The organism is Corynebacterium sp. ACRPZ (assembly GCF_022346205.1).
GTDB lineage: Bacteria > Actinomycetota > Actinomycetes > Mycobacteriales > Mycobacteriaceae > Corynebacterium > Corynebacterium lehmanniae.
Window position 1 is genome coordinate 55,053 of sequence record NZ_JAKRMR010000001.1, and the last position, 111,897, is coordinate 166,949.

General features: G+C 65.5%; 111 protein-coding genes, 2 tRNA genes and 2 pseudogenes (2 of these 115 running past the window's edge). 53 read left to right on the plus strand and 62 right to left on the minus strand.

The features are described 5' to 3' along the window. The 3 genes from MHX64_RS00270 to MHX64_RS00280 form a co-directional block, all read left to right on the plus strand. Positions 1-810, plus strand: partial view of a hypothetical protein gene (locus MHX64_RS00270; RefSeq protein ID WP_239355672.1) — the 3' portion only. It extends 60 nt beyond the left edge of the window; 810 of the gene's 870 nt are visible here — the last part of the coding sequence; its start codon lies off the left edge, out of view; it ends in the stop codon at positions 808-810. A 12-nt stretch (positions 811-822) separates the two neighbouring features. After that, complete coding sequence (locus MHX64_RS00275; RefSeq protein WP_239355671.1) at positions 823-1,398, plus strand: hypothetical protein; 576 nt, start codon at positions 823-825, stop codon at positions 1,396-1,398. A 74-nt stretch (positions 1,399-1,472) separates the two neighbouring features. After that, the gene (locus tag MHX64_RS00280; RefSeq protein WP_239355670.1) at positions 1,473-2,210 is read left to right on the plus strand and encodes a hypothetical protein; all 738 of its coding nucleotides are present in this window, start codon (positions 1,473-1,475) and stop codon (positions 2,208-2,210) included. Here the strand turns inward: MHX64_RS00280 and MHX64_RS00285 are convergent. From MHX64_RS00285 to MHX64_RS00310, 6 genes are all read right to left on the minus strand, one after another. Continuing rightward, the gene (locus MHX64_RS00285) at positions 2,207-2,890 is read right to left on the minus strand and encodes a TetR/AcrR family transcriptional regulator (protein WP_239355669.1); all 684 of its coding nucleotides are present in this window, start codon (positions 2,888-2,890) and stop codon (positions 2,207-2,209) included. The genes MHX64_RS00280 and MHX64_RS00285 overlap by 4 nt on opposite strands. A 146-nt stretch (positions 2,891-3,036) precedes the next feature. Next, positions 3,037-3,288 (minus strand): 30S ribosomal protein S18, encoded by a 252-nt coding sequence (gene rpsR, locus MHX64_RS00290; RefSeq protein WP_172796731.1) that lies wholly within the window; start codon positions 3,286-3,288, stop codon positions 3,037-3,039. A gap of 11 nt (positions 3,289-3,299) precedes the next feature. Continuing rightward, the gene (gene rpsN, locus MHX64_RS00295) at positions 3,300-3,605 is read right to left on the minus strand and encodes a 30S ribosomal protein S14 (RefSeq protein ID WP_070472882.1); all 306 of its coding nucleotides are present in this window, start codon (positions 3,603-3,605) and stop codon (positions 3,300-3,302) included. A 3-nt stretch (positions 3,606-3,608) separates the two neighbouring features. Continuing rightward, entirely contained in the window at positions 3,609-3,773 is a 165-nt protein-coding gene (rpmG, locus tag MHX64_RS00300) for a 50S ribosomal protein L33 (protein WP_006841072.1), read from the minus strand. After that, entirely contained in the window at positions 3,773-4,009 is a 237-nt protein-coding gene (gene rpmB / locus MHX64_RS00305; protein WP_181888011.1) for a 50S ribosomal protein L28, read from the minus strand. The genes rpmG and rpmB overlap by 1 nt, the downstream gene beginning before the upstream one ends. Positions 4,010-4,211: 202 nt before the next feature. Further along, complete coding sequence (locus MHX64_RS00310; protein WP_370642049.1) at positions 4,212-5,342, minus strand: SLC13 family permease; 1,131 nt, start codon at positions 5,340-5,342, stop codon at positions 4,212-4,214. Between the two features lie 188 nt (positions 5,343-5,530). On the opposite strand from MHX64_RS00310, the gene MHX64_RS00315 reads away from it, so the two are divergent. The 7 genes from MHX64_RS00315 (at position 5,531) to MHX64_RS00345 (ending at position 10,452) form a co-directional block, all read left to right on the plus strand. Then, positions 5,531-5,800, plus strand: a complete 270-nt coding sequence (locus MHX64_RS00315) for a type B 50S ribosomal protein L31 (RefSeq protein WP_181888012.1) — start codon at positions 5,531-5,533, stop codon at positions 5,798-5,800. A 21-nt stretch (positions 5,801-5,821) separates the two neighbouring features. After that, positions 5,822-5,995: a 50S ribosomal protein L32 gene (gene rpmF, locus MHX64_RS00320; protein WP_181888013.1), complete on the plus strand. Its 174-nt coding sequence runs from the start codon at positions 5,822-5,824 to the stop codon at positions 5,993-5,995. Between the two features lie 108 nt (positions 5,996-6,103). After that, complete coding sequence (locus tag MHX64_RS00325; protein WP_181888014.1) at positions 6,104-6,802, plus strand: response regulator transcription factor; 699 nt, start codon at positions 6,104-6,106, stop codon at positions 6,800-6,802. Next, positions 6,799-8,280 carry a HAMP domain-containing sensor histidine kinase gene (locus tag MHX64_RS00330; protein WP_181888015.1) on the plus strand — a complete coding sequence of 494 codons (1,482 nt, stop codon included), beginning with the start codon at positions 6,799-6,801 and terminating at the stop codon, positions 8,278-8,280. Before MHX64_RS00325 ends, MHX64_RS00330 begins: the two co-directional genes overlap by 4 nt. 101 nt (positions 8,281-8,381) lie before the next feature. Next, positions 8,382-9,614, plus strand: coding sequence for a S1C family serine protease (locus MHX64_RS00335; protein WP_239355667.1), 1,233 nt, complete (start codon positions 8,382-8,384; stop codon positions 9,612-9,614). Between the two features lie 51 nt (positions 9,615-9,665). Next, entirely contained in the window at positions 9,666-10,226 is a 561-nt protein-coding gene (locus tag MHX64_RS00340) for a molybdenum cofactor biosynthesis protein B (RefSeq protein WP_239355666.1), read from the plus strand. Between the two features lie 28 nt (positions 10,227-10,254). Continuing rightward, positions 10,255-10,452 (plus strand): hypothetical protein, encoded by a 198-nt coding sequence (locus MHX64_RS00345; RefSeq protein ID WP_239355665.1) that lies wholly within the window; start codon positions 10,255-10,257, stop codon positions 10,450-10,452. Between the two features lie 28 nt (positions 10,453-10,480). On the opposite strand, the gene mscL is transcribed toward MHX64_RS00345, so the two are convergent. From mscL to MHX64_RS00360, 3 genes are read right to left on the minus strand one after another with little or no spacing between them, the layout of a single operon-like run. Beyond that, the gene (gene mscL, locus MHX64_RS00350; RefSeq protein ID WP_181888019.1) at positions 10,481-10,903 is read right to left on the minus strand and encodes a large conductance mechanosensitive channel protein MscL; all 423 of its coding nucleotides are present in this window, start codon (positions 10,901-10,903) and stop codon (positions 10,481-10,483) included. Next, complete coding sequence (locus MHX64_RS00355) at positions 10,887-11,531, minus strand: SAF domain-containing protein (RefSeq protein ID WP_239355664.1); 645 nt, start codon at positions 11,529-11,531, stop codon at positions 10,887-10,889. Before MHX64_RS00355 ends, mscL begins: the two co-directional genes overlap by 17 nt. 34 nt (positions 11,532-11,565) lie before the next feature. Further along, positions 11,566-12,150, minus strand: coding sequence for a 5-formyltetrahydrofolate cyclo-ligase (locus MHX64_RS00360; protein ID WP_239355663.1), 585 nt, complete (start codon positions 12,148-12,150; stop codon positions 11,566-11,568). A gap of 63 nt (positions 12,151-12,213) precedes the next feature. Here MHX64_RS00360 and MHX64_RS00365 point away from each other — a divergent pair, with 63 nt between their 5' ends. The 6 genes from MHX64_RS00365 to MHX64_RS00390 all read left to right on the plus strand — a co-directional run bounded on the left by MHX64_RS00365 (position 12,214) and on the right by MHX64_RS00390 (position 17,364). After that, complete coding sequence (locus tag MHX64_RS00365; RefSeq protein WP_239355662.1) at positions 12,214-13,188, plus strand: UTP--glucose-1-phosphate uridylyltransferase; 975 nt, start codon at positions 12,214-12,216, stop codon at positions 13,186-13,188. 18 nt (positions 13,189-13,206) lie between these two features. Further along, positions 13,207-14,520, plus strand: a complete 1,314-nt coding sequence (glp, locus tag MHX64_RS00370; RefSeq protein ID WP_239355661.1) for a gephyrin-like molybdotransferase Glp — start codon at positions 13,207-13,209, stop codon at positions 14,518-14,520. A gap of 8 nt (positions 14,521-14,528) precedes the next feature. After that, on the plus strand, positions 14,529-15,176 hold the full coding sequence (locus tag MHX64_RS00375; protein WP_370642048.1) for a GNAT family N-acetyltransferase: 648 nt from the start codon (positions 14,529-14,531) through the stop codon (positions 15,174-15,176). A 133-nt stretch (positions 15,177-15,309) separates the two neighbouring features. Next, a complete protein-coding gene (gene glpR, locus MHX64_RS00380) occupies positions 15,310-16,494 on the plus strand; it encodes a gephyrin-like molybdotransferase receptor GlpR (protein ID WP_239355660.1) in 1,185 nt (394 codons plus the stop codon). 75 nt (positions 16,495-16,569) lie between these two features. Continuing rightward, positions 16,570-16,642: transfer RNA gene (locus tag MHX64_RS00385), tRNA-Ala, on the plus strand. A gap of 101 nt (positions 16,643-16,743) precedes the next feature. Next, complete coding sequence (locus MHX64_RS00390) at positions 16,744-17,364, plus strand: cation transporter (RefSeq protein WP_239355659.1); 621 nt, start codon at positions 16,744-16,746, stop codon at positions 17,362-17,364. Positions 17,365-17,382: 18 nt separating this feature from the next. Here MHX64_RS00390 and MHX64_RS00395 read toward each other — a convergent pair whose 3' ends face one another. Beyond that, positions 17,383-18,006, minus strand: a complete 624-nt coding sequence (locus tag MHX64_RS00395) for a DNA-3-methyladenine glycosylase I (protein ID WP_239355658.1) — start codon at positions 18,004-18,006, stop codon at positions 17,383-17,385. Between the two features lie 52 nt (positions 18,007-18,058). Between MHX64_RS00395 and MHX64_RS00400 the strand changes: the two genes are divergently transcribed. Both MHX64_RS00400 and MHX64_RS00405 read left to right on the plus strand, forming a co-directional pair. After that, on the plus strand, positions 18,059-18,466 hold the full coding sequence (locus MHX64_RS00400) for a DoxX family protein (RefSeq protein ID WP_239355657.1): 408 nt from the start codon (positions 18,059-18,061) through the stop codon (positions 18,464-18,466). After that, a complete protein-coding gene (locus MHX64_RS00405; RefSeq protein ID WP_239355656.1) occupies positions 18,459-19,094 on the plus strand; it encodes a zf-HC2 domain-containing protein in 636 nt (211 codons plus the stop codon). The genes MHX64_RS00400 and MHX64_RS00405 overlap by 8 nt, the downstream gene beginning before the upstream one ends. Before the next feature lie 14 nt (positions 19,095-19,108). On the opposite strand, the gene MHX64_RS00410 is transcribed toward MHX64_RS00405, so the two are convergent. Beyond that, positions 19,109-20,755, minus strand: coding sequence for a dolichyl-phosphate-mannose--protein mannosyltransferase (locus MHX64_RS00410; RefSeq protein ID WP_370642047.1), 1,647 nt, complete (start codon positions 20,753-20,755; stop codon positions 19,109-19,111). 40 nt (positions 20,756-20,795) lie between these two features. Here MHX64_RS00410 and rsmI point away from each other — a divergent pair, with 40 nt between their 5' ends. The 3 genes from rsmI to metG all read left to right on the plus strand — a co-directional run bounded on the left by rsmI (position 20,796) and on the right by metG (position 25,491). Continuing rightward, a complete protein-coding gene (rsmI, locus tag MHX64_RS00415; protein ID WP_239355655.1) occupies positions 20,796-21,653 on the plus strand; it encodes a 16S rRNA (cytidine(1402)-2'-O)-methyltransferase in 858 nt (285 codons plus the stop codon). A gap of 103 nt (positions 21,654-21,756) precedes the next feature. Beyond that, complete coding sequence (locus MHX64_RS00420) at positions 21,757-23,562, plus strand: BCCT family transporter (protein ID WP_239355654.1); 1,806 nt, start codon at positions 21,757-21,759, stop codon at positions 23,560-23,562. Between the two features lie 84 nt (positions 23,563-23,646). Continuing rightward, positions 23,647-25,491, plus strand: coding sequence for a methionine--tRNA ligase (gene metG, locus MHX64_RS00425; RefSeq protein ID WP_239355653.1), 1,845 nt, complete (start codon positions 23,647-23,649; stop codon positions 25,489-25,491). Positions 25,492-25,495: 4 nt separating this feature from the next. On the opposite strand, the gene MHX64_RS00430 is transcribed toward metG, so the two are convergent. Further along, on the minus strand, positions 25,496-26,395 hold the full coding sequence (locus MHX64_RS00430; protein WP_239355652.1) for an alpha/beta hydrolase: 900 nt from the start codon (positions 26,393-26,395) through the stop codon (positions 25,496-25,498). Further along, on the minus strand, positions 26,392-26,784 hold the full coding sequence (locus tag MHX64_RS00435) for a DUF3806 domain-containing protein (RefSeq protein ID WP_194560427.1): 393 nt from the start codon (positions 26,782-26,784) through the stop codon (positions 26,392-26,394). Before MHX64_RS00435 ends, MHX64_RS00430 begins: the two co-directional genes overlap by 4 nt. A 12-nt stretch (positions 26,785-26,796) precedes the next feature. Here MHX64_RS00435 and MHX64_RS00440 point away from each other — a divergent pair, with 12 nt between their 5' ends. The 9 genes from MHX64_RS00440 (at position 26,797) to MHX64_RS00480 (ending at position 36,149) form a co-directional block, all read left to right on the plus strand. Next, entirely contained in the window at positions 26,797-27,633 is an 837-nt protein-coding gene (locus MHX64_RS00440; RefSeq protein ID WP_194560426.1) for a TatD family hydrolase, read from the plus strand. Between the two features lie 99 nt (positions 27,634-27,732). Then, complete coding sequence (locus tag MHX64_RS00445; protein ID WP_239406308.1) at positions 27,733-28,872, plus strand: resuscitation-promoting factor; 1,140 nt, start codon at positions 27,733-27,735, stop codon at positions 28,870-28,872. Continuing rightward, positions 28,873-29,727 (plus strand): 16S rRNA (adenine(1518)-N(6)/adenine(1519)-N(6))-dimethyltransferase RsmA, encoded by an 855-nt coding sequence (gene rsmA, locus MHX64_RS00450; RefSeq protein ID WP_239355651.1) that lies wholly within the window; start codon positions 28,873-28,875, stop codon positions 29,725-29,727. Continuing rightward, positions 29,717-30,664 carry a 4-(cytidine 5'-diphospho)-2-C-methyl-D-erythritol kinase gene (locus MHX64_RS00455; RefSeq protein WP_239355650.1) on the plus strand — a complete coding sequence of 316 codons (948 nt, stop codon included), beginning with the start codon at positions 29,717-29,719 and terminating at the stop codon, positions 30,662-30,664. Before rsmA ends, MHX64_RS00455 begins: the two co-directional genes overlap by 11 nt. A 45-nt stretch (positions 30,665-30,709) precedes the next feature. After that, positions 30,710-32,500 (plus strand): ABC-F family ATP-binding cassette domain-containing protein, encoded by a 1,791-nt coding sequence (locus tag MHX64_RS00460; RefSeq protein WP_239355649.1) that lies wholly within the window; start codon positions 30,710-30,712, stop codon positions 32,498-32,500. A 10-nt stretch (positions 32,501-32,510) separates the two neighbouring features. Further along, positions 32,511-32,834 (plus strand): putative quinol monooxygenase, encoded by a 324-nt coding sequence (locus MHX64_RS00465; RefSeq protein WP_239355648.1) that lies wholly within the window; start codon positions 32,511-32,513, stop codon positions 32,832-32,834. Positions 32,835-33,017: 183 nt separating this feature from the next. Continuing rightward, positions 33,018-34,199: an NRAMP family divalent metal transporter gene (locus tag MHX64_RS00470; RefSeq protein ID WP_239355717.1), complete on the plus strand. Its 1,182-nt coding sequence runs from the start codon at positions 33,018-33,020 to the stop codon at positions 34,197-34,199. 5 nt (positions 34,200-34,204) lie between these two features. Then, positions 34,205-34,984: a putative hydro-lyase gene (locus tag MHX64_RS00475; protein WP_239355647.1), complete on the plus strand. Its 780-nt coding sequence runs from the start codon at positions 34,205-34,207 to the stop codon at positions 34,982-34,984. Between the two features lie 103 nt (positions 34,985-35,087). Then, complete coding sequence (locus MHX64_RS00480; RefSeq protein WP_239355646.1) at positions 35,088-36,149, plus strand: HNH endonuclease signature motif containing protein; 1,062 nt, start codon at positions 35,088-35,090, stop codon at positions 36,147-36,149. Here the strand turns inward: MHX64_RS00480 and MHX64_RS00485 are convergent. From MHX64_RS00485 to MHX64_RS00505, 5 genes are all read right to left on the minus strand, one after another. Further along, entirely contained in the window at positions 36,146-37,231 is a 1,086-nt protein-coding gene (locus MHX64_RS00485; RefSeq protein ID WP_239355645.1) for a zinc-dependent alcohol dehydrogenase family protein, read from the minus strand. The two genes, MHX64_RS00480 and MHX64_RS00485, sit on opposite strands and share 4 nt — an antisense overlap. 65 nt (positions 37,232-37,296) lie before the next feature. Further along, the gene (locus tag MHX64_RS00490; RefSeq protein WP_239355644.1) at positions 37,297-39,039 is read right to left on the minus strand and encodes a biotin carboxylase N-terminal domain-containing protein; all 1,743 of its coding nucleotides are present in this window, start codon (positions 39,037-39,039) and stop codon (positions 37,297-37,299) included. Positions 39,040-39,042: 3 nt separating this feature from the next. Next, positions 39,043-40,527: an urea amidolyase family protein gene (locus MHX64_RS00495; protein ID WP_239355716.1), complete on the minus strand. Its 1,485-nt coding sequence runs from the start codon at positions 40,525-40,527 to the stop codon at positions 39,043-39,045. A gap of 65 nt (positions 40,528-40,592) precedes the next feature. Next, the gene (locus MHX64_RS00500; RefSeq protein ID WP_239355643.1) at positions 40,593-41,348 is read right to left on the minus strand and encodes a LamB/YcsF family protein; all 756 of its coding nucleotides are present in this window, start codon (positions 41,346-41,348) and stop codon (positions 40,593-40,595) included. Between the two features lie 59 nt (positions 41,349-41,407). Further along, positions 41,408-42,046: a GntR family transcriptional regulator gene (locus MHX64_RS00505; RefSeq protein WP_194560415.1), complete on the minus strand. Its 639-nt coding sequence runs from the start codon at positions 42,044-42,046 to the stop codon at positions 41,408-41,410. Between the two features lie 186 nt (positions 42,047-42,232). On the opposite strand from MHX64_RS00505, the gene ppk2 reads away from it, so the two are divergent. Beyond that, on the plus strand, positions 42,233-43,084 hold the full coding sequence (gene ppk2, locus MHX64_RS00510) for a polyphosphate kinase 2 (RefSeq protein WP_239355642.1): 852 nt from the start codon (positions 42,233-42,235) through the stop codon (positions 43,082-43,084). Here the strand turns inward: ppk2 and MHX64_RS00515 are convergent, their stop codons facing one another. From MHX64_RS00515 to MHX64_RS00540, 6 genes are all read right to left on the minus strand, one after another. Continuing rightward, on the minus strand, positions 43,085-43,846 hold the full coding sequence (locus tag MHX64_RS00515) for an HtaA domain-containing protein (RefSeq protein ID WP_070472765.1): 762 nt from the start codon (positions 43,844-43,846) through the stop codon (positions 43,085-43,087). It lies immediately after the preceding gene. 333 nt (positions 43,847-44,179) lie between these two features. After that, on the minus strand, positions 44,180-45,055 hold the full coding sequence (locus MHX64_RS00520; protein ID WP_239355641.1) for an HtaA domain-containing protein: 876 nt from the start codon (positions 45,053-45,055) through the stop codon (positions 44,180-44,182). Positions 45,056-45,147: 92 nt separating this feature from the next. Next, on the minus strand, positions 45,148-45,951 hold the full coding sequence (locus MHX64_RS00525; RefSeq protein WP_239217340.1) for a heme ABC transporter ATP-binding protein: 804 nt from the start codon (positions 45,949-45,951) through the stop codon (positions 45,148-45,150). Further along, positions 45,948-46,991, minus strand: coding sequence for an iron ABC transporter permease (locus tag MHX64_RS00530; protein WP_070421265.1), 1,044 nt, complete (start codon positions 46,989-46,991; stop codon positions 45,948-45,950). Before MHX64_RS00530 ends, MHX64_RS00525 begins: the two co-directional genes overlap by 4 nt. Beyond that, positions 46,988-48,055, minus strand: coding sequence for a hemin ABC transporter substrate-binding protein (locus MHX64_RS00535; RefSeq protein WP_181888046.1), 1,068 nt, complete (start codon positions 48,053-48,055; stop codon positions 46,988-46,990). The genes MHX64_RS00530 and MHX64_RS00535 overlap by 4 nt, the downstream gene beginning before the upstream one ends. Positions 48,056-48,080: 25 nt before the next feature. Then, positions 48,081-50,015 carry an HtaA domain-containing protein gene (locus MHX64_RS00540; protein ID WP_083290123.1) on the minus strand — a complete coding sequence of 645 codons (1,935 nt, stop codon included), beginning with the start codon at positions 50,013-50,015 and terminating at the stop codon, positions 48,081-48,083. A 173-nt stretch (positions 50,016-50,188) separates the two neighbouring features. Between MHX64_RS00540 and MHX64_RS00545 the strand changes: the two genes are divergently transcribed. Beyond that, positions 50,189-50,536 (plus strand): hypothetical protein, encoded by a 348-nt coding sequence (locus MHX64_RS00545; protein ID WP_239355640.1) that lies wholly within the window; start codon positions 50,189-50,191, stop codon positions 50,534-50,536. An 11-nt stretch (positions 50,537-50,547) separates the two neighbouring features. Here MHX64_RS00545 and MHX64_RS00550 read toward each other — a convergent pair whose 3' ends face one another. The 5 genes and pseudogenes from MHX64_RS00550 to MHX64_RS00570 all read right to left on the minus strand — a co-directional run. Beyond that, entirely contained in the window at positions 50,548-51,195 is a 648-nt protein-coding gene (locus MHX64_RS00550; protein WP_236883383.1) for a heme oxygenase (biliverdin-producing), read from the minus strand. 83 nt (positions 51,196-51,278) lie between these two features. Further along, positions 51,279-51,860, minus strand: a complete 582-nt coding sequence (locus MHX64_RS00555) for a DNA-3-methyladenine glycosylase (RefSeq protein WP_070472746.1) — start codon at positions 51,858-51,860, stop codon at positions 51,279-51,281. Continuing rightward, positions 51,857-52,315, minus strand: coding sequence for an HAD hydrolase family protein (locus MHX64_RS00560; RefSeq protein ID WP_239355639.1), 459 nt, complete (start codon positions 52,313-52,315; stop codon positions 51,857-51,859). Before MHX64_RS00560 ends, MHX64_RS00555 begins: the two co-directional genes overlap by 4 nt. A gap of 135 nt (positions 52,316-52,450) precedes the next feature. Further along, positions 52,451-53,800 (minus strand): IS256 family transposase, encoded by a 1,350-nt coding sequence (locus MHX64_RS00565; protein ID WP_239355638.1) that lies wholly within the window; start codon positions 53,798-53,800, stop codon positions 52,451-52,453. Between the two features lie 52 nt (positions 53,801-53,852). Continuing rightward, positions 53,853-54,089 (minus strand): annotated as a pseudogene (locus MHX64_RS00570) (HAD hydrolase family protein); the annotation flags it as partial. A 41-nt stretch (positions 54,090-54,130) separates the two neighbouring features. Here MHX64_RS00570 and MHX64_RS00575 point away from each other — a divergent pair. After that, entirely contained in the window at positions 54,131-55,114 is a 984-nt protein-coding gene (locus MHX64_RS00575; RefSeq protein ID WP_239355637.1) for a 3-hydroxyisobutyryl-CoA hydrolase, read from the plus strand. Here MHX64_RS00575 and MHX64_RS00580 read toward each other — a convergent pair. Then, the gene (locus MHX64_RS00580; RefSeq protein WP_239355636.1) at positions 55,111-56,508 is read right to left on the minus strand and encodes a histidine-type phosphatase; all 1,398 of its coding nucleotides are present in this window, start codon (positions 56,506-56,508) and stop codon (positions 55,111-55,113) included. The two genes, MHX64_RS00575 and MHX64_RS00580, sit on opposite strands and share 4 nt — an antisense overlap. A 448-nt stretch (positions 56,509-56,956) precedes the next feature. Here MHX64_RS00580 and MHX64_RS00585 point away from each other — a divergent pair, with 448 nt between their 5' ends. Continuing rightward, positions 56,957-58,348: a glyceraldehyde-3-phosphate dehydrogenase gene (locus MHX64_RS00585; RefSeq protein ID WP_239355715.1), complete on the plus strand. Its 1,392-nt coding sequence runs from the start codon at positions 56,957-56,959 to the stop codon at positions 58,346-58,348. Between the two features lie 8 nt (positions 58,349-58,356). Next, entirely contained in the window at positions 58,357-58,797 is a 441-nt protein-coding gene (locus MHX64_RS00590) for a hypothetical protein (protein ID WP_239355635.1), read from the plus strand. Here MHX64_RS00590 and MHX64_RS00595 read toward each other — a convergent pair. Together MHX64_RS00595 and MHX64_RS00600 are read right to left on the minus strand one after the other, a co-directional pair. After that, a complete protein-coding gene (locus MHX64_RS00595; protein WP_239355634.1) occupies positions 58,775-59,905 on the minus strand; it encodes a glycosyltransferase family 1 protein in 1,131 nt (376 codons plus the stop codon). The genes MHX64_RS00590 and MHX64_RS00595 overlap by 23 nt on opposite strands. After that, on the minus strand, positions 59,906-61,102 hold the full coding sequence (locus tag MHX64_RS00600) for an NAD-dependent epimerase/dehydratase family protein (protein WP_239355633.1): 1,197 nt from the start codon (positions 61,100-61,102) through the stop codon (positions 59,906-59,908). 181 nt (positions 61,103-61,283) lie between these two features. Here MHX64_RS00600 and MHX64_RS00605 point away from each other — a divergent pair, with 181 nt between their 5' ends. The 3 genes from MHX64_RS00605 to MHX64_RS00615 are packed head-to-tail and all read left to right on the plus strand — an operon-like array spanning position 61,284 to position 68,922. Beyond that, positions 61,284-65,381, plus strand: coding sequence for a carboxypeptidase regulatory-like domain-containing protein (locus MHX64_RS00605; protein ID WP_239355632.1), 4,098 nt, complete (start codon positions 61,284-61,286; stop codon positions 65,379-65,381). Positions 65,382-65,395: 14 nt separating this feature from the next. Then, positions 65,396-67,816, plus strand: coding sequence for a hypothetical protein (locus tag MHX64_RS00610; RefSeq protein ID WP_239355631.1), 2,421 nt, complete (start codon positions 65,396-65,398; stop codon positions 67,814-67,816). A gap of 50 nt (positions 67,817-67,866) precedes the next feature. Beyond that, positions 67,867-68,922: an NAD(P)-dependent alcohol dehydrogenase gene (locus MHX64_RS00615; protein WP_239355630.1), complete on the plus strand. Its 1,056-nt coding sequence runs from the start codon at positions 67,867-67,869 to the stop codon at positions 68,920-68,922. On the opposite strand, the gene MHX64_RS00620 is transcribed toward MHX64_RS00615, so the two are convergent. Then, entirely contained in the window at positions 68,919-69,716 is a 798-nt protein-coding gene (locus tag MHX64_RS00620; protein ID WP_239355629.1) for a hypothetical protein, read from the minus strand. The genes MHX64_RS00615 and MHX64_RS00620 overlap by 4 nt on opposite strands. A gap of 145 nt (positions 69,717-69,861) precedes the next feature. Here MHX64_RS00620 and MHX64_RS00625 point away from each other — a divergent pair, with 145 nt between their 5' ends. Next, positions 69,862-70,221 carry a DUF2200 family protein gene (locus MHX64_RS00625; protein WP_239355628.1) on the plus strand — a complete coding sequence of 120 codons (360 nt, stop codon included), beginning with the start codon at positions 69,862-69,864 and terminating at the stop codon, positions 70,219-70,221. On the opposite strand, the gene MHX64_RS00630 is transcribed toward MHX64_RS00625, so the two are convergent. The 4 genes from MHX64_RS00630 to MHX64_RS00645 all read right to left on the minus strand — a co-directional run bounded on the left by MHX64_RS00630 (position 70,218) and on the right by MHX64_RS00645 (position 74,649). After that, complete coding sequence (locus MHX64_RS00630) at positions 70,218-70,805, minus strand: TetR/AcrR family transcriptional regulator (protein WP_239355627.1); 588 nt, start codon at positions 70,803-70,805, stop codon at positions 70,218-70,220. The two genes, MHX64_RS00625 and MHX64_RS00630, sit on opposite strands and share 4 nt — an antisense overlap. A gap of 2 nt (positions 70,806-70,807) precedes the next feature. Beyond that, entirely contained in the window at positions 70,808-73,150 is a 2,343-nt protein-coding gene (locus MHX64_RS00635) for an MMPL family transporter (RefSeq protein WP_239355626.1), read from the minus strand. A 55-nt stretch (positions 73,151-73,205) separates the two neighbouring features. Further along, complete coding sequence (locus MHX64_RS00640; RefSeq protein WP_239355625.1) at positions 73,206-74,336, minus strand: ATP-binding protein; 1,131 nt, start codon at positions 74,334-74,336, stop codon at positions 73,206-73,208. 127 nt (positions 74,337-74,463) lie between these two features. Next, entirely contained in the window at positions 74,464-74,649 is a 186-nt protein-coding gene (locus MHX64_RS00645) for a hypothetical protein (protein WP_194560401.1), read from the minus strand. Between the two features lie 125 nt (positions 74,650-74,774). Here MHX64_RS00645 and MHX64_RS00650 point away from each other — a divergent pair, with 125 nt between their 5' ends. Beyond that, positions 74,775-76,289, plus strand: coding sequence for a DASS family sodium-coupled anion symporter (locus tag MHX64_RS00650; RefSeq protein ID WP_194560400.1), 1,515 nt, complete (start codon positions 74,775-74,777; stop codon positions 76,287-76,289). Here MHX64_RS00650 and MHX64_RS00655 read toward each other — a convergent pair whose 3' ends face one another. Continuing rightward, entirely contained in the window at positions 76,290-76,682 is a 393-nt protein-coding gene (locus MHX64_RS00655; RefSeq protein WP_239355624.1) for a hypothetical protein, read from the minus strand. 118 nt (positions 76,683-76,800) lie between these two features. On the opposite strand from MHX64_RS00655, the gene MHX64_RS00660 reads away from it, so the two are divergent. The 5 genes from MHX64_RS00660 to MHX64_RS00680 are packed head-to-tail and all read left to right on the plus strand — an operon-like array spanning position 76,801 to position 81,673. Beyond that, positions 76,801-77,904 (plus strand): YihY/virulence factor BrkB family protein, encoded by a 1,104-nt coding sequence (locus tag MHX64_RS00660; protein ID WP_239355623.1) that lies wholly within the window; start codon positions 76,801-76,803, stop codon positions 77,902-77,904. 27 nt (positions 77,905-77,931) lie between these two features. Next, positions 77,932-78,816: an SDR family oxidoreductase gene (locus MHX64_RS00665; protein ID WP_239355622.1), complete on the plus strand. Its 885-nt coding sequence runs from the start codon at positions 77,932-77,934 to the stop codon at positions 78,814-78,816. A 48-nt stretch (positions 78,817-78,864) separates the two neighbouring features. After that, on the plus strand, positions 78,865-80,130 hold the full coding sequence (locus MHX64_RS00670) for an adenosylmethionine--8-amino-7-oxononanoate transaminase (protein WP_239355621.1): 1,266 nt from the start codon (positions 78,865-78,867) through the stop codon (positions 80,128-80,130). After that, positions 80,127-80,804 (plus strand): dethiobiotin synthase, encoded by a 678-nt coding sequence (bioD, locus tag MHX64_RS00675; protein ID WP_239355620.1) that lies wholly within the window; start codon positions 80,127-80,129, stop codon positions 80,802-80,804. The genes MHX64_RS00670 and bioD overlap by 4 nt, the downstream gene beginning before the upstream one ends. Beyond that, positions 80,801-81,673 (plus strand): patatin family protein, encoded by an 873-nt coding sequence (locus MHX64_RS00680; RefSeq protein ID WP_239355619.1) that lies wholly within the window; start codon positions 80,801-80,803, stop codon positions 81,671-81,673. The genes bioD and MHX64_RS00680 overlap by 4 nt, the downstream gene beginning before the upstream one ends. On the opposite strand, the gene MHX64_RS00685 is transcribed toward MHX64_RS00680, so the two are convergent. Next, positions 81,670-83,301, minus strand: a complete 1,632-nt coding sequence (locus MHX64_RS00685) for a peptide chain release factor 3 (protein WP_239355618.1) — start codon at positions 83,299-83,301, stop codon at positions 81,670-81,672. The two genes, MHX64_RS00680 and MHX64_RS00685, sit on opposite strands and share 4 nt — an antisense overlap. Positions 83,302-83,348: 47 nt before the next feature. On the opposite strand from MHX64_RS00685, the gene MHX64_RS00690 reads away from it, so the two are divergent. Then, on the plus strand, positions 83,349-83,888 hold the full coding sequence (locus MHX64_RS00690) for an NADPH-dependent FMN reductase (RefSeq protein ID WP_239355617.1): 540 nt from the start codon (positions 83,349-83,351) through the stop codon (positions 83,886-83,888). Here the strand turns inward: MHX64_RS00690 and MHX64_RS00695 are convergent. Continuing rightward, positions 83,885-84,454 (minus strand): hypothetical protein, encoded by a 570-nt coding sequence (locus tag MHX64_RS00695; RefSeq protein WP_239355616.1) that lies wholly within the window; start codon positions 84,452-84,454, stop codon positions 83,885-83,887. The genes MHX64_RS00690 and MHX64_RS00695 overlap by 4 nt on opposite strands. Before the next feature lie 10 nt (positions 84,455-84,464). Continuing rightward, complete coding sequence (pth, locus tag MHX64_RS00700; RefSeq protein WP_239355615.1) at positions 84,465-85,043, minus strand: aminoacyl-tRNA hydrolase; 579 nt, start codon at positions 85,041-85,043, stop codon at positions 84,465-84,467. Here pth (MHX64_RS00700) and MHX64_RS00705 point away from each other — a divergent pair. Next, the gene (locus MHX64_RS00705; protein WP_239355614.1) at positions 85,042-85,932 is read left to right on the plus strand and encodes a nitronate monooxygenase; all 891 of its coding nucleotides are present in this window, start codon (positions 85,042-85,044) and stop codon (positions 85,930-85,932) included. The two genes, pth (MHX64_RS00700) and MHX64_RS00705, sit on opposite strands and share 2 nt — an antisense overlap. 148 nt (positions 85,933-86,080) lie before the next feature. On the opposite strand, the gene MHX64_RS00710 is transcribed toward MHX64_RS00705, so the two are convergent. The 10 genes from MHX64_RS00710 to MHX64_RS00755 form a co-directional block, all read right to left on the minus strand. Next, positions 86,081-86,875, minus strand: coding sequence for a fumarylacetoacetate hydrolase family protein (locus MHX64_RS00710; RefSeq protein ID WP_239355613.1), 795 nt, complete (start codon positions 86,873-86,875; stop codon positions 86,081-86,083). 5 nt (positions 86,876-86,880) lie between these two features. Then, on the minus strand, positions 86,881-87,432 hold the full coding sequence (gene pth / locus MHX64_RS00715; protein ID WP_239355612.1) for an aminoacyl-tRNA hydrolase: 552 nt from the start codon (positions 87,430-87,432) through the stop codon (positions 86,881-86,883). Between the two features lie 78 nt (positions 87,433-87,510). Continuing rightward, positions 87,511-88,158 (minus strand): 50S ribosomal protein L25/general stress protein Ctc, encoded by a 648-nt coding sequence (locus tag MHX64_RS00720; protein ID WP_239355611.1) that lies wholly within the window; start codon positions 88,156-88,158, stop codon positions 87,511-87,513. Positions 88,159-88,292: 134 nt separating this feature from the next. Next, positions 88,293-89,627 (minus strand): MFS transporter, encoded by a 1,335-nt coding sequence (locus tag MHX64_RS00725; protein ID WP_239355610.1) that lies wholly within the window; start codon positions 89,625-89,627, stop codon positions 88,293-88,295. Continuing rightward, positions 89,617-90,633 (minus strand): histidinol-phosphate transaminase, encoded by a 1,017-nt coding sequence (hisC, locus tag MHX64_RS00730; protein ID WP_239355609.1) that lies wholly within the window; start codon positions 90,631-90,633, stop codon positions 89,617-89,619. The genes MHX64_RS00725 and hisC overlap by 11 nt, the downstream gene beginning before the upstream one ends. Beyond that, positions 90,630-91,916 (minus strand): amino acid permease, encoded by a 1,287-nt coding sequence (locus tag MHX64_RS00735; RefSeq protein ID WP_239355608.1) that lies wholly within the window; start codon positions 91,914-91,916, stop codon positions 90,630-90,632. The genes hisC and MHX64_RS00735 overlap by 4 nt, the downstream gene beginning before the upstream one ends. Before the next feature lie 66 nt (positions 91,917-91,982). Beyond that, positions 91,983-92,429, minus strand: coding sequence for a hotdog fold thioesterase (locus MHX64_RS00740; RefSeq protein ID WP_239355607.1), 447 nt, complete (start codon positions 92,427-92,429; stop codon positions 91,983-91,985). A 79-nt stretch (positions 92,430-92,508) separates the two neighbouring features. After that, the gene (locus MHX64_RS00745) at positions 92,509-93,486 is read right to left on the minus strand and encodes a ribose-phosphate diphosphokinase (protein WP_239355606.1); all 978 of its coding nucleotides are present in this window, start codon (positions 93,484-93,486) and stop codon (positions 92,509-92,511) included. A 4-nt stretch (positions 93,487-93,490) separates the two neighbouring features. Further along, positions 93,491-94,933 carry a bifunctional UDP-N-acetylglucosamine diphosphorylase/glucosamine-1-phosphate N-acetyltransferase GlmU gene (gene glmU / locus MHX64_RS00750; RefSeq protein WP_370642046.1) on the minus strand — a complete coding sequence of 481 codons (1,443 nt, stop codon included), beginning with the start codon at positions 94,931-94,933 and terminating at the stop codon, positions 93,491-93,493. Positions 94,934-94,993: 60 nt separating this feature from the next. Next, on the minus strand, positions 94,994-96,220 hold the full coding sequence (locus MHX64_RS00755; RefSeq protein ID WP_239355605.1) for an MFS transporter: 1,227 nt from the start codon (positions 96,218-96,220) through the stop codon (positions 94,994-94,996). Between the two features lie 50 nt (positions 96,221-96,270). Here MHX64_RS00755 and MHX64_RS00760 point away from each other — a divergent pair, with 50 nt between their 5' ends. Then, on the plus strand, positions 96,271-97,764 hold the full coding sequence (locus tag MHX64_RS00760) for a multicopper oxidase family protein (protein WP_239406309.1): 1,494 nt from the start codon (positions 96,271-96,273) through the stop codon (positions 97,762-97,764). A 50-nt stretch (positions 97,765-97,814) separates the two neighbouring features. Here the strand turns inward: MHX64_RS00760 and MHX64_RS00765 are convergent, their stop codons facing one another. Further along, the gene (locus MHX64_RS00765) at positions 97,815-99,527 is read right to left on the minus strand and encodes a hypothetical protein (RefSeq protein ID WP_239355603.1); all 1,713 of its coding nucleotides are present in this window, start codon (positions 99,525-99,527) and stop codon (positions 97,815-97,817) included. A gap of 222 nt (positions 99,528-99,749) precedes the next feature. After that, on the minus strand, positions 99,750-100,385 hold the full coding sequence (locus tag MHX64_RS00770; RefSeq protein WP_239355602.1) for a DUF3558 family protein: 636 nt from the start codon (positions 100,383-100,385) through the stop codon (positions 99,750-99,752). 170 nt (positions 100,386-100,555) lie between these two features. Between MHX64_RS00770 and MHX64_RS00775 the strand changes: the two genes are divergently transcribed. Next, positions 100,556-101,209, plus strand: coding sequence for a TetR/AcrR family transcriptional regulator (locus MHX64_RS00775; protein ID WP_239355601.1), 654 nt, complete (start codon positions 100,556-100,558; stop codon positions 101,207-101,209). 5 nt (positions 101,210-101,214) lie between these two features. After that, entirely contained in the window at positions 101,215-104,847 is a 3,633-nt protein-coding gene (gene mfd, locus MHX64_RS00780; protein WP_239355600.1) for a transcription-repair coupling factor, read from the plus strand. Positions 104,848-104,864: 17 nt separating this feature from the next. Here the strand turns inward: mfd and MHX64_RS00785 are convergent, their stop codons facing one another. Next, positions 104,865-105,485 carry a CPBP family intramembrane glutamic endopeptidase gene (locus tag MHX64_RS00785; protein ID WP_239355599.1) on the minus strand — a complete coding sequence of 207 codons (621 nt, stop codon included), beginning with the start codon at positions 105,483-105,485 and terminating at the stop codon, positions 104,865-104,867. Positions 105,486-105,561: 76 nt separating this feature from the next. After that, positions 105,562-106,887: an esterase-like activity of phytase family protein gene (locus MHX64_RS00790; protein ID WP_239355598.1), complete on the minus strand. Its 1,326-nt coding sequence runs from the start codon at positions 106,885-106,887 to the stop codon at positions 105,562-105,564. A 159-nt stretch (positions 106,888-107,046) separates the two neighbouring features. On the opposite strand from MHX64_RS00790, the gene MHX64_RS00795 reads away from it, so the two are divergent. Continuing rightward, positions 107,047-107,123: transfer RNA gene (locus MHX64_RS00795), tRNA-Leu, on the plus strand. Here MHX64_RS00795 and MHX64_RS00800 read toward each other — a convergent pair. The 4 genes from MHX64_RS00800 to MHX64_RS00815 form a co-directional block, all read right to left on the minus strand. Continuing rightward, entirely contained in the window at positions 107,124-107,882 is a 759-nt protein-coding gene (locus tag MHX64_RS00800) for an SDR family NAD(P)-dependent oxidoreductase (protein ID WP_239217298.1), read from the minus strand. An 84-nt stretch (positions 107,883-107,966) separates the two neighbouring features. After that, on the minus strand, positions 107,967-108,323 hold the full coding sequence (locus tag MHX64_RS00805; protein WP_239217297.1) for a hypothetical protein: 357 nt from the start codon (positions 108,321-108,323) through the stop codon (positions 107,967-107,969). 17 nt (positions 108,324-108,340) lie between these two features. Further along, positions 108,341-109,213, minus strand: coding sequence for a GDSL-type esterase/lipase family protein (locus tag MHX64_RS00810; RefSeq protein ID WP_239355597.1), 873 nt, complete (start codon positions 109,211-109,213; stop codon positions 108,341-108,343). 10 nt (positions 109,214-109,223) lie between these two features. Further along, positions 109,224-109,358 carry a deoxyribodipyrimidine photo-lyase gene (locus MHX64_RS00815; protein ID WP_239355596.1) on the minus strand — a complete coding sequence of 45 codons (135 nt, stop codon included), beginning with the start codon at positions 109,356-109,358 and terminating at the stop codon, positions 109,224-109,226. Between the two features lie 29 nt (positions 109,359-109,387). On the opposite strand from MHX64_RS00815, the gene MHX64_RS00820 reads away from it, so the two are divergent. Then, entirely contained in the window at positions 109,388-109,852 is a 465-nt protein-coding gene (locus tag MHX64_RS00820) for an S-ribosylhomocysteine lyase (protein WP_239355595.1), read from the plus strand. On the opposite strand, the gene MHX64_RS00825 is transcribed toward MHX64_RS00820, so the two are convergent. Further along, positions 109,845-110,183, minus strand: a complete 339-nt coding sequence (locus MHX64_RS00825; protein WP_239406310.1) for a hypothetical protein — start codon at positions 110,181-110,183, stop codon at positions 109,845-109,847. The two genes, MHX64_RS00820 and MHX64_RS00825, sit on opposite strands and share 8 nt — an antisense overlap. A 106-nt stretch (positions 110,184-110,289) precedes the next feature. Next, a pseudogene (locus MHX64_RS12025) lies at positions 110,290-110,820 on the minus strand (suppressor of fused domain protein); the annotation flags it as partial. Positions 110,821-110,903: 83 nt separating this feature from the next. On the opposite strand from MHX64_RS12025, the gene MHX64_RS00830 reads away from it, so the two are divergent. Beyond that, the gene (locus MHX64_RS00830; RefSeq protein WP_239355593.1) at positions 110,904-111,710 is read left to right on the plus strand and encodes a Bax inhibitor-1/YccA family protein; all 807 of its coding nucleotides are present in this window, start codon (positions 110,904-110,906) and stop codon (positions 111,708-111,710) included. A gap of 71 nt (positions 111,711-111,781) precedes the next feature. Here MHX64_RS00830 and MHX64_RS00835 read toward each other — a convergent pair whose 3' ends face one another. Next, a protein-coding gene (locus MHX64_RS00835; protein ID WP_239355592.1) for a hypothetical protein crosses the window boundary here: on the minus strand, positions 111,782-111,897 show its 3' end. 412 nt of this gene lie beyond the right edge of the window; the window shows 116 of its 528 coding nt (coding positions 413-528); its start codon lies off the right edge, out of view; its stop codon occupies positions 111,782-111,784.

The window sequence follows — 111,897 nt, forward strand, 5'->3', positions numbered from 1 at the left end:
GTGCCGACCTACACGGCGATCGACCAGATTCCCGTGATCGGCCAGCCCATCGTGCAGGCCTACAACCAGCTGCCGCCGCAGGTGAAAAACGCGATCCGCCTGCCGCTGCCGCTGACCACCCCGAAGCCGGACAAGGCGCAGCACGTCGCGCCCGCCGTCGACGTCCAGACCCAGCTGGACCGCCTAGTGGCGGACGTGGTGGCTCGCCACGGCGGGCGCGCCACGGTGTCCGTGGGCGGCTTCACGGCAGGCGACAACCGGCCCGAGCCCGCGTTTTCCACGATGAAGGTGCCGCTGGCCATCGCCGCGCTGCGCCAGAGCCAGGCGTTCTACCCGGACGCTGAGGCCGCCGTGACCCGCTCCGACAACCCCGCCGCGCACCACATGTTCGGCCAGGTGCCTGCCGCTGGCTACGAGGGCGTGATCCGCGAAGCGGGCGCGCGCACGACCACCCCGGCCGGCTACCAAATGGGCACGCTGTGGACCACCAGCGACCAGGCCGAGTTCGCCTCGGGCCTGCGCTGCGTTCCAGGGCACGAGCCGGTGCTGGAGATGATGGGCCGCATCGTGGACCACCAGCACTGGGGCCTGGGCCGCATCGGCGGCGCCCGCTACAAGGGCGGCTGGAACTACCACGAGGGCGGACACCTGGCCCGCCAGTTCGGCCTGATCCCGGGCCCGAACGGCGACATCGCCGTGGCGATTACCGCCCACAGTCCGAAGGGGCACGAGGGCAGCTTCGCCATGCTGGACGAGCTCGCGAACGGGCTAAACGCCATGCGCGCCGACCTACCCACGTCGCGCTGCTAGGTGGTTGTTTCCATGACCTACCAAGGCTCCAGCAAGTGGACCCCGGACCAGCCGCACAACACGGATCCGGACCTCGCTCAGACGCAGCAGTTCGGCGCCGTGCCGCAGCAGCAGTACAGCCAGCCCAACGAGTACCCGTCCAGCTACCAGCCTGAGCAGCCGGAGAAGCGCGGCGGCCCGAGCCCGTGGCTCTACGTGCTGGCGGCGTTGCTGCTCGCCGCGCTCGTCGGCGTGCTCGCATTCATGGGCGGCTCCGGCGCATTCAACCGCTCCAGCGAGCCGGTGACCAGCACGGTGGTTGAGACGCGCACGCTGCCCAAATCGGAGGCACCCGCGCCTGACAAGCCCAGCAAGGAGCCGGCGAAGCGCACGTACTCGCACTATGCTCCGGCTACGGACGTGACCACCGACGGGTTTGCAGCCAACGTGTTTGAGGCGTTCCAGGGCACATACGACCGCACTGGGACGACCGATATGACGGTGTCTGTCTACAGCCCGGCCACCAAGATCACCTACCGCATGACCTGCTCCGGCGGGGAGACGGTGTACTGCACCGGCGGTAACAACGCCCGGGTCAAGATTTGGTAGCTCGTCGGCGTCTCGGACTCGCCGCAGCCGGCGCGTTGTTCTTGTCCGCCTGTTCCGGTGGCCAAGATACCGTGGTGGTCACCTCCACCGTTACGGAGACGCCACCGCCGGCTCCCGATGCGCATTTGCCTCTCGACGCCACCGTGGCCCACGTCGAATCCACCTTCGGCGGCCAGCTGGGCATAGCAACGATAGGGGAGCGAGGGCCGGAAACTGCCGGATTCACCGCCCCGAGCCCGGCCTGGTCCACCATCAAGGTGCCGATCGCCGTGGCGGCGATGCGCGCAAACCCCGGTCTCGAGGCAGATGCCCGAGCCGCAGTGAGCGCGTCCGACAACGCGGCGGCGCAGCGACTCTATGATGCCGTCGGGCCGGGCGCGGTCGATGCGGTGCTGGACGATGCCGGGTTGGCTGCGCACGTGAACACTGAACCGCTTCGCCCTGAGTTCTCTGCCTTCGGGCAGACGCAGCTCGGCGTGGCCGACGAGGCCGCTCTGGCGAACACCGTCGCCTGCGTGGAGGGCGCCGACCCGGTGCTGCAGTTCATGGGGCAAATCGACCCCTCGCAGGCGTACGGCCTGGGGGCAGCAGGGGCGCTGTTCAAGGGCGGTTGGGGCCCGGACCCCGCGGGTGCCTACCAGGTTCGGCAGTTCGGGCTTGTGCCGCGCGGCGACGGCACGTGGGCGCCGGTGGCGCTCACCGCGCTGCCCGCGGACGGAACATACGAGACGGGGCAGGAGATGCTCACCGCCGCTGCGGAAACGCTCGCCGCCGATCCGGCGCAGCTCCCGGCGGCTGCCTGCCAGCCCTAGTTCTGTTCGTCCTTGCGGGAAACCAGGTCCACCAGCTCGAGCATGCGCTCGGTGCGGCGTTCCGGCAGATCCGTGTGGAGCACATCCAGCACGGCGTCGGCGATGGTGACGGCGGGGGCGGGCAGGGCATCGTCGACAAGCGGGTAGGGCGCGGTGCCTGTGTTGTCGCGCATCTCGATGGCCGCGAGCGTCATGTGGAACGGAAGGTCGATGCGCGGGTCGTCGTCGCCGACGATCTGCCCCGACAGCTTACGGAAGATTCCCTCCAGCTCCTGGCGCGCCTCGTGGTACTCCGCGAACTCCTCGGACAAAAGCACAGGCAGTTGGTAGAGCCTGCCGATGTTCCAATTCGAGGACAACAGGATGCGCGACTCGGCGGCCACGAGAGCCCAAAGCTTCACCGCCGCCGACTCGTCGGTCTTGGCCAGATCCGACGCGAGTGCCAGCGCTGGCTGGATCGTGCCCATCAGGAGCGTGAGAAAGATGTCGCGCTTGGAGGGGAAGTGGTAGTACAGCGAGGCCTGGCGCATGCCCACCGCGTCCGCGATGTCGTGGGTGGAGGTGGTGGCGAAACCTTTGCGGGTGAACAGCTCGGAGGCGGCGTCGAGGATCTCCTCGCGCGCGGTGGCGCCTCTGCGGCGGGGGCTTTGCTTGCGTGGCCGTCCGACCGGTTTCGCCATGCCTTCCGTCCTTCCGTCATAGCTCGCTATTTATGGTTGCGCGGGATAACTATAGACGAAAAGCACCCGCTCTCGACCCTCTGGGGAGGGGAGTGCGGGTGCTTGAAAGAGCCGAAGACTCTACGCTGTCATCGTCAACCGGCTAATTAGCGGGTGGTGAACGGCAGAAGAGCCATCTCGCGCGCGTTTTTCACAGCGGTAGCGACCTGGCGCTGCTGCTGCGGGGTCAGACCCGTGACGCGGCGGGAACGGATCTTGTGGCGGTCGGAGATGAACAGACGCAGGGTCTCAACGTCCTTGTAGTCGACCGACTCGATGCCCTTCGCCTTCAGCGGGTTCTTCTTCGGGCGGCGGGACTGCTCAATGCGCGGCTTACGCGAATTGTTGCGCTTCATAATGTGAGTCCTCCTTACCACGAAGACTTACGGACGCCAGGCAGCTCACCGCGGTGAGCCATCTCGCGCATACGGACACGGGAAACACCGAACTTGCGGAGGTAGCCACGGGGGCGACCGTCACGCGAGTCACGGTTGCGCACGCGGGCCGGGGAGGCGTCGCGCGGCTGACGGTTGAGCTCGAACTGTGCCTCAAGACGGTCCTCGTCAGAGGTCTCCGGGTTCTTGATGATGGCCTTGAGCTCCTGACGACGCTCCGCGTAGCGGGCGACGATCTCTTTACGCTGCTCGTTCTTAGCGATCTTGGACTTCTTCGCCATGGATTATCGCTCCTCGCGGAATTCGACGTGCTTGCGAACAACCGGGTCGTACTTCTTCAGCGTGATGCGATCCGGGTTGTTGCGCTTGTTCTTGCGGGTCACATAGGTGAAACCGGTGCCCGCAGTGGACTTGAGCTTGATGATCGGGCGGATATCGTTACGTGCCATTAGATCTTCTCACCTCGTGCGCGGATCTGGGCGACGACGGACTCGATGCCGTCGCGGTCGATGATCTTCAGACCCTTGGTGGAGACGTTCAGGGTGATGGTACGGCCCTCGGAGGGCAGGTAGAACCGGCGCTTCTGCACGTTGGGGTTCCAACGGCGCGAGTGGCGGCGGTGCGAGTGCGAGACGGTCTTGCCGAACGACGGCTTACGTCCCGTGACCTGGCAATGTGCCGACATGGGTTAGCTTCCTTACTCTTCTTGCCGCCCACGACACGATCGCTATGTGAGGTAAAGCGCCAGGTGAGAAGCGGAGTGAGGGTCCGCGACCAGCGCAAGTGCAATCGGTTGACGCAGGCGTAAACGTGTACTTCGACAACAGCGAGAGACAACCATACCGTCTTAGGCCTCTATCTCATAATCGCGTCTGGCTGGCTTTTCTCTAGCCTGCCGCCAGCAATGCAGCGGTGGCGGCAGTGACGGCTACCGGGGCGAGCACTAGGCCCCACAGGATGAAGTGGCGCCAGGGCACCGCGGCCCCTGCCCGCTTCAGCTGGTCCGCCCAGAGCAAGGTGGCTAGCGACGCCCAAGGTGTCACCAGCGGGCCGGCATTGACGCCGATAAGAAGAGCCATCACGCCGTCTTGGCCGCCGGCCGCGGGCTCAAGCGCGAGAAATGCCGGCAGGTTGTTGATGCCGTTGGCCGCAAGAGCGCCCGCCGCTGCGATGGCGCCGGGGTGCGCGCCGTCGAGAAGGCCCACCGCAGCGGCAACGGCATCGACGTGGAGGGCCAACACCGCTGCGGCTGAGAGTGTGGCCGCGAGGAGCAGCGCGTGCCACGGGATCAGCGAAGCGGCACCTGCCTTGCGGCCGGCCGGCCCAACCGCGAACCACATCGCGACAGCGGCGACGACGCCGGTGAGCCAATAGGGAACCGGGCTCAGCAGCGCGGCGACGGTTGCGCCGAGGACAATCAGCGCCGGCGTCGGTCGCGCAACCGCCGTCGGCGCATGGTTGGGCGCGGGGGTGGCGGCACGGTAAATAAGGCGGGCGCTGTACGCGGCGGCGACGGCAACCGCGATCGCCGCGGCGGCGGGCGCGGCGGCCGCGCGGATGTAGTCGTGGTTGGTGCTGAAGGCCCCGCCGCCGAGTGCTAGTAGGTTGGTCAGGTTCGACACCGGCAGCGGCATTGACGCGAGGTTGGCGATCCAGACCACCGACAACGCCACCGCGGGCTGCGGAAGCCGGAAGCGGGACGCCAGCTGCACGGCGAGCGGGGTGAGCATGATGGCCGTGGTGTCGAGGGAGAAGAACACCGTCGACACTATTGTCAATGCCAAAAATCCAGCGAACACCGCCTCGCGGCTGCTTGTGCCGCGTTCGAGTGCTGACACGAGCCACTCGAACATGCGGACGCGCGCGGCCAGGTTCACCACGGCAGACATCCCAGCGGCAAAGGTGAGTACAGGTATCAGGCGTGCAGCGAGTGCGACAGCGTCGGCTGGGCTGGCGGCAGTGAGGCCGGCAAACGCCGCAATCGCGGCGGCGGGTAAAAGGAATCGTTGGTGTGGCATGGGGAGGTGGACCGGAGGGGCGTCGATAGGCAAAGTGCGCAATTAGGTAAACGCGCACGTGAACTGTAAGATACTGCGGGTTATCCGGCGACCGTCGGATGAAAAGACCATTTCGCACCCAACTCGGGCACGATCCGCGGGACTTCGCGGAACCGACCCGTAGTTCAATCCTGAGGGAGACGAATCTAATGAAGAAGGATATTCACCCGGATTACCACCCGGTGATTTTCCAGGACGCAAACACGGGCCACAAGTTCCTGACGCGCTCCACCCTGACCTCCGCACGCACTGAGCAGTGGGAAGACGGCAACGAGTACCCGCTCGTGGTCGTGGACGTCACCGCCGAGTCCCACCCGTTCTGGACCGGCGCGCAGCGTCTCATGGACACCGCCGGCCGCGTGGAGAAGTTCAACCAGCGTTTCGGCGGCATGGCCCGCCGCAAGAAGAAGGCCAACTAGAGGGGATAAAGGAGACTCGTCATGGCAACACCGAAGTTCAAGAAGTCCCGCGCGAACACGCGCATGCGTCGTTCCCAGTGGAAGGCCGACAACGCCGACCTGCAGACCGTCAAGGTCGACGGCCAGGAGGTGCGCATCCCGCGCCGCCTGATCAAGGCCGCTCAGGCTGGTCTGATCGACGTCGAGCAGTTCTAAGCTTTTAAGGGTCGAATTGGACCCGTTGAACTAACCGGGATCCCCAGGTGGGACCCGGTTTTTTCAGCTCAATTCAACTCTGAGTAGAAAATAAGTCATAATAATCCTATGAAGATTCTCGTAGCCGACGACGAGCAGGCTGTCCGCGAGTCGCTCCGACGCTCGCTCCGCTTCAACGGATACGACGTGGTGCTCGCCGTAGACGGCGAAGACGCGCTCGATCAGATCCGCATTGAGCAGCCAGACCTGACCATCCTCGACCTCATGATGCCCAAGCTCGACGGCCTGGGCGTCTGCCGTACCCTGCGCTCCTCCGGGTACGACGGGCCGATCCTCATGCTCACGGCTCGCGACGGTGTGTCCGACCGCGTGGCCGGCCTGGATGCGGGCGCGGACGACTACCTGCCCAAGCCCTTCGCCCTGGAGGAGCTGCTGGCGCGCGTGGGGTCGCTGCTGCGCCGCACCCGCTCCGAAGCACGCAAGGCGGCGGAGAAGGACCAGACTCGCCTGCAGTTCGAGGACCTGGTCATGGACACCTCCACCCGCGACGTCACCCGCGCAGGCCGCGCCATCTCGCTGACCCGCACCGAGTTTGCGCTGCTGCACCTGCTGCTGCAGAACCCGCGCCATGTGCTTGCCCGCCAGACCATCCTGGAAGAAGTGTGGGGCTACGACTTCCCGACGTCTGGCAACGCGCTCGAGGTCTACATCGGCTACCTGCGCCGCAAGACTGAAGCAGGCGGCGAATCGCGCCTGATCCACACCGTCCGCGGCGTCGGCTACGTCCTGCGGGAGACCGCTCCGTGATCTTGCGGCGCTTCACAGGCGAAGCTGAGCCGCAGGGGCAGGCTGGCACAGGCCGGTCCCTGCGCAACAGCTTGGCCGTACTCGCCGGCGGCATCGTCGCCGTGGTCATTTTGTTGACCGCGCTGTTTACCTACCGGCTTTCAGAAACGACTCGTCTGACCGTCATGGACGACGACCTGCGCACCCGCAGCTACGGCGTGTCGCTGCAGCTGAAGGACCTGGATTCGGACGACCGGGAGGGCTTTGAAAAGGCCCTCGCCGAGTTTCGCCGCGCAACCCCGTGGGCGAAAGTCTCGGCCGCGCCCGCTGGTTCCAACGTGTTCTACGGCGACCCGGTGCCGGTGGCGGGGCCGTACGCGGCGACGTCGTCAGGCGACATGCTCTCCCAGCACACCGTGGCAGGGGAGCGCGTGGTGGTGCGCCGCAGCACCTCCGGTGTCACCGTGGCCATGTCGCAGCCGCTGGACGTGTTCAGCATTGTCTCCGGCAGCTGGGGTGCAGCCGCGCTGGTGATTGCGGGTACCGGGGGTTTGCTCGCCTGGATCGCGGGCACGGCGATTTCCGCCGTCGGCCTCCGCCCCGTGCGCAGACTGCACAGGGCTATCGACGCCGCGAACGAGTCCGACCAGCTCACCGAGCTCCCCGTCGACGGCAACGACGAGTTCGCTGAAATCACCACCTCCGTGAACAAGATGATCTCCACGCTGGAGGACTCCAAGACGCGCCAGGCGCAGCTTGTGGCGGACGCGGGCCACGAGCTGAAAACCCCGCTGACCTCGATGCGCACCAACATCGAGTTGTTGATGATGCTGTACAACTCCGGCCGGCAGGACCAGATCTCCGAGCAGGACCGCAAGGACCTCGAGCGCGACGTGATGGCGCAGATGGAGGAAATGTCCATCCTGATCGGCGACCTGGTCAACCTGGCGCGCGACGAAGCGCAGCAAGGTGCCGAGCCTGAGGACTTCCGCCTGGACGAAGTGCTGGAGGAAGCGCTCGACCGTGTGCGCCGCCGCCGCCCGGACCTGGCGTTCCAATTCGAGGCGGACCCGTGGGTCATTACCGGCGACCGGTTCGCCATGGGGCGCGCACCTATCAACCTCATCGACAACGCCGCGAAGTGGTCGCCGCAGGGCGGCACCGTGCGTGTGTCGCTGAAGGCGGCGAAGCGCAACGCGGTGCTCATCGTGGACGATTCCGGCCCCGGCATTCCGGCGGACCAGCGCGAGAAGGTGTTCGAGCGCTTCTACCGCGCGCCCGAGTCCCGGTCGATGCCGGGCTCCGGCCTGGGCCTGGCCATTGTGAAGCAGGTCTTCGACCGCCACAACGCGACCATCGTGGCGGAAGAATCCGATGACGGCGGCGCGCGCTTTCGCGTGGTGTTTCCGGGACGCCCGCCGGAGGTGGACGGCGCGGATGTGCAGGAGGCTCCCGCGGAGACCACCGCACGCGTGATCCCGCGCAAGAGCTACAGCTAGACCCGCAGGCCAGCGCACACAGCAATCGTCCAGCAAACATTGCGAATTACAGTGCATGCCCTCAAGATCTGCCACAGGACGGCGGTGCATAATAACCCCTCATGAGTGAACTGAACTATCCGGGAGACACCGCAAGTTTCCCGGCAAACAACGGTGTCTACCAGGTGCAACCGCAGCCCCAGGGGCAGCAGGAGCGTCGCGGTAAAGGCATCGGCGCGGCGTTCGCCGTCGCGCTGACAACTGCGCTGGTCGCCGGCGGCGGCGCCGGGTACCTCGCCGGGTCGTCCCAGTCCGACAACGCGGCGGAAACTGCGGCGTCGAATTCGCCGTCCAGCAGCGTGTCGTCCGAAAGCGATTCGCAAGGCGAGCTGCGCAACCCGACCGTCGCGGACCCGGCCGAGGCACCCGAGGGCTCCGTGGAGCAAGTGGCGGCCGCGGTGCTGCCTGCGGTGGGTTCCATTGAGGTGGACACGCCCCGCGGCAGTGCGGAAGGCTCCGGCTCCATCATCTCCGCGGACGGCTACGTGCTGACCAACCACCACGTCATCGCCGGCGCGGAAACGCCAGGTTCGGAGGTGCAGGTCACGCTTAACGACGGATCACGCCACAGCGCACAGTTTGTCGCCTCCGACGTCAACACCGATGTCGGCGTGCTGAAGATCGACGACGTGCACGACCTGCCGGTGATGCAGTTCGGCAACTCCGACGAACTGCGCGTGGGCCAGGAGGTCGTCGCGGTGGGCTCGCCGCTGGGCCTGTCCGCCACGGTGACCAGCGGCATCGTCTCCGCGCTGAACCGGCCGGTGCGCGCTTCCCAGGGCGGCGGCGAGAGCTCGCTCATGGACGGCATCCAGACCGACGCGGCGATCAACCCCGGCAACTCCGGAGGCCCCCTGGTGGACCGCAACGGCAAACTCATCGGCATGAACTCCGCTATCGCTTCGCTGTCCTCGGGCGGCATGAGCCAAGGCGGCCAGGGCGGCTCCATCGGCCTCGGCTTCGCCATCCCGTCGAACTTTGCCAAGCGCGTCGCTGACCAGCTCATTGAAAAGGGCGAGGCCACGCAGCCGATGCTCGGCGTGCGCGTGAGCGTGATGCAGGGCTTCGGTGGCGGTGCCGTGGTGGCGGGGGTGGAACCCGGCAGTCCCGGCGAAACGGCTGGGCTGAAGCCTGGCGACGTGATCACGCGCCTGAACGACCGGCCCATCGACTCTGCTGACGCCCTCATCGCCGCGACGCGCTCCAAAGCATTTGGAGAGACGGTGACGCTGCAGGTGCAGCGGGAGGGGGAGTCTGAGTCGGTTCCGGTAGAGGTGACCTTGAGTTCCGAGTAACTTCTTATCTGTCCAATCCGCCCCGTTTTGTGCCAAGGGAGTCTGACCACGATGCCGGAACTGTTTGACGCGCTCGACATCACCGAGCCGGACGATGCGACGCTGCGCGCCTCCGAGCTGGAGAGCGACTCTCCGACGTCGCCGTGCGCGATCGTCGTGCTGGTGGGCGACCGCCGCTACGACGCGCCGGGCGACAACACCGACGAGATGGTGGTGGAGCTGCTCCGCGAGGTTGGCTACCAGGTCGACGGCGTGGTGCGCGTGAAGTCGAAGAAGTCCGAGATCCGCAAGGCCATTGAGACGGGCGTTGTCGGCGGCGTGGACCTCGTGCTCACCCTCGGCGGCACCGGCGTGGGCCCGCGCGACAAGACGCCGGAGGCGACGCGCGCGGTCATCGACAAGATGGTCCCGGGCGTCAGCCAGGCGATCCGCTCGTCCGGCCAGGCGTGCGGCGCGGTGGACGCGTGCACCTCGCGCGGCATCTGCGGCGTGTCCGGCTCCACGGTTGTGGTCAACCTCGCGTCCTCGCGCCAGGCGATTCGCGATGGCGTATCGACGGCAGCTCCGCTCGTGCGCCACCTCATCGACGAGCTGAACCAGCACTCGGTTTAAACCCCGCGCAGTTCGAGGCAGCACACTGATGGAACGCAAGCGCAGGCGCGCTGTACGCAAGGCGGACGTGGACTACGACCGCTCCGCGGACGCCGCACGGAACACGCAGGCAAACGAAAACCCGGCCCTGGACGCTGAGCGCGAGGTGCTGCTCGGCGACGAAGAGCCGGGTTTGACGGGCCGCGATTTTTATGAGGCGGAGCGGCCGCCGCACTACGGGGACTAGCTTTCAGCCAGCCCCGCTCAAGGACGAACTAGTTCAGCGGCTTCTGCACATTGTTCGGGTTCTGGCCTGCGAGCAGGTCGCGGATTTCCGCGAGCAGCTCGGTGTCGGTCGGCTCCGGCTCGTCCGGGTCGATGCCCTTGCGGCGCTTCTGCGCCTCGTCGAGCTTGTTCATCGGAGCAACGAGCAGGAAGTAGATCACTGCCGCGATGAGCAGGAAGTTGATGATGGCGGTCAGGACAGCGCCGAAGTCGACGAAGGTCGCCTCGTTGCCCTCGCGGACGAAGAAGCCCAGGCCGGAGTAGTCCACGCCACCCAGGGCAGCGAGGAGCGGGTTGATGATCGCGTCAGAGAACGCGGTGACAACTGCGGTGAATGCCGCACCAATGACAACGCCGACGGCAAGCTCGATGACGTTGCCGCGCATGATGAAATCTTTAAATCCTTGAAGCATGGTTGGGGATATTAAACTGACGTTGACGGTTGCTCAACACGAGAGTCAGCGGCTCAGACAGGGACGCAGCCGCAACGGCAGCTGCCTCACCCTGCCTGAGCAGCACCAACACTGCGTCGCCTTCCCCAGATGTGACGACAATCCCATTTTCAGCAACCACACGAGGCCCTTGGCCCACAACGTCAACAACAGTCCCGTGGTGGAGCATAGGCAAGATGTCCGGTTCCGCAAGGGGGACCGGCACCATTGAGAACTCCTCGCCGTCCGGTTTGTCCTGGGTGAGCAGCCCCGCCAGATCCGGCCCGACCAGGCGCGTGGCCGTGACCACCTCGCCGCGGGAGGCGGCCGCCGCGAGCAGTTGCCCCTCGGCCAGTGCCGCGTCATCCAGCGCGTTGTCGGGCACCGACTCCGCTGGCAGGCGGCGCAGTTCCACATCGTCCGAGGTGAGCACGGTGCCGGGGGCGACATCGCGGGCGAAGGTCAGGGCGGGCGGGTCGGACCGTGAGGCGTCGATAAGCACATGCAACACAGCGGCGACCACGAGGAACACGGCGACCACCCTGCGAATGATCACGGAGCGGCGGTAGCCGGGGGAGCGGAGGGTATTCAGGTGCGCGGAGAGTTCCATAGGGATAAGACGGTGAAACCCCCGCCCCGGTTCCCTAGACGCGGAAGAAACCTTCCGGCATGATCACCGCGTCCACCGCCTGGTCGTGCGCGTCATGGGGCACCGCATCCACGACCTCCCAGCCGTAAACCACAGCCGCGACGGGAACATCCAGGCCGGCAAGCGCCCGGTCGTAGTAGCCGGCACCCTTGCCAAGGCGCATTCCTTGCCTATCGACGGCTAACGCCGGGGCCACCACCAGCCCGCAGGAGCGCAACACGTTGGAGGTGAAGCGCGGGCCGTTCGGCTCAGTGATGCCCAACGCGCCCGCCGCATCCTTGGCCCCGTGCTGCGCCCAGGCCAGCACCCCGTCTGGCAGAGAGATTGGCAGAAACAGAGTGCGTGCCGCCGCCGCGAGCAGTGCTGCGAAATCCGCCGGGCCAGGCTCCGAGCTAAGTGGGTTGTAGGCGGCGATGTTGGAGCCGCGTGCGCCGAAGTCGTCGACGCACGCCAAGGTTGCCGCCACAAGCGCCTGGTCGAGCTCGCGCTTTCGCTCGCTGCCGCGCAGGTCGCGCCGGGCGGCCACGTGCGCGGCGCGCATCGCAGCCTTCGGGGGAGGGGTGTTTGTGTTCGTGTGCATACTCCTGGCTTCTTCCGGGTCGCAGCCCGGTTGTGAGGGGTGGGGGCTGTAGGCTTTGCGTTTATGCAGAATTCTACTGACCGACCCGTTGATGCTGCGCGCGCTTCGGTGAAGACTGTTGTGGTGCCGGCTGCGGGTATGGGGACGCGTTTTTTGCCGGCGACGAAGACGGTGCCGAAGGAGCTTCTGCCGGTGGTGGATACCCCGGGCATTGAGCTGATTGCTGAGGAGGCAGCGGCTTGTGGGGCGCAGCGTCTTGCCGTGGTGGTCGCGCCGAATAAGGAAGAGATCATGCGCCACTTTGGCGAGTTTTCGGACTTGCAGGAGCTGATGGTCGCCCGCGGCAAGGACGCGCAGGCGGAAAAGGTCGCGCGCGCCAACGGTTTGATTGAGGCTGTGGCGGTGACCCAGGATGAGCCGCTCGGGCTTGGCCATGCTGTCGGTTGCGCTGAGGAAGCGTTGGACGACGACGAGGATGCGGTTGCTGTGATGCTGCCGGATGACCTGGTGTTGCCGGCGGGCGTGATGGAGAAGATGGTCGCGGTGCGCAATGAACTCGGTGGTTCGGTGTTGTGCGCGTTTAACGTCTCGCGTGAGGAGGTGTTCAACTACGGCGTGTTCGACGTTGAGGATGCCCAGGCTGAGATTGACGGCGTTGAGGTGCTTAAGGTGTGCGGCATGGTGGAAAAGCCTGCTGTGGAGGATGCGCCGTCGACGCTGGTGGCTACTGGCCGCTACCTGTTGGACCGCGGGATTTTTGATGCGCTGCGCCGCATCACACCGGGTAAGGGTGGTGAGTTGCAGCTGACGGATGCGATTGAGTTGATGATCTCTGAGGGTCACCCGGTGCATGTGGTGGTGCATGAGGGCAAGCGGCACGACCTTGGTAACCCGGGCGGGTATATCCCGGCGAATGTGGATTTCGGTTTGCGGGACGAAAAGTACGGCCCGGCGCTGTATACCGCGGTGAAGAAGATCATCGCAGACTTCGAGGCAGAACACCCCGAGGTTGTCGCAAAGGCGCAGGACAACGCGTAAACGAAAGGGGCACGGGCCATGCGCAGCGTAGAGGACCAGCTTGCCGCTGTAGTAGAAGCGGCTGCCGCCCCCGAGCCGATCCGGGTGGCGCTGACGGACGCGCTCGGCCTGATGTGCGCCGAAGAGGTCACCTCCACCACGCAGGTCCCCGGGTTCCCCCAGGCAGCGGTGGACGGCTTCGCCGTGCGCGCGGTAGACGTGGGCGGCGCCGCCGGGCTGCGCAGGCCCGAGCGCCGCGACCGTGACCAAGATGAAGCCGGCGACGGCGAAGAAGCCCCCGCGGCGCCGCAGCCGAACCGCGAGCGCGCCCTTCCCGTCGTGGGCGAGGTGCCCGCCGGCTCCCAGAAGCCGCTGCGCCTGCAGCCGCGCCAGGCGGTCCGCGTCGCCACCGGCGCCCCGCTGCCCACGCTCGCGGACGCGGTGCTGCCGCTGGAGTGGACGGACTGCGGGCGAAAACGCGTCACCCCGCAGCGCCCCGTGCGCACCGGTGATTTCGTGCGCCGGCCTGGCGACGACATCCAGCCCGGCGACATCGCCGTGCGCCAGGGCGCGGTGCTCGGCCCCGCCCAGATCGGCCTCGCCGCCGCCGCGGGCCGCGACAAGTTACTGGTGTACCCGCGCCCGCGTGTGACGGTGATGAGTTACGGCCTGGAACTGGTGGACTTGGACCGCCGGCCGGGCCTGGGGCAGGTCTTCGACATCGCCTCCTACGTCGTGGCCGCGGCCGCCAAAGAGGCGGGCGCGGACGTGCACCGCGCCGGCATCATCAACGCCGAGCCGCGCCGCATGCGCGAGATCGTGGCGGGACACATCGCCAAAAGCGAATTCGTCGTCATCACAGGCGCCGTTGGCGGCTCCGGTGCGGCCCCCATCCAGGAGATCTTGCGCGAGCTCGGCCAGGTGGACACCACCCGCGTGGCCATGCACCCCGGCTCCGTGCAGGGCTTCGGCCTGATGGGTGAGGAGCGCGTCCCGGCGTTTCTCCTGCCGTCCAACCCGGTGAGCGCGCTGGTGATCGCGGAGACGTTCATCCGCCCCGCCATCCGCAGCTCCCTGGGCAAGACCGCGGTGACGCGCCGCACCGTCAAGGCCCGCTCCTTGCGCGAGCTCAGCTCCATTCCTGGCCGCCGCGGCTACATCCGCGCCCGCCTCATGCGCGACGCGGACACCGGCGACTACCTGGTCGAACCGCTGTCCGCACTGGAAGCCGGCCCCGCCCACCTGCTGGCCGGCTTCGCTGAGGCCAACGCCATGATCCACCTGCCGGAAGACGCCGTGGACGTGCGCCCCGGCGACATCGTGGACGTCGAGTTCCTCCGCCAGCGCAGCTAGGCTCAGCCATGTTCGCGATGTTCCGCCAGCCCACCCCGGGCTGGCCAGAGTCCACGCCGACCGCGACGCTTCCCGACGGCACATCCGTCCGCCTCCGACCCCTCACTTCCCGCGATGGAAAGGACTGGTCGGGCACGAGAAACGTCGATAAGCAATGGCTCCAACCGGTCGAACCCACGGTGGAGGGCAGCTGGGAGGACGCGCACTCACACGCGGCGTGGCGCAACACCTGGCTGAACCTGAAGCGGCTGGCCAACCAGGGCACCGTGGTGCCGCTGGTCATCGAGGTCGACGGCGGCTTCGCAGGGCAGGTCACCCTGGGCAACATCCAGCACGGCATCGTCTCCGAATGCTGGGTGGGCTACTGGGTGCACTCGCCGTTCATGGGCCGCGGGGTGGCCACCGCCGCGTGCGCGTTGGGTGTGGACCACGCGTTTTCCCGCGTCGGACTGCACCGCGTGACCGCCACCTACCTGCCACACAACCCCGCCTCCGGGCAGGTGCTCAAGCTCAACGGCTTCCGCGAGGAGGGCTACCTGCGGCGCAACCTGCACATCGACGGGCAGTGGCGCGACCACCACTTCGTGGCCTTGAATGCCGATGATTTCCCCACCACAGCCGTGCAGCGCCTGCGCGAGACCGGCCGGGTGCGCTAGAGGGCGAAAAACAGCTGCGCCCCACCGGCGCGCCGACCCGTTCGCCTGCGCAAGTGCCGATACCGTGGACTCCTGACTTTAAGGGTGCAACTGACGCGGAAAGGTGGCATCGCCCATGGGCAGCCCGAGCTTAATGATCATCTTGATCCTGGTGGTGTGGATCATCGTCCTCGCGCCGTTGATGATCGGCAACAACAAGCCGATCCGCCGCTCCGGCGACGGCTACGACGAAACGCGCGTGCTGCACGAGGGCGGCACCGCGCCGATGGCTGAGCGCCGCCGCCCGAAGCTCACCGCCGCCGACATCCACCGCCACAACGAGGACACCGACTACGAGGTTGTGGAGGCGACGGATGCCGAGGAGCAAGTGCTTATCGACGACGCTCCCGCCCTGCGCACCCTCTTCCGCCGCCCCGGCGCCGAAGACGATGCCGCCGCGGCCGGCCACATCGACGGCGAAGTGATCGAGCATGTCGACGACGAGGCTGAGCCGGCCGAAGCTGAGGCCGAGTCTGATGAATCCGAGGGCGGCTCCACCAAGGTCGTCGCCAGCGAGTCCGCCGGTTCCACCACTGTGAAGGTCCTCGCCGCGGAGGATGATGCAGAGGACGCTGACGCCGACGCAGATGCCGACTCCGATGAGGATGAGGCTGAGGCTGAGGCCGACCGCTACGAGCTGGACGAGTCCTACACCGCACCCGAGGACTTTGGCTACGCGGGGGAGACCGGAGGCGCTGAGAAGCAAAGCGCTCCGAAAGCGGACGTTGAGGAAGCGCCGGAAGACATTGACGACGAGGACGACGAGGTCGACACCGCGGAGGCGGCCGAAGCGGGCGACGAGGACCTCGCTTTCGCCGCTGCGCGCCGCGGCCGCGGCGGATTCGACCCGGAGCGCGAGAAGAAGAACACCGCCACCCGCTTCCAGCGTCGCCAGCGCACCCTGCTGGCGCTGATCGCCGCGTGCGTGGTCACCTTCGTCGTCGCGTTTGTCGCAGGCGGCTGGACCTGGGTGCTGCCTGCGGTGGCAGTGGGGATGACCGCATGGTTCATGATCGCGCTGCGCCGCGTCGTGCTGCAGGAGCGCGCGCTGCACGCACGACGTCTGCGCCAGCTGCGCCGCGCCCGCATGGGTGTGGCCATGAGCAACCACACGGAGCACCCGCGTGACGCTCGCCTGCGCGCTGGCTCCGTCGTGCTGGACCTGGACGACGACAGCCCCGACTTCGACACCCTGCCGTCCACCCGCTACGTGCCGGAAAACGACCCCGGCTACGACGACTACGAAGACCTCGGCGGCTACGGCGCCCGCGCCTCCTAAGAACCGCGAAAACCTCCGCTGCGCTGGCGATTTAACCGGCGCGTGGGGGAGGAGTAACGTAACGAGCGTGCCCCAGGGGCTATAGCTCAGTTGGTAGAGCGTCGCGTTCGCAATGCGAAGGTCAGGGGTTCGATTCCCCTTAGCTCCACAGGTCAACGGGACCCGGTCGAATACGGCCGGGTCCCGTTACGTTTTGCGGATCGGCTAAGCTGCCTTCCCGTTGTATCTAACGCAAAAGTAGCAGCTGAAGTGACAGATTCGTTGGGTTCGCAGAAGATCCGTCGCGCGGTGCTGATTGTGGCGCTGCTGAACCTGGCCTACTTCTTCGTGGAGTTCGCCGGTGCGGTGGCCATCGGGTCGGCGTCCCTGTTCGCGGACTCCGCGGACTTTCTCGAGGACACCGCGATCAACCTGCTGGTGTTCTTCGCCGTGGCGTGGCCGGCCGCGCGCCGCCGCACCGCCGGTAGCGTGCTCGCCGCGTTGATTCTCATCCCGGCGGTGGCGGCGGTTGTCACCGTGATAACCAAGATCATGAACCCAGTCGCGCCGTCGCCGGAGGGCCTGACCGGCATCGCATTCGGTGCCCTGGTGGTCAACGTGATCTGCGCGATCCTGCTGATGCGGCTGCGCGGCGAAGGCTCGTCGCTCGCCACCGGCGCGTGGCTGGCCGCACGCAACGACGCGCTGGCCAACCTGCTCATCATTGCCGCCGGTCTGCTCACGTTCGTGTGGGAGACCGCCTGGTTCGACATCGTCGTCGGTGCGATCATCGCCGCCATCAACCTCTCCGCCGCCAAGGAGGTCTGGGAGGCGTCCCGCGAGGAGCACGACTCCGTCGAGGACGCCTTCGCGGACATGGACGACGATTAAACGCCGCCTAGGCGCCGATTAGACCCACACCCCGGACGCCCCGCGGCGCCACGTGCCCACCAGGTTGGTGTCGATGATGCCGGTGGATTCCATCAGCGCGTACATCGTCACCGGCCCCACAAAGGTGAAGCCGCGCTTCTTCAAATCCTTCGCCAGCTGCTCGGACTCCGCCGAGCGCGTCGGCACCTCCGCCATCGTGCGCGGCACCGGCGTGTTCGCCGGCTGGTAGGACCACACAAACTCGCCCAGGTGCGTGCCATCCTCCCGCAGCGCCAGCGTCGCCTCGGCGTTTTTCACTGCAGCTTCGAGTTTGCGCCGGTTGCGGATCAAGGCAGCGTCCTCAAGCAAATGCTCGATGCTCATACCCGCGACCTCTTCTGGGTCGAAGCCGTGGAAGGCTGCGCGCAGGGCCTCGCGCTTTTGCAGGATCAGCCGCCACGACAGCCCCACCTGGAAGCCCTCGAGGCAGACGCGTTCAAACATGCCCTGCTCGTCGGTGACGGGCATGCCCCATTCGGTGTCGTAGTACTCGCGCAAAAGTGGGTCGGTGGCGGCCCACGGCGGGCGCGCCAGCCCGTCGTCGCCGATGACGGGCCAGCCGGATTCGGGATTGGTTTCTGGTGTGGTGTGAAGATCAGTCATATGTATTGGACTCAGTTCTACCCCGTTCGGTTCCACGGGTACGCTAATCGGCATGAATAGGCCCGCCGTCCGCGACTTCGCGCTGCTTGTGCTCCGGCTCGTGCTGGGCGCGGTGTTTGTGGCGCACGGCTACAACCACTGGTTCGAGATGGGCATGGCCGAAACTGGCCGCCAGTTCGCCGCCCTCGGGGTGCCGCAGCCGCAGCTTTCCGCCTACCTCACCGGCACCGTCGAGCTCATCGGAGGCGCGTTTCTAGCAGTGGGGCTCTTGACGACGATCACCGCGTCGCTCCTCGCCCTACTCGTGCTTGCCGCCGGGTACTTCGTGCACCTGGATAACGGCTTTTTCATCGAGGCTGGGGGAGTGGAGTACACGCTCGTGCTTGCCGCCGCGCTGTTCATCATCACCGTCTTCGGCACCGGCCGTGCCAGCCTGGACGGGGTGCTCACGCGTGGTTAGCCACGAGGAGGTCCAGGCGGCGCTGTCCGCGCGCATCGACGGCGAGAAGGCCGAACTCGACGACGCCATCGTCGACGCCCACGTGTCCGGATGCGCGGAGTGCCGCGCGTTTTTGGACCGCTCGCTGGCGCTGTCCCAATCGCTCGGTGGGGGTACCGACGACGCTATGGCCCCGCCCCAGGACCTCTCCGCCGCAATCCTGGCCGGCGTGGACAACGAGTGGCGCCGCTTCGCCCGCCGACGCGAGATCGGCATGGCAGTAGGCCGCCTGATGCTCGGCGTGATGGCCGTGGTGTGGGTGCTGTGGGCCGTGCGCTTGATCCTGTCCGGCGGGGAGGAGCCGGTGGTGGCGTCCGCGGCGTCCGTGCGTTTCGGCGTGGCGCTCGCGTTGGGCTTTACCGCTTGGCGTCCGCAGCAGATCCCGGGCGTGGTGCTGATTGTAGGCACGATGTTCACCTTCACCGTCGGCTTCGCCGTACGCGATTTCGTGCTGGGCACAGGCGCGTTCGAGCTCGCCGGGGTGCTCATCCCGTTGATGAGCTTGGTGGCCCTGGTATGGACCTGGGTGGCCGACCGGGGTGGGGCGCTGCGCCGGGCGTGGCAGATGCTCGACGCCCGGCCGTACTAGCTACTTCCGGCTGGTTACTTCCAGCTGGGTAGCCACATGATGGACTCGTACCAGGTGTCCGGGATCTTGAAGCCGTAGAAGATGGGCGACCAGTAGATGAAGCTGGCCACCACCAGCGCGATGTAGACCACGGCGGCGAGCTGGCCCCAGCGCATCTCAAAGCCTGCAACCTTGTTCACCCAGGGCCACGTCACAGCCCCGCCCTTCTTGGCCAGGTTGCCCAGCGCCAGCGCCAGCAGCACTGCGGTGAACGGCACCAGGGCGGTGGCGTAGAAGAAGTACATCTGGCGGTCGAAGGCGGCCAGCCACGGCAGGAAGCCGGCGGCGAACGCGATCACCGGCACGATGACGCGGAAGTCCTTGCGGGTCAGCCACACCCAGCACGCCCACAGCAGCACCGGCACGGTCAGCCACCAGATGGCGGGGGTGCCGAACATGTAGATCATCTCGCGGCACTTGCCGTCGCCGGACGCCATGGAGCACTCCAGGTCGGTGGCGGAGTAGTAGAGGATCGGTCGCGCCGAGACCAGCCAGGCCCACGGCTTGGAATCCCAGGGGTGGGAGTGGCCGGAGGACGACGTCAGCGAGGCGTGGAAGTTCAGCACCGAGAAGTGGTAGTAGAACCAGCCGGCGATCGGCTCGGGCAGGTTAGCCAGCCAGGGCCAGTCGGAGCCGGCGATGGTGCCGTCGGTAAGCGAGTGGCGGTACACGGAGGTCTCGGAGGCGAACCAGGCGCGCCAGGACCACAGGTACAGCACGGCGGGGATGAGCACGATGGAGGCGAGCGCCGACGGGACGTCGCGAAGCAGGGTGCCCGAGACCGGCTTCTCCACGCCGTAGCGGCGGCGCAGGAACAGGTCCCAGAACGACGACAGCAGGCCGAAGAACATGATGTAGTACAGGCCGGACCACTTCACCGACAGGGTCAGACCAAGCAGCACGCCGGTGGCGAAGCGCCACCAGCGAAAGCCCATGCGCGGGCCGAACGGGCCCGCGTCCTCGAGCTTGCCGGCCAGCCACGCGTCGTGCCAGCGGTGGTGCACCTCGCGCATGTCGCCGGCTAAGGTCCACGCCGCCATCACCACGAACAGCACCTGGAAGACGTCGAGCATGCCGAATTTGGCGGAGACCAGCAGGACGCCGTCGAAAAGCGCGATGATGCCCGCGATGATCGCAATGTTGGTGGACTGGCTCACGCGCCGCGCGAGCAGGAACACGAACACGATCACAGCAGTGCCGAACAGGCCGGTCATGAGGCGCCAGCCGAGCGGGGAGTAGCCGAAGAGGATCTCGCCCAGCGCGAGCAGCTGCTTGCCCAGCGGCGGGTGCACAACCAGCCCGTAGCCGGGGTTGGACTCGATGCCGCCCAAGACCGGGTTGAACCAGCTTTCCACCATGTCCCAGGCCTGCGGCACATAGTGCTTCTCGTCGAAGACGGGGGTGCCGGAGCTGGTCGGCTGCACCAGCCCGATAAAGCGGGTGAGCAGCGCCAGCACACCGATGACGGAGGCGGCGATGGTGTCGCGGCGCGTCCAAGGCACAGTCACGGGTGCCTCGGGCGCAGGCTGGGCGGGCCGCAGGGAACGCGTCGTCTCTGGTGCTGTTGCGTCGGCACCGGATGGCGGTCCGGCGGGGTTCGGGGTGCTCGCGATAGTGGTCACGACGCAAGATATTAGCGCCTTGAGCGTAAGCTCCCGTGGTATGTCCGCCGAGCAAGACCAGACACAGAACCTCCCGGCCGGAGTTGTGCTCGCGGCCACCCCGCTTGGCAACGCGGCGGATGCGTCGCCGCGGCTGGCGCAGGCGCTCGCCACCGCGGACGTGATCGCCGCAGAAGACACACGCCGCACGCGCGCGCTCGCCGCGGCGCTCGGCGTGGAAATCGCTGGGCGAGTGGTGTCCAACTTCGACCACAACGAAGAATCGAGGGTGCGGGAGCTTCTCGACGCCGCACGAGCCGGCACCGTCGTCGTTGTCACCGACGCCGGCATGCCGCTGGTGTCCGACCCCGGCCACTCAATCGTCGCCGCCGCCCACGACGCCGGCGTCCCCGTCACCTGTATCCCGGGACCCTCCGCCGTCACCACGGCCCTGGCGCTTTCGGGGCTTAACGTGGGCCACTTCATCTTCGACGGCTTCGCGCCCCGGAAGACCGGCGCGCGCCGCGCGTGGTTGGAGACACTCGTGCACGAGCGCCGCGCCGTGTGCTGCTTCGAGTCGCCGCACCGCATCGAGCAGTTGCTTCACGACGCCGCGGACGTCCTCGGCGCCGAACGCCGTGCTGCCGTGTGCCGCGAGCTGACCAAAACCTACGAGGAAGTCAAACGCGGCACGCTGGGGGAGCTCGCCGAGTGGGCGGCCGGCGGCGTGCGAGGGGAGATCACGCTGGTGATCGAAGGCGGCACCGGGCAGCAGGCCGAACCCGAGGACTTAGTCGGTCTGGTGCTGGAGCTGGTCGACGGCGGCCAGCGCATGAAAGACGCCGCGAAACAGGTGGCGAAGCAGCACGGAGTGAAGGTCGGAGACCTCTACGATGCCGCGTTGGATGCGCGAAGCTGACGTCGATAAGCAAAAGTTCCCCGCGCGGGCTAGCACAATGGTGTGATCTGCGCTAGCCTGCTTGGGTTCTAGAAAAACCCTGAAAATTTGCGAGGAGAACTATATGTCTCAGCGTGATCTCCAAAGGGATCCCCACGATCCCGACGTGGAGCCGCGGAGTACGGACCCCATCAAGACTGAACGATCTTCCGCAGTCGGCGAGATCGCCGCACTGCTGCGCGCAGACCGCGACGGCGCGCAACCCGATTACACAGACCCAGAGGAAAGCGTCGTTAGCGAAGCCGACGCAGATGACGCCCCTATCAACTGGGGCATCGTCATTCCTCTGGCAGTGATTGTCGCGGCGGTCGTCGGCTGGGGCCTGGCTGCCCCCGACAACTTCTCTAACTTCGCGGACACCGCCTTCGGCTGGGTCATCGACAACCTCGGCTGGGCCTTCGTCCTCGGCGGCACCATCTTCGTCGCCTTCGTCATCGTCATCGCGGCGTCGAACTTCGGCACCATCCGCCTCGGCACCGCCGACGAACGCCCGGAGTTCAAGACAACCTCGTGGATCGCCATGATGTTCGCCGCCGGCATGGGCATCGGCCTGATGTTCTACGGCGCGGCCGAGCCGCTGGCGATGTACACCGACGGTGTGCCGGGCCACGACGAGCACGAAGTCGGCACCGCGATGGCGCAGACCATGTTCCACTGGACGCTGCACCCGTGGGCCGTCTACGCCATCATCGGCCTGGCCATCGCGTACTCGACGTTCCGCCTCGGCCGCAAGCAGCTGTTGTCCAGCGCGTTCATCCCGCTGATCGGCGAGAAGGCAGCCAACGGCTGGCTGGGCAAGCTCATCGACGCCTTCGCGGTGTTCGCCACCATCTTCGGCACCGCCTGCTCCCTGGGCCTTGGCGCGCTGCAGATCAGCTCCGGCCTGGAAGCCTCCGGTTTCGTGGACAACCCGTCCAACAAGTTGATCATCGGCATCGTGGCTGTGCTTACCCTGGCGTTTTTGCTGTCCGCAATGTCGGGCGTGTCCAAGGGCATCCAGTGGCTGTCCAACACAAACATGGTCGTCGCCGCAGTCCTGGCGATCTTCGTGTTCGTGTTCGGCCCGACCGTGGCGCAGCTGAACATGTTGCCGACCTCCGTGGGCAGCTACCTGCAGAACTTCTTCGAAATGGCAGCCCGCACCGCTGAGAGCTCCGACGGCCAGGCCGGCGAGTTCCTCTCCAGCTGGACCATCTTCTACTGGGCATGGTGGATCTCCTGGTCCCCGTTCGTGGGCACCTTCCTGGCGCGCATTTCCCGCGGCCGCACCGTGCGCGAGTTCTGCCTCGGCGTGATGCTGGTTCCGGCTGGCCTGTCCACCGTGTGGTTCGCCATCTTCGGCGGCACCGCTATCAAGATGGAGCAGGCTGGCGAGTCCATCGTCGGCGGCGGCTCCAACGAAGAGCAGCTGTTCAACCTGCTGCACTCGATGCCGGGAGGCTACGTCATGGGCGTGTTCGCCCTGATCCTTCTGGGCACCTTCTTCATCACCTCGGCGGACTCCGCGTCCACCGTGATGGCGTCTATGACCCAGTCCGGTAAGACCGAGCCGAAGCCGTGGCTCGCCGCAATGTGGGGCCTGGCCACCGCATTCGTCGGCCTGACGCTTTTGATCTCCGGTGGCTCGGACGCGCTGAACTCGCTACAGTCCGTGACCATCGTGGCCGCAACGCCGTTCTTGATCATCCTGATCGTGCTGATGTTCGCGATTGTCAAGGACATGTCCAACGACACGATCTACCTGGACAAGAAGGAGCAGGAGCGTTTCGCCCGCCAGCTGGCCATCGAGCGCCGCATGCACCGCGACCAGCAGCAGCTGGAAGCCCGCAAGGCGCAGGTCAAGGAGATACTCAAACCGCGTTCCCGCTAGGAGCGTTTGCTTGACGACGTTCTAAAGTTGCGCCCCGCTTAAGCAGTGCAGTGCTTAAGCGGGGCATAACTTATGCTGAGAGCCATGACTTCTTCCGAGACCAACAACAACGTTCTTGTGTGCGTTGCGTGGCCGTACGCCAACGGCCCGCGCCATATCGGCCACGTCGCAGGCTTCGGCGTGCCCTCCGATGTCTTCGCCCGCTTCCAGCGAATGTCCGGCAAGAACGTGCTCATGGTCTCCGGCACCGACGAGCACGGCACACCACTTTTGGTGCAGGCCGATAAGGAAGGCGTGACCGTCAAGGAGCTGGCGGACCGCTACAACAAGCAGATCGTGGAGGACCTGGCGGGCCTGGGCCTGTCCTACGACCTGTTCACCCGCACCACCACCCGCAACCACTACGCGGTGGTGCAGGAGCTGTTCCGGGGGCTGAACGAAAACGGGTACATGATCCGGGAGACCACGCAGGGCGCGATTTCCCCGTCGACAGGCCGCACGCTTCCGGACCGCTACATTGAGGGCACCTGCCCGATCTGCGGCGCCACCGACGCCCGCGGCGACCAGTGCGACACCTGCGGCAACCAGCTCGACCCGGCGGACCTGATCAACCCGGTGTCCAAGATCAACGGCGAGACGCCCGAGTTCATTGAGACCGAGCACTTCATGCTCGACCTGCCCGCGCTGCACGACGCGCTGGAGCAGTGGCTTACCACCCGCGAGGACTGGCGCCCGAACGTGCTGAAGTTCTCCCTGAACCTGCTGGAAGACATGCGCCCGCGCGCCATGACCCGCGACATTGACTGGGGCATCCCGATCCCGGTGGAAGACTGGCAGGACAACCCGTCGAAGAAGCTCTACGTCTGGTTCGACGCCGTCGTGGGCTACCTGTCTGCATCGATTGAGTGGGCGCACCGCTCCGGCAACCCGGAGGCGTGGAAAGACTTCTGGCAGGACCCGGCCACCGAGGGCTACTACTTCATGGGCAAGGACAACATCACCTTCCACTCCCAGATCTGGCCGGCGGAGCTGCTCGGCTACGCGGGCAAGGGCGCGAAGGGCGGCACGGTCCACGAGCTCGGCGAGCTGAACCTGCCCACCGAGGTCGTCTCATCCGAGTTCCTCACCATGTCCGGCTCCAAGTTCTCCTCGTCCAAGGGCGTGGTCATTTACGTCAAGGACTTCCTGGCCGAGTTCGGCCCGGACCCGTTGCGCTACTTCATCGCCGTCGCCGGCCCGGAGAACAACGACACGGACTTCACCTGGGACGAGTTTGTCCGCCGCGTGAACAACGAGCTGGCGAACGGCTGGGGCAACCTGGTCAACCGCACCGTATCCATGGCGCACAAGAACTTCGGCCAGGTCCCAGCGCCCGGCCCGCTCGAGGCATCCGACGAGCGCATCCTCGACCTCGCGGCCGAGACCTTCACCACCGCCGGCGAGGCCCTGGGCAAGGCCCACTTCAAGTCCGCGATCACGAAGATCATGCACGTCGTCGGCGAGGCCAACGCCTACATCGCCGAGCAGGAGCCGTGGAAGCTGGCCAAGGACGACTCCCAGCGCGAGCGCCTGGCCACCGTGCTGTGGACCGCGCTGCAGGTCGTCTCCGACTGCAACGCAATGCTCACCCCGTTCTTGCCGCACACCGCGCAGAAGGTTCATGAGACCCTGGGCCGCACCGGCATCTGGGCCGCCGAGCCGCGCGTCGAGGAGGTCGTGGACGACGAGGAGTTCAACCTCGTCGGCGCAGGCCTGCCGGAGAAGGGCCAGACGTACCTGACCATCACCGGCGACTACTCCCAGCAGCAGGCCGAGTGGAAGCGCGTGGACGTCACCCCGGGCACGGAGCTGTCCAAGCCGCAGCCGCTAATTGCCAAGCTGGACCCGGAGCTGGGCGAGACCGGCCCGGAGTGGGCACCGGTGCAGTAGCACGTTAGAGCTGCTCGCCCAGCCAGCTGCGCGCCGAGGCGAGCATTTGCTTGACCACGGGGACGTCGAAGGCCCACAGCTCGACCGCGTGCGGCGCACCTTCGACGATTTCCAGTTGGGCGGGGACTCCGGCATCGCGCAGGCGCCGGGCGTAGTCGCAGATCTCCTCGTAAAACAGCTCGATGTCACCGGTGGACAGCCACGCAGGGGGAAGGCCGGCGAGGTTTTGACGCCGGGCGGGCACCGCGTAATCCGGCACCGCTTCCAGCCCGGGCTCTTGGCCAAGGTACGACGTCCAGGCGAAGCGGGTCTGCGCGTTGTTGGCCACGGGCCGGTCGCGCGGGATATCGCGCCTTCGGTCGGCGGTGGGGCGGTCGTCCAACATGGGGCAGAAAAGCCACTGGGCGCGAGGAAGCGGGCCGCGCTCGTCGTACAGCCGCTGGCACACCGCGGCGGCGAGCCCGCCGCCCGCGCTTTCGCCGCCGATGGCGAACGGCTCCCCAAACTCGTGCGCGTGGGTGTGCATCCACGCCCACGTATCCATCGCCGCGTTCAAGCCCGCGGGAAACGGGTGGGCGGGCGAGAGCGGATAGCGCGGGGCCACCACGGTCACCCCCACCTCGGCGGCGGTGTTGGCGCACAGCGGCCCGTCCTGGCTCGGGTGGCCGATGATGTGGCCGCCGCCGTGCAGCCACAGCAGCGCGCCTTTCGGTTTTCGCGGCTTGAAGATGAGGGTGCGCCCGCGCCGGATGAGCTCCACGCCCTCGCGCCGGGGGATGGGGAAGAGCGTCTGCCCGTGCGTGGCAAGCCAGCGCGTCATGCGGAGCTCCACCGGTGGGTGAGGGATCAGCCGTGCGCGCCGGCGAAGCTCGGGGCGCACGAGCGGCATAATTGATTCCCTCACAAGAACTGCCCCAGGAACTTGGTCAGGGTCCCGGGTTCCTCGTCCTCGAAGCGCTGGTCCACAACAACGAGCGGGGCGGTGTATTTCTCGCCGGCTCCGCCGATGTCTTTGGCGACGACGAGGTCGGTGCCGTAGTCGTCGATAAGCAATTGCCACTGAAACCCCTCGCGCACGAGCGCCTGGCCGAGCGCGGTGCCGTACAGGCGCGCGGTGTCGCCGCGGGGGAACGCGCGGCGCACGTCCTGCGGGAGCGCGAGGTAGTCGGCGAGCTCGGCCTCGAAGGACTCTACGATGTCCGCGGGCGAGCCGTTGATGCCGCGGCCGGCGGCTTCGGCCAGGTCGGCCTCGATTTGAGTGGTGGTGGCTGAGTCGATGTCTTCAAATGCCATAGGGTGCATCGTATGAGCAAAAAGAAACCGCGTCCCACACCCGTGCCCGCCGAGCCGATTGCCGGCCTGATCGACGCGCACACCCACCTCGCGTCCTGCGGCGCGCGCACCAAGGATGAGGTGGACGCGTTCGTCGAACGCGCCCTGGCCGCCGGCGTTGAGCGCATCTGCACCGTCGGCGACGGTCTCGAGGAGGCGGAGCGTGCATTGGAAGCCGCCCACTTCAACGAGCGCGTGTTCGCGGCGTGCGCCATCCACCCGACGCGGGCGCACGAGCTTGACCGCGACGCTCGCGCCCGCCTGACCGAGATGGCCGCCGACGAGCGTTGCGTGGCGGTGGGCGAGACCGGCATCGACACGTACTGGCTGAAGCACGACGCGGAGGGCACCGCGCCGCTGGAGGTGCAGGAGGAGGCGTTTCGCTGGCACATCGACTTGGCCTGTGAGACGGGCAAGGCGCTGATGATCCACAACCGCGAGGGCGACGCCGACATGATGCGCATTCTCGATAGCGCGCCGCGGCCCGAGCACGTGATCTTGCACTGCTTCTCCTCGCCCCTGGATGTCGCCCGTGAGGCCATCGAGCGCGGCTATGTGCTCAGTTTCGCCGGCAACGTGACGTTCAAGCGCAACGAGGAGCTGCGCGAGGCGGCGGCGCTGGCGCCGGTGGGGCAACTGCTGGTGGAAACGGACGCGCCATACATGACGCCCGAGCCTTACCGCGGGGCGAGAAACGAGCCGGCGCTGATCGGGCATACGGCGAAGGTTGTGGCGCAAGCGCGCGGCATGGAAGTGGCCGATGTGGCGCGTGAGATTGCAGAGACGTTTTCGCGGGTCTACGGGGTGTGACCTGGCACGTCCGTCCTTGAAACCCCGCGGGCGTTACCGTATCGTTACCCGGGTTATTAGCTGAAGCCCCTTCAGCTGAGCCGACCCGTGAGGAAACACATGTCCCGTCAGATCAAGCGGATCAACCCGAAGAGCACCGCCACCAAGCGCGCCGTCGCCGGCACCGTAGCCGGCGCGGTCCTGGTCGGCGGCGCGGGCACGGCACTTGCCACCCAGAAGCAAGTCACCGTCGACGTCAACGGCGAGGAAACCAACGTGCGCACCTACGCCTCGGACGTGGCGGGCGCGCTTTCTTCCGCCGGTGTCGATGTCGCACCGGAGGACCTGGTCTACCCGGCGCCGGGGGAGAAGCTGTCCAGCGGCGACACCGTCACCGTGCGCACCGCGAAGCCGGTCGCCGTGGTCATCGACGGTGTTGCGCAGGAGATAACGTCGACCGCCGGCACCGTCGGCGAGCTGATTGACCAGGCCGGCGTCGCCGGCCACTCCGCCGTGGACGTGGACCGCGACCAGCCGGTCACCCACGGCATGAACCTGGACGTGACCACCCCGAAGATCGTCGCGCTGCGCGACGGCGGGGATCTGACCTACGTCTCGGCAGCGGCGAAAACCGTCGGCGACCTGCTCTCCGCGCGCGGCGTCACATTCGACACCGACGACCGCCTCAACGTCGCACTAACCGATGCCATCGTGCCCGGCATGGAAATCGTGCTCGACCGCGTGAGCACCGTGGACCGCCCGGAGACTGTCGTGGTTGAGGCCCCGGCGGAGTACGTCGACGACGACTCGCTCGATGAGGGCGAAGAGGAGGTCCGCGAGAAGGGCGAGCAGGGCGAGACCAAGGTCATCCACCGCACGGTCACCGTCAACGGCAAGGTCGAGTCCGAAGGCGTCGCTGAGGAAAAGGAAGTGAAGAAAGCCAAGCCGGCCCTGATCGCCCGCGGCACCAAACAAGCCGGCAACACCGGCGCGGCCGCCCCCGCGGTGGCCTCCGGCAGCGTGTGGGATTCGCTGGCGCAGTGCGAATCCGGCGGCGACTGGGCCATCAACACTGGCAACGGCTTCTCCGGCGGCCTGCAGTTCACCCCGTCCACCTGGGCGGGCCACGGCGGCACCGCGTATGCGCCGAGCGCGCACCTGGCCACCCGCGAGCAGCAGATAGCCATCGCCGAGCGCGTCCAGGCCTCCCAGGGCTGGGGCGCCTGGCCGGCCTGCACCGCCAGCCTGGGTATCCGCTAGATGGCGGAAGCGCAACTTCTAGGGCCCGCCGAGATCCGCGAGCTCGCCGCCGAGCTGGCCGTCACCCCGACGAAGAAGCTGGGGCAGAACTTCCTGCACGACCCCAACACCGTGCGCCGCATCGTCGCTGCCGCGGAGCTTTCTCCCGACGACCACGTCGTGGAGGTCGGGCCGGGCCTCGGCTCGCTCACCCTGGGCCTGATCGACACCGCCGCGAGCGTGACCGCGCTCGAGATCGACCCGCGCCTGGCCGGGCGCCTGCCCACCACCGTGGAGGCGTTCGCCCCGGAGTACGCCGACCGCCTCACCGTGATCAACACCGACGCGCTGAAGGTCGCCCGCGCCGACTTCGACGTCGCGCCGACCGCGCTGGTGGCGAATTTGCCCTACAACGTCTCGGTGCCGGTGCTGCTGCATTTGCTGGCGGAGTTGCCGTCGATACGCAGGGTGCTCGTGATGGTGCAAAAGGAAGTTGCCGACCGCCTCGCCGCCCAGCCGGGCTCGAAGATTTACGGCGTGCCCAGCGTCAAAGCCGCGTTCTACGGTGACGTCTCGCGCGCCGGCACGATTGGCAAGCACGTGTTCTGGCCGGCGCCGAACATCGAGTCGGGGCTGGTGCGCATCGACGTTTCCGAAAGCGCGCCCCGCAGCGTGCGCGACACCATCTTTCCGCTCGTAGACGCCGCATTCGCCCAGCGTCGCAAGACGCTGCGCTCCACGCTGGCCGGCATCTACGGTTCGGCCGCGGCCGCCGAGGACGCGCTGCGCGCCGCCGGCATCGACCCGGGCCTGCGCGGCGAGAAGCTCACCGTTGCAGACTTCATTCGACTAGGGGAGGCCCGCCATGGTGCGTGAGATCGTCGCCTCCGCGCCGGGCAAAGTCAACCTGCATCTCGGTGTCGGCGAGGCGCGCACGGACGGCTACCACGACCTGGTCAGCGTCTTCCACGCGGTGGACCGGCGCGAGGTGGTGCGATTGCTTCCCGACGGCGACCCCGTGGCCGGACCAGCAGTCGAGTCCATGCACACCACGTTCTTCGTGGACGAGCCGGACGAGGACATCGACGGGCCGGACAACCTGGCGTGGCGCGCCGTCGAGGCCGTGGTCGCGCGCGCGGGCGTGGCGGTGCCGCGCGTGCGCATCGAGGTGGACAAGCACGTCTTCGTCGCCGGCGGCATGGCGGGCGGCTCCGCCGACGCGGCCGCCGCGCTGGTAGCGGCCAACGCGCTCGTGGCGCAATTCGGCGAGCCGCTGCCGGACGAGGCGCTGCACGAGATCGCGGCGTCGCTCGGCGCGGATGTGCCGTTTTCGCTCATGGGCGGCACGGCGCTCGGCACGGGCCGCGGCGACAAGCTGGTCGAGATGCTCTCGCGGGGCCGGCTGCACTGGGTGTTCATCAACCCCAAGATCGGTATCAACACCGGCGGAGCGTTCTCGCTCCTCGACGACCTCCGGCACGGCAACCCCGCCCTCGTGCCGCATTTGGACGCCACCGACCTGTCCCAGGCGCTGACCTCCGGCGACGTGGCACGCGTCGCCGCCGCGCTGCACAACGATCTGGAGGCGCCCGCGCTGTCGATGCGGCCGGTGCTCAAGCGCGTGCTCGGTGTAGCCGCAGACGCTGGCCGCCGTGCGGTCGTCTCCGGGTCGGGTCCCACCGTGGCCGTGCTCTGCGACGATGCCGGCGCCGCGCGGTTCGCCGCCGAGCACCTGGCGGAGCAGTTCGACGGCTACGAGGTCTTCGTCGCCGAAGGCCCCGACCACGGTGCGGTGGTGGAGAAGGTGGGTTAACCGGAGGCGTCGTTACGCGTGCGCCTGCGTAAGATTGCAAGCCATATGGCTAACCTGATCAACCTGGAAAACGTCTCCAAAACGTGGGGGCTGAAAACGCTTCTCGACGGGGTCTCGCTCGGCGTGCAGACCGGCGAGCGCATCGGCATCGTCGGCGTCAACGGCGGCGGCAAAACCACCCTGCTGGAAGTGCTCACCGGCATCGAGCCGCCGGACGCAGGGCGCGTCTCGCACACCTCGGATCTGCGCATGGCGGTGGTGACGCAGCGCTTCACGCTGGATGGTGCGCTCACGGTCGGCCAGGCCGTCGTCGAGCCGCTGGGCCTGCAGACCTTCGAATGGGCCTCCAGCGCCCGCGTGCGCGAGGTGCTCCAAGGCACTGGTGTGGCGGAGCTTGGCCTGGACACCCCGGTGGGCCAGCTCTCCGGCGGCGAGCGGCGCCGCGTCAACCTCGCCGCCGCGCTCGTGCAAGACCTGGACCTGGTGGTGCTGGACGAGCCGACCAACCACCTCGACGTCGAAGGCGTGCAATGGCTCGCCGACCACCTGCTCTCGCGCAAGGTCGCGGTTGTGGTGGTCACCCACGACCGCTGGTTCCTCGACACCGTGGCCACACTTACGTGGGAGGTGCACGACGGCACCGTCGATGTCTACGAGGGCGGCTACAACGACTGGACGTTCGCGCGCGCTGAGCGCGCCCGCCAGGCCGACGCCATAGAACAGCGCCGCCAGAACCTCGCCCGCAAGGAGCTGGCGTGGCTGCGCCGCGGCGCGCCGGCGCGCACCTCCAAGCCGCGCTACCGCATCGAGGCCGCCGAGGCCCTGATCAAGGACGTCCCGCCCCCGCGCGACACCGTCGAACTCATGGCGTTTTCGAAACAGCGCCAGGGCCGCGTGGTCATCGAACTCGAAGACGCGCGCATTGACGCCCCGGACGGCCGTACGCTGGTCGACCACCTCACATGGCGTCTCGCCCCCGGCGAGCGTATCGGCCTGGTCGGCGTGAACGGCTCCGGCAAAACCACCCTGCTGCGCACCTTGGCCGGCGAGTACCCGCTCGCAGCCGGCAAACGTATCGAGGGGCAAACCACCCGCATCGGCTGGCTGCGCCAAGAACTCGACGACCTCGACCCGGAGCGCCGCGTCATCGACGCAGTCGAAGACGTCGCCACCTACATCAGCTTCGGCAAAAAGGAACTATCCGCCTCCCAGCTCGCCGAACGCCTCGGCTTCTCGCCGAAGCGCCAACGCACCCCCGTGCGCGACCTCTCCGGCGGCGAGCGCCGCCGCCTCCAACTCACCCGCGTGCTCATGAGCGAGCCGAACGTTTTGCTTCTCGACGAGCCCACGAACGACCTCGACATCGACACCCTCCAGGAGCTGGAAAACCTCCTCGACTCCTGGCCCGGCACCCTGGTGGTCATCTCCCACGACCGCTACCTGATCGAGCGCATCGCAGATAACACCTACGCGCTGTTCGGCGACGGCAAGCTGACCAACCTGCCCGGCGGCATCCAGCAATACCTGGACACCCGTGCCGACCAGTCCCGCACTGCCGGCGTGCTGGATCTGGGGGAGGGGAAAACGGAGGGCGTCGAGAAGCAAATGAGCTCCCAACAAGAGCACGAACTGCACAAGAAGATGAAAGCGCTCGAGCGCAAAATCGCGAAGGAAAACGAGCGGGCGGAAGCCCTCGAAACCGAGATCGCCGCGCTTTCCGAAGCCGGCGACTTCGACACCATCGGCGACAAAACCAAAGAGCTCAACGCCGTGAAGGACACCCGCGAGGAGCTTGAGATGGAATGGCTCGAACTCGGCGAACAGCTTGAAGGCTAGGGTGGGGCGCATGATTTTGATCAACGTACGATTCAAGCCCCTGCCCGAACACGTCGATAACTTCCGCGAACTGGTCAAGGACTTCACCGACGCCTCTCGCGCCGAAGAAGGCAACATCTTCTTCGACTGGTACCGCAACGAAGACGACCCCGACGAATACCTGCTCATCGAAGCATTCCAGGACGACGCCGCCGAAGCCCACGTCAACTCCGACCACTTCAAGGCCGCCCAGGAATTCTTCCCCACGATCCTCAAAGAGACCCCCACCATCATCAACACCCTCATCGAGGGCAAGACCGAGTGGGACCAGATGGCGGAGTTCAAGGTCTCCTAGGGGTAACCCCAGAGGGGCGCAATGTTTCCTGGAGCGCATTCATGTCTTAATATCTCCCCCGTCACAATTTCCTAGAACGTGAAAGGGGTGTCCCCAGTGACCGCTCCAGAGCCCCCACGCGGCGGATCGACCGCTGCAGACGTGCCCACCAAAGCACCGGCCGCGAAAGCTGGCATCGGCCCGATGGTCGGCGCCATCTTCCTCATGGCAACCTCCGCCATCGGACCGGGCTTTCTCACCCAAACGTCCGTGTTCACCGTGCAGATGGGCGCGGCATTCGCCTTTGCGATCCTGCTGTCGATCCTGGTGGACATCGCTATCCAGCTCAACGTGTGGCGCATCCTCGGCGTCTCCGGGCTGCGCGCCAGCGAACTAGCCAACCGGGTCCTACCAGGCCTTGGCTGGGTCCTCGCTATCTTGGTTGCTATTGGCGGTCTGGTGTTCAACATCGGCAACATCGCCGGCACCGGGCTCGGCATGCAAGCCCTGTCCGGCGGGGCCATCGACCCCAAGGTCGGCGGCGCCATCTCCGCCCTGATCGCGATCGTGGTGTTTTTGTGGAAGCGCGCCGGTGCGGCGTTGGACGTCATTGTCGGCATCCTCGGCGCGATGATGATCCTGCTCATGCTGTACGTGGCCATTTCCTCGAACCCGCCGGTTATGGAAGCCATGCGCCAGACCGTCATGCCGGACGAGATCGACCCGAAGGTCATCACCACCTTGATCGGCGGTTCCATCGGCGGCTACATCGTCTTCGCGGGCGTGCACAGGCTTATCGACGCCGGACACACCGGCCCAGAAAACCTCTCCTACATCTCCCGCTCCGCCATCACCGGCATCGTCGTCACCGGCATCATGCGTGCGCTGCTGTTCCTCGCGGTGCTGGGGGTTGTGGCTACCGGTGTGACGCTGTCGAAGGACAACACCGCCGCCGACGTGTTCTATAACGCCGCCGGAGAATTCGGTTTGCGGGCGTTCGGTATGGTGCTGTGGGCGGCGGGCCTGTCGTCGGTGATCGGCGCGTCGTTTACCTCCATCTCCTTTTTGACCAAGCAGGGCTTCAACCCGAAAATCCGCGGCTGGATGACCGTGGTGTTCATTGTCATCTCCACCGTGATCTTCCTCTTTGTGGGCGCCGCGCCGCAGCTGCTGCTCATCGCCGCAGGCGCGTTCAACGGCCTGATCCTGCCGCTCAGCTTCGCAGTTGTGCTGTGGGTCGGCTTCTTCCGCCGCGACATCCTTGAAGGCTACGAGCCGCCGATGTGGATGCTGATCACCGGCGTTATCGGCTTCATCATTTCCCTGGTCATGGCGGGCATGTCCATCGCCGGGTTCGCCGAGTTCTTGCAAGGCTTCCTAGACTAAGGGGCATGTACGCCTCCTACACCCCAGCGCAGGCCCGCGAGTTGTTCCGCACCACCGATGTGGCGACAACGGCGGGCTTTTCCGCTGGCTACGCCCAAGCCAACCTGATCGCGCTGGATCGGAAGTACGCGTTCGATTTCTTGTTGTTCGCGCAGCGCAACCCGAAGCCGTGCCCGCTGCTCGGCGTGTTGGAACCGGGGCAGGTGTCGTCGCCGCTGCTCGCGGGTGGCGATATCCGCACCGACATTCCGTCCTACCGGGTGTTTTCGCACGGCTCGCTTATCGACGAACCAACGGATGCCACCGCCTATTGGACCGAGAACACCGTCGCGTTTGTCATCGGATGCTCCTTCACCTTCGAACAGGCATTGCTGGACAACAATGTGCCGGTCGCCCACATCGAGCAGGGGGTGAACGTGCCGATGTTCATGACCAACATCGACTGTGAACCGGCGGGGGTGTTCAGCGGGAAGATGGTGGTGTCGATGCGGCCCATCCCGGCGGGGTTGGTGGCGGACGCGGTGCGCATCACCTCGCGCTACCCGGCGGTGCACGGCGCGCCGGTGCACGTGGGGGAGCCGGGCCTGATTGGCATCGAGGATTTGTCCGCCCCCGATTTCGGCGAGGCAGTGGACATTCCGGCCGGGTGGGTGCCGGTGTTCTGGGCGTGCGGGGTGACGCCGCAGTCCATCGTGATGCATTCGAAACCGGAGCTGGCGATCTGCCATTCGCCGGGCAAGATGCTCATCACCGACGTGCGGGACGTGGCGTACCAGGTTCCCTAAAGGGCTCGGTTGTGGATAACTTTGGTGCGTTTTGGGGCGGGTTATCCACAGATTCTGGTTGTGGGGGTTGTGTGGGGTTGCGTTGGGTTTAGGGTCTGTGGCCATGAACCCGTTCGACGCATTCATCGAAGCGATGTCCGCAGTGTCCATGGAGACACTGCGGTACTTCGACCTGCCCATAGCACTGGCTGCCGGCATGGCGCCGGATAAGGCCCGCGCCTGGGATGAGATGCAAGACGTCTACTACGGGAAAACGAAATACACCCGCAAGCAATCGGAGGCCGCGCAGAAAGCCCGCGGGTTCTCCCTCGACGAGCTCGCGCTGATCGAACGCCGCGTCGGTGGCGTGAAGGACGCTGGCGAGCGGTGGCGGCTGCGCCTGGCCTTGTTGGACGTTCAAGGCGGGTACCGCGCGATTGAGCGCGCCGCCCGCGAAATCGTGCCCCGCGAGGATAACGCCCCGACAAAGAAGCAGGTCGCGTTCTCCGCGCCGAAGAACGGCCGGGCGCGCATCACCATCGACACCACCGACCGCAACGCCGCCGACCTGGAGCACCGCCTACGCCAAGACATCGACCCGGCCATGCCAGCCGCAGCCCAAATGGAAGAGGCGTTCTGGCGCATCGTCGAAGGCAAAACCGGCGGGGTCGTTGCCGCCGCACCACGCCCGATCGTGATGGTGCCGATCACCGAACACGCACGCATCATGGCGGGCGACGGCGACGACGTCATCCTCACGCTCACTGACGGCACCACCATGACCGGTGCGGAGTACCTCCAGCAAGAGTTCGGCGAAGAGCTCGAGGTTGCCGCGTTCCACCCGGAGGAAGGGGCGGTGAACCTCTACGACACCGAGCGTTTCGCCAACCAGAAGCAGCGCGATATGGCCTGCATGGTCTCCCCTGTGTGTGCCTTCCCAGGCTGTAGGCACGGGGCGTACGGGTCGGAGATCCATCATGTGGATGCGTGGAAACACGGCGGGCTCACCAACATGGACAACCTGGCGCCGCTGTGCCGCTATCACAACCGGATCAACGACGATGACCCCTGGCGCAACACCCGCGGACACATCGCCATGATCCGCGGCGCGCCCTGGTGGATCTCACCGCGGGGGTACCACCTGAGAAACACCGACCGCGGAGCACTCGACCAACTCTTCGGCTAGGCGTTGTCGATGATCACCTTCATCGCCTGGTGCTCGTCGGCATGCGAGAACGTCTCCCATGCCTCGCCGAGTTGGTCCCACGTGAAGTGGTGTGTTGCCAACGACTTGATGGGCAGTGCCGAGTTCTGGACTGCCTTAAGCAGCATGCCTGTTGTATTGGCGTTGACGAGGCCGGTGGTCACGGTGAGGTTTTTAATCCACATTTCCTGCAGCGGAAACTCCACCGGTTTTCCGTGTACGCCGACCACGGCGATGTTTCCGCCTTCCTTGACGTTATCGGTGCATGTTTTCCATGTCGCAGGCAGGCCGACTGCTTCGATGGCGGTGTCGACGCCCCGCCCTTCGGTGATCTCCGCAATCCGCGCATTGACATCATCGCTTGCGGGGTTGAGGGTGTGGGTTGCGCCCATTTCGCGGGCTTTGGCGAGGCGGTTGTCGTCCATATCCACAACCGTGATGGTGGCGGGGGAGTAGAACTGGGATGTGAGCAGCACACCCATGCCGACTGGGCCTGCGCCGACGATCATGATGTCGCTGCCCGGGGTGACGTTGCCGTATTGGACACCGATTTCGTGCCCGGTGGGCAGGGCGTCGGAGAGGAACACTGCGATTTCTTTGTCCAGCGTGTCCGGCAGGTGGTAGAGGGAGGTGTCGGCGAACGGGGTGCGCACGTACTCGGCGAGTGTGCCGTCGATCATGTAGCCCAGAATCCAGGATCCGCCGTTTTGGCAGTGGCTGTAAAGCTGCTTTTGGCAGTTTTCGCATGCGCCGCATCGGGAAACGCACGAGACGAGTACTTTGTCGCCGGGTTTGAAGTTTTGTACTGCGTCGCCGACGGCTTCGACGGTGCCGATGCCTTCGTGGCCGAGGATGCGCCCGTTCCAATCGCCGGAGCTCTCGCGTTCGCGCTCCTCAATTTCGGGGTTTTTGCCGTGGAAGATTCCGAGGTCGGTGCCGCAGATGGTGGTGGTGTCGATGCGGATGATCGCATCGGTGGGCTCCAAGATGGTCGGCACAGGGCGCGTGTCGACGCGCACGTCGCCCTCGCCGTAGTAGGTGAGTGCCTGCATTGTCTCAGCCATGATGGGGGTCCTTTCGCTGGTGTGGCTTCAGACACCCTCATCGTATGGCCGAGGTGCAGCCTCTGCTAGGAAATCGTTGCGATCGTGGCGTTCGCCTTGACGCGCTCGCCCTGCTGTGCGGCAAGCGAGATCTGCCCGTCGCGAGGCGCTTTGATCTGCGATTCCATTTTCATGGCCTCGACGGTGGCGATCGCGTCGCCCTTGGAGACGACGTCGCCGTCGGCGACCAACCATTCAACGATGGTGGCTTCGTACTTCGACGTCACGGCGCCTGCCTCGTCGCCGGCCGGGCCAGCCGCTTCGGCCGGGGCCGTGGCCGCGCCGCCGAGCATGGCGACGGGGAAGCCGATGGTGTGCAGGCGGCCGTCGATTTCCACGACGACGTCGCGGCGCTCGTCGTAGATGTGCTCGATGTCGACGCCGTTGTGTTTCTGCGACGGCGAGTAGTTGTGGTCGACCCAGTCGGTGTAGACGTCGAGGCTGTCGCCGGTGATTTCGGGCGCGTCGACCATGTCGCGGTGGAACGGCAGCACGGTGCGCACGCCTTCGATGACGAATTCGCTCAAGGCTTGCTTGGCGCGGGCGAGCGCGGTGTCGCGGTCGGGGCCCCAGACAACGAGCTTGCCCATCAGCGAGTCGTAGTACGGCGGGATTTGGCCGCCGGTGCGCACGCCGGTGTCGATGCGCACGCCGGGGCCGGTGGGCACGTCGAAACGCGTCACCGTGCCGGGCGAGGGGGCGAAGCCGTTGGTGACGTCCTCAGCGTTGATGCGGAACTCAAACGCATGCCCGCTTATCGACGGATCGGTCCCGCCGCCGTCACCGTCCGAGCCGACGAAGGACAGCGGAAGCCCGTCGGCGATGCGGAATTGCTCGGCGATGATGTCTACGCCGGTGACGGCCTCGGTGATGGGGTGCTCGACCTGGACGCGTGTGTTGACCTCCAAAAACGACACGGTGCCGTCTTCCGAGACGATGTATTCGACGGTGCCGGCAGACTGGTAGTTCGCCTTGCGGATGATTTCGCGGGCGCCTTCTTCGATGGCGGTGCGCTGCTCGTCGGTCAAAAACGGCGCGGGGGCTTCCTCGATAAGTTTTTGGAAGCGGCGCTGGGTGGAGCAGTCGCGGGTGCCGAGGACTGCGACGTTGCCGTGCGCGTCGGCAAGCACTTGCGCCTCGACGTGGCGTGGGTGGGTGAGGAACTTCTCCACGTAGCACTCGCCGCGGCCGAACGCTTCCTTCGCCTCGCGGCCGGCGGAGGCGAAGCCTTCCTCGATGTCGGCTTCGTCGAAGACGACCTTCAGGCCGCGGCCGCCGCCGCCGAAGGCTGCCTTGATGGCAATAGGCATGCCGTGTGTGTCGGCGAAGTCGCGGGCTTCCTCCCAGGTGGACAGTGGCTCGCCGGTGCCTGGTGCGAGCGGGGCGTCAGCCTCGACGGCAAGCGCGCGGGCGGAGAGTTTGTCGCCGAGGAGTTCGATGGCCTCCGGCGATGGTCCGATCCAGGTCAGGCCGGCCTGCTCGACGGTGCGGGCGAAGTCGGCGTTTTCGGAGAGGAAGCCGTAGCCGGGGTGGAGGCAGTCGGCGCCGGCGCGGTGCGCGATCTCGATGAGCGCCGGGATGTTCATGTACGTCTCGGCGGAGGTCTTGCCCGGCAGCAGATAGGCCTCGTCGGCGACCTGGGTGTGCAGCGCCCCGGTGTCCGGCTCGGAGTAGACGGCGATGGAGCGGATGCCCAGATCGCGGGCGGTGCGCGCGATGCGCGCGGCGATTTCGCCGCGGTTGGCAATCAGTACGGCAGAAAGAGTCATGAATTAACCTTCCAGGGTGTAGCGCTCGAAGCGGAGTTTTCCGCCGGGCGGGAGTTGTGCGGCGATGTCGACGTCTTCATTGATCACGGTCGCGATGACAGGGTATCCACCGGTCACGGCGTGGTCGCGCAGGAAGAGCACGGGCTGGCCGGACGGGGGGATCTGCACGGAGCCTGCGACCATGCCTTCGCTGGGCAGCTCGCCGTCGCGCGAGCGGGTCAGCGGGGCGTCGGATTCGAGGCGCAGGCCCACGCGGTTGGAGTCGCCGGTGACGGTGAAGGTGGTGGCGAAGAACCGGTCCACGGCGTCTTTGTCGAACCAGTCGTCGCGGGGGCCGAGGACGCAGCGCACCACGCCGACGACGTCCGCGCCGTCGCGTTCGACGCGCAGCGGGTTGGACAAAAGCGAGTTCGCGGATTGCGGCGGGGTCAGCGACATAGCGATGGTGTCGCCGGCTGCCAGCGGCTTTGGGCCGAGGCCGGAGAGCATGTCGGTGGCCGCGGAGTCCAGCTCGGTGTCGGCGATGAGCCCGCCGCGCACGGCGACGTAGGTGCGAAAACCCAGGCGCGCCGGCTTGACGACGACCTCCGCGCCGGCCGGCACAATCGTCGGGGTGGCCAGCGGCGCGGGGCGCCCGCCGACGGTGACTTCGGCATCGGCGCCGGTGACGCAGATGACGGTTTCAGCCAGGGCGGTCATGGTCAGCCCGCCGACGTTTTCCAAAAGCGTAGCGTTGCGTTTGTTGCCCACCGCGGCGTTGGCGGTGCGGGCGGAGGCGCGGTCGGTGGACCCGGACGTGGTCACGCCCAGGTTGCCGTTGCCTTGTCGGCCGAGGTCCTGGTATAGCGTCTGCAGGCCCGCGTCGTCCAGTGTGAACACGGGGCGGCGCGGCGGTGTGGCCAGGTGCTTGCGCGCGGTCTGCGTGTCCGCGGGCAGGGTGTCCACGGCGTGGTAGTGCACGCGGTCGCCGGGGGCGACGAGAGCGGGTGGGGTGGCGGTGGAGTCCCACATCGGGGTGGCGGTGGTTCCGATGAGCTGCCAGCCGCCGGGGGAGGTGCGCGGGTAGACGGCGGAGAACTCGCCGGCCAGGGCGACGGCGCCTGCGGGCACGGCGGTGCGCGGCGAGTCGCGGCGCGGGATTGCTAGCGCGCGCGAGGCGTCTTCCGGCACGCAGTAGGTGAACCCGGGGGCGAATCCGCCGAAGGCGGCGACCCAGGTGGTGGAGGTGTGCCACTCGATCAGCTCACGCGGGCTCATGCCTAGCGACGACGCCAGCGCGTCGATGTCTTCCCCGTCGTAGTGCACGTCGATGTCGATGTCGCGCGGCGTGCCCATATCCGCAGCGGCGGGCGAATAGCCGGCGAGCATATCGACGGCGTTGGCGGTGGCGGTGGGCGAATCGAAGGTCACGAGCACGGTGCGCGCGGCGGCGATGACGTCGGTTTGGTGCTCCAGCGGCGAGGCGGAAAGCGCCGCGTAGAAGTCCATGACGGTTTTCAGGTCGGGCAGGTCCACGATGAGGGCGCGGGTGCCAACTCGCTTTACGGGGTAGCTCACAGGACGGCCTCGATGCGGATGCCTTCGTCGGCAAGCTTGTGCACGACGCTGCGGGTCAGTTCGACGGAGCCGGGGGAGTCGCCGTGGACGCAGACCGATTCGGCCTGGACTTTGACTTCGGTGCCGTCGATGGCGGTGACGGATCCGGTGGAGGCGACTTGGAGCACTCGCTTAGCGACGTCCTGCGGGTCGTGCATGACCGCACCCGGCTCACGGCGCGACACGAGCGTGCCGTCGGGGTTGTAGCCGCGGTCCGCGAACGCTTCGCGGATCACGCGCAGGCCTGCCTTTTCGGCGATGTCGACGGCGACGCCACCGGGAAGCAGCATCACGGCAAGGTCGGGGCTAAACGCTTTGATGCCGTCGATGACCGCCTTGGCGTGGGCTTCGTGGTGGACGATCGTGTTGTAGAGCGCGCCGTGCGGCTTGACGTAGCGCACGCGCATGCCGTGGACGCCGGCCAGGGCGTCGAGGGCGCCGATTTGGTAGAGCGTTTCGTCGGCGAGCTCGGCTGGGGCGTAGTCGATGAAGCGGCGGCCGAAGCCGGCCGGGTCGTTGTAGGCCACGTGCGCGCCGAGGGTCACGCCGTGGGCGGCGGCGTTTTTGAGGGTGCTGGCGATGGAATGGGGGTCTCCTGCGTGGAATCCGGTGGCGACGTTGGCGCTGGAGACCATCTCCAGCATGGCTGCGTCGTCAGCGACCGGGTTGCCCGCGGTGGTCTCGCCGAGGTCAGCGTTGAGGTCGATGTGCATGGCCCTAGTTATACAACCTGGCGCATGTGATCTCGCACTCAGGTTGGGCCGGGGGTGGTTTAGACAGCGCCGTTGTTGATCTTCTCGATCATCTCGATGATCGCCTCGGCCTGCTCCATCAGCTGCACCTGGAGGTAGTCGGAGGCGGCTTGGCGGTCGCCGGACTGGACCAGTTCGACGATGTGCTCGTTGACCTCGATGAAGCGGCGGTTGAACGCCGGGTCGCGCTCCAGGATGGGCAGGGTGGCCAGGCGGAGGAAGGCGTCGAGCTGGTCCATGGTGTCGCCGAGGGTTTTCGAGCCCATCGCGGCGAGCACGACGTGGTGGAAGGCTTGGTTGACGGCGATGAGCAGGTCGTCGTCTTCTTCCTCGATTGCGACGCGGGCTTCCTTGTTCAGCTCGTCGAGTCGTTCGACGTCCAGGTCCGGGCCCCACAGCAGCGCGGCCGGCTCGATGGCGGCGCGGGCGCGGAAGGTGTCGGTGACGAACTCCGGCGTCGGGGTGGCCAGGAACACGCCACGGTTGGGGATGCGTTCGCAGAGGCCTTCGGCGGTCAGCATGGCGAAAGCTTCACGCAACGTGTTGCGGGAAACCCCGAAGCGCTCGGCGAGGGCGACCTCGTTGAGCTTTTGCCCGGGAGCGAATTCGCCACGTGAGATCGCTCGGCGGACCTCGGCGGAAACGTTGTGTGCAAGCATGGCATCCGTATTGAAATCAGTTGTCACCTACCGTATTTCTGCAGGTGGGTGACCACGTTGGTTAGAACTAGAGAGAGTATAACGCATTTATTGTTGAACAATGCACTGGTTACCTCATGTTGATCTTTCTTCTCAGGTTCCAGTGTCTTTTTAGTGCTCACAGCGCCTGCGGGTACGGTTACACCCATGAGCCACGACAACAAACCGCCGAAACTGTCCAAGAAAGCCTACGAAAAAGAGCTGCTGCGCCTGCAGGCTGAGCTTGTGGCTATGCAACAGTGGGTGGTGCAAAACGGTGAGCGCTTGGTCATCGTCATGGAAGGCCGCGACGCCGCCGGTAAGGGCTCCGCGATTAAGCGCATCACCCAATACTTGAACCCTCGCACCTGCCGCATCGAGGCGCTGCCGAAGCCGACGGATCGCGAGCAGGGTCAGTGGTACTTCCAGCGTTACGTGGAGAAGCTGCCCACGGCCGGCGAGATCGTCATCTTCGACCGCTCCTGGTACAACCGTGCCGGCGTGGAGCGCGTGATGGGCTTTGCGTCCTCGCAGGAGTACCGGCGGTTTTTGCACCAGGCGCCGATCTTTGAGCGCCTGTTGGTCGAAGACGGCATCATGCTGCGCAAATACTGGTTCTCCGTTTCCGACGAGGAGCAGTACAAGCGTTTCCAGTCCCGCCGCAACGATCCTCTGCGTCAGTGGAAACTCTCGCCGATGGACCTGGAGTCCATCACAAAATGGGAGGACTACTCCCGCGCAAAGGACGAGATGTTCGTTCACACCGACATCCCGTCGGCGCCGTGGTACACGGTGGAAAGCGAGGACAAGAAGCGCTCGCGCATCAACGTCATTTCGCACCTTTTGTCCACTATCCCGTACGAGCACACTAAGCCGGACCTGCCGGAGATCCCGGAGCGCCCGGAGACCACGGACTATGAGCGTCCGCCTCGCGACGAGTTCCGCTACGTCCCCGACGTCGCCGCCGAGTTGGAGAAGCGCAAAGTGGGCAAGGGCAGCAAGAAGAAAAAGAGAAAGTAGTTACCGGGGCAGCCACTGCGCAAGGAGCGCCCGGACCGGGGTAAGGGTTGATGCGTAGGCGAGACTGCCAAGTACGGCGAGCACGCCCACGGCGATGCCCGCGATCGCCCCAGGGCTGAGAGCAGTCGCCCCGAATGTCACGTTGAGATCCACTTCAGAGTCTTTTAGCAACGTGCCCTTCGGGTAGTGCCTGAGGGACTTCTCCATGCCGGTATCCGACACCGTTGTCCGGTTGTGCTCTGTCACTCGTTTCGGCGGGGTGATCTCGCTGCCGAGTGTGAAGGTGACCAGCGGCTCGTCGTCCCCCTTGGCACCGACTGGCTTGTACGTCTTGTTCGCGACCCCGGCGAGGAGGTAGTCGCCGTACAAAGTGGCGTTTTTTCCCTCCACCTTCAGCTTGAGGTCCGAGTACTTTACGTCTACGGCCCAGCCGTCGTAGCCACCCGCATTCTTGTATCCCTGTACCTGCGCTGAGCCGTCGAGCGCGAATGTCCACGTCTTTCCGGTCCGCGTCGCGGAGGTGACCGGGAAGGAGAATTCAAGCGCTTCCTGGTTCCACGTCGCGCCCCCGCCTGTGAGCACGCGACCTTGACCTTTAATGACGGCCTGATTCAGAAAACCGGTGGAAATGGGCCACACAAATTCGCCGCCAACCTCGGCGGGCTCAGCGGAGGAGCTTTCGGCGGCGGCAGGAATTGCCAGCGCAGTGGCGAATATAAGCGCGGAGAACCCCGCCGCAGCGGCGTTTCGGGAGATGAGCATTGAGGCGAATCCTGTTCGAATCAAATGAGGGCCTCGCCGGACGACGGGGCTCTTGGGACAGTGTTTAACGCACCAGTTGGGGCAGTTGTGGAGGCTTGATGCCGAGGATTGACGCGGCCCCCTGTATGAGGGCGCCGAGCGCGAACCCTAAACCGGTGAAAGCCATCGCCAGTGCGATTGCCCGCGTGGCTTGCGTAGCCGGCGAGCCGTCGTCTGTCGAGGAAATCTCCGTGAAAGTGTCTTCCTCCGCAGTTTGGCCTTCAGTGACGGCGGGGGAGCAAAGCAATAGCACCACCGCCACCGCGGTGGACAATCGCGCCTTGCACATGGACGCTACTTGCCCATGAACTGGTTAATCAGCTTCTGGACCGAAGGCTGAGTCGCCGCAAAGCCCAGGCCGCCCAGCACTGCGATAACCGCCATGACAATGCCGACGATTGCGCCGGTGCTCGAGCCGTCCTCACCGGTCGGCTTCGGGTCAGTCGGCTTCGGGTCAGTCGGCTTCGGGTCAGTCGGCTTCGGGTCAATCAGCTTCGGGTCAGTCGGCTTCGGGTCAGTCGGCTTCGGCTCCTTCTTCGGGGCCTTGAATGCGAGGTTGACGGCGACTTTCGAGTCATCCAATGGCTTGCCGACTTCGTAGCTCGAGCCGAAGATGTCGACGCCGAACTCGGTCAGCTTGGTCGGGGTGAACGTCGCAGACAACTTGTTGTCCTTGCCGGGCTTCAGCGCATCTGTGACCTCGAACTCTGCGATCGGCTTGTCGTCTCCGGTGGCGGTGGTGGGCTCAGAGCCCGGCATTGCGCCCTTGCGCACGTAATCCGCCTGCAGGACGCCCTTCGTGCCGTTGACCACAATCTTGAAGTCGGACATCTTGATGTCCATAGCGCCGTGGTGGCCCTCGATCGAAATGGCGCCGTTGAGGTCAATGGTGCCGTTGCCGTTGGCATCGAGGGCGGAGTCGGCGGCATTGACCGGAAGTGCGAAGTCAGCAAGCTTGCCGTCGCGAAGCACCTTCTCCGCGCCTTCTGTGGTTGTGATGGTGCTGGCGACGAACGGGGATTGCACGTAGCGCAGGAACGATTCCTTGATGTTCCAGTGCGCATTTCCCGACTCGATGGTTGGCGCATCCGCGAAGGCAGCGGGGGTGGCGAATGCAGTCGAGATCATGGCCGTGGCGGTGATGGCCGCGAGGGTGGTGGTGCGGGACATTGATGAAGCCTTTCGGTGAGTTGGTGTGGTGGATGTAACATCGCACCGATTGGATAGGGTAGGCTAACCTTAGCAAGGTATCCCTAACTTTTTCAAGGGGTGGGGGGAGCTGGGGCTGGACACCAGAGTCCGGAGACGGGTTCACCCGCCTCGTCGGGGGCCACTAGGATCCGCCCACTGCTTCGCAACACGGTGATGGGCCAGTCGTAGACGGAGCTGAGAATCGCGTCGTTGTACACTTCGTCAACGGTGCCTGCCGCTGTAATCTCGCCCGCCTTAAGGCACACGACGCGGTCGCAATATCGCGCCGCGAGCTGTAGGTCGTGCAACACGACGATGACTGTCACACCGCGACGCGCAAGCGCGCGAACGGCTCCCATCGTTTGTTCTTGGAAGTGAACGTCCATGGCTGCCGTTGGTTCGTCGAGAAGCACGACCTGCGTTTGCTGCGTGAGCACCCGCGCGAAGGCTGCGCGGGCTCGCTCTCCGCCGGACAGCGTCGCAATCTCGCGGTCCTGTAGGTGGGTGATCCCCGTCGCGTCGAGCGCCGCATCCACGATCGCCGCATCGTCCGGCCCACGGCCCCAGGGGTGGCGGCCCATTTCGACGACATCGCGCACGAGGAAGGAAAACGCCACGCTGACGTCTTGGAGCATGACAGCGCGCGTGCGCGCGAGTTCGGAGGCTGTGCTTTCCGACGCATCCTTGCCCGCCACCTCGACCACTCCGTGCGCGAGCTGAATGTCACCCGCCAAGGCCGACAGCAGGGTCGACTTTCCGGCTCCGTTGGGGCCGATAAGCCCGGTGACCTGGCCGGCGGTTGCGTGCAGGTCGACTTGGTTAAGAATCGTGCGGTTTTGCTTCTGCACAGTGACGCCACGTGCGGTAACAGTCATATCTGGTGGTTCTTTCGTATCATTTGCCGCAGCAGCAAGAAGAATGTTGGCCCACCGATCAGCGCGGTAAATATGCCAATCGGTAGGTCTGCAAAGGGGATGATTGTGCGGGCGAGAATGTCGCCGGCACCGATCAAAAGTGCCCCACCGAGAGCTGAAGCGGGGAGCAGCACCTTATTGGAAGGGCCTACCGCAGTGCGCACGATGTGCGGCACCACAAGACCCACAAACCCGATCAGTCCCGCAAACGAGACAGCGGCAGCGGTGAGCAGCGTCGACAGCACGATCGCCGCCATTCGCAGGCGTGTGACATTGAGCCCGACGTGGTAGGCGGCCTGGTCGCCGAGTGCGAGAAGGTCGAACTTGCTGCCTAACAGCATCGCCAGCGTCAGTGACACGATGACCACGCCTGTCACTGCGCCCGTTTGCGCCCAGTTCGCGCCCGAGAGAGTGCCCATCTGCCAAAAGATGATTTGCTCTCGCGCGGTCGTGGGGGCCATAAAAGTGAGCACTGAAATAATGGCACCGCAGATAGCGTTGGCCGCGATACCCACCAAGATCAGGTTGAGCACGCGAACCTTGCCGCCGACTCGCGAGAGGAAGTACACCACCGCGGTTGCAAGGGTCCCAGATATAAAGGCAAGGACGGGCACCGTCATCGTGCCGAAAGTGGTGAGCCCGAAGACGAGCGCGACGGCGGCCCCGACGCCCGCGCCGGTGCTCACGCCGATCACGCTCGGCTCCGCGAGCGGGTTGGCGAAGACTGCCTGCATGAGCGCCCCGCTGACGCCCAGCGCGGCACCGACGAACAGACCGAGCACCAGGCGGGGGAGTCGGATCTGCCAGATCACGGACGCTTCCAGAGAGGTTGCGGACAGCGGACCGGCCTGGAGAATCGGCCACAGCTCACGGACCGAAAGCTCGAACTGTCCAACCATGATCGAGCCGATGGCTGTCGCCACCAGTAGCACACTGACGGTCGTGAACAGCGCCACACGGCCGCGGCGGCGGGCGTGAAACACCTCGGCGGAAGATGTCACTGCCCCTCCCCGTACAGGGCGTGGGCTGCGCGCAGCAGAAGTTCCCCGGTTTGGGGGCCGAACGCAAGCGAGTCGCCGTCGGGAAGTGAAAGCACGCGCTTGTGCTGGCCGGCGGTCGTCTGTGCGACACCGGGTCGTTGAAGCAGGCCCTCGATATCGCCGGTGGATTGCAGCCCGCCGTTCATCATGACGAACACCTCCGGATTGACCTGGGTGAGCGCTTCGGGGCTGGCGGGGGAAGCGTTGCCGATGCCGTTTTCAGTGTTCACGTCAACGCCGCCGAGCGCCTCGATGAGGTCCTTGGTGCCGTCTTCGCCGCCGAGCAGGTAGAACACGCCGCCGGTCCCGCGCGCGTACAGGAATGACATGCGCAGCGGCTGTTTCGGGACGACCTGTTTGATCGCTTCGAGAGCTTGCTGCACCTCTTTTTCACTTCGTTCCGCGAGGAGTTTGCCCGCTTCTGGCTCCCCGACGACGGAGGCCACGTTCATGATGTCCTCTCCCATTGATGCCATGGTCCGTTTCGGCTCCATGACGACGGTGGTCACGCCCGCCGCGCGGATTTGGTCGATGGCCTCGCTCGGACCGACGGAGTGATCCACGATGACCAACGTCGGGCGCAAGTTCAGTATTGCCTCCACGTTTAGTGAGTGACCGTTTTCGGTGACCACGGGAAGGTCAGAAAGCGAGGGTTCCGCGGAGCTGACCGTGCGACCGACAATGTTGTCCGCCAACCCGATACCGCGGAGCGTCTTTGTGTAGGTGCCGTAGAGGTCGAGCGCGAGGATGCGGGAGGTGTCGGTGACCGTGACGTCGTGGCCGTCGGCGTCAGTGAGTTCGACGGGCAGCGCAGTTTCGCGCTCCGCTTCGACGGGTTCTACCTCGGAAATCTCCGATACCATCGCGACGCCCTCAGCCTGGTGCGGGTCGGCTCCGGTTGCGAGCGACTGCGAAAGCGCCTTTTGTTCGGTTTGCACGGGGTTGTCCCAGCTGGCGCAACCTCCAAGCGACAGACCCACGGCCGCCGCGACCGCGCAGACGAGGGGTGTTTTCCAAAGCTTCATTGAGAGTTTCCTTTTCTATCCGGTTTTATCCGGTCGCAATAAACCTGGTCAGCGCGCCACCGGCGCCGAGCAGCGAGGCCACCAGAAGCAGGAGTTTGGCCACCGTTGAGTCGTCCCAGCCTCCGCTGCCGGCGCCGTCGCCTGCCGCGGAGTTTTTGATCTGGAACTTTCCGCCTTCGGGCTGTTTGGCGGATTCCACGGCATCTGTACCTTCTACCTCGTCGAACACGCTGCCTTTTGCGTTTTCGGGGGTCGTCCCTGAGTTCAGCTTCGCTTGGGCTCCTGCCGTGCCGCCGCGCTTCAGCGCCGCAGCGTCACCTGCGGTTCCGCCTTTGCCTGTCGACGACTCCGAGGAGGCTCCACCCTGCCCCTCGCGGCAGTTCGCCGTGTTGCCGAGGCGAGCGCTGAAACTCACTGGGTCGAGTGGGGCCCCAGCGGGGTAGAACTGGCCGAACGCCTCCGCGCCGACTTGGGTGAGCGTCGCCTGCGCGGAGCCGGACACCGCGGAATCGGAGACGCTCAGCTCGCTGAAGGATAAGTTGGCGATCGCGATGCGGCCGAAATCATTCGCCTTGCCATCAGTGCTATTCGACGAAACATTGATGACGATTTGGCCCGAATCGCCACTGAACTGGATCTCCATATTGGAAAAGCGGGTGTCTAACACCCCTTCGTGGCCGGTGAAGTGGATGGTGCCGGGGTAGAGGATGGAACCGGAGCGTGCGGCAGTGTCCACCGCGCCGGAATTGCCGGAGAACGTGAACGCGTTGCCGTCGTCGCCGACGCCTTTGAGTTCCCAGCGTCCTTTCGCGATGTTGCCGCGGATGTACGTGCGGAAAGATTGGCGAATGCCCCACTGGGCCTCGGAACTGACAATCCCACGAGACGCGCTCGAGTCACAGATCCCGCTGTCGCTGGCGCCACCCGCAGGTGCCGCACCAGTGGGTTTTGCTGCATTACCGGTGTTCGTGCCGCCACTCACCTTCGGCGCGCCGGCTGGTGTCGCGGGGACGGAGCCAGGGTTGACGTTCGCTGGACTGTTCGTTGCGTTGGAGGTTCCTCCCGTTCGGGAGGCATTGGACGTGGGGGCGCCGCTGTTGGCCGCTGGTGCAGGGCTCGTGCCTTCCTGCATCGGAAGTACCCGGCGATGCAGTGACTCACCGCTGCGCAGCAGTGTCTCAGTGTTGGCGAACATCGCGTTGAGTTCTTCCAGGGTGTCGTTGATCTCGCCGAGGAGGCGGGCCGGGCCGGAGGTGGCGCCCGATCTCTTTGCGCCGGAGGTGCCGCCGCCCTCTTTGGGCTGTGGGGCGGGGCCGGAGGCGTCGTTAAGCGATAGCTCAATTGTGACCGGGTCGAGTGGAGCGCCCACCTCGTAGAAGCCACCGAAGATCTCCGCACCGGTTGTGGTGAGGGAGGTGGGGCCTGCGATGGTCGTTGTTTGTGCGGAGAAATCCGGGGCGGCGTTGAGCGCGATGGTGGCGAGCAGCTCTTGGGTGCCTTCGCGCACCGGGCCGGTCGAGTTCATGCCCTCGTACTTCCGCGAAGCGTAATCCACCCGCAGTTCGGCTTGAGTGCCATTGACCACCACTGTGGGGTTGCGCAGCGTCATATCAAGCGCGCCGTTGTGTCCGGTGAAATGGACCTCACCCTGGAAGCTGATTTCGCCGGCCGAGGCTGAAGTCAGTGCCGAGGATTTGGCGTCGAACGTGAAACCGTCGCCTGAGCGCTGTGCGCCGCCACCGACCGAAATGCTGCCGTGGGCTATGGGACCTTCGATGTATTTTCTGAACGATTCGCGCACCCCCCATTGCATGGTTCCCGCTGAGACACTGCGGTGTGTGCTGGCAGGCTCTTCGGCCGCCGCGAGAGGAAGAAGCGCAGGCGCGGCGCCGAACATGGTGGCGGTAAAGCCGATCAGGCTCGCGCAAGCGACTGCGCCGAGGTGGGTGCGAACATTCATGGTTGCCTCGAGGTGCGAAATAGCGAAAAGTAGGTAGGCTAACCTTACCTAAGTAAGGTTAGGTTTGCATAATGTTGAAAGGGGTTGTCGTGATGGCGCAACAGACGGGACCTGCTACCAAACTCATTCGACCTGTCGGTGTGCGATTGCCGCGCACATATGAAGGCGGCGCTGTGCACTTCGTCACCTGGGAGCGCGCCCTGATCGCCTTGATCACAGGTGTGATCGCGTTTGGGGCGGGTACCGGAAGCATCTGGGTGGCGTTCCCTGCGAGCGTGGCGTTGGTGGCTGCGGTTCTCGGGCTTTCGTCACTGCCCTCGCATAAGGGCCGCGATGCCAGTGCTCGACTGGGCAAACGCGCGGGGATCGTCCTCGCGGTGGCTTGGGGGTTGATTGTTTGCTTGGCAGTGCTAGTGCTGTTTCTGGTGCCTGCGCAGTTCACGCTCACCGGCGGAGTGCTCACCGCGTTCGTGGCGGCTGGGGCGATCTGGGGTGCGATCGCTTACGTTGACAGGCGTTAGTGAGCCCCGGCCTAGCCGGCGTGGGTCGAAAGGTCCTGGAACACTGCCTGGTTCAGGGCGAAAACGTGCTGGGCGGTGGAGATGATTCGTGCGCGCTCTTCGTCGTTAAGCTGTATCGCGTCGAGCGCTTCCTTGTAGTGCGCGCGGTAGTGTGGGATCTTGCCTACCGCGGAGAAGTTGTAGAAGTGCAATGCCTCGTCGGGCAGTGCGTACGCGTTCTGGAACACGCGTGCGAGCACCTGTCCGCCGGCAATGTCGCCGAGGTAGCGCACGTAGTGGTGGGCGATGACTTCCGGGCCGGAGTCCGGGGTGAGCGCCTCGAGTTCGGCAACGTAGCGCCTCGTGGCATCGAGTGGGGCGGTGGTTTCCTTCCAGCCGGCACCGAGCATGGCGGTGAGATCGGCTTCGAGGGCGGGCACGCGCTCGAGGCGCTCGTCGGCGATCTGCGCCACCGCGGGGTGGGAAGCGGCGCGGCGTACCGCAGCTTCGAGTGCCGAATAGATGTGGAAGTACTGCACTGTCAGCTCTGCTACGGCTGCCCGGTCCAGCTCGCCTTTTCCAAGGCTCGACATGAAGGGGGAATTCTCGGCGCTGGAGTGCGCAGTGGCAGTCTGGTCTTTGAGTGCGGCCGACAGTCGCTGGTCAGTGGGGGCGGCCATGGTCATCTGCTTCTCCAATCTAGGAATGAAGGGTAGGGTACCCTTAGTTGCAGATTGAGAATATAGGTAAGCCTAACCTTTAATCAATCACCCAAAAGGTTGATCCGCTTCGGGCGCCCGCGTGGTGTGGATACGGTTTTGTCGCCGGGGATCCAGAACCGCCACGGGGCGTCTTTGTTTTTGGAGATCCCGATGCGCGGTCCTGCGACCCATTCGGGTTCGGTGTCGCGTGGGGTGAGGTGAACGGGGGTGCCGTTGTCGCCTAACCCCAGTCCGAGCGCTTGGCCGAGGTTGCCTGGCCCGCGTGCGAGGTTTTCAAACGGGATTATGGCACGGTCGGGGCGTTGTCGCCGCTTGCGGGCGAGTGCTTCGCCGGCGATGATTTCGCCGCCGCGCATGAGGCAGCCTTGGCCGACGCCTTCGGGTGCGCAGACGATGTTGCTGTTGTGGTGGATGCCGTAGGAGAGGTAGACGTAGAGCCTGCCGGGTGGGCCGAACATGGCGGCGTTGCGGGCGGTTTTGCCGTTGTGGGTGTGGGCGGCGGGGTCGTCGTCGCCGAGGTATGCCTCGACTTCGGTCAGGCGCACGGTTACCCCGTTGTGGGTGATGAGGCACCCCAGCAACTGCGGTGCGACGACGTCGGCGGGTTGGGTGAAGTCGATCATTTCAGCCATTGCGCAAGCTTATCGACGACCGCCTCGTCCCCGTTTGACCCAATCACCTCGTCCGCGATCGCTTTGAGGTCGGGGTGTGCGTTTTCCATGGCGACGGCGTAGCCGGCGGCGCGAAGCATGCCGTAGTCGTTGAGGAAGTCGCCGAATGCTGAGGTCTGTGCAAGGGGGATACCCAGCGTGTCGGCGAGCGCTTCGAGTGCGTGTCCTTTGTCGGCGTCTGGGTGCATGATGTCTAGCCAGTGTTTGCCGCTGACTACAGCGCGCAGCTCGGGGGCGTGTTCGCGGACCCAGGGCAGGGCGTCGCGTTCGGCGTCGGTTTCGACGTAGAGGGCGATTTTGATCACGGGGGTGGGGTGGTCGCCGAGTGCTGCCAGTGTTGTGCGGGAGGCGTAGTACTTGTCTACCTCGGCGTCGATGGCCGGTGGCAGCGGGAGGGTGGCGGCCACTTCTGGTGCACAGATGACGGTGTGGGCGGGAAATGGTGCGTCGGGAAGCGCTGCGATGAGGTTGCGGGCAGCATCCAGGGGTAGGGCGGTGGTGGAGACCGAGAGTGTCCGATTCTTTGTGTGCGGGGGCTTGGTTTACAAGTAGTCCGCGAATCGGTCGGGGTAAGCCACGGCTAGTTGGTTGATGGCTTGTTTCCACCCGGTGGCTGTCGCTCCTTCAATATAGCCGTTGCACTCAACGTCGCGCTTTGCTTTCTTCGCTCGCTGGGCGGCGCGCTTGTCTTCGATGTTGCAGATCATCAGCCACAGCGTCTTCAGCGCCGCAGTATCGTTCGGGAACTGGCCCCTGTTGCGGGTAGCTTTACGCAGTTCAGCGTTGAGCGATTCGATCGAATTGGTGGTGTAGAGCACCCGGCGTGCCGCCGGCGGGAACTGCAGGAACGGCACGAACCGCTCCCAGGCGTCGCGCCAGACTTTGACCGACTGCGGGTATTTCCGGCCGAGTTCACTGGCCTCGAACGCATCCAAGCTGGCACGCGCGGTGTCTTCGTTGGCGGCCGTGTAGACCTCACGCAGCGCCCGGGAGACAGATTTGCGGTCCTGGTAGGACACCCACCGGTTCGCAGCCCGAATCAGGTGCACAATGCAGGTTTGCACCATGGAATTCGGCCAGGTTGCCTCCACGGCTTCCGGCAGGCCTTTGAGCCCGTCGCAGCACACGATGAACACGTCCTGGACACCACGGTTGGCCAGGTCCGCGCACACCGATGCCCAGAATGCAGCGCCTTCATTTTCCGCGATCCACAATCCCAGGATGTGCTTGATGCCGTCCATGTCGACACCAACCGCCATGTAGCAGGACTTGTTGACCACGCGGTGGCCGTCACGGATCTTGACGCGTAGCGCGTCGAGGAAGATCACCGGGTAAAACTCGTCAAGCTGGCGGTTTTGCCAGATCATGACCTCGTCTAACACCGCATCGGTAATGGTGCTGATCGTATCCGGGCTCATATCCACCCCGAGCGTGGTTGCGAGATGGTGCTGAATATCACGCACGGTCATCCCGCCGGCGTACAGCGAGACGATCATGTCATCGAGCTCAGTCAGTCGGCGTGCACCCTTGGGCACCATCTTCGGAGCAAACGTGCCGGCACGATCCCTGGGCACGGTCACTTCCACTGCGCCGTAGCCAGAATTGACGGTCTTGGTATACGACCCGTTGCGGTGATTGCTGCTCTGCGCGGTTTCCACCTGGGCTTTGGTTTTGCGGTCGGAATGGCCGTAGCCCAAATGCGCATCCATCTCCGCCTGTAGACCAGCGTTGATCGATGCCTGCAGTAGGCCTTTGACCAGCTCGCTGGCATCATCAGCGGAGGTCGACAGCTCGCTTATCAAGCTGGCAAGCTCAGGATTTTCCATCAGCTTCTCGCTGATCTCGTTGGCCTTTGCCGGGTCATGGTTTTTCTTCGGTGACACCGTAGTCATTATCGGTGAAACTCCTTCTAGATCAGAGCCTCACACACAAACTTCCTGACACCCTCGTGGAGACCACCTCGCCGCCGCGCGCCACCACCGCGCCGTTTTCCGCGATGAAGTTCTCGCAATCCGGGAACATCTGCTGCAACGTGGCCAGCTGGCGCCCCGACGCCGGCGCGAGGGTCACCCCGCGCGAGCGCGCGGTCTCCAGCAGCGGCCAAAACGCGTCCGGCACCTGCCCGTCGCCGTCGAGGAGTGTGCCGTCCATGTCCAACGCAATCAACCGAGGTGTCCGCATTGCCCCCACACTACCGGTGTGATGTGGAACACTGGGGAAGCATGACCGATCTGATCAAGACTGAAGTACGCGAAACCACCGGCGTGATCACCCTGGACCGCCCGAAGGCGTTGAACTCGCTGAGCCCCGAGATGGCCCGCGCCATGGACGCCGCGTTGAAACAGTGGCGCGACGACGACGCCATCGAGCAGGTGGTCGTCCAATCCTCCGGCAAGCACTTCTGCTCCGGCGGCGATGTGCGCGCGGCCCGCGACGGCATCCTCGAGGGCCGCGACGACGAGGTCGACGCGTTTTTCGCCGACGAGTACGCCATGAACTTGGACATCGCGAACTACCCCAAGCCCTACATCGCGCTGTGTGGCGGCGTGATCATGGGCGGCGGCATGGGCATCTCCGCCCACGGCTCGCACATGGTGGTCACGGAAGACGCCTTTGCCTCCATGCCGGAGATGAACATCGGCTACGTCACCGACGTCGGGATGTCGTGGCTGCTGCAGCATCTGCCGAAGGTGCCGTCGCAAAGCTTGGGCACCTTTTTGGGGTTGACCGGCTACCGGCTTACCCCCGACGACATGCTGGCCACCGGCCTGGCCACGCACAAGGTCGCCTCGCTGGACGGGGTGCTCGACGGCATCGTCGCCGAAGGCCCCGGCTTCTTGGACTCGGTCGCCATCGCACCGGGGGAGTCGGAGCTTTCATCGCTTTACGACGCCATCGAGCCCACGTTCCAGGGTTCCTGGGCTGAGATTCAGGGCAAGTTGGACGGGGAGTTGGCGGAGCTCGTCGCAAAGCTGACTGCTAAAGCCTCGCCGTCGTCCCTGGTCGCAGCCGCCGAGCTGTTCGCCGCGAACGCCTCGCAGGACCTCGCCGGGGCGCTGGACAACGAGCGTCGCTTGGGTGCCATGATGACCCGCGAACCCGACTTCGCAGAGGGGGTACGCGCGGTGCTCGTGGACAAGGACCAGTCCCCGAACTTCGCCCCGCAGCCGGAACCCGGCAAGTACCGGGACGTCCTGCGCTATTAAGGCATCAGCCGCGCAACAGCCTCACCACCAAGGCCAAGCAGGGCCCAGACCGAGAAGAAGGCCGCGACGGCAATCGCGATGACTTCGGGCGCGCCCATCTTGCTGGACAACGTTTCTGGCGCCGGAACGGGCGTCGCGGTCTCGGTGAGGCGGGCCTTTGTGTGGTCTGAGGTTGAGCCAAGCGGGAGACAGTCTTCAAGCTCATCGAGCGTGTAGAACATCGAACCTTCTTCGATAGGCACGCAGCCCGAGTGGAACGGAACCTCGGCCTCGTTGTACAGCATCCGGACAATGGTGTCGTCGTTGTCGTTTTGGAACGCGTCCCATTGAATGTTCGCTCCCATCGGCGTGACCTTGTCGCCACGCCACGAGGAGTTGGAGTAGTCCATGACCTGGTTCGCCGGCACGCCCTTCTCCGAGCCCGGCAGTTTCAATAACGCCGCTAGCGGAACGATGGTCTCCGCGTGGCCGAAACGGAACTCGGCCGCGGTGTCACCGCCCTCAGCGCGCTCGCGCACACCGGCGAGCATGTGGTCGAGCAGTGGCGCGAAGTTGTCGTAAGAGACGGTCTGGCCCTCAATGGCTGGGCCCTTCTCGTAGTAGTCCTCGACATCGAGAAGGTATGCGAATGTCGGGCCGTCGGACTCATCCATGTATTCGTCGAAGATCCAACCTTCGGCGGGCTTCGCCGGCTCTTCCTCCATGGCTGGGGCAATGATGTACAGGTTGTAGAACTGCAGGGCGGCATCAACAATGCCCTCAACGGTCTTGTCTTTCTTCTCAACGCCGACGAACGTCAGGGTGCCGTTATCGATCGCGTCGATGAATTCCGGCGCGAAAATCTTTCCCAGTAGGCTCGTGGCCGCCTCGCGGGATGCGGGTTTTGCGTAGGCTTGCTCCACCTTTTCTTCGAGTACGTCGCCGTCGGCCCACGCTTTGTATGCCTCGTAGCTCGGCGCAGTTTTGTCCTTGTGCGCGTAGAGGAGGTCTCGGCGGGGCTCGAGCTCTACATGGCCGTCGGCCGCACCGTACGTGAGGTTGTCGGTAAGTTCCGGATTGGTTTCGAGCAGGCCCTTGCCGAAGTACCAGCCGGATTCAATCGCGCGGTCCTCACCGGAGGACAGAAAACTAATGGAGTGCTTTTCGCGGTCGATAGCGTCGAACAGTTCCGCGTTGCGCCGCGCGTTGCGCTCGCCGATGCCGTTCAACTCGGCGCGACCGAAGGCAGTGAGGTTGCCGTAGCCGCCTTCACCCGGGCCAGTCAGTTCGCGGTTAGCTTTGCTCATCGCCTCGACCTGCGGGATGAGGCGTTCGCCGAGTTCCGTGAGCTGACCGCGTTCTTTCGCGGCGGTGAGCATCTGGCCGGCGAGGTCGTCGTACTTGAATGAAGACAACCCTCGCGATCCGTGGCGGTTGACCGAGCTCGTGTAGATCTGCTGAAAACCTTCGGGGGCTTTGCTGTAACTGTCGATGGTTCCGGCAGGGAAGTAGGGCTGCTTTGTGGAATAGTACGTCGCGGTATCGGCGCTGGCAGCCGCAACGTTGCTGACAGCTACAGACGCAGCTGCGACTACACATACAGCACGACGGGAAAATATGGACATGGGAAGCGGGCTCCTTACAGGGGGACAAGGCCGCTGCCGAGGCTAAACCTCCGAGATGAAATTAAAGTGAACACACGCTAGGGGATCCTTGCCCGGCGGGTTCGCGCAGGCGCTACAGTAAGGGGGCGATTACGGGTAAGAAAATTGCCCCCGATTCCCACATGCAAAAGGAGCGACGTTGACCGAAACGACCAACCCCCGCGACGAATGGAACCACAAGCTCACCCTCGCGCAGGAGATGCTGCCGCTGATCAGCCGCCTGCACCGCGAGCACAATGCGGTGACCTCGGTCTACGGCCGCCTGCTGGTGGGTGTCACCGACATCGACATCATTAAGGCGCACCGCTACGCCCGCCGCATCGACGAAAAGGAACTCGCGCTCGACGAGACGCTGCCGATCCTGCGCGAACTCGTGGAGATGGACCTCGGCACCGCGTCGATCGACCTGGGTCGCCTGGCCAAGGAGTTCAAGCACTCCGACGAGAAGGACCTGCGTGCCTTCCTCGACCGCGAGCTCGCCGACGTCATCGGCACCTCCTCCGAACTCGAGGCCCGCGACGTCGTGCTCTACGGCTTCGGCCGCATCGGCCGTCTCCTCGCCCGCATCTTGATCGCCCGCGAGGCGATGTACGGCGGCGTGCGCCTGCGCGCTGTGGTGGTGCGCAAGAAGGGCGACATCGACATCATCAAGCGCGCGTCCCTTCTGCGCCGCGACTCCGTGCACGGCGCCTTCAACGGCACCATCACCGTCGACGAGGAAAAGGAAATCATCTGGGCCAACGGCACCCCGATCCAGATGATCTACGCCAACGACCCGTCTGAGATCGACTACACCGCCTACGGCATCGACAACGCCATCGTGGTGGACAACACCGGCGCGTGGCGCGACCGCGACGGCCTGTCCAAGCACCTCGAGTCCAAGGGCGTGGACCGCGTCCTGCTCACCGCGCCGGGCAAGGGCGACATCCCGAACATCGTCTACGGCATCAACCAGGACATGATCGGCGACGAGCGCGTCCTGTCCGCCGCGTCCTGCACCACCAACGGCATCACCCCGGTGCTCAAGGTGATCAACGACCGCTACGGCATCAAGCACGGCCACGTCGAGACCGTCCACTCCTACACCAACGACCAGAACCTCGCGGACAACTTCCACAAGGGCAACCGCCGCGGCCGCGCCGCCGGCCTGAACATGGTGCTCACCGAGACCGGTGCTGCCAAGGCCGTGTCCAAGGCGCTTCCGGAGTTCGAGGGCAAGCTCACCGGCAACGCCATCCGCGTGCCCACCCCGGACGTGTCCATGGCCGTGCTGAACCTGGACCTGGACAAGGAAGTGGAAAAGGATGAGGTGAACAACTTCCTGCGCCGCGTGTCCACCCACTCCAACCTGCGCCAGCAGATCGACTACATCAACTCCCCGGAGGTCGTCTCCACCGACCTGCTCGGCACCACCCACGCCTCCGTGGTGGACGGCCTGGCCACCATCGCCTCCGGCAACCACCTCGTGCTCTACGTCTGGTACGACAACGAGTACGGCTACTCCCACCAGGTGGTCCGCGTCGTCGAGGACATCGCTGGCGTGCGTCCGCGTGTGTTCCCGGAGCGCAAGGACCCGGCTGAGATCCAGTAGTCATGGTCATGCACCGTAAATTCGCCGCCGTCGCCAGTGTGTTTGTGCTGGCCGGCTGCGGCGCGCATGGCGCCGAGCTGGGGCTAGAGGACGCCGCGCTCGCCGGGGACTTCACCGTCGCGGACGTGGCGGGGCCGGACGTGGAGCGCGCCTACGTGTTCTGCCCGTACACGGACAAGGCTGAAGCGCAGAGCCTCGGCTTCGACCCGGACGACGTGCCCGGCATCGACGACAACTCCCAGGCCTGGGAGACGGCCTCCGGCATCGGGGTGATAGCAAGCGGCAGTGCGGAGATCGAGTGGTTCGACCCGCGCAAAGTCGACGCCTGCGGGCCGGGGGTGGAGCCGTACCAGGAGATCGACCCGGCGGCGACGGTGCGCGGGAGCGCCGAGACCCGCGAGTACTCGGGCGGGGAGACCGCCGAGGTCACCGTCTTGCGCTTCGAATGACCTCCTCGTAGTAGCCCAGCACCGTCTCGGTTGAGGCGCGCCACGTCCAGCGCTCCGCCTCTGCGCGGCCAGCCGCGGACATGCGCTCGCGCAGATCCGGCTGCGTCAAAATACCCTCGATCGGGTCGGCCCAGGCTGTGTCCGGTGCCGCAGGGTCGACCAAGACACCGGTGTCGCCGTCCGCCACCACAAACGGCAGGCCGCCAGCTTTCGCCGCCACCACCGGCACGCCGGACGCGAACGCCTCCAACGCCGCAAAGCCCAAGGTCTCCGTGGTGGAGGGAAACAGCAGCACATCGCCCGACGCGTAGGCCGCGTGCAGGTCCGCGCCGGACAAGTACCCGGTGAAGGTGGCCCAGTCGGGCGGGGTGGCGCGGAGCTCGTCGTAAAGCGGGCCCTCGCCCACAAAAGCCAGGCGCGCGTTGGGCACGCGCCGGCGCACCTCTTCAACGATCGGGATACAGCGCTCCACGGATTTTTCCGCCGAGATGCGGCCGACGAAGATGATCAGCGGGTCGTCCGAATGGCCGTCGGAAAGCAGGCTGCGCATCTTTCGGGTGCGTGCTTCCGGGGTGAAGCTTTCCGTATCCACCGCCTTCGGCCACAGCCGCACGTTTTCGATGCCGTAGTCGGCCGCCTTGTCCATCATCGGGCCCGAGGTGACCAGGTTGAGCCCCGCGCGGCCGTGGAAGGTGCGCAGCCCCCACTCGGCGATCGGCTTGACCCACGGAATGCCCAGCTTCAGGCAGTACTCCGGCACGTCCGTGTGAAAGGACGCGATGACCGGGAAGCGGCGAGCCACCACCAGCGTGGACCAGCCGGCCGTCCAAATGGGGTTGACCGCGTGCACGACGTCCGGGTTGAATCCGCGCAGGCGGCGGTAGGTCTTCGGCCCCAGCATGCCGTGCTTGACCTCCGGGTACACCTTCAAGCTGTGCGAGCGGATCGGCACAACCTCAAAGCCCGCGTACTCGGCGGGCGGGTTACCGGGCGCGAAGATAAGCACCTCGTGGCCGAGCGCCGCCAACTGGTCCAAGTGGCGGGTGGTGCGGGTGACCACGCCGTCGATTTTGGGCAGGAAGACCTCGGTGAGCAGCGCGATGCGCATCTACTTCTCGCCCTGCGGCACGCCGGCGGACTGCGCGGCGGTCCACAGCGAGCGCGCCGGGATCTTCGAGCGGTCCGCGCGGTCGGCGTACTTCTTCGCCACCTCCTCGACCTCCACGAGCAGGCCTTCTTCCAGCTTCGTCGGCTCTAGGCCGAGGTCCAGGAAAGCGTCGTTGACCACGTAGAGTTCGTTTTCCGCGGACTCCTTGCGCGGGTTGGGCACCATCTGCACCTCCGCGTCCGCAATCTTTGCGACGAGCTCCGCCAAATCCCGCACCCTGTGCGTCTCCGTCATCTGGTTGAAAATCTTCACCCGCTCGCCGCGCGCTGGCGGGTTCTCCACCGCCAGCTGGATGCAGCGCGCCATGTCGCGGATGTGGATGAACGCGCGGGTCTGCCCGCCGGTGCCGTGCACGGTCAGCGGGTAGCCGATCGCCGCCTGCATGAGGAAGCGGTTGAGCACGGTGCCGTAGTCGCCGTCGTAGTCGAAGCGGTTGATCAGGCGTTCGTCGCGAAGTGTTTGCGGGGTGTGGGTGCCCCAGATGATGCCCTGGTGCAGATCCGTGATCCGCAGCTCGTCGTTCTTGGCGTAGTACGCGAACAGGTGCTGGTCCAGCACCTTGGTCATGTGGTAGATCGAGCCCGGGTTAGTGGGGTAGAGGATCTGCTGCTCCACAATGCCGTTTTCGCCCGCGTCCACCTGCACGTCCAGGTAGCCCTCCGGGATTTTCATGCCGGCGGTGCCGTAGCCGTAGACGCCCATGGTGCCCAGGTGCACGACGTGGATGTCCTGGCCGGTCTCCACGATCGCGGTGAGCAGGTTGTGTGTGGCGTTGACGTTGTTGTCCACGGTGTAGCGCTTGTTGCGCGGGGACTTCATGGAGTACGGCGCGGCGCGCTGCTCGGCGAAGTGGATCACCGTGTCCGGCTGGAAGTCCTTGAGGAAGGCCAGCAGTGCGTCGTAGTCCTGGGCCACGTCGATGTTTTCGTAGCCGATCGTTTTGCCTGAGACCTCGTTCCAGGCCGACAGGCGCTCGTCGATAGTCGCGATCGGCGTCAGCGACTCCGCGCCGAGCTCGCCGTCAATACGGCGCCGCGACAGGTTGACCACGATCGTGACCTCGTGTCCGAGGTCTGAAAGGTGCAGGGACGCGGGCCAGCCACAGAATCCGTCGCCGCCCAGAACTGCAATCTTCACTAATTCCCGCCTTTCTTTACGCACATTTCCGCATACGTTACCGGTGCTCGGCAACCTCCGCTGAGCGTACTCGCGTGCGCGCACCCTCGGCGTATGTAATGTTGGATAGGGCATACAACTGAGTGGTAGCGTTTTGCTGTGTTCTGGCCGTGTTCGAGCGTTGAAAAAGTTGGGAGCCCGCATGTCTCTGCCCGGTAATGGTCGTGTGCGCGCAAAACGAATCACCGCGGTGGCCACAGCGTTGGCGCTCGCGGGCGGTGCGGCGGAAATCCCGCTTGGCCCCGCGGGGTCGGTCGCACACGCGCAGATCGCGCCGACGCAGCAGCCGGGCATTAGCTTCGGCTCCGTGAACAACCTCAACGGCGACTGGGAAGCGTCCGTGTTCTTCGAATCGGCGATGACCGTGCGCACCGTGAGCATCGACTTTGTGCCGGCAGACAGCACCAATCCGAGGGAAGAGGCACCAGCCGACGACCCAGTGTTCACGCGCATCCCCGAGGTCGCCGAATACCGCGTGGACCACATGAAACGCACCCAGGTCCTTGCTTCCTATGACGTGACTGCGCGCCGCACCCAAAGCACCTCCACGTCGGGGCATCCGAGCATCCGCATCACGTATGAGCTCCCAGGAGTGGAGGTTGGCCAGGGCGAGCGACTGGCCCTCTTCGCGCCGGGTAAGGGCGCGCAGTACCCCACGCCGTTGCGCGGCGGCGGTGCGCGGTTTACTCGCCCCACCGTCAACGCCGACATCCGCGGTTCAGTAACCATGCACGAGGCAACCGCGGATGAGTACAAGCAGGCGATGGTGGAGATCCGCCAGGGCGCCGAGACCTTCACTTCTCCAGTGCAAGCCGACGGTACCTATGAGATTGCGGTGCCGTCGCCCTCGGGCACGATGGAAATCAACGTGATTCCACCGGCCGGTTTTGTTACCCCGGAGCCAAAGACGTGGGAGGCTGCTGAGGGCCTTGCAGCCCCCGACTTCGACGTCTACCCGATCACCGTGAGCGGGACGGTTCTCGACGCATCCGAGACCCCCGTTCAAGGCGCCAAAGTGACGATTGCTGGCCGCGAGGCCACCACGGACCAGGGCGGTAACTTCACGGTGGCGAAGGTTCCGGCGGGCACACACGCCCTGCTCATCGGCGAGACCACAACGACCGAGGAGAAACCGGTCTCCGGCGTTGTAGTGAACGACCAGCGCGACAACAACATCGGGCAACAGTATGTCAACGAAAAGCAACAGTTTGGCACCGTGTCTGGTCGAGTGACTGATCCGTCTGGCGGAGTTGCAGGTGTGACGGTGACTATTGGTGGTAAGTCGGCGACGACGAACTCGGATGGTTCGTACACCGTTGAGGATGTGCCTGCTGGTGAGCAGCCGGTGGTGGTTGATGGTCCGGATGGTTACACCGTTGAGGCGCCGTCGTCGGTTGAGGTCAAGCCGGATGGTTCGACTGACTCTGTGGACGTGAAGCTGACGCCGAATGATTCGCCGGTGTCTGGTCGGATTACTGACAACAAGGGCAATGGTGTCGGTGGTGTGACGGTGACCATTGGTGGTAAGTCGGCGACGACGAACTCGGATGGTTCCTACACCGTTGAGGATGTGCCTGCTGGTAATCAGTCGGTGGTGGTTGATGGTCCGGATGGTTACACCGTTGAGGCGCCGTCGTCGGTTGAGGTCAAGCCGGATGGTTCGACTGACTCTGTAGACGTGAAGCTGACGCTGAATGATTCTGCGGTGTCTGGTCAGATTACTGATGCCGATGGCAATGGTGTCGGTGGTGTGACGGTGACCATTGGTGGTAAGTCGGCGACGACGAACCCGGATGGTTCCTACACCGTTGAGGATGTGCCTGCTGGTAATCAGCCGGTGGTGGTTGATGGTCCGGATGGTTACACCGTTGAGGCGCCGTCGTCGGTTGAGGTCAAGCCGGATGGTTCGACGCCGTCGGTTGATGTGAAGCTAATTCCAAACCCGGTCGCGCCGACGACGTCTGCTCAGCCGACGACCTCGGAGCCGAAGCCGTCGCCGACGACGTCTGTTCAGCCGACGACTCCGAAACCGTCGCCGACGACGATTGCCCAGCCGACGACCTCGGAGCCGAAGCCGTCGCCGACGACTTCAGCACCGGCACCGAAGCCGTCGCCCACGACGTCTGCTCAGCCGACGACCTCGAAGCCGACACCACCCCCGACGTCCACGACGCTGAAACCGTCCCCGAAGCCGACGACCTCAGCCCCAACCCCGACCCCGAAACCGACGACTTCCGCACCCGCACCGACCACTTCGGAAATGCCGAGGTTGACGACACGGCCGACCCCGACGCCGAAGCCGGCGCCGAAGGTCGGTTCCGTGGCCGGCAAAGTCACCGACCCAGCTGGCAAGGCGGTGCCGGGTGCCACGGTGACGGCTCGCGACGCACGTGGCAAGACCCATTCCGTCCCGGTCGCCGCGGACGGGAAGTTCCAGCTCACCGATCTGCCGCCGGGCGACTACACGGTCACCGTCAACGTCCCCGAAGGCCACGTCGCCCCGCCGCCCGCCAACGTGACCGTAAAGGCGGGGGAGCAGGTCCAGCTGCCCGGCTTCGTAGTCAACCCGGAAAAGCCGAAGGCCCAGTTCAATTGGGACCGTGTGGTGGTCAAACCCGGCCAGACCCAGGTCACCGCACCAACTCGTACTGGCGACACCACAACACCGCCGAACTTCCGCACCAGCACTGTCACGCAGGTTAAGCCGGACGGCACCACCACTGAGCTTCCGGCAGAGGAGAGCTGGATTTCGGTGGAGGGGGACGGCACGGTCGTCGCTAGGCCGCCGCGCAACGCCGAACCGGGCGAGTACCGCGTCGAGGTCCAGGACGATTCGGGCGAGACCCACACCATTACCGTCGAGGTGGATGAGCCCACCCCGATGGCGCAGCAGCACGAGGTGCGTTTCCCGCTGATCCCGGTGCCGGCGGGGGCGACGCGTCAGGCAGGCCGTCCGCGCGCGACTGTTACGGACGGCCCGTTCGTCTACGCTGATCGCCGCCTCCCGGAGGGCACCCGCTTCGTTGTGGACCCGGCCTATGCGGACTGGGTTCGCGTCGATAACAACGGCCGCCTCACCTTCACCCCGCCGAAGGACGCGGCACCCGGCATCCGCAAGATTCCGGTGAAGGTGACGTTCCCGGACGGTTCTTCCCGCACCTACATCGCTGAGGTGGAAATCGGCGATCCGTTTCTCGCGGACACCACCGAGCTGGGCTACGAGGAAGGCTTGTCTGTGCCTCCTGGCGAAGGCATCACTGTGTTGCGCACCGGCGCCGCGGTGTTGCCGGAGGGCACCACGTTCGAGGTGGATCGCTCGCAGCCGCTGGGCGATTGGGTCGCCATAGTGGACGAGCACACCGGCAACCTGCGCGTTTTCGCGCCGCAGCAGGGTGAGGTGAAGGTGCCGGTCATCGCGTACTTCGCCGACGGGTCGTCCGCAGAACTTACTGCGAGCGTTCGCGTATCGACGAGCTCCGCCCTCTCCGCCGCCCATTCCCCCTCGTACGCCGATGTGTCGGCAGCGCCTGGCGGCACCGCGACCGTGAAGCTGAGCGGTTCCGTGCCGGCTGGCACCACGTTTGCTGTGGTTGATGGTGGGGGGCTGCGGAACGTGGGCGTCGATAGGCGAACTGGCTCGCTGAAAATCAAGCTTCCCGCCGACGCGCAACTGGACACCCCCTACACGGTGACGGTGCGCGTGCGCTACGCGGACGGCAGCACCGAGGAGATCACCGCGCAGGTCACGGCGGCCTCGGACGCGGCGCGCTTCACCCCGCGAGTGGCTGGGGTGACCGCTGAAGTCGGCGAAGCCGCGACCGTGCGCACCGGGCTCAACCACAACGCCAAGCTGGCGGAGTTCGACCACGACGGCTGGCAAGTGTTCTACGACCGGGCTACCGGCGAGCTCACCGCGAAACCGAACAGCGACGTGCCGGTGGGCACCGTGCTGAAGGTGCCGATGAAGGTGACGTTCCCGGACGGCTCGACGAAGATTGTGGAGTACGCGTTTACCGCCACCGACACGCCCGCCCCGGCGGTAAAGCAGAACCGGACGTCCTCGGGTTCGTCCGACGGCTCGTCCATCGGTTCGTCGGCCGGATCGTCGGACGGCTCGTCGGCCTCCGGAGGATGGATCGCGGTGGTGCTCGGCCTGCTCGCGATGATCGCGGGTGTGGGGTACGCGGCCTTCCTCAATCAGGACGCCATTCGGGCGCAACTGAAGCACTACGGATTTTAGAAAAGGACATTGACATGAATATTTCGAAGAAAACCCTGGCAGTGTCCTTGTGCGCTGCACTCGCGGCGACCGTGGCGCCCATGGCGCCGGTAGCGGATGCGAAAGTCACGCTCGGCACTACCCAGCCGGATGCGACAGTGAACCGTTCCAACCCCACCGAGCCGTTTGTCAACGGCTTCATCACCCCGCGTGGCACTGGCCGGTTCGACTATTCGCACCCCGCGTCCCAGGCGGACAACCACCAGTTCGATACCTCCATGGAGGTGCGCACCAACGGCGACGTGGTGGTTCCCGACCTGTTTGCCAAGCCGAAAGTGACCACCGACGGCACCGCCGACGTGCTCACTTACACACTGCAGCAGACCAACTTCCTGATCACGCGGACCTACCGCATCGACGGCGGCCAAGTAGATGCCACCGTGACCGTGAAAAACACGGGCCAAACTGCGGCGGAGGTGGGCATTGACCTGGCCAACGTCGTGCCTTTTGCCGAAGGTATTACGGCTAACCAGGACGGCGACCGCGTGGTGGTGCAGCCGAAGTCCGGCGGTTACATCACCGACGTCCGCTTTACCGCACCGGACACCGCGGCCACGGGTGCGACCAAGGCGGCGGCCCTTTCTGGCGCAAACGACGGCGCAAAGCACCAGGCGGCGAGGTGGGAGCGCACGGTTGCTCCGGGGGCGTCGATAAGCGCAGGTATGTCCGTGGCAATCAGCACCCAAGAATCTGCCCTCGACACCGACGGCGATGGGCTGCGCGACTCCTGGGAGACCGAGGGGCTCAGGCTTGCCGACGGCACGTACCTGCCCATCCACCGCTGGGGTGCAGACCCCGACCGCAAAGACTTGTTCCTGCAGGTCAACTGGATGAAGTCCGAGTGGGAGACGATCGGCTGCGACCGCTCCGAACGCTTCGCCGCCACCCTCGATGATTTCGCCGAATTTGCCGCCTGCGCCACCGCGAACACCAAGAGCTACGCGCCGAACCCGTCGCTGTTCAAAGAGCTGGAAGACCTTTTCGATCAAAACGGGATCAACCTGCACATCGACGCCGGTAAGAGCTATGTCAGCGAATCCATGGCCAGCATGACCGCCGACGAGCGCAAGGGCGGCGCGACGGAGGATTACACCGCCGAGTACTTCGGCGGCCTGGACGACTACGGGCGAAACGCCAAGCTGGAAGAACAAGCAGACCGCTTGCTCGGCGCGCGCCGCTCTGTGTTCCGCTCCGCGCTGATCGGCACCCGCTTCGACGAAGGTGCCAAGCGAAATGTCACCGGCTTGGGCCAGGTCAACGGTTCCACCTTCTTCGTCTCCGGCGACGTGACCAACAGCGACGAGCTTCTGCGCAACACCATCCTCCACGAGTTCGGCCACACCTTGGGGCTGATGCACTGGGGCCGCGAAACCCGCGACAACACCGCCCAGCGCTTCGTGCGCTTCGTGGACACCAAGGACCCGTCGGTGGAGTTCTACCGCCCCGGATACGACTGGCTGGGCTCCTACAAGTCCACCATGAGCTACGCCTACCAGTTCTCCGAGTTCAACTTCTCCGACCAGGATGTACGTACTTCCGAGAGGATCCCGAACGCCGACGACAAGTCGCGTTACAAGCCGGAAGACAGCGATTTCGATTACGTCATCCCGTCGGATTGGGACAACCTGCTGTTCAAGACCGAGTTCATTGGCCAGGGCGTGCGCGACTACGACGACGCCATCGACGCTCCCGACGCCCCGGACGTGCTCGCCGACGAGGAGCGAGCCGAAGTCGACGAACTGATCTCCGCCGCAGCCGCGACCGGCAAGAACGACGGAAAGGTGGGCTTCAGCCTTGCCCGCCGCCTCAACAACGACAACGGCATCATCACTCACGCGGACACCAACATCATCAAGGGTGAGCTGCGCAACTTGGGCTCCACCGACGACACCTTCACCGTCGTCGCGGACTACGGCGTCGGTCAGTTCAAGGACAGCTACTTTGCCAAGGGCGACTCGAACTACATCACCCCGGTGGATATCGAGGTCTCCCCGGCAGTGTTCATCGACAACCCGGTGGTGCCGCTGCACGTCACCGTGTCCAACTCTGAGGGCGCCCAGGTCTTCGACGACACCTTCAACGTTTCCGCGCTCGAATACACCCCGGAGGAGATGGACAAGGTGCTTAAGGAGGTCCTTGCCTCCGACGCGGACGAGAACCTGAAGACGTTCGCCCGCCAGCGCCTGAAGGCCGCGAAGGTGGAGACTTCGACTGCGACGGCGAAACCTGCGCCCGCGCCGGCGCCTACGCAGAAGAAGGCGGAGCCGCGCCCTAGCGAAAAGCCCTCCGGCAGCTCCGAGTCGCCCCTGGCGATTGTGATTGGTGTGCTGCTGGGCCTTATCGGCCTCGGCGCGGCCGGGTTCGGCTGGGCACACAGCCAAGGACTGCTTCCGTAGTTACGCTGGGTGGGGCAGGTTGCCTATCGACGACCAAAGGAGCCCCGCCCATGAAGGCCATCCGCTACACCGACTACCAAACATTCCCGCAGCTCGTTGACGTAGACAAGCCCACCGCCGGCCCCGGCGAAGTGGTGCTGAAAGTCGCCGCCTCGGGCGCATGCCACTCCGACGTCGCCGTGTTCAACGACTTCGTCGAGGGCACAAACCCGTTGTGCGCGCCGCAGTTCACCCTCGGCCACGAAGTCGCAGGCTGGGCGGACGAGATCGGTGAAGGCGTCGACGGAATCGAGCGCGGCGCCGCGTACGTGGTCTACGGTCCGGTCGGCTGCGGCTACTGCCGGTTCTGCATGATCGGCCAGGACACGTTCTGCGAAAACGTCGCCCAGGTCGGCTACCTGGGCATTGGCTTGGGTCGTGACGGAGGCATGGCGGAGTACGTCGTCGTGCCGGCGCGCAACCTCGTGCCGCTGGGAGATGCGGACCCAGTGAAGGCCTCCGCGCTTGCCGATGCCGGTTTGACCCCGTACCACGCCATCAAACTGGCGCTGCCGAAGCTGAACAAGGCTGGCTCGTCCGCGCTGGTGATCGGCCTTGGCGGGCTCGGGTTGCTGGCAGTGCAGATCCTCAAAGCCATGACCGGCGCGACGATCATCGCCACAGACACCAAGGAAGAAGCGCTGCGCGAGGCTGAGAAGTACGGCGCGATCACCGTTGCTTCCGGCGACGATCAGGCCGCGAAAATCCGTGAGCTCACCGGTGGGCGGGGCGTAGATGCCGTCTTCGACATGGTCGGCATCGGCCCCACTGTGGAGACCGCGATGACATCCGTGGCCACGCAAGGCCGCGTGTCCATCGTCGGCCTCGGTGCCGCGGGCAGCGATTACGGCTGGCAGTGGTACAAGGAGCCGTACGAGGCCGAGCTGGTGAAGACCTACTGGGGTACTCTGCCGGAGCTCGGAGAGCTGGTCGCGCTACTGCAGCAAGGTCACCTGGAGCCGCAGTACACTACATACTCGCTGGATGAGGGCTTAAATGCCTACCAGAAACTCGTTGACGGCCAAGTCGCCGGCCGCGCGATCATCGTGCCCAACGAGCGTTTCTAAGACGCCCGCTCATCCCACCATTGCTCGAGGTACGCAATAGCCTGGTCGATGGCGTGGTGGGTGTCCACCGCCTCCATCGACGGCAGGCCTTCGGAACGGAACTGCGGGCCCAGGTTCTTAAACGGGCTGATCGTGCGATCTTCGTGCATGGCCGCGTGGATGGACTCGAGGATGTCGTTGATCCTGCGCGCCACGATCTTCTTCTGGGCGCGGTTGAAGGTGGGCGGGGCGAACGGGTTGTCGTCGATGAGCATGTGCCCCGAAAGCTTGCCCTCGCGCGGGTCGAACGCGAATACTGCGACCGGGAACGTGAAATCGGAGTTCATGTTCGGGCGAAATTCGATGCAGAACGTGGTGTAGAGCGCGTTGTCCTGCGAGTTTTGCACCATCGCCAGCGTGGCGGTGGACATGTCCTCTGCCTCGAACGACGCGCGGCGCTTCAGCGCGAACGCGGGGTCCTGCGGGTCAACGATCTTCACGGTTTTGTCATCGAGCGCGACGAGGATGCGGCCGAGCTCGGCGACCACGTTCGCGGCGTCCTCCGGTGAGTACCACTCGGGCGCCTGCGGGCTGCCGGGCTGCAGCATTGCGAGTTCGACCTCGTGGGTGTCGATGTCGTGCACGATCACGGCGACTTTCAGGCCGGTGTCGATGACGTAGTCGGCGTCGAGGTGGATGGCAATGTCCTCGTCGAAGTACGGGTCGTCTTGCTCGATCCCGAGGTCGTCGGCGAGGTCTGCGGCTTCTTCGTCGTAGGTGTCCAGGTAGTACAGCTCGTAGGTATCAAATCGCATGGGTCCCCCCTAGGTGTCGTGCGGCAGCCCCCTGCTCCCGCTTATCGACGACACTAAAGCCGCCCACACCCAGCGCACAAGAGTCCGAGTGTCCATGAAAATGCGCACCGGCGAGGGAACCGCAATAGGCGATAGGGTTGCGAGCATGGTTGAACAGGCGAAGTTGGAGCGGGTTTACGCGTACCCGTTCGGAGACATTTACAACAACTACCTGGCCAAAGTGGAGCGCAAGGGCCACAGCAGCGACGAGCTGGATGACGTGCTCGGCTGGTTCACCGGCCTTGCGCCGGCGGAGCTGGAAACGGAAGCCGCGTCGGGCAAGACGCTTCGCGAGTTCTTCGACGCGGTGGCGCTCAACGCGCACGCCGATTTGATCACCGGGAAGGTGTGCGGCGTGCGCGTCGAGGAGGTCGAAGAGGACCTCATGCGCAAGATCCGCCAGATGGACCTGCTTGTCGACGAGTTGGCCCGCGGCAAGAAGATCACCAGCATCAAGCGCGGCTAGCGCATGTCGCGCAGCACCTCGAATGCGCGTCGGACCAGCGCGCGGCCGTCGTCAGCTGCGCGTGGCTCCGGCTGCATCAGGTAGTGCTTCACCGCGGTGGCGCCGGCGATGCCGTAGGCGTTGAGGAGCACTTCGGCATCGAACTGCGTGGCGCCAGGGGTCCGGGCCCGGATACACGCAACGAGCGGCTCCGCCATCTCCCGCATGGTCTCCTCCGCGGGTGGGGTGCTGGACTCAGCCCGGGCACGGTCACTGAGAAGGACCAGGGTGGAGGCGGAGTAGAGCTCAAATCCGTCCTCCTTGAGTGCGTCGATGATGATCGCCTCGACGGATTCAGCTTCCGAGAGTTCCTCCGGCAGCGCCGCGATCTGCTCGGCGATGGCGGCAAAGACCTTGCGCAGAAACTCTTCGAGCGCTTCGTCGATGTCGGCGAAGTAGTTGTGGAAGGTTCGGGCGGACACGCCCGCCCGCTCGGAGACCCGCGCGACGGTGGCTGCGGCCGTGCCTTCTTCGAGCAGCAGGGCCGCGGTCGCCTCCGAGATTGCGCGCCGGGTCGCCGCCTTCTTCTCTTCGCGCAGACTCATGGCTACACCGTAACCGGCTGCGACTGGTGCAGTTTCTCGCCCTCGATGTCGAGGTTCGGCAGCGCCTTGTCTAGCCAGCCGGGGATCTTCCACGCGCGGTCGCCGAGCAGGTACATCGTGGCCGGGATGAGGGTCATGCGGACCACGAATGCGTCGATAAGCACACCTGCGGCGAGCGCGAAGCCCATGGCCTTGATGAACGGCTCGTCGATGAGCACGAACGCCGCGAACACCGAGATCATGATCAGCGCGGCCGCGGTGACCACGCGCGCGCCGTGCTTGTATCCGTTGGCCACCGCGTTGCCGGCGGTCTTGCCGCGGGAGACGTAGCCCTCGCGCATGCGGGTGACCAGGAAGACCTGGTAGTCCATGGCCAGGCCGAAGGTCAGGCCGATGAGCATGATGGGCAGGAAGGACAGCAGCGGCTGCGGGTCCTCGATGAGTCCGAAGATGCCCTCCTGGAAGATGGCGACGGTCACGCCGAAGGTCGCGGCCATGGACAGGCCGAAGCCGAGCGCGGCGATCAGCGGGACCCAAATGGAACGGAACACCAGCATGAGCACGATGAACGCAAGCCCTAAGACGATGGCGATGTAGGGCACCAGCACGCTGGAAAGCATCTGCGATATGTCATCGAAGATCGGAGTGATGCCGGTGATGCCGAAGGTGGCGCCGGTTTCCTCCTCGAATGGCTGCTTGAACTCGCGCAGGCGCTCAAGGGTGTCGGTGGTGGCCTGGTCGGTCGCGCCCGAGTTCGGCGTGATTAGGATCTGGGCGGCGTCGAAGTTGTCCGTGGTCTGCACAATCTGGGCGTTGACCACGCCCTCGGTGCCGGAGAAATCCTGCAGCAGCGTCTGGTAGGCGCCCATGCGGTCCTGCTCGGCGACGTCGGCGGTGTCCACGTACGCGATCATGGGGGCGTTGCGGCCGTGGCCGAAGGCGTCGTCGATAAGTTCGTACGCTTCGCGCTGCGGGGAGCCGAGCTTTGCGGTGCCGTCCGTCGGCATGGCCAGGCGCAGGTTGGCGGCGGGGATGGCGAGGATGCCCAGCAGCAGCACACCGGCGATGAGGTTCAGCCACGGGCGCTTACGGATCTGGCGGGCCCAGAGCAGGCCCATGGTCGGCTTCTCGTCCTCCGGGTCCGGCACCTTCGGTCCGGGGATGCGGATTGCGAACGCGCGGGTGCCCAAAAGGCCGAGCAGCGACGGCAGGAACGTCAGGGCCACGAGCACCGCGATGGCGACGGTGGCCGCGGCGGCCAGCGCCATGGTGGTCAGGAACGGGATGCGGATGATCGACAGGGCTGCCAGCGCAATAAGCACGGTGGTGCCTGCGAAGACGACGGAACCGCCAGCGGTGCCCAACGCCATGCCCATTGCGTGGGCGCGCTTCGCCTTGTCCATCTTCTTCAGCTCTTGGGCCAGTTCCTTCGGCGAGAGGTCATTGAGCCCGGACGAGGAGATCAGCTCGTTGCGGAAGCGCGCGACGATAAACAGGGAGTAGTCGATGCCCACAGCAAGCCCGATCATGGACGCCAGCGTCGGGGTCATATCCGAGATCGAGTCGGTGAACAGGGTGCCCAGCTGCACGCCGAGGATGCCAACGCCCACGCCGACGACCGCGGCGATCAGCGGCAGGCCGGCGGCGACCAGGGAACCGAAGGTGACCAAAAGGACGATCGCGGCGACTGCCATACCGATGAGCTCGGAGGTGCCGTCCATCTCGCCGGCGCCGCTGAACGCGTTGCCGTTGTACTTCACGGTGAGGTCAGTCGCGTCGTAACGCTCGAGGATGCTCTCGACCTCGTCCAGGGTTTCCGCCGGGATGTCCATGATGTTGTCGTCGGTGAAGGTCACGGACACGGTGCCGGTGGTTTCGTCCGGGCTCAGCGGCGACAGGGCCGCGAGGTCGGCGTCGATCTGCTCCTGGGGCATGCCCTGGGCCGCCTTGGCCTCGCCCATCTGCTGGGCCATGCCGCCGGCAGCGAGCACCGGGTTGACAATCGCGTCGGGTTCGCGGAAATCGCCGGTGGCCTTGAGCTCGTCGAGCATGGCGTCGACCTCGGCCATCACCTCAGGGTCCTTGAGCGTCTTGCCTTCCGGCGCCTTGATCACAACGGTGCCGCTAGGCACGCTCATCGCGTCCTCGTCGGTGCCGAAGCGCTCGTTCATCTCCTCCTGCGTGACGGTGGAGTCCATGTCAGGCATGGAAAACGTCGGGCTTGGGGACTTTGCGAAGTTCACGGCGCCGAAACCGAGGGCGCCCAAAAGGATCAGCCAGATGGCCAAAAACGGCCAGACTTTTTTGTATGACCAGCTGCCGAGCCGGTAGAGAAATTCAGACATGTTGCACACAGTACGCAAAGTTGCGCAGTGTGTGCAATGTTTGCGGGTAGGGGTGCTAATCCCAGCCGGTGTCGCGCGTGGTGCGTTGTTTGAGGTGGTGGCCCATGTGGGGGATAACGAAGTTGAGCACGCCCCGGCGAGGGGAGTAAATCAGCTCACGGTCGATGAGTTTCTGTCGCACCATGGAGACCTGCTGTACGCGTTTGCCCAGCTGCTGCGCGATGGCAGCGCTTGGCACAGCCTGTTGGCCCTCCTGTACCTCGGCCATCGCTTCGAGGTATTCGAGCTCGGCGGCGGGCAGGTGTAGCAGCGCTGGTTGGTGGACCAAGTCGCCCAGTGTTTTCAACACGTCTGGGGTCACTGCCGCGAGGTCGTCGTGGGAAACGGGCTGGTCCCGGCGGCTCGCACGCTCGAACAGGTGGTAGCCGAGGAGCTGGATTAAAAAGGGGTAGCCGCGGGTCAGCGCCGCGGCGTCCGTGAGTACCCCGTCGGGGATCTCGACGCCGCCTCGTGCCGCGGTATCCCTCAGTACCGAAAGTGTCTCTGATGGCGTCATTGGGGCGAGCACGGCGTGCTGGGCGCGGCGCAGAAACGTGGTGCCCGGGTGTTGTAGTAGCGACTCCACGCCGTCAGGCAACCCGGCGGCGGCGAAGGCGATGTCGCGCCCGTCCCGGCGCAGATCCTGCACCGCGGCCGTGAGTTGCCACAGCTCTTTCGCGTTGACACTTTGGACTTCGTCCAGGGTGATCAGTACGCCGGATTCGGGCGGCAGCTCGTCGCAAAGAGTGTTCAGTGAACCGATCAAGGAGGGGGCCGGCTTTTCACCCGGGGCGGCGGTGGTTGAAAACCCGCCGATGCCGGAGACCGTCACGCCCGTGATGCGTCGCCGCTCTGGGTCCTGCTGTCGCACCGTGGCGAGCGCCTGCGGGATCACGGTGGCAACCAGCGGTTCGACCAGCTCGTACGGCTGAGCGCGTAGCACGATCCAGCCATGGCCGGCGGCTTCGTCTTCGAGCTCGTTGAGCGCGACCGTCTTGCCGATGCCACGCGGCCCCGAGATAAGCAGGGTTCGCCTCGGGTCGCCGGGTCCGCCGTCCAGGCCGGCGCCGAAGCTGCGTGTGAGGCTGTCGTCGCCGCCGAGCACGACGGGTGAAACGCCGAACGTGGGGATGAAGGGATTACGCATCCGTGCCTCCTTGAGTCTTTATACTCTTTATACACGGGGATGTCTTTATACTCTTTATACTCCCAGTTCGTCGGCGATTTTCAAAGCGACGGCACGGGCAGGAAACGCTCGGTGAGGCGCTGCTGCGTCACAGCAGCACGGAAACGCCGCGCACGATGGAATCCCACAGCCCGATCACGGAAAAGCTGAGGTCAGAAAGCGAATCCTGCCAAGATGCCGGCAAGAAGTTGTTGGTGATGTCGGTCGTCAGCATGATGCGCAGATCCTCCGCGCCGTGGTGCATGTTGTAGTTCAGCTGCGAGCTCAGATTCATGGCAGCGATGCTACCCCTCGCACGACGACGCACCCCGGTAAAACCGTACGAACATCACATTTTGCAGGCTTTATAGGAGTGACTAGCGTCAGGTATATAACAACCGAATCAAGGAGGGGCACGCAGTGACGACAGCGACCACAGCAGTCACACCAGCAGCAAACTCAGAGCAACAACCTGAGGAAAAGAAACGCAACACCGGCAAGATCATCGCGTTCATCTTGGCGTTTGTGGCACTCGGGGTGGTGATGATGCTGCCGATTGCGGGCCTGGCCATGCCGGCGAAAATCGCGCTCGGCATGCTCGCCTTCGCCGTGATCATGTGGGTCACCGAGGCGGTGTCCTACTCGGTTTCCGCCGTGATCATCGTCGGCCTCATCGCGATCCTGCTCACCTTCGCCACCGACCCCGAGACCGGTCAGGCGGTCGGGGCGTCCAAGGGACTGAGCATCGCGATGAGCGGATTCTCCTCGTCTGCGGTGGCGCTCGTCGGTGCCGCGCTCGCGCTGGCGACGGCGATGCAGGCCACTGGACTGCACCGCAGGCTGGCGCTCTACGTGCTCAAGACTGCGGGCGAGAAGGTCTCCAACATCGTCATCGGCGCGATCGTCATCTCCATCATCCTGGCGTTTTTCGTCCCGTCCGCAACGGCGCGCGCCGGCGCCGTCGTGCCGATCCTCATGGGCATGGTCGCCGCCTTTGGCCTGGCCAAGGAGTCGAAGCTGGCGGCGCTTCTCGTTATTACCGCCACGCAGGCGGTGTCCATTTGGAACGTCGGCATCAAAACCGCCGCGGCGCAGAACCTGGTGGCCGTCGGCTTCATCGAAGACCAGCTGGGGCAGACCGTCTCCTGGGGCCAGTGGTTCCTGTGGGCCGCGCCGTGGTCTGTGCTGATGTCGATCGCGCTGTTTTTCATCATGCGCTGGGCGATCAAGCCGGAGGCTGAGGCGATCGAGGGCGGGCGTGAGCTCGTCGAAAAGCAGCTTGCAGAGATGGGGCCGATGACCGGCGCCGAGAAGCGCCTCACCGCCATTGCCGTTGCGCTGCTGCTGTTCTGGGCGACGGAAGGCGTGCTGCACCCGATCAGCTCCGCCACCATCACCATCGTCGCGGTGGGCATCATGCTCACCCCGATCATCGGCGTGATGGACTGGAAATACGCCCAAGAACACATCAATTGGGGCACCCTGGTCGTTTTCGCCGCCGGTATCTCGCTGGGTAAGTTCCTGCTGGACACGGGCGCGGCGACCTGGCTGTCGGAGGCGACGTTCGGCGCCATCGGCCTCGCCTCCATGCCGATCATCGCCACGATCGCGCTGGTGAGCCTGTTTAACATTCTCATCCACTTGGGCTTCGCCTCGGCGACCTCGCTGGCGTCCGCGCTGATCCCTGTGTTCATCGCGCTGGCGGCCACCCTGGACGTGCCCAACAACGGCATCGGCTTCGTGATCATCCAGCAGTTCGTCATCTGCTTCGGCTTCCTGCTGCCGGTCTCCGCGCCGCAGAACATGCTGGCCTACGGCACCGGAGCGTTCACCTCCAAGCAGTTCCTGCGCACCGGTATCCCGCTGACGATCGTGGGCTACCTGCTCATCCTGCTGCTGTCGGCAACCTACTGGAACTGGATCGGTCTGCTCTAACTACTCCACAATCAGGCCCAGGTGCAGCGCGGAAAGTTCGTGCTCGCCTGGGCCTTTCGGCAATTCAGCGAGCTCGCGGGCGGTCGCGGGCGTCACCGGAATGATCCACCCGAGCTTCGGGTCCAGCACCGGCACGGCTTCGCGGTCAACCGGCACGAAAGTGACGTCGCGCTCGCCTTCGTGCCGCAGCTGCACCGCGCCGCCTGCGGCGATGCGATCGAGCGCGGCCGCCGAGGTGGTCACGATGACCATCTTTTCCTCGGTGTCGGGGGAGAGTTTCGCGGTGTGCACCTCAAGCTTGTCGACGTCCAAAGGTTCAAACCGGTCCGGAAAATCCACCAACGGCGTGTGGCCGAGGCAGAGGAGCTGGCGTGCGCGACTGAGAAGTCCCATGCCCGCCGAGTGTAGAGGGCCACCGCTAGTGATTGGGCAGTCGAGTTGTTCACAGATTTTGGAAACGCTGGGAACCCGCGCACAGTTTCGGCAACACGCCCCGGTTACAGTGTCTGACATGGCAGAAAAGGGCACCTCTTACCGCGCTGAGCTGGTCATGCCGTACGGCACCGGCGATGTGGTCGTCTCCCCGCACGACTACTCCTCCCCGCTGGGCACCCGGCTGTCGCGCGCCGGCTGGAAGTCGGTGCTGCGTCGCATCGTCACCGACTTTGCCAACGACGCCATGGTGGACCGCGCAGCCGCGATGACGTACTACACGCTGCTGTCGGTTGCGCCGATGCTGCTTGCGGCGTATTCCATTTTCAGCCTGCTCATGCCGCGCGAGGAGGACGCCCCAGATTCACTGCTCGCCGAACTGATCCGCTCGTATGTGCCTGCGGAGTTGCAGGAAGATGCGCTGGCGCTGGTGCTGTCGATTGTCGGGACACCGTCGCAAAGCACGATTGCCCTCGTGGTTTCTGTGCTGATCTCGCTGCTGTCCGCCTCGGGCTACGTGCGGTCGTTTTCGCGTAACGCGAACCTCATGTACGGCCGCACTGAAGGCCGCCCGATTGTGGTCACGTGGGCGACGATGTGGCTTGTCACGCTCGTGCTCGTGGTCGGCGCAGTGGTGATTGTTTTGGGTGCGCTGCTTACCGACGGCATCGTGAACGCCGTCCTCGGACCCATCGCACGACCGTTGCAGCTGGAGGACGAGCTGGAGTACCTCACCTCGATTTTTCTGCCCGTGTGGGACTACCTGCGCGGCCCCGTGATCGCGGTGGTGGCAGTCGCGCTGGTCAGCGTGCTCTACCACTTCACCCCGAACGTGCGGCCCGGGCGGTTCCGGGTGCTGACGCTCGGCTCGGCGCTGGCGCTCGTGGTGGGCAGCGCGCTGTGGGTGGGTTTTGGCTGGTACCTGAAACTGGTCGGCGTGCGTAGCACCTACGGCGCGTTCGGGACGGTGCTGGCGGTGCTGGTGCTGGTGTGGACGGTTAACGTGGTGCTGCTGATGGGCGTGAAAATCGATGCCGAGATACTGCGCGCCAAAGAACTGCAGGCGGGGATGGATTCGCGCCGCTGCATCCAGGCGCCGCCGCGCTCCAGCCGGGGCGCTGCGGGACGGTTGCAGATGCGGCGGTGGACCGACCGGGTGGCGGACGAAATCTTGGACGGTTGAGCACCGGCGTGCAGGTAGCGTGGTGGCATGACGCTGATTGATCCCCGCACAAAGTACCCGTCCGAGTTCCCCTCCGAGCCGCGCCAGAACAACCCCGGCCTGGACGTGAAGATGGCGACCGAGCCCGATCTGGGGCAGGACTCCTACGTCGGATCCGGCAAGCTCGAGGGCCGCCGCGCCCTTATCACCGGTGGTGATTCCGGCATCGGCGCCGCTACCGCAATCGCGTTCGCCCGCGAAGGCGCCGACGTGGCCATCGCCTACCTGCCCGAGGAGCAGGAAGATGCCGAGCGCATTGTGAAGCTCATCGAGGATGCCGGCCGTAAAGCGGTGGCGATACCGGGCGACCTGCAGGAGCTCGAAAACTGCGTAGCCGCGGTGGAAAAGACCGTCGAGGCCTTTAGCGGCCTGGACATCCTTGTCAACAACGCCTCGCGCCAGGTGTGGAACGACGGGCTGCTCAACATCTCCGACGCCGATTTCGACGCCACGATGAAGACCAACATCTACTCCGCCTTCCGCGTGACTAAGGAGGCGGTCAAACACATGGAGCCGGGCTCATCGATCATCTTCTCTACTTCCATCCAGGCTTACGAGCCGTCCAAGGAGTTGTTGGACTACGCCATGACGAAGGCCGCCTTTAACAACCTGGCTAAGGGGCTGTCCGGCGAGTTGCTGCCGTCGAAGGGGATCCGCGTCAACGCGGTCGCGTCCGGGCCGATCTGGACCGTGATCCAGCCGGCGGAGGGGCAGCCGAAGGAGGTTGTGGACAACTTCGCCCAGGACTCCGACATCGGCCGCCCGGGCCAGCCCGCGGAACTGGCGGGCGCGTACGTGTTCCTCGCCTCCGAGGCGGCGTCCTACATCTCCGGCGAGACGCTCGCGGTGACCGGGGGTGCGCTGACCCCGTAGGGTTGAACACCGTTCAAAAGGTCCGTTGAGCTGCTAGGGTTCGTGTTCATGAACCCACGCGAGATCGCCGACATTGACGCTGCCCACATCTGGCACCCCTACGCGGAACCGGGGCAGTTCACCTACCCCGTCGAAAGCGCCGCGGGCCTACGCATCACGCTTCTCGACGGCCGCGTGCTCATCGACGCCATGTCCTCCTGGTGGGCCGCCATCCACGGCCACTGCCACCCGCGTTTGGTCTCCGCGGCCGAGGCGCAGATTGCGAAGATGAGCCACGTCATGTTCGGCGGGCTCACCCACGAACCAGCGGCGACGCTGACGAAACGCCTGCTGGAGCTGACCGGCGGGGCGTTTTCCCAGGTGTTCTACTCCGACTCCGGATCGGTGTCGGTGGAGGTGGCGATGAAGATGGCGCTGCAGTACGCCATCGGGCAAGGGCATCCGGAGCGCACCACATTTTTGACCTGGCGCTCCGGCTACCACGGCGACACGTTTGCCACCATGAGCGTGTGCGACCCGGAGGGCGGCATGCACGCGATGTGGGGCGACGCGCTGAAACCGCAGGTGTTTGCGCCCGCCCCGCCGGTACGCGGGGCGTCCGCCGCCGACCGCGATGCCTACCTCGATCAATTCGCGCGCCTGATCACGCCGGAGATCGCCGGCGTGATCGTCGAGCCGGTGGTCCAGGGCGCCGGCGGCATGCGCTTCCATGACCCCGAACTGCTTTCAGGGCTTCGCACACTTTGCGACGCCTCCGGCATCCCCCTCATCGCCGACGAAATCGCCACCGGGTTCGGCCGCACCGGCCAACTGTTCACCACCCTGGACAATGGCGTGGTGCCCGACATCATGTGCGTGGGCAAGGCGATGACCGGCGGATTCATGACGCTTGCGGCCACCCTCGCCACCGAGAAGATCGCATCCGGGATGCAGCCGAAAGCGCTCATGCACGGCCCGACGTTCATGGCGAACCCGCTCGCGTGCGCGGTCGCGGCCGAGTCCGTCGCAATGGTGGCGGAGGGGCAGTGGCGCGACCAGGTCACCCGGATCGAAGCCGGCCTCGAGCGCGGCCTGCGCCCGCTGGCCGATCTGCCAGGTGTGGCGGACGTGCGCGTGCTCGGCGCCATCGGCGTGGTCGAGCTCGAGCGCGACGCGCCCATGCGCGAGACCACCGAGGCCGCGATGGCCGAGGGAGTGTGGATCCGTCCGTTCGGCCGGTTGATCTACACCATGCCGCCCTACATCTGCTCAGACGAAGACATCGCCCAGATCTGCCGGGGCATGACGGCAGCGGTCAAGGAGGCCACGAAATGATCATCGCCATCACCGGCACCAACACCGACGTGGGCAAGACGGTGGCCACCGCCGCCATCGCCGCCGTGCTCAAGCGGCGCGGCATCGAGGTGGTGGCAGCCAAGCCCATCCAGACGGGGGAGGCACCGGGGCAGGGGGACGCGGCAGCCGTCGAGAAGCTTGCTGGCATCGAAACCTTCGAGCGGTGGCGCTACCCCGAGCCGCTGGCGCCGAACCTCGCCGCGCGGCGGGCGGGAATCCAGACGCCGACCCTGGGCGAGGTCGCCGAGTGGATCCGCAGCCTTGACGCCCCCGGGCGCGTGGTGCTGGTCGAAGGCGCCGGCGGGCTGTTGGTGCGGCTCGCGGACGACTACACGCTCGCCGACATCGCCAAGGCCACAGGCGCGCCGCTGGTGGTGGTGACCTCGCTGGGCCTGGGCAGCCTGAACCTCGCCGAGCTGACCTGCGTCCAAGCCCGCGCCATGGGCCTGGAGGTGCTGGGGCTGATCGGCGGCAGCATGCCGGACAACCCGGACCTGCCTACGCGGCTTAACGTCGAGGAGCTGCCGGAAGTCACCGGCGCCGAGTACTGGGGCCACCTGCCGGAAGGCTGCGGGCGCCTCGACACGGCCGAATTCGCGGAAGTCGCGTGGGAGGCGATCGGGGAGGCCGTGCGCGTAGGCTCGCGTGCATGATTGACGCCCGCGACACCGCCCTCATCTTCGAAGGAGGAGGCACCCGCAACTCGTACACCGCCCCCGTGGTGGAAAAGCTCATCGCGGAGGAGGTCCAGGTCGGCTGGGTCGGCGGCATTTCCGCCGGTTCGGTGCACGCGTTGAACTTCGCCTCCCGCGACACATGGCGCTCCGAGAACGCGTTCACGGAGTTCGTGGGCAACCCCAAGTTCGGCGGGTGGCGCTCTGTGGTGAGAGGCAAGGGCCTGATCAACGGCGAGTGGGCGTACGAGCAATCCGAGGACGTCCTGCCGTTCGACTTCGACGCGTTCGCCCGGACCACCGAGGAGGTCCACGTTGAGGCTGTGCGGGCCGACACGGGGGAGACGGTGGCGTTCAACCGCGACGACCTGCGCACCTTGGAGGACGTCGCCCTTGCCGCGCGAACGTCATCGACGCTGCCGATCCTGATGAAGATGCGCGAAATCGACGGCGTGCCCTACGTCGACGGCGCGCTGGGCACCTCGGGCGGTTTGCTCATCGACGCCGCCCGCGCCGCCGGTTACTCGCGTTTCCTCGCCGTGCTCACCCGCCCGCGCGATTACGTCAAGGGGCCGCAGAAACGCGAGCGCGCCGTGCGCCGCATCCTGCGCAACACGCCGAAAGTCGCCGACGCGATGGTGGCTCGGCCGGGCATCTACAACGCCGCGAAGCAATCGCTTATCGACGAAGCTGCCGCCGGCAACGCCTACCTCTTCTTCCCCGACGAGATGGGGGTCGAATCCACCGAGCTCGACGCGGAGAAACTGCGGGCGAACTACGCGGCCGGCCAGGCCCAGGTTGAGCGCGATTGGCCTGCGATGCGCGAGTTCCTCACCGCGAAGCGCTAGTCCGCGATGAGCGGCTCGATGGTCAGCTCCGGGTGCTCCTTCTCGACGAACGCGAGCTTCCACTTGTCGCCGAACAGGGCGATGAGCTCGCCGTCGGTGCGGGTGAAGATTTCCACGCCGCGCTGACGCCCCAGCTCCGGCGCGGAGTCGGCGTCGGTGCGGCGCGCTACGGAGTAGGGGATCGGCTCGGTGACGGTATCGACGTTGTACTCGTTTTCCATGCGCGCCTGCATGACCTCGAACTGCATCGGGCCGACGGCGGCCATGACGGGGGCGGCGTCGCCGCGGGCGTCGTTGCGCAGGATCTGCACCACGCCCTCGGCGTCGAGCTGGTCCAGCGCTTTACGGAACTGCTTGTACTTGCCCAGCGACTTCGCGCGCAGCGTGCGGAAGTGCTCCGGCGCGAACTGCGGCATCGGCGGGAACTGGACTTTCTTGCCGGCGTAGATCGTGTCGCCGGGTGCCAGCGCGCCGGCGTTGACCAGGCCGATGATGTCGCCCGGGTATGCGGCTTCCACCGTGTCGCGGCTGCGGCCGAACACCGTCAGCGCGTACTTGGTGGAAAACGACCGCCCGGACTGCGCGTGCGTGACCTGCATGCCGCGGTCGAACTCGCCGGAGACCACGCGCATGAACGCCAGGGTGTCGCGGTGGTTTTTGTCCATGCCGGCCTGGACTTTGAACACCACGCCGGAGAAGTCGTCGCCGACCTCGCGCTGCTCGTCCATCGCGGCGGTGGAGGCCTCGACGGCCTTCGGGTCGGATGCGCGGCCCTCGGGTGCCGGGGCGATGGCGCACAGCGTGTCCAGGATCTGGTGCACGCCGAAGTTCAGCATCGCGGAGGCGAAGATGATCGGCGAGGTGATGCACTGCTCGAAGAGTTGCTGGTCGTGCACGGCGCCGTCCTCAAGCAGAAGCGACGCCTCCTCGAGGGCGGTCTCCCACACGTCGCCCTCTTTCGCCAAGGCTTCGTCGGGGGAGTAGTGCTCCTCCGGGGCGATGGTGGAGCCGCCGGCGGTGCGGGTGAAGTGCACGTACCCGTCGATCTCGCCGTCTCGTGAGACGTGCGCCAGGCCGCGGAAATCGCCCGCCTCGCCGACTGGCCAGTACAGCGGGGTCGGCTGCAGGTCGATTTCGGAGACGATCTCGTCGACAAGCTCGAGCGGCTCGCGGCCCACGCGGTCCCACTTGTTAATCACGGTGACAATCGGCAAACCCCGGGCCTTGCACACGCGGAACAGTTTCAGGGTTTGCGGCTCGAGGCCTTTGGCTGCGTCGATAAGCATGACCGCAGCATCGACAGCGGAAAGCACGCGGTAGGTGTCCTCGGAGAAGTCCGCGTGGCCCGGCGTGTCCACCAAGTTGACCACGTACGGCTCGCCCTCGTGGCCGTCGGGGGCGTACTCGAACTGCAGCGCCGAGGACGCGACGGAAATGCCGCGGTCCTTTTCCATCTCCATCCAGTCCGACACGGTGGACTTGCGGTTGCCCTTGCCGTGCACCGCTCCGGCCTCCGAAATCACGTGCGCGTGCAGCGCCAGCGCCTCCGTGATCGTCGACTTACCGGCGTCCGGGTGGGCGATGACGGCGAATGTGCGGCGGCGCGCGGCCTCGGAAACGGTACTCATAAGCAGCTAGCTTATCGACGCACCTTCGGCCAAGTACAGTCGTGTCCATGACAACAATCGGAGTGTTTCTTGGATCTGTACGCTCTGGCCGCATCGGCGAGCATATCGGCGCCTGGGTAATGGACGCCGCCGCCGAGCGCGACGCCGATTACCGCCTGTTGGACCTGGCCGATTTCGACGTGCCGCACCTGGTTGCGGAGGTCGTGCCTGGCGCGGCGAACAAGCAGTACGACGACCCGGTGGTAACCCGCTGGTCCGAGGCGGTGGACGCCTGCGACGGGTTCGTCTTTGTCACCCCGGAGTACAACCATTCCATCCCGGGCACGATGAAAAACGCCTTCGACTCGCTGTTCGGCGAATGGTCAGGCAAGCCGGTGGCGTTTGTCGGCTACGGCGCCGACGGCGGCGTGCGCGCGGTGGAGCACTGGCGTCAGATTGTGGCGAACCTGTCCATGCGCGGCATCCGCAACCAGGTGGCGCTGAACATCTTCGGTGAGGATGTTGAGGACGGAGATTTCGCCCCGCGCGAGCACAAACAGGTGGCGCTCACGCGCGCGCTGGATGACCTGGAGGCCGAGCTGGGCTAGTCCGCCAGCGGGAGCTCGAACTTCAGGCCCTCGCATGTGATGCGCCCGTTCTGCTTGCCGTTCCACTCAGGTGTAAAGCCGACCTCCTCGAGCGCCTCGACGATCGCCTGGCCGATCTCGGCGTCGGACTCGTCGCCGGGGTTGTCAAGGGAGCTGAAGCCGAAATAGATCAGCCCTGTGTGGATGACGCAGTCGACGTCCTGCATGGTGCAGTAGGCGTAGCCCTTGCGGCCTTCTTCGCGGGCGAGGTCGGCGCCGTCCTCGGCGGCCTCGCCCATGTCGTAGCCGGTGTCGAAGGAAAAGGAGAGCTCGCGCTTCGCCAGCGCCTCGCGTAGCGCGTCGATGCGTTTGGCGTCCTCGGAGGCCTCGGGGACGAAGCGGGCGTATTCGTCGCGGACTTCGTCGATGAGGTCGGTCGGGCGCTCGTTGTCTTCGAGCCAGCTTTCGATGTGGCTGGCGCTCCAGCCGTGGCAGAGCTGGAGGCAGATTTCGCTGGTGGTCTCGTCGGGTTCAAAAAGGCCGGTTGCGGGCGGGTATTTGCTGTCGAACATGGCATGGCGTGTCATGCCCCACAACCTACTGCGTTGCGTGGATCACATTCTGTGCTTTGCCTAGGCCTTCGCTGATAATCAGCTGCGCGGCTTCGGCGGCGAGCGCGACCTGGCCGGAAATGTCGCCTTCGACGGGGGAGAGCACCCAGTCCGGCACCGCCACACCCTTCGGCGGGCGCCCGATGCCCATCCGCACACGCAGATAGTCGCGGGTGCCCAGGTGCTCGGTGATGGATTTCAGTCCGTTGTGGCCGTTTTCGTTGCCGCCGAGCTTGGCGCGCACTTTCCCGGCGGGCAGGTCCAGCTCGTCGTGCACCACGATGATGCGCTCCGGCGCCACGCCCAGTTGTTTCGCCAGCGGGCCGACGGCCTCGCCGGTGGTGTTCATGTACGTCGTCGAGCGCGCGTAGGCCACGCCGTCGCGCACCTGGACGAGCGCTTTGACCCCCGGCACCGGCGTAAGCTCGCCGGCCAACTCGTCGAGCGCCATGTAGCCCACGTTGTGCCTGGTGGCGGCGTATTTTTCGCCCGGGTTGCCCAGCCCCACCACGAGCCACTCCGCCTCCAGCTTGGGGGTGCGTTTGCGCCTGAAGAATCCGAACATGACGCATACTTTAGCCATGGACTTTCCACGCGTGATCGCAGCACCCATGGCCGGCGGGCCGTCCACGCCCGCGCTCGTCAACGCGGTGAGCTTCGGGTTCATCGCACTCGGCACCTGCACCGTCGTCCAAGCCCGCGAGTGGCTCGCCGCGTGCGAGCCGCCGTTCGGCGCCAACCTGTTTGTGCCGCAGCGGGAGCCTTTGCTTGACGACGTCCACGCGGTCGCCCGCCGCCTCCACCAAGATGTCCCGGACGTCTCCTCCGATTACGCGGAGAAGTTCGCACTCGTTCTCGATGCCGCGCCGGCCGTGGTCTCGTCCACGTTCGGCTGCTTCACCGAAGACGAGATCGCCCAGCTGCACGCCGCGGGGTCGGAGGCGTGGGCGACGGTGACTAACCCGGCCGAGATCGCCGAGGCGCATCGCAGGGGCGTCGATGGCGTGATCGTCCAGGGCCCGCGCGCCGGCGGGCACCGCGCAACCTGGGACCAGCACGACGATCCGGACCAGCGCCCGCTGGAGGAGCTGCTCGCGCTCGCCGACGGTCCGGTGATCGCGGCGGGAGGCGTGCGGGGACCGGAGGACGTCGCCAAGCTTGATGTCCCCGTCGCCTGCGGCACCGCATTTTTGCTTGCGGACGAGGCCGGCACGAGCGAGCGCAACCGGCAGCTGCTGCGCTCAGACGCACCCGCCGTGGTCACGCGCGCGTTTTCCGGACGGTGGGCGAGCGGGGTGGGAACCGCGTTCACCCGCGAGCACCCGGACCTGCCGCCGACCTACCCGTATTTGCGCCCCATGACCAAGGACAACGACTACTGCCTCGTCGGCGCGGACCGCGGCGAGCTCATAGCCGCACCGGCGCGTGAAATCGAGCGGATGCTAACGCCCTAGTCGGCCGGGGTGATGTTTAAGGTGTCAGCCAGCTCGGCGGCGGCTCGAACGAGGCAGCGATGTTCAGCTCCGTGCCGTTCATCATCCTGCTGCTGCCGCTGCAGATGATCGCCGAGGCTGAGGTCCGCCTGCTGGACCGCTTGGGCGTCTAGTACACCCGCGTGGTGTTCTCGATCGCGCCCAAGCCCTCGATTTCCACGCGCACCGTGTCGCCGTCGGCAAGGTAGCGCTGCGGGTCGCGGGCGTGGCCCACACCTGCGGGCGTGCCGGTGGCAATCACGTCGCCGGGCTCGAGCGGGTAGAGGTGCGAGATGAACTCCACCAGCTTCGCCGGGGTGAACACCAGATCGTCGGTGGGGGCGTGCTGCATCACCTCGCCGTTGACGGTGGTGGTGATTGCAGGGCCCGGCTGCCACTCGGTGTCCAGCCACGGGCCGAAGCCGGCGGTTTTCTCCAGCGATTTGCCCTGGTGCCACTGCTGCGTGCGCTTTTGAAAGTGGCGCTGGGTGTAGTCGTTGATTACCGAGTAGCCCGCGATGTGCTCCGCGCCTTTAGCGGCGTGGCGGGCGCGGGTGCCGACGATGACCGCGAGCTCGCCTTCGAAGTCGAGCGTGTCGGCGTTGAAGCTGGGCACCTCGGCGTCGTCGTAGGCGCCGATGAGCGCCTCCGGGTACTTGATAAATAAGGTGGGCACGTCCGGCTGCTCGTGGCCCATCTCCGCGATGTGCTTGGCGTAGTTCAGGCCGACGCAGATGATCTTGCCGGGCCGCGGGATCACCGGGGCGAGATCGCCAGGGGCGAAGGTGATCTCCTCGCCTTCGTCGAAGGTGCCGTCGCGCAGCAGCTTTCCGACATCCTCCGCGCCCAGTGTGACCGCCCTATTGTCGTCGATGATGCGCGCGGCGGTGGTGGTGTCTCCGGTCCTGATCGTGGCAAGTTTCATGCGCGCTAGCCTATCGCGCGAAGGATCTCATCCGCCGCGTCCGCGGACGCGATAGCCAGATCCACCTGCTCTTTCGCGCTGAATGGTTTGAGCACGTAATCCGCCGGCGCCATCCTCCCGGGCGGGCGGCCGATGCCCACCGCCACCTTGTTATACGGCTTGCCGCCCAAGGATTTCGTGATGGACTTCAACCCGTTGTGCCCGTGGTCGCCGCCACCGAGGCGCAGCTTCACTTCGCCGAGCTCCAAGTCCAGCTCGTCGTGCACCACATACAAATCGGCCGGCTGCACGCCGAAGTAATCCATCAGTGCTTTGACGGGGCCGCCGGAGACGTTCATGAAAGACCGGGTGCGGGCGATGACCGCATGGTCGTCGTCAAGCAAGCGCCCCTTCGCAAGCTCGGCGATCTCCGTGTTGGTGCGCTTGTGCACCGCAAGCTGCGCCGGCATGGGGGTCGCGCGGCCGAGCAGCTCCTCCACGACGAACACGCCCGCGTTGTGCCGCGTGGCGGCGTACTGCGGGCCAGGGTTGCCAAGGCCGACGATCAAGATAGTCACGCTGACGAGGATAACCCACCCGAAAAGCGGAAAACCCGCCGCCGCGGCGACGCGGGGGCGGGTTCAGCAGGGGAGGGTTTACTCCTCGCCCTTCTCCTCAGCCGGAGCGTCGGACTCGGCGCCAGCCTCAGCGCCGCCTTCCTCAGCTGCCTCGGCCTCAGCCTCGAGGTCCTCGTCAACCTGCTCGTAGGTGACGTTGACGATGAGGGTCTCTGCATCGGAGGTGAGCTCTGCACCCTCCGGCAGCTTGACGTCGGAAGCGTAGAGAGCGTCGCCGATCTCCTTGCCCTCGATGGACACGGTCAGCTCGTCCGGGATGGACAGCGCGTCGATCTCGATCTCGACGTAGTCGGTCTCCTGCAGCACAACTGCGCCCGGAGCAGCCTCGCCCTCCATGACAACCGGGACCTCGACGGTGACCTTCTCGCCGCGCTTAATGCCGAACAGGTCGATGTGGTCGATGTCCAGGGTGATCACGTTCTGGTCGATGTGCTTGACCATGGCCAGCAGCTTCTCGCCGTCGAGCTCGAGCTCGACGATGGCGTTGGCGCCGTCGTTACGCACGATCGCGGTCATCTCGATGCGGTCGACCGCGAAGTGGATGTTCTCGATGCCCTTTTCGTACAGGACACCCGGGATCTTGCCGTCGCGGCGCAGACGGCGTGCGGAGCCTTTGCCGAACTCCTCGCGACGCTCACCCTTGATAACGGTGGGGGTAATAGCCATGTTGTACTCCTTCTTGGTGGAAGGGCCACAGGCCTTGCCTGCGACCACTAAACGGATATGTGCTCGTCGAGTGATCGCAAAAGGATCTCAAAATCGCGTCGATAACGGCCCTTTGAAGGCCCTCGCCGAGACTGCTACAGGGTAGCAGCCGGTTTCTGCCACACAAAATGCCCGACCGCCTGGGCCTCCTCGTGCTCGTGCCCCAGCGGGATGCCGCCACGTTCGCGCATCAGCAGCGTGACCACGAAGCCCGTGACCGTCGCCGCCATCAAATACACGGTGATCGCGGTCGTGCCGCCCGTCGCCTCGCGCAGAGCAGCGGCGATGGTGGGGGCGAACGCGCCACCCAGGATCGCGCCGAGCGCATAGGAGATGGACGCGCCGGACGCGCGGATGGAAGCGGGGAAGAGTTCCGCGAAGAACGCGCCGAGCTCGCCGTAGGTCAGGCCGAGCCCGACGGTGAGGAAGACCAGCGCCGCGGTGATCTTCGGCAGCGACCCGGAGTCCACAAGCGGGAACAGTACCGCCACGCCAGCGGCCTGCACGACAAAGCCGATCAGCAGGGTGAGGCGGCGGCCGATGATGTCGGAAACCCAGCCGGCGAACGCGGTGGTGCACAGCCAGGTGGCGGCGGAGGCCGTGACGGCCCAGAGGATGTCGCCGCGCTCCAAGGCGAGCCCGGCCGGGTCGGTGGCATAGTTCTGGATGTAGCCGCCGGTGGTCATGTAGCCCACCGTGCCGTTGGCGGCGAAGATCAGCGCCGCAGCGACCACGAGCCCGGCGTGACGCTTGAACAGCGACCCGACCGGGTTTTTCGCGCCGACCTCGCGCATCTGTTCCACCACGGGCGATTCCTCCACACCGGTGCGGATCCACCAGCCCAAAAATGTCAGCCCGATGGACAGCAAAAACGGTACGCGCCAGCCCCACTGCAAAAACGCCTCGCCGGGGGCGATCATGCTCATCAGCGCCAGCACGCCGGAGGACAGCAGCAGCCCCGCTGGCACGCCCACCTGGGGTCCGGCGCCGTAGAGGCCGCGCTTGTCGGTCGGCGCGTGCTCCACGGCCAAAAGCACGGCCGAGCCCCATTCACCACCGGCGGAGGTGCCCTGCAAGATCCGCAACAGCACCAGGGCGGCCGGCGCGAACCAGCCGGCGGTTTCATACGTGGGCAGCAGCCCGATCAGCGCGGTGGCGGTGCCCATGGTGAACAGCGTGACCATGAGCACGCCGCGGCGCCCGAGCCGGTCGCCGAAGTGGCCCGCCAGCACCGCACCGAGCGGCCGGAACAAAAATGACAGCCCCACGGTGAGGAAGCTGGCGATCGTCGCCGCCGCGGGCCCGAGCGGGCCGAACATGACTTGGTTGAACACCAGCCCGGCGACGGCGGCGTAGAGGAAGTAGTCGTACCACTCGATGGCGGTGCCGATGGTCGTGGCCGCGATGACGCGGCGGCGCTCACTGCGCACGGCTGAAAGCCTCTAAAAGTGCGTCGGTTTCCTCCGCGTTAGTTACCGTCACGCGGATGCCCTCGGGGAAGACGCGCACCAGCACACCTTCCGCGGCCAGCAGGTCCGCCAACTCCTGGCCGGCGCCGGGCAGCCACACAAAGTTCGCTTGGCTTTCTGCGAGCCCAAGCTTATCGACGACACGGCTTCGCTCGGCCACGGTGCCGTCGATACGCGCACGCAGTGCGTCCTGCGCCTCGAGCGAGGCGAGCGCCGCCTCCTGCGCCACCGCGCTGACGGAAAAGGGGATGGAGACTTTATTCAGCGCCTCGATGATCGGGCGCGGGCCGAACGCGTAGCCGATGCGCGCGCCGGCCAGTCCGTACGCCTTGGAGAAGGTGCGAAGCCCCACCACGTTGGGGTAGCGGGTGATCACCTCGGTGGCGACAGGGGTGTCGGCGGCGTGGTTGTACTCGAAGTAGGCCTCGTCGAGCACGACGAGCACGTCGGCCGGCACCTCGTCCATGAACGCGGCGAACTCGGCGTTAGTGATTGTGGTGCCGGTCGGGTTGTTCGGGTTGCAGATGAAAATCAGCTTGGTGCGGTCGGTCACCGCGGCGGCTAGCGCCGGCATGTCCAGCCTGTCGTCGCTGTCCAGCGGCACGCGTACCGGGGTGGCGCCGACGACCTGGACGAAGATGGGGTAGGCCTCGAAGCTGCGCCAGGGGAAGATCACTTCGTCGCCGGGCTGGGCCGCAATTTCCACCAGCTGCTGGCACAGGGCGGATGAACCGGCGCCGAGTGCGACCTGCTCCGGTGCCACACCAAGGTGCTCGCCGAGTACTGTGCGCAGCTGCAGCGCGCCGATGTCCGGGTACCGGTTGATTTCGCCGAGTGTCTTGCGCATGGCGTCGAGCACCGGCGGCAGCGGGCCCTCCGCGCACTCGTTGGAGGACAACTTGATGGCGCGCTCGTCGCGCACGCCGGGGACGTACGGGGGGATGGCCTCGAGGTCGGGGCGGATCATGCGCGGCTCCTCTGCGTGGTCAGTGAAATCAGGCCCAGCACGATAATCCAGCCGGTCAGCGTGGCTAGGCCCATACGGTATTCCGGAAGAATACCCATCAGCACGAGCACGAGGATGAAAAACGCGATGCAAATCCAGTTGGCCGCCGGGTACAGCGGGGCGGGAAAGGTTGCGCTCTTGGAGGTTTTGCGGAAGTTCAAGTGCGAAATGCAGATGCCCGCCCAGGTAATCAGCTCGGTGCCGACGATGATGGCGAGCAGCACCGCGAAGATTTTGCCTTCGAAGAAGAAGTTCAAGATGACGACGGTGCCCATCAGCGCGGCGTCGAAAAGCAGGGCTTTGGTGGGTAGCCCCTTGGCGCTGGTGGCGGCGAACGCGCGGGGCGCTTGGCCGTTGCGGGCGAGGTCGCGCAGCATGCGCGCGCCCGAGTACGTCATGGTGTTGAGCACCGAGAACACCGCCACCACGATGACCACGTTGAGCGCGGTGGCGGCGGGTCCGAAACCGACACCGGAAAGCACGCGGATGAACGGGCTTTCATTCGATTCCTGCTCGTTCCACGGGGCGAGCAGCAGGATGGTGCCGATGCCGCCGAGGTAGAACACCAAAATGCGCCACACCACGGAGTTCACGGCGCGCGGGATCGCGGACTTCGGGTTGTCCGCCTCGCCGGCGGCGGTGCCGATGGACATGATGCCGCCGAATGTGAAGGTCACCGCCACCAGAGCGAACAGCACGCCGGAGATGCCGTTGGGCATGAACCCGCCGTGGTCGGTGATGTTGGAAAACCCGATTGCTTCGTCCGGGCCCAAGCCGAGCACGAGCGCGAACCCGAGCACGATCATCAGCACGAGCGCTGCGACTTTGATCAGCGACAGCCAGTATTCGGTCGCGGCGAATACCCGCACGTTGAACAGGTTGAGCGCGACTACCAGCAGCAGCGTCACCAGTGCGGTGACCCAGTGGGGCAGGGCGGGAAACCAATAGTCCAAGAACGTGCCCATGGCGGTCAGCTCAAGCATGCCCACCACGACGGTGGTGAACCACCAGTTCCAGCCGGTGATGAAGCCGGCCACCGGCCCGATGAACGCGCGCGAGTACGCGGCGAAGGAGCCGGAGACGGGGTGCTCGACCGCCATCTCGCCGAGCATGCGCATGAGGAGGTACACGATCGCGCCGACGAACGCGAAGGAGATCAGTACCGCGGGCCCGGCGTACTGGATCGATCCGGCGGAGCCCAGAAACAGGCCCGTGCCTATCGACGAACCAAAGGCAATCATCATCAATTGCCTACTTTTGACGCTCCTTTGCAGGCCCTGCTCTTGCAGGCTTTGGTTCTGGCTCAAGGTTTAGTTTCCTGTCGGTGGTCGTGTGGTGGTGCGGGACATCCCCCGGAATTCGGCGATGGTGGTGTCGCCGTCGTAAAGCGTGACGTCCGAAAGCCCGTTGCGCCCCCACGTGTGGCGCTCGCGCGCAACGCCGCGGATGGTGCGGCCCATTTTCGCGGGCGCGAGGAAGATGATCTCGGATTGCGCGCTCACGGTCGGGTCGGTGCGCCGCGAGTTGCATGCGCCTCCGAACAGTGCGTCGGCGAAGGTGAACAGCACACCGCCCTGGCACACGCCGAAGCCGTTGGCGTGGCGCGCTTCAACTGTGAACTCGCCCTCGGCCAAGCCGGGCTCGAGGCGTGTGATGGTCGCGCCGAGGTATTCCAGGGTGGCGTCGTTGTCGAACATGGACTTCGCGTGCTCGAGGTCGGGGGTGAAATCTACCGACGGGGCGTAGCGCTCGTACATCCTTTTTCCTTCCCGTATGCGTGAAGCCGGGGCAGCGCAAGTGCTGCCCCGGCTGTCGTGGTCCGGCGAACCGTGGCGGTTACGCCTGCCCCTCGAACAGGGTGGTCACGGAACCGTTTTCGAAGATCTCGTGGATCGTCTTTGCCAAAAGCGGCGCGATCGACAGCACCGTGAGGTTGCTCCAGCCTTCGGTGTCCTGCGGCAGGGTGTCGGTGGTGATGACTTCCTCTGCGCCGCATTCGCTGAGGCGCTCGCGGGCCGGGTCGGAGAACACGCCGTGGGTGCAGGCGATGACCACGGACTTCGCGCCGGCTTCCTTGAGCACGCCGACGGCGCCGGCGATGGTGCCGCCGGTGTCGATCATGTCGTCCATGAGGATGCAGTCCTTGCCGTCGACGTCGCCGACGACGCGGTTGGACACGACCTTGTTCGCGGCGTCGATGTCGCGGGTCTTGTGCACGAACGCCATCGGGGCATCGCCGAGCATGTTGGCCCACTTCTCGGCGGTCTTCACGCGGCCGGCGTCGGGGGAGACCACCACGAGGTTGTCCAGCGGGTACTTGGACTTGATGTAGTCCACCAGGATCGGCTGGGCGTGCATGTGGTCCACCGGGCCGTCGAAGAAGCCCTGGATCTGGTCGGTGTGCAGGTCCACGGAGACGATGCGGTCCGCGCCGGCGGCGGTGAGCAGGTCCGCAATCAGGCGGGCGGAGATCGGTTCGCGGCCGCGGTGCTTCTTGTCCTGGCGGGCGTAGGGGTAGAACGGCAGGATCGCGGTGATGCGCTTGGCGGAGCCGCGCTTGAGCGCGTCGATCATGATGAGCTGTTCTATCAGCCACTTGTTCAGCGGCTGGGCGTGGGACTGCATGACAAAGCAGTCGGCGCCGCGGACGGACTCTTCGAAGCGGATGAAGATCTCGCCGTTGGCGAAGTCGCGCGCGGTGGTGGGCACCAGATCGATGCCGAGCTCCTTGGCCACAGCTTCTGCGAGGGCCGGGTGGGCGCGGCCGGTGAAGACCTTGAGGTCTTTGTGGCTTTCGGTGGAGTAACCAGTCATGTAATTAACCCTCTCGCTTCGCGTTTTTGGCTGCTTCAGCTGCATCGGTACCCGGGCGGCGGTTTTCCACCCAGCCTTCGATGTTGCGCTGGCGGCCTTCCTTGATGGCCAGCGCGCCGGCGGGCACATCCTCGGTGACCACTGTACCCGCGCCGGTGTAGGCGCCATCACCGATGTTCACCGGTGCGACGAACATGGTGTCGGAGCCGGTGCGGCAGTAGTCGCCGATGGTGGTGTGGTGCTTGTTCACGCCGTCGTAGTTGGCAAACACGGAGCTTGCGCCGATGTTGGAGTGCTTGCCCACGGTGGCGTCGCCAATGTAGGTCAGGTGCGGCACCTTGGAGCCCTCGCCGATCTTGGCGTTCTTGGATTCGACGAAGCCGCCGAGCTTGCCGCGGGCGCCGAGTTCGGTACCGGGGCGGATGTAGGTGAAGGGGCCGACGGTGGCTTCTTCGCCGATGACGCCGAGCTCGCCCTGGGTGCGCACGACGGTGGCGCGGGTGCCGACTTCCATGTCGGTCAGGGTGGTGTCGGGGCCGATTTCGGCGCCGTCGCCGATGACGGTGGAGCCCCACAGCTGGGTGTTCGGGTGGATGACCACGTCGCGGCCGATTTCCACCTCGACGCCGATCCAGGTGGTGTCCGGGTCGATCACGGTCGCACCGCCTCGCATCGCCTTCTCGACGAGCCTGCGGTTGAGCTCCTTGCCGGCCTCTGCCAGCTGCACCCGGTCGTTCACGCCGGCCAGTTCGCGTGCGTCGGGGGCGGTAAAGGCGGTGACCCGGAGGCCGTCGCCGCGCGCGATGCTCAGCACGTCGGTGATGTAGAACTCGCCCTGGGCGTTGTCCGGGGTGACGCGCGTGAGGGCGTCGCGAAGCACCTTGCCGTCGAAGGCGAACACGCCGGAGTTGACCTCGCGGACGGCGCGCTGCTCGTCGGTGGCGTCTTTTTCCTCCACGATCTCGAGGACGTCGCCGGCCTCGCCGCGGATGATGCGGCCGTAGCCGGTGGGGTTGTCGAACTCGAGCGAGAGCACGGTGACCGCGGCGTGCTCGGCCTCATGCTTTTCCACGAGCGCCTGCAGGGTCTCCGGGGTCAGAAGCGGCACGTCGCCGTTGGTGACCACCACGGTGCCGTCGAAGTCCGGGATGGCGGACAGGCCCACCTGGACAGCGTGGCCGGTGCCGTTTTGCTCCTCCTGGATGGCCTGGCGGATCTCCACGTGCATCTGCTCGGCGATCTGCTCCACGGCCGGGGCGACCTGGTCGCGCTGGTGGCCGACAACCGCAACCAGGTGGTTGGGATGCACACCGGCGGCTGCGTGCAGGGAGTGGGACAGCAGGCTACGCCCGCCGATCTCGTGCAGCGTCTTCTGGCGGTCGGACTTCATGCGGGTTCCGGCGCCGGCCGCAAGCACGACAACGGCACGTTCGAAGTGGGTAGACACTCGAATGCTCCTTGTTTTATGGGATTTGTAGCGGGTTTTTGTCGGCCACAAGCATAACGCCTAGGCGGCGGTCGCCGAGACTTCTTTCAGGTTCCGCGCGCCGACAACACCGGCGTAGCCCACAACGGCCAGGAAGATCAGCGCCGCCTGCGGCCCGAGTACCGCAATCGCGGAGGACACCGCGCCGACGACGAGGAGGACCACGCCCATCACCGTGTTGGAAGCGCCGGTGATCATGGTGCGCTTGTCACCGTCGGCCATATCCACCAGGTAGGTCTTGCGGCTCACGCGCACCGCGGTGTGGGCGAGGTTGACTAGGAAAAAGCCCAGCGGCATGACCCAGGCGTTCACCGCCGAGGGCGCCAGGCGTGCGCTTGCGACAAGTGCGACGATCACGGTCGAGGCCACGCCAGCTGCCCAGGCCATCGTGCTTTTCGACGACCTGTCGGAAAGCTTGCCCGACACCCTGCCGCCCAGCAGCGACGCACCGCCCGACGCGATGATGAACGCGCCTAGGCCCGTCAGGTCCGCGCCCTCATCGCCGGCCATCACCACGATGAAGGGGGTGGAAAGTGCGGTGACCAGCATCAGCGAGCGCACCACCAGGAACTTCTGCAGGTCCCGGTCGCCCTTGACCAGCGCCCACATTTCCTTCATGCTCTGGCCGTCTTTGGACTCCGGTTCGGCTTCCGGCTCGTCGATGCCGCTGAAGACCAGCGACGCCAGCGCCCACGTCAAAGCACCCGCGGCGAGCAGCGCGGCGATCGTCCACTGCGGCAGGTTGTTCGGCAAAAACGTCAGCAGCAGGCCGATCGCGAGCGTGAACGCGCCGGCCAGGGCGGTGGCGCGGCCGGTGATGCTGCCTCGGCGGCCCTTGGAAATCGTGCGCCCCTGCACGTCCTTGCCCGCCAGCGAACACAACGAGCGAAACAGCGCATGGGCGGCCAGAAGGATCAGGATGACGGCGCCGAGCGGAGTGCCGTCGAGAAGCAAGGCGCTGAGCGCGATGAGGCCCGCGGCGATGGCTTGGCCCCACGAACCGATGAGCCACACGCGTTTGCGGGAGCGCTTCGAGGTCACCCACGGGCTCAAAAACGCCTGCGGCAGCATCGAGCCGGATTCGCGGATGGGCACGAGAAACGAGGTCATCACCGCCGGCACACCCGCGGCGCCGAAGAGCCACGGCAGCACCGTCTTCGGAGCGACGATCTGGTCGCCGATGTTTTGCAGGCCGTTGGACCAGACGAACCGGCGTGCGTTGCGTTCCTCGCGTTGATCGTTAGACATACAGCGGATAGTAGGGTCGAAAGAGAGTATCAGCGAACCGGGAGGCGGACATGGCAATGAGTAGACGCACATTTTTCAGGGGCACACTTCTCGCGACGGCGGCGCTGGCCGCGGCGGCGACGGGTACGGCGTGCTCGACGTCCTCGCAGACGAAACCGCTGGGCGCGGACGAAAAGGCGCGACCGCTTCGCATCCCGCCGCTGTACGAGGGCGAGCTCGACGGAAACGTGCGCCGCTTCGAGCTGACCGCGCAGGAAGGCGAGTTCGAGATCGTGCCCGGCACGATGACAAAGACCTGGGGTTTCAACGGTCCGTACCAGGGCCCGACGCTGTACATGCGCCGCGGCGAGGAAATCGACATGACGGTGCACAACGAGCTGCCCGAGCCGACGGTTGTGCACTGGCACGGCATGCACCTTCCGGCCACCGCCGACGGCGGGCCGGCGCTCATGTTCGACCCAGGTGAGTCCTGGTCGCCGTCGTGGACCGTGGACCAGCCGGCGGCGACCTGCTGGTACCACCCGCACCCGCACGAAAAGTCCGCCGTCCACGCCTACCGCGGACTGGCCGGAGGCATCGTGCTTGACGACGATTCCGCCTTCCCCGGCCTCCCCAACGACTACGGGGTAGACGACATCCCCGTAATCATCACCGACGCCAACTTCACCGAAGACGGCCAGCTGGACGAGGAAAACGGCTGGGTCGGATCCACCGTGATGGTCAACGGCATGACCAAGCCGCGCTTCGAGGCGGCCACCCGGCGCGTGCGCCTGCGTGTGCTCAACGGCGCGACGATGCGTTTCCATCACCTGTCCATGGGCAAGCCGTTCCACGTGGTGGCCACGGACCAGGGCTTCCTGGACGCCCCAGTTGAGGTCGACGGCGTGCTGCTCAGCGCTGGCGAGCGCGTCGAGATCGTGGTGGACCTGGAGCCGGGCAAGGACCTGATGCTGCGCAGCGACGGCCTCCCGGACCTAGGCGGCATGCCGGATAAGGAAACCGCGGAGATGTTCGGCTTCACCGACAAGTTCGACCTGCTCGAGATCGCAGCGCCCGCGGAAGATGCCCCCGAGGTGCCCGAGCTCGCGGATTCGCTGGTGCCATTCGAGGTGCCCGATGCGGATTCTGTGGAGGTCGAGCGCGAGTTCCGTCTCAACGGCACCGAGATCAACGGCAAGACCATGGACATGACGCGCGTGGACTTCACCGTGGACCACAAGGGCCCGGAGATCTGGCACGTGACCAACGAGAACGACGACATGGCCCACAACTTCCACATCCACGACGCGCGCTTTGCAGTCATCGGTGTGGAAAACGGCGAGTTGGAGTTCACCACCGGCTGGCACGACACCATCACCGTCCCGCCGCTGGCCACGGTGAGCCTGCTTGTGCAGATGGGCTACTACCCGGACCCGAGCCTGGCGTACATGTACCACTGCCACATGCTCAACCACGAAGACAGCGGCATGATGGGCCAGTTCGTCATCGTCGAGCCTGGCCAGGAGGCGGACCTGGACCTTCCGGCCGGCCACGGCGGGCACTAGCCGACCGGTTGCGCCGTGCCGGCCCGGGATGACCCCAGCCGGTAGCGTGTCTAGCCGCGCACGTTGTGGCCGATGACTGCCGGCAGGAGCAGGGGAGCCTCGCCGAGCAGCGCCTTGAGGTTGCCGTCTCGCTCCACCGCACTGGTGACGGTGCGGACCTTCGAACCGGACTTGTCGCGCCCGCGCCCCCGGTTTGCGCCGGCCGCCATAGGGCCCGCAGCGAAGGCGCCGCCTCGTGCACCATGGGCGCTTTGGCCTGCGGCACCGTTCGCCCCAGCGGCAGCATAGGACGAACCCGCGCCGGTGCCGCCGGCGCCTGCACCACCGCTACCTGGGCGCATGCCGTTGACGCCTTGCCCCGTTCCGGCGTGTGATCCGGCTCCAACGCCGCTAGCTGCTCCGATGCCGGTGCCGAGCGCCGTGCCGCCGCGGTGGCCACCGGGGGTAATGTGCGCGCCTGCACCTGCGCCGGTGCCGGTGCCGAAACCGCGGCCGTTGGCGAAGCCACTACTGGCACCGCTTCCGTTAGCGGTAGCGCCGCCTGCGCTAGGGCGGGCGTTGTTGACGAGCCCTGGGCTAGTGCTTCGACCAGAAGCTGCGCTGCGACCACCTACGGCGGCATTGCCCGGTGCGAGGCCGAGTCCCGCCGCACTGGTGCCGGCGTTGGCGGTCCTTGCGGCCGCGTTGGTGTGGGGCGTGCCGCTGAACCCGCTGATGGTCGGGGTGGCGGTGTTGACAGGGGAGGCAGGAGTGCTCGTCGGCAAGCTGCCTGCTGCTGACGGGGCAGGCGGGGCGAGAACCGCGGAAGCAGACTGGGTGGGAGCCGCGCCTGCGGCGATGCGCTCGAAGGTCTCAGGGGTGGGGCGGCCGTACTGCTGGATGACCTCCGCCGGCGACTTCGCGTGCGCGAGGTCGCCATAGCCACGGCTGGTCAATACCTCCTGCAGCCCGGGCGGCAGTTCAGCCGGCGTATACGACGTGGTGGCCGGGGCGGGCACGTCGGTGCTGGCGTACGGCGTCGACGGCAGCTTGCCCGCGTCCGGCAGCAGCCGGTTAAACGCAGGAATTGCCGGCTGGAGCCCGGCAGTGACGCGGGAAGAATACGAGCTGAGGTAGTCCGACTCGATCTGTGCCTTGATCTTCGGATCTTCCGCCGCGTAGTAGGCAGCAGCGGCTGCGGAAGCGTACATACTCTCCGAGTCAGCCGCCATGCCGAGCGCCTCCGTGTGGTTGGCGAGCGAACGTGAGTTAGCCACGTATTCCAGGCCCGCATTCTGAATCTGCGTGAGCTTTTTCATCGCCTCCTGGATCCAGACAGTGTCCGCCGATGAGCTCAAAGTGTGGTGGACGCCGTTGAGCTCATCCATGGCGTCCGCGATCAGTTGAGCGTTGGAATTCCAAAAATCCGATGCCGAGTACGCCAGGGACGTGTTCGTGAGGTTCAGATTCATTTCCGCGCCGAGCAGCGATGCCTCCGACGCTGAGGACACGGCTGCGTTGTCGAACGTTTGGGTCTTCGGGTCCGCGGCCTTGAGCTGCTGGAACCCCTGGGAGTACATCGGCGTCAGCGCCTGAGCTGAACGGCCGAGCGGCGCCAGCAGCGAGCCCATCATCCCGGAGAACGACTCATCCGTCTGCTGTGTGTTGGTCAACGCCAACCACAGGTTGTCCGCAGTGTGCTTCAGATACAGCGCGATGGCCTGGTTCGCCTCCGGTGCGCGCTCGTCCCCAATCGGGCTGAGCCGCTCACCCGCCTCGTCCAAGCCGCCTGCGGTGGAGAAGCTGGAGAGGGATGCAAATTTCCCAAACTGCCTGTTAGATTGTAGCGCTAGCGCTTGCTTTCTTAGTTGATCGATTGCTTTTTCAACACTGTCGACTTCCAGTTGGATACGCATTCCCTACCCCCAATTTCTAATGTCTACTCCTGAGGATCCTAGGTAGGGGAATGAGTCCCGTAAACAGACTGTCCATTTAAATGGACAGAGTTAAGCAGTGGAGTTAATCAGTGATTCGAATGCTGAAACTGCAACGTTGCACGAATCCTCGAAACTTCCGAGTCCCGGTGGACGCGTAACCGAGATACTCAATCCGCCCCTGTGAGTGTCAATTTGTGCATAGCAATCCACGTCGTTGTTAAGTCCGGTTCCGTACACAAATAGGGATGGAAGCGAATCGGACCGAATGGCACTATCAACCAGTCTGCTTTCCTCGACAATCTCCTGATTCGCGTCCGTCGCAGCGATGCTTAGCGCATAGTGCTGCATACCTATTTCAAAGAAACAAGCATTGATGTCCGGGTTCAAACCCGCGTATTCCTCCGGGATCGGTTCCACGTTGTGGAAGCCGGCGGCGGCGAATTCCTCGGGCGAGATCTCGGTGCAGGGGTCGAAGATGTCGCCGCCGAGGGTGTAGGGGTCGAAGTCGCCGATTTCGAGGGTGCCGCTTTCGAAATGGAACGCGGCGGGGGCCTCGGCGGAATCCTGGGAGTCGGTACCGTGCGAGGTGGACTCAGCGGTGTTTTGGCTGGGGGTGGGGGACGCAGGGGCGTCGATAGGCAAAGGCTCCGAAACGCAACCCGCGAGTACCCCGCATGCAACGAGCCAAGCGATGTGGCGTTTCATGTGCCCCCTCCAATAAAAAAGCTTCCCCACCAGGACTCGAACCTAGAATGACGGTACCAAAAACCGTAGTGTTGCCGATTACACCATGGGGAATAGCACCGCTGATTGTAGACCAGACCCGCCAACTGCCAAAGACGGGGTTAACACTACGACGCTCTAAGCTAGGTCGCATGGCTCGAAGGCGAATGACAGCACCCCAGCGCAGAGATCAGTTGATCGGAGTGGGGCGGCAAGCATTCGCCGAGCGCGGGCTCGATGGCATTTCCATGGAGGAGATCGCGGCGCGCGCCGGGGTGTCCAAGCCTGTGGTGTACGAGCATTTTGGCAGCAAGGAAGGCCTGTACCAGGAGGTTGTGCGGCTGGAGATGGCCCGGCTGGAGCGCACGATCACGTCGAACATTCAGGCCGGCCCGTGGCGCGACCGCATCGAGCGCGGCGTGCTGGCGTTGCTCACCTACGTGGAAGAGGAGACGGACGGGTTTGTCATCCTCGCGCACGGTCAGCTGCCGGGGGAGGGGCGGACGTATTCGACGATTCTCAACCGCGTCACCGCCGAGGTGAGCTACCTGCTGGGAGAGGCGTTTAAGCACCGCGGGCTCGACGAGTCGATGGCGGGCCTGTACGGTCAGGCGCTTGTCGGCACCGTCTCCAATTCTGCGCTGTGGTGGCTGGACGAGCGCACGCCGGACAAGCACACTGTGGCGGCGCACATTTCCAACCTGTGCTGGAACGGGTTGCGGGGGATGGAAGCGCAGCCGCGCGTGTACGGAAACGGCCAGGCGAGCGACGAGACAAGCGACGAAACCGCAGAGAAGGATGCGTAAGACACATGACTGAAACCACCCCGCCCGTGTTGGGCGGTTTGCTCACGGCGGCGCTGACGGACCCGAAGTTGAAGGGGTTGGTCACGCACGTGGGCGAGGATTCGTTGCACGTCACTGGCATCGACCAGGTGCGTTCTTGGGCAGCCGGTGCGATTGCGCGCGAGACGCCGGTGCTTTTGGTCACGGCTACCGGCCACGAGGCGGAGGATCTCGCCGCGGAGCTGAAGGCCATTTTGGGTGAGGAGAAGGTCGCGCAGTTCCCGGCGTATGAGACGCTGCCGCACGAGCGTCTTTCGCCGGCGCCGGACATTGTGGGGCGCCGCTCGAAGGTGCTGTGGGAGATGCCGCGCGTGATCGTCGCGGCGGCGCGCGCGGTGTGCCAGCCGGTGCTGCCGCCTGTCCAGCCGATCAGCATCGCGGTGGACCAGGAGCACGACTTTGAGGACCTGACCGCGAAGCTGGTGCACTTCGCGTACAACCATGTGGACATGGTGGCCTCGCGCGGCGAGTTCGCCACCCGCGGCGGCATCATCGATGTGTTCCCGACCACCGCGCAAAACCCGGTACGCATCGAGTTCTGGGGCGACGAGGTCACCGACATCCGCTCGTTCGCAGTCGCGGACCAGCGCACCATCGAGGAGGTGCGGTCGGTGGATCTGCACCCTGCGAGGCAATTGCTTATCGACGATGCCGTGGCCGCCAAAGCCGACGAACTCGCGCGAAAATTCCCCTCCAACCCGACGCTGTCGTCGCTGCTGGCGCGCATCTCGGAGAAGCAGCCGGCCGACGGCATGGAAGCGCTCATCCCGGCGCTGACGGACAAGCAGTACTCGGTGCTGCCGGAGCTCATGCCGTCCGGTTCTGTGGTGTTAGTGACCAACCCGGAGAAGGTGCGCACCCGCATCGCTGATTTGGAGGCGACGGACCGCGAGTTCCTCGAGGCCGGCTGGGAGGCAGCCGCCATGGGCGCCGAGGGGCCTGTGGTGGTGGAGGGCCTGGACGTGTCCGCCTCGTCGTACCGCTCCTACGAGTCGCTGGAGGTCTCCGCCTCCAAGGCCGGCAACGCTTGGTGGACGTTCGCCCCGCCCGGCATGTTCGCCGCCGACGACGCAGACACGCTGCCTTTGGAGTTCGAGGCCGCGCCTGCCCCGAAGGGCGACCCGAAGGCGATTGAGCAGCTCTACGCCACGCTCAAGCTCCACATCGGTCAAAACCACGGCAAGGTCGCGTTCGTGGCACCGGCCAAGGGCACGATCGACCGCATGGCGGAGCGCCTGCGCGAGCACGGCGTATCCGCCCGCGTGGCCACGCCCGGCTTGGAGCCTGTCGAGGGCGCGGTGACGCTGTACCAGGCGCTGTCGCACGCGGGCCTGGTCTTCGGCGGGCCGAACCTGGTCGTGGTCACCGAAACCGACGTCACCGGCAACCGCGTGGGTGATATCGCAGGTGCTAAACGACGCGCCCCGCGACGCCGCAACCGCGTCGACCCGCTCGCCCTGCAGCCTGGCGATTTCGTGGTGCACGACACCCACGGCATCGGCAAGTTCGTGAAAATGGCGGAGCGCACCGTCAAAGCCGGCGACGAGGACTCGCGCCGCGAATACATCGTGCTGGAGTACCAGCCCGCCAAGCGCGGCCAGCCCGGCGACCAGCTTTGGGTGCCAATGGAGTCGTTGGACCTGCTGAGTAAGTACACCGGGGGCGAGAAGCCGTCGCTAAGCAAAATGGGCGGCTCCGACTGGAAATCCACTAAGCGCAAGGCGCGCGCCGCGGTCCGCGAGATCGCAGGCGAGTTGGTGGAGCTCTACGCCAAGCGCCAGGCCGCGCCAGGGCATGCGTTCGCACCGGACACCCCGTGGCAGCACGAGATGGAAGACGCATTCCCGTTCGTGGAGACCGAAGACCAGCTCACCGCGATCGAAGCGGTGAAGTCGGACATGGAAAAGCCCACCCCGATGGACCGCGTCATTGTGGGCGACGTGGGCTTCGGCAAAACCGAGGTCGCCGTGCGCGCCGCGTTCAAGGCGGTCCAGGACGGCAAGCAGGTCGCGGTACTCGTGCCCACGACGCTTCTGGCCCAGCAGCACTTCTCCACGTTCAACCAGCGCATGGACGGCTTCGGCGTGACCGTGCGCGAACTGTCGCGTTTTACCACCGCCGCGGAGTCGAAGGAGATCATCTCCGGGCTTGCCGACGGCTCGGTGGACATCGTCATCGGCACCCACCGCCTGCTGCAGACGGGCGTGCAGTGGAAGAACCTCGGCCTGATCATCGTGGACGAGGAGCAGCGCTTCGGCGTCGAGCACAAGGAGCACATCAAGGCGCTGAAATCGCACGTGGACGTGCTGACCATGACCGCGACACCGATCCCGCGCACCCTAGAGATGTCTTTGACCGGCATCCGCGAGATGACCTCCATCACCACCGCGCCGGAGGACCGCCACCCCGTGCTGACCTATGTCGGCCCGCAGGAAGACAAGCAGGTCGCCGCCGCAATCCGCCGCGAGCTGCTCCGCGACGGCCAGGTCTTCTACATCCACAACAAAGTCTCCGACATTGAAAAGACCGCCCGCCAGCTGCGCGAACTGGTACCGGAGGCGCGCATCGTGGTCGCCCACGGCCAGATGAGTGAGCAGGTGCTCGAGCAGACCGTCCAGGGTTTTTGGAACCGCGACTACGACGTCATGGTCTGCACCACCATCGTGGAAACCGGCCTGGACATCGCCAACGCCAACACCCTGATCGTGGAAAACGCCCAGAACATGGGTCTTTCCCAGCTGCACCAGCTGCGCGGGCGCGTGGGGCGCTCCCGCGAGCGCGCCTACGCGTACTTTTTGTACCCGAAAGACAAAACGCTCACGGAGACCTCCTACGACCGCCTGGCCACCATCGCCCAGAACAACGACCTAGGCTCCGGCATCGCCGTGGCGCAAAAGGACCTGGAGATGCGCGGCGCCGGCAACGTGCTGGGCGCGGAGCAGTCCGGCCATATCGCCGGGGTGGGCTTTGACATGTACGTGCGCCTGGTCAGTGAGGCCGTGGAGACCTTCAAGGGACTCATGAGCGGCGAGCCTGTCGACGCCACCGACAAGGGCCCCAAGGAAATCCGCGTGGACCTGCCCGTGGACGCGCACATCCCGGAGACCTACATCAACTCCGAGAGACTGCGCCTGGAGGTCTACCGCAAGCTCGCCGAGGCGCGCGACGACGACGCCCTGACCGCCGCAGCCGACGACATGATCGACCGCTTCGGCGCAATGCCGAGAGAGGTCGAGCACCTCATGGCGGTGGCGCGGCTGCGCAACCAGGCCCGTGAGGTGGGTGTTTCCGACATCCTCACCCAGGGCAGCCGCATCAAGCTGCACCCGGTTGAGCTGCCGGACTCCAAGCAGGTGCGCCTGAAGCGCCTTTACCCGGGCGCGAACTTCCGCGCCGCGGCCAAGGCGCTGCAGGTGCCGATGCCGCGCGAGGGCGGCGCGAAGCGCGCGCTGAACGCGCCGAACCTGCGCGATACGGAGCTGCTGCAGTGGGTGGCCGACTTCATGACGGAGATGCTCGACGCGCCGAAGATTTCGGTCGCGGGGGCCACCAAAGCTGAGGAGACGCCGAAGAAGAAGGTGTTCTCCGTCAGCGAGTAGCGGCCGGCTGATCCTGCTCAGAAGAAGTGGGGCAGGATCAAAAGCATCCCGATGCTCCAGGTCAGGTGCGCCGCGATGGGGGAGTAGAGCCTGCCGGTTTTCACGGACTCGTAGTAGGTCACGGCCCCCAGCACGCCGGCGGCGAACACAAGCAGCGGCACGCCCATTACGCAGGTGACCAGGCAGTACGCCAGTGTGGACCACACGCCGGCCTGCGCCGCCGACTGGCCCATGCCTCGCAGCTGGCGCGGCACTGCGTCACGGAACACCATCTCCTCGCCGGCGCCGTTGACCACAAGCACCAACAGCGTCAGGAAGTACCCGCCCTTGTTCGGGGTCTGCAGCAGCTCCGCGGCAGGGCCAGCGAGTACTGGAATGTGCTGCACCACCAGCGCGCCTAGGACGAACACGAGCGCGAGGGTGGCACCGATGAGGGTGCCCCGGAGGACGTCGAGAAGCTTGCGGGGCCCCGCGAACGACTGGCGGTCACCCCACAGCCACCACGTGGCTGCATAAACCACCGCCGTAAACGCGGTGGCCCAGTAGAAGCCGGCGGAGCCGTCGCCGGCGAGGCGCGCGAGAAAGAGACCGAGCGCTCCGAGCGCGCACGGCACCAAAAACAGCCATTGCCTGGTCACGTGGGGTCTTTGTCCGTCAACTTCCGCAAACACGGAAGCCAAGGTTACCGGCCCGCAGACCAAGCATCTCCGACAGCTACTTCACGGAGAAGGTGATCATCTCGGTGTCGTCCGGCTTGCCGCGGTAGCGGCTGTCGTCGCCGGGGAAGTTGTTGTCCAACGCGGTGAGGTAGCGGCCGTCTTCCAGCTGGATGATGGTCTCGACGCTGAGCAGCGCGAATTGGAACGGGTCGCCGACGCCGTAGGCGCGGGCGTCGGAGACCATGCCGATCTTGCCCGGGTTGGCAATGTTGAGCAGGTCCGCCATGAGGTCCTTCTGCAGCGTGGAGCCAGCCTTCGCGTCCGCGAAGTCCTTTACCTCGAAGACCTTCTTCAGCTGGGCCTCCGAGCCGAGGAAATCGTCGCGTTCGAGCATGAGCAGGCGGCCGTCCTTGGTCAAAAATGCGTCGCCAATCAGCGCGTCATCATCTTCTGCGAGGTAATCCCAGGTTTTGCCGGTGTACTTTCCGGTTTCGGTGTCGAACTGGGAGATCACGCGCACGCGCTTGTCGGTGGCCTCGTCGAGGTAGCCCTCGAAGATCGGGTAGAGGTAACGGCCGTCGGTGGCCATGGCCTCGAAGCCCTTGGAGTCGCGCAGGTTCGGTTCTTCTTCAGCACCCAACGTCGGGTTGGACGGGCTCTTAACGTCCGGGTAGGTGTACGGGGCGTCGAGAAGTGTGCCGTCCTTGTCCACGTGGAGGATGTAGGGACCGAACTCTTCGCCGACCCAGAAGGTGCCGTCCGCGGCCTGCACGAAGGACTCAGGGTCGAAGTCCGCGCCAGTAAGTAGGCGGTCCTCGGTGTCGTTGTTGACGATGTCCCAGGAAATCTTGTTGTTCGGGTCCTTCAGCGAGACGTAGTCCAGCACTTCGATGCCGCCGGTGTCCTTCGGGTCCTTCGCGGTGTCTACGGTCTCCCAGTTCGGCTTCACCGTGTAGATGCGCAGCAGGAAGTCGGAGGAGTTCTCCTTCGAGCCGAAGCCGTTGTCGGGAAGCGCGTAGAACTGACCATCGCCCTTCTCAATAATGCCGGAAAAACCCGGGATGACCTGGCCCTTGAACGGGTGGGTCTGCCCGTTGCCGTCGAACGCATCCTTGCCGGAATCCGGGCCGGGTGCCTGGTAGAGCGCCGAGAGCTTCGCGCGGCCTTCAAGGACGGGGCCTTCCGCATCAGGTGCGGTCTGGGTCGGGGCAGTAGCCTGGTCGCTGGACCCGGTGCCCTCGGAGCTTCCGCCGGCCGCAGCGCCGATCGCGCCGCCGACAAGGCCGCCGACGACGAATGCGCCTGCAACAGCAGCGATGATCTGCTCGAGGTTGAGGTTTTTGAAGATCTGATCGAGCGGGGAGGGGAGATGAATATTCATGGGCTGTAGCCTTTTAATCGCTTGCGGGTGGACGCGAAACTCAGAAGATACTGAGATTTCGCACAGCGAGTGTAAGGCCGCGCGGCCGGCTCCGCTCGGTGAAAATGAGCTGGCCGATTGCGGTTTGCGGGCGGCGGGGAAGTACGATGTTTCCCCGTCGCCCCTATAGCCCAATTGGCAGAGGCAGCGGACTTAAAATCCGCCCAGTGTCGGTTCGAGCCCGACTGGGGGCACCACTACACGGCGGTGTAGCCGCCGTCCGCGAGGTGGTAGGAGCCGTTGACAAACGACGCGTCGTCGGAAAGCAAGAAGCTCACCACAGCCGCAATCTCTTCGGGCTCGCCCAGGCGGCCAGCAGGATGCTTATCGACGAGCGCCTGGCGGGCCTCACCCTGCGCCCTTTGAATCAGCGGCGTGTCGATGTATGCCGGACCCACGCAGTTGACCCGGATGCCGGTGGCAGCGTAGTCCGCGGCGAGCGACTTGGTCAGCCCCACCACGCCGTGCTTCGCGGCGGTGTAGCCCTCGATGCCGCCGGCGCGGCCCACGGAGCCGTGGATGGACGACATGTTCACAATCGCGCACTGCTCCGTGTTGGCCTGTGCGAGGAACTGCTTGAGCTGGTAGTGGCAGCCGTAGGCCACACCGGACAGGTTGATGGAGATGACCCTGTCCCAATCGGCAAGATCCTTGTCCGCCAGCGGGGTGTGGTCGCCGATGCCCGCGTTGTTTACGGCGAGGTGGAGGGCACCGTAGGTGTCTACAGCGAACTGCACGGCCGCCTCGTTATCCTCCTTGCTGGCTACGTCCTGGCGGAACGCGGTCGCATTGCCACCATTCGCCTCGATCGCGGCTGCGACCTCTTTGGCGGCGTCCTCGTTGAGGTCGGCGACGACGACCTTTGCGCCTTCGTTGGCGAGACGCTCCGCGATAGCCTTGCCGATGCCGGAAGCGCCGCCGGTGACTAGCGCAACCTTATTGTCGAACTTGCCCATGACTGCTTCATGTCCTTCCGTGGGGAAATAGGTGCAGCCAAAGTGTAAGCAGCCATCGGCCCGCGCATGGTCGGAATTGGGCAACTATTTCTTCGCTGCGCCGAGCGCCGCCTTGATCAGCGGGATCTGCAGCGGCAGGCGCCCGATGGAGATGATCTGCTTCTGCCACGGCTCGTTGCGCCACTGCCATGCCATGTTGAAGTTGGCCGGCCACACCGCGGCGAGCAGCGCAGCGGCGAACTTCCCGCCGGCAGCCCTCGTTTTCGGGTTGGCCAGCAGCGCAGCGGCGGCGAGCTCGGCCACGCCGGAGACGTACGTGTAGGTACGGGCGGAGCCGGGGAGGGCGTCGGGCACGATGCCGTCGAAAGGCTCGGGCTTTGCAAAGTGGAGCACGCCCGCGCCAGCGAACAGGGGGATGAGGAACTTCTGAAACTTGGTCACCTTGCCGAGAGTACGCCTCACACCGCCTGAGCCACCTGGTCGGCGACGAAAGCGGACCCGGCGCGGGAGGGGTGCAGGGCCATGTTGTAGTCGGCCGTGGTGGTGTCGATGAGCCCAGCCACCCAGCGGTCGGCGTCGCGGGCGCAAGTGCTGTGGTTGGTGGAAAGCGCGCGGATGTCGATGAACGTCGCGCCCAACTGGGCGGCTAGCGCGCGCTGGTAGGACTGGGTGCGTTGCTCCCACTGCTGCACCCGGGGTGCGGGGACGCCGAGCGGGGCATTCGGCATCACGTTGATCAGGCAGAGCCGCTCGGTTCCACCGGTGACCGAGAGCATCCCCGGGATGAGGATCTTGGCCCGGGGTGCGGCGGCGCGCACTTTGGCCACAGCCTCGTGCATGTTGCGGAAGTAGTTGTCGCGCACCGCGTCGGCGTTGTACGGCGCGCCGGGGGATTCGACCAGTGGGCGCCAGTGATCGTTGAACCCGACCGCCAGCGTCACCGCCCGAGTGTTGGCGTTGAGGTCGCCGGCGCGTACCGCCAGGTCGACGTGGCCGGGCAGGCTGGCCGATTGGTGGCCGGTGCACGACCAGTCCGCCACGGTGAGACCGGTGCGGGCTTGTAGCTGGCGCGGCCAGTTATCCGGCCCTTGCAGGCACCCAGCCTGGCTGGGATAGGAGGAGACCAATCTCTCCGACGACCCCGAGGACAGCTTCGAGATTCCCGTGAAGTTGAGCGCGGAGTTGCGGTACTGGTCTGGGCTCGAGGCGAACGAATCGCCGAATACGACCACGTTGCCGGTGGGTTGAGCCGTGGCAGGTGCGGCTGTGCTGGCGACAAGGGCTGCGCAGGCGGCAATGCCAGCGGTGACTCTGCGGAATAGAGCTTTCATTCAGACGACCCTACCGGTCGCCTTTGATGTTGTTGTGCGTCACGAGAAGCACACCTGCAACCTCCCCGCGCGATACGGCCCGCGAAAGCGCGGGGTTGTCCGTGACGCGAAGATCGTCGCGGAACCAAAGAAGGGTGGTGGGCATGCGCGCCTCCGTTCAGTAGAGTCGAAGCCATGACTGATCGCATGAATGTGGAATCTTTCAACCTCGACCACACCAAGGTAGCCGCGCCGTTCATCCGGCTCGCGGACCGCAAGCAGCTGCCCGCAGGCGACACGCTGGTGAAGTGGGACATCCGCTTCAAGCAGCCCAACGTCGAGCACCTGGAGATGCCGGCGGTGCACTCACTGGAGCACATGTTCGCCGAGCACGCCCGCAACCACGCGGACAACGTCATCGACTTCGGGCCGATGGGCTGCCAGACCGGCTTCTACCTCATGCTTGCCGGCGACGTAGCCGAGGCCGAGGTTGCTGAGCTGGTGGAAAAGACGCTGACGGACATCACCAACGCCGACGAGGTCCCGGCCGCAAATGAGAAGCAATGCGGCTGGGGTGCAAGCCACGACCTGGAGGCGGCCAAGCGCGAGGCCCAGGCGTTTTTGGACAAGCACGACGAGTGGGGCAACGTCTTTAAGTAGTCGGGTCCACCACTCGGAATTCCAGCGGCGCGGTGCGCAGGCGGTAGATGCCCGGCACCGCGTCGAATGTTGCGAGCAGCTCGTGGGCGAGCGCTGCGGTGGCGGGGACGACAATATGGTCGCTCGCACACTCGGTTGTCGGCGACTGCGGGTTGAGTAGCAGCCACGTTTCGCCGTTGAGCAGCGCGAATGACCTTCCGTGCAACAGGCGGTGGCGCGCGGCGCGCAGTAACGCGCGCGCAGCCGCCAGATCCAGGTCCACGCGCCCCTCGGCATCGACCTCGAGGTAGCGGGCGTGCATCGCGCCTATCGACGACCCTTCGGACCCCACCGCCTCCTCCAACAATGCCCGGTCCTGCGGGGTCGGTGCTGATGGGGTCGCGGTCCGTGGAACTCAGGCCGAGCGGCACGCGGTCGCCGACAAAGGCCGCGAATTTCAACGGGTCCCAGGACAGCATCTGTTCCACGTCGTCGCCGTTAATGCCGACCGCGTACGTGAAACGGATCAGGCCGGTGGGTCCGTCCACCACACCGAGGACCGGGTCGGTGACAAACACGAAGCCGGACAGGGTGCCGCGCGGGTTGTCCAGCACGAGGTAGTGGCCAGGCTCGATGTCGTCGCGGGCGGCGCGGGCGAGCAAGCGTGCCGGCCATTCGTCGGGAAGCGCAGGCGTGCCGGGCACGCGCAACGTCAGTTCCGTTTGGGTGCCTGCGACAGGCTGGGAAGACTCCACGCGGGACTTGCCATACGTGGAGTACAGCACGTGGGGGACCGGCTCGGACAACACGTACGCGTGAACATCTAGGCGGCGGTAGGAAAACACGTACGCGTCCTCGCCGCCGGTGGTCTGCGCGATGTGGCCGCGCACCACCTCACCGCCGGTTCTCGGGCCGCGGCGGGCGTTGTCGAGCACTCCCATGCAGCCCACCATATCCCCGCTGGAAGGTGGCGAGTGATCAGCTGGCATCACACTGGCGGGAACCTTTTTGGTACGTGTGGCGTTATACCCGGTGAACTCTTGGACAAACTCATTGGAAAGGAATGTGCGACGTGAGAAGCACTAACCCCGTTCTGCGCAACATTCCGGGGGCGGATGCGGACAACGGCTACCAGGCCGGCCAGACCGCGACGCTTCCGGGGCACGCGCCCGAAATTGATCAGCAACGCCCGATGACGGTCGACGACGTGGTGACCAAGACGGGCATCACGCTCGCCGTGATCATCGCGTTCGCCGCTGTGAACTTCGTTATCTTCCTCACCGGCAACATCAGCCTCGGTGTTATCTTGACCTTCGTCGGCGCCATCGGCGGCTTCATCACCACGCTGGTCAACGCGTTCCGCCGCGAGTTCGGCTCGAAGACGCTGACGCTGATCTACGCTGCGTTTGAGGGCTTGTTCCTCGGCGGCTTCTCCCTGACCGTCTCCGGCTGGTTCACCGTCGGCGGCGCCGATGCCGGCCAGCTCATCTTCCAGGCCATTTTGGGCACGATCGGCGTGTTCATCGGCATGCTCGTGGTCTACCGTCGCGGCGCGATCCGCGTGACTCCGCGTTTCCACCGCATCGTCACCGGCATGATCTTCGGCGTGGCCATCATGGCGCTGGGCAACTTCCTGCTGGCAATCTTCACCGGCATCTCCCCGCTTCGCGACGGCGGCACGCTGTCCATCATCTTCGGCGTGGTCTGCATCGTTCTGGCGGCCCTGTCCTTCCTGCAGGACTTTGACTTGGCCGACAAGCTGGTCCGCACCGGTGCGCCGGAGCGCGCCTCCTGGGGCGTCGCGCTTGGTCTGGCTGTGACCCTGGTGTGGCTCTACACCGAGATCTTGCGCCTGCTGTCCTACTTCAACGACCGCTAGGCCCAAAGAAACGCAAAGCGCCTCGCTTCCGGATTATCACCGGAAGCGAGGCGCTTTGTTGTGCGTGCGGCTTAGTAGTTGTTGTCCGGAACCACGGACTGGCCGTCGACGGACACGGTGGTGAACACCGGCTTGCCGTCAATGATCTCCGGGTTGCCCAACACAACCTTCACGTCTTCTTCGCGGT

Coding starts and splice junctions, on each gene's coding strand:
- MHX64_RS00790 (WP_239355598.1), bottom strand. CDS start 106,887: ATGAATATTCATCTCCCCTCCCCGCTCGATCAGATCTTCAAAAACCTC.
- MHX64_RS00325 (WP_181888014.1), top strand. CDS start 6,104: ATGAAGATTCTCGTAGCCGACGACGAGCAGGCTGTCCGCGAGTCGCTC.
- MHX64_RS00485 (WP_239355645.1), bottom strand. CDS start 37,231: ATGGCTGAGACAATGCAGGCACTCACCTACTACGGCGAGGGCGACGTG.
- MHX64_RS00360 (WP_239355663.1), bottom strand. CDS start 12,150: ATGCACACGAACACAAACACCCCTCCCCCGAAGGCTGCGATGCGCGCC.
- MHX64_RS00615 (WP_239355630.1), top strand. CDS start 67,867: ATGAAGGCCATCCGCTACACCGACTACCAAACATTCCCGCAGCTCGTT.
- MHX64_RS00445 (WP_239406308.1), top strand. CDS start 27,733: ATGTCCCGTCAGATCAAGCGGATCAACCCGAAGAGCACCGCCACCAAG.
- ppk2 (WP_239355642.1), top strand. CDS start 42,233: ATGAGCCACGACAACAAACCGCCGAAACTGTCCAAGAAAGCCTACGAA.
- MHX64_RS00285 (WP_239355669.1), bottom strand. CDS start 2,890: ATGGCGAAACCGGTCGGACGGCCACGCAAGCAAAGCCCCCGCCGCAGA.
- MHX64_RS00520 (WP_239355641.1), bottom strand. CDS start 45,055: ATGTCCCGCACCACCACCCTCGCGGCCATCACCGCCACGGCCATGATC.
- glp (WP_239355661.1), top strand. CDS start 13,207: ATGCGCAGCGTAGAGGACCAGCTTGCCGCTGTAGTAGAAGCGGCTGCC.
- MHX64_RS00690 (WP_239355617.1), top strand. CDS start 83,349: ATGACAACAATCGGAGTGTTTCTTGGATCTGTACGCTCTGGCCGCATC.
- MHX64_RS00555 (WP_070472746.1), bottom strand. CDS start 51,860: ATGATCGACTTCACCCAACCCGCCGACGTCGTCGCACCGCAGTTGCTG.
- MHX64_RS00515 (WP_070472765.1), bottom strand. CDS start 43,846: ATGCTCATCTCCCGAAACGCCGCTGCGGCGGGGTTCTCCGCGCTTATA.
- MHX64_RS00625 (WP_239355628.1), top strand. CDS start 69,862: ATGGTTGAACAGGCGAAGTTGGAGCGGGTTTACGCGTACCCGTTCGGA.
- MHX64_RS00720 (WP_239355611.1), bottom strand. CDS start 88,158: ATGGCTATTACCCCCACCGTTATCAAGGGTGAGCGTCGCGAGGAGTTC.
- MHX64_RS00495 (WP_239355716.1), bottom strand. CDS start 40,527: ATGGACTTCTACGCGGCGCTTTCCGCCTCGCCGCTGGAGCACCAAACC.
- MHX64_RS00465 (WP_239355648.1), top strand. CDS start 32,511: ATGATTTTGATCAACGTACGATTCAAGCCCCTGCCCGAACACGTCGAT.
- MHX64_RS00420 (WP_239355654.1), top strand. CDS start 21,757: ATGTCTCAGCGTGATCTCCAAAGGGATCCCCACGATCCCGACGTGGAG.
- MHX64_RS00640 (WP_239355625.1), bottom strand. CDS start 74,336: ATGCGTAATCCCTTCATCCCCACGTTCGGCGTTTCACCCGTCGTGCTC.
- MHX64_RS00635 (WP_239355626.1), bottom strand. CDS start 73,150: ATGTCTGAATTTCTCTACCGGCTCGGCAGCTGGTCATACAAAAAAGTC.
- MHX64_RS00505 (WP_194560415.1), bottom strand. CDS start 42,046: ATGCTTGCACACAACGTTTCCGCCGAGGTCCGCCGAGCGATCTCACGT.
- MHX64_RS00395 (WP_239355658.1), bottom strand. CDS start 18,006: ATGACTGATCTTCACACCACACCAGAAACCAATCCCGAATCCGGCTGG.
- MHX64_RS00535 (WP_181888046.1), bottom strand. CDS start 48,055: ATGAAGCTTTGGAAAACACCCCTCGTCTGCGCGGTCGCGGCGGCCGTG.
- rsmA (WP_239355651.1), top strand. CDS start 28,873: ATGGCGGAAGCGCAACTTCTAGGGCCCGCCGAGATCCGCGAGCTCGCC.
- MHX64_RS00460 (WP_239355649.1), top strand. CDS start 30,710: ATGGCTAACCTGATCAACCTGGAAAACGTCTCCAAAACGTGGGGGCTG.
- MHX64_RS00540 (WP_083290123.1), bottom strand. CDS start 50,015: ATGAATGTTCGCACCCACCTCGGCGCAGTCGCTTGCGCGAGCCTGATC.
- mscL (WP_181888019.1), bottom strand. CDS start 10,903: ATGCTTCAAGGATTTAAAGATTTCATCATGCGCGGCAACGTCATCGAG.
- MHX64_RS00470 (WP_239355717.1), top strand. CDS start 33,018: ATGGTCGGCGCCATCTTCCTCATGGCAACCTCCGCCATCGGACCGGGC.
- MHX64_RS00440 (WP_194560426.1), top strand. CDS start 26,797: ATGAGCAAAAAGAAACCGCGTCCCACACCCGTGCCCGCCGAGCCGATT.
- MHX64_RS00550 (WP_236883383.1), bottom strand. CDS start 51,195: ATGGCCGCCCCCACTGACCAGCGACTGTCGGCCGCACTCAAAGACCAG.
- MHX64_RS00775 (WP_239355601.1), top strand. CDS start 100,556: ATGGCTCGAAGGCGAATGACAGCACCCCAGCGCAGAGATCAGTTGATC.
- MHX64_RS00585 (WP_239355715.1), top strand. CDS start 56,957: ATGCTGCCGCTGATCAGCCGCCTGCACCGCGAGCACAATGCGGTGACC.
- MHX64_RS00770 (WP_239355602.1), bottom strand. CDS start 100,385: ATGAAACGCCACATCGCTTGGCTCGTTGCATGCGGGGTACTCGCGGGT.
- MHX64_RS00665 (WP_239355622.1), top strand. CDS start 77,932: ATGACGCTGATTGATCCCCGCACAAAGTACCCGTCCGAGTTCCCCTCC.
- MHX64_RS00365 (WP_239355662.1), top strand. CDS start 12,214: ATGCAGAATTCTACTGACCGACCCGTTGATGCTGCGCGCGCTTCGGTG.
- rpmF (WP_181888013.1), top strand. CDS start 5,822: ATGGCAACACCGAAGTTCAAGAAGTCCCGCGCGAACACGCGCATGCGT.
- MHX64_RS00610 (WP_239355631.1), top strand. CDS start 65,396: ATGAATATTTCGAAGAAAACCCTGGCAGTGTCCTTGTGCGCTGCACTC.
- MHX64_RS00565 (WP_239355638.1), bottom strand. CDS start 53,800: ATGACTACGGTGTCACCGAAGAAAAACCATGACCCGGCAAAGGCCAAC.
- MHX64_RS00400 (WP_239355657.1), top strand. CDS start 18,059: ATGAATAGGCCCGCCGTCCGCGACTTCGCGCTGCTTGTGCTCCGGCTC.
- MHX64_RS00685 (WP_239355618.1), bottom strand. CDS start 83,301: ATGAGTACCGTTTCCGAGGCCGCGCGCCGCCGCACATTCGCCGTCATC.
- MHX64_RS00810 (WP_239355597.1), bottom strand. CDS start 109,213: ATGAAAGCTCTATTCCGCAGAGTCACCGCTGGCATTGCCGCCTGCGCA.
- MHX64_RS00710 (WP_239355613.1), bottom strand. CDS start 86,875: ATGAAACTTGCCACGATCAGGACCGGAGACACCACCACCGCCGCGCGC.
- MHX64_RS00490 (WP_239355644.1), bottom strand. CDS start 39,039: ATGACTCTTTCTGCCGTACTGATTGCCAACCGCGGCGAAATCGCCGCG.
- MHX64_RS00680 (WP_239355619.1), top strand. CDS start 80,801: ATGATTGACGCCCGCGACACCGCCCTCATCTTCGAAGGAGGAGGCACC.
- MHX64_RS00595 (WP_239355634.1), bottom strand. CDS start 59,905: ATGCGCATCGCGCTGCTCACCGAGGTCTTCCTGCCCAAAATCGACGGC.
- MHX64_RS00590 (WP_239355635.1), top strand. CDS start 58,357: ATGCACCGTAAATTCGCCGCCGTCGCCAGTGTGTTTGTGCTGGCCGGC.
- MHX64_RS00375 (WP_370642048.1), top strand. CDS start 14,529: ATGTTCGCGATGTTCCGCCAGCCCACCCCGGGCTGGCCAGAGTCCACG.
- MHX64_RS00315 (WP_181888012.1), top strand. CDS start 5,531: ATGAAGAAGGATATTCACCCGGATTACCACCCGGTGATTTTCCAGGAC.
- MHX64_RS00645 (WP_194560401.1), bottom strand. CDS start 74,649: ATGAATCTGAGCTCGCAGCTGAACTACAACATGCACCACGGCGCGGAG.
- MHX64_RS00335 (WP_239355667.1), top strand. CDS start 8,382: ATGAGTGAACTGAACTATCCGGGAGACACCGCAAGTTTCCCGGCAAAC.
- rsmI (WP_239355655.1), top strand. CDS start 20,796: ATGTCCGCCGAGCAAGACCAGACACAGAACCTCCCGGCCGGAGTTGTG.
- glpR (WP_239355660.1), top strand. CDS start 15,310: ATGATCATCTTGATCCTGGTGGTGTGGATCATCGTCCTCGCGCCGTTG.
- MHX64_RS00340 (WP_239355666.1), top strand. CDS start 9,666: ATGCCGGAACTGTTTGACGCGCTCGACATCACCGAGCCGGACGATGCG.
- hisC (WP_239355609.1), bottom strand. CDS start 90,633: ATGATCCGCCCCGACCTCGAGGCCATCCCCCCGTACGTCCCCGGCGTG.
- MHX64_RS00745 (WP_239355606.1), bottom strand. CDS start 93,486: ATGACTGGTTACTCCACCGAAAGCCACAAAGACCTCAAGGTCTTCACC.
- MHX64_RS00820 (WP_239355595.1), top strand. CDS start 109,388: ATGACTGATCGCATGAATGTGGAATCTTTCAACCTCGACCACACCAAG.
- MHX64_RS00275 (WP_239355671.1), top strand. CDS start 823: ATGACCTACCAAGGCTCCAGCAAGTGGACCCCGGACCAGCCGCACAAC.
- MHX64_RS00705 (WP_239355614.1), top strand. CDS start 85,042: ATGACGCATACTTTAGCCATGGACTTTCCACGCGTGATCGCAGCACCC.
- MHX64_RS00620 (WP_239355629.1), bottom strand. CDS start 69,716: ATGCGATTTGATACCTACGAGCTGTACTACCTGGACACCTACGACGAA.
- MHX64_RS00655 (WP_239355624.1), bottom strand. CDS start 76,682: ATGGGACTTCTCAGTCGCGCACGCCAGCTCCTCTGCCTCGGCCACACG.
- pth (WP_239355615.1), bottom strand. CDS start 85,043: ATGTTCGGATTCTTCAGGCGCAAACGCACCCCCAAGCTGGAGGCGGAG.
- bioD (WP_239355620.1), top strand. CDS start 80,127: ATGATCATCGCCATCACCGGCACCAACACCGACGTGGGCAAGACGGTG.
- MHX64_RS00500 (WP_239355643.1), bottom strand. CDS start 41,348: ATGCACATCGACCTCAACGCTGACCTCGGCGAGACCACCGCGGGCAAC.
- MHX64_RS00480 (WP_239355646.1), top strand. CDS start 35,088: ATGAACCCGTTCGACGCATTCATCGAAGCGATGTCCGCAGTGTCCATG.
- rpmG (WP_006841072.1), bottom strand. CDS start 3,773: ATGGCACGTAACGATATCCGCCCGATCATCAAGCTCAAGTCCACTGCG.
- MHX64_RS00605 (WP_239355632.1), top strand. CDS start 61,284: ATGTCTCTGCCCGGTAATGGTCGTGTGCGCGCAAAACGAATCACCGCG.
- metG (WP_239355653.1), top strand. CDS start 23,647: ATGACTTCTTCCGAGACCAACAACAACGTTCTTGTGTGCGTTGCGTGG.
- MHX64_RS00800 (WP_239217298.1), bottom strand. CDS start 107,882: ATGGGCAAGTTCGACAATAAGGTTGCGCTAGTCACCGGCGGCGCTTCC.
- MHX64_RS00740 (WP_239355607.1), bottom strand. CDS start 92,429: ATGTACGAGCGCTACGCCCCGTCGGTAGATTTCACCCCCGACCTCGAG.
- mfd (WP_239355600.1), top strand. CDS start 101,215: ATGACTGAAACCACCCCGCCCGTGTTGGGCGGTTTGCTCACGGCGGCG.
- MHX64_RS00670 (WP_239355621.1), top strand. CDS start 78,865: ATGAACCCACGCGAGATCGCCGACATTGACGCTGCCCACATCTGGCAC.
- rpsN (WP_070472882.1), bottom strand. CDS start 3,605: ATGGCGAAGAAGTCCAAGATCGCTAAGAACGAGCAGCGTAAAGAGATC.
- MHX64_RS00735 (WP_239355608.1), bottom strand. CDS start 91,916: ATGATGATTGCCTTTGGTTCGTCGATAGGCACGGGCCTGTTTCTGGGC.
- rpmB (WP_181888011.1), bottom strand. CDS start 4,009: ATGTCGGCACATTGCCAGGTCACGGGACGTAAGCCGTCGTTCGGCAAG.
- MHX64_RS00575 (WP_239355637.1), top strand. CDS start 54,131: ATGACCGATCTGATCAAGACTGAAGTACGCGAAACCACCGGCGTGATC.
- MHX64_RS00630 (WP_239355627.1), bottom strand. CDS start 70,805: ATGAGTCTGCGCGAAGAGAAGAAGGCGGCGACCCGGCGCGCAATCTCG.
- MHX64_RS00525 (WP_239217340.1), bottom strand. CDS start 45,951: ATGACTGTTACCGCACGTGGCGTCACTGTGCAGAAGCAAAACCGCACG.
- MHX64_RS00660 (WP_239355623.1), top strand. CDS start 76,801: ATGGCAGAAAAGGGCACCTCTTACCGCGCTGAGCTGGTCATGCCGTAC.
- MHX64_RS00695 (WP_239355616.1), bottom strand. CDS start 84,454: ATGACACGCCATGCCATGTTCGACAGCAAATACCCGCCCGCAACCGGC.
- MHX64_RS00345 (WP_239355665.1), top strand. CDS start 10,255: ATGGAACGCAAGCGCAGGCGCGCTGTACGCAAGGCGGACGTGGACTAC.
- MHX64_RS00475 (WP_239355647.1), top strand. CDS start 34,205: ATGTACGCCTCCTACACCCCAGCGCAGGCCCGCGAGTTGTTCCGCACC.
- MHX64_RS00355 (WP_239355664.1), bottom strand. CDS start 11,531: ATGGAACTCTCCGCGCACCTGAATACCCTCCGCTCCCCCGGCTACCGC.
- MHX64_RS00815 (WP_239355596.1), bottom strand. CDS start 109,358: ATGCCCACCACCCTTCTTTGGTTCCGCGACGATCTTCGCGTCACGGAC.
- MHX64_RS00755 (WP_239355605.1), bottom strand. CDS start 96,220: ATGTCTAACGATCAACGCGAGGAACGCAACGCACGCCGGTTCGTCTGG.
- MHX64_RS00310 (WP_370642049.1), bottom strand. CDS start 5,342: ATGCCACACCAACGATTCCTTTTACCCGCCGCCGCGATTGCGGCGTTT.
- MHX64_RS00435 (WP_194560427.1), bottom strand. CDS start 26,784: ATGGCATTTGAAGACATCGACTCAGCCACCACCACTCAAATCGAGGCC.
- MHX64_RS00455 (WP_239355650.1), top strand. CDS start 29,717: ATGGTGCGTGAGATCGTCGCCTCCGCGCCGGGCAAAGTCAACCTGCAT.
- MHX64_RS00760 (WP_239406309.1), top strand. CDS start 96,271: ATGGCAATGAGTAGACGCACATTTTTCAGGGGCACACTTCTCGCGACG.